Here is a 115343-nt window from a genome sequence, read left to right on the forward strand (position 1 = left end):
CCCGTTGATTCTATCTCGCCGCTACTTTAATCGTAAACGAGGGAAACTGAGCTTTTTCAGCATACGATGCAGCTTCACCAAAGGTGCTGAAGCAAACATCTAACGTGGTACGAACACCGTCTTCTCCAATTACCGTGATCACCCACACAACGATCATCTCCAATTTCATTATTACTTATTCTATGCTCTAAGTACTATAATGTTTGGTGAATTTCGCTAAAATTATACGTGGACTGATAAAAAACTTAAGTTTCGTAGTCATAGTGATTTTCGATCGTACTAAGATACATATGATAAAATGTGAAAAGACTAGTGCGAGAGAGTAAGATCGCCTCAATACGTCATAGAAGGAACGGGTAGTACATGGATATTAAAGTAAACAACAAAATCATCAAAGAAATGTGCGGTACCCTTTCCTTCAAAAGAGGGGAAGCTTATTATCGTTCAGATAAAGTGAAATTTAATACATATGGTGAAAAGGTTTGTAAAGCTACGGTTATAGGTGCAGAAGCTTTTCACATAACAATTGAACAAGGGAAGAATGGTGAGTTAAGGAGGGAATGTACTTGTCCTTCGCTAGCTAATTTCGAAAAGGATTGTCAGCATATTGCGGCTGTTCTACTGGCTATTGATGATTACCAACAACAAGGAATATCTCCACTTGAACAATCAGGTGATGGAGGACTTACTGAGGAATTTATGACGCTTTTTAGCAAGTCAGCCACTTCAACGAGTGGAGAGCAACGCTATTTCGAGAAAAGGACAGTTCTTGACGTTTCGTTTACATGTAAAGCCATTTCTGTTGGACAGGGTCAACACCTGTTTGGAATTGAAATAACCCTTGAACATCAGAAAATAGTTCAGATCAGAAACTTTCTTCTCTGCGTCAAACGAGGACAGCAAATAAAGGTCTCTTCTCACTTTACCTATGATCCTAACATCCATTGTTTTTCTAAAGACACGGATGCGATCATCCAAGCCCTTATTCAAGTCGTTGATGATGAAGAAGCATTTCTAGAATTGATGCCTAATCTGTCTCAATATCAAGATATGAGTCAAACGTTAATGATTTCTCCGTCGTCGTGGAAGCTGCTAGTCCCTATGCTTGAAACTTCACCAGCAAAGCTTGAGTATCTGGAACGCCGTTTCGATCACTTAAGAGTTGTGGAGGGTGCGCCACCTATCCAGTTTCTAATAGATGAGATAAGGGAGGATAATTTCCAATTAACGGTTAAAGGCTTTGATCGTATGCTTGTTATGAACTCATATCGTTCGGTTCTGTGTGACGGTCAAGTTTTTCAGTTGGAAGGACAGGACTGTGATCGATTATTCGAACTTAAGCAAATGCTGCCGTTTCCAGATAAGAACCATATTCCAATTCCGCATAAACATATCAATCATTTTCTCGAAAAAATCGTACCTGATCTGAAAAAAATTGGACATGTTGAACTATCAAGATCGTTAAATCAGCGATTCTTCAAAACTCCACTCACAGCGAAATTGTATCTCGATCGCCTGAGAAACCGCCTGCTTGCTGGACTTGAGTTTCATTATGAAGGTGTCGTTATTCAACCGCTCGAAAGCCGAGATATTCCAAAGGGTCCATTGATCATAAGGGACACTGAAAAGGAAGAAGAGATCTTAAAGCTTATGGATGAAAGTGGGTTTTCAAAGACCGATGGCGGTTATCATATGCAAAATGAAGCCCTTGAGTATGAATTTCTCTATCATCTTGTACCAAAACTCCAGAAAATGGTTCAATTGTATGCCACAACAGCTGTTCGAAATCGGCTTGTGAGAAAGGAAACTCATCCTGCTATTAGGGTGAAGCATAAGAAAAGGGAGCGCACCAATTGGTTGGAGTTCAAGTTTGAAATGGATGGTATTTCAGACAATCAAATTAGAGAGATTTTAGCGGCGTTAGAAGAAAAACGGAAATATTATCGTCTTCGAAATGGGTCTCTCCTTTCCCTCGAAACGAATGAAATGGAAGAAATTCACCGCTTTCTAAATACCGTACCAATTCAGGATGAGGGGTTTGAAGGTAAATGGAATCTACCCGTTTCGAAAAGTCTTCATCTTCTAGATTCCATTGATAATAGTGAGGTTTTCACGCCAGAGGAATCGTTTCGTCAATTTCTTGATCAATTACTTCATCCCGGTAAGTTGGATTTTGAGGTACCGGCGGAGTTAGACCATGTCCTTCGTGATTATCAAAAACGAGGTTTCAAATGGATGAAAACACTTGCTAGTTATGGATTTGGTGGAGTTCTAGCAGATGATATGGGGCTAGGTAAAACGTTGCAAAGCATTACGTATATTGTATCTGAGCTCGCATCTATTCGAGAGCGGAAGAATCCTGTACTAATCGTTTGTCCGTCATCCTTAACGTATAACTGGCTACATGAAATCATGAAGTTTGCTCCAGGCCTTCGAGCAGTTGTGATAGACGGAAATCAATCGAAACGAGAAAATCTCCAACAGAATAGTAAAGAAATGGACGTTGTCATCACTTCGTATCCATTACTTCGTAGAGATCACAAATGGTATGAGAACTATTTGTTCCACACAGTGTTTTTTGATGAGGCTCAAGCATTCAAGAATCCATCGACCCAAACAGCTAGAACGGTTAAACGAATTAAAGCAGATCATCGTTTTGGATTAACGGGAACACCTGTGGAGAATTCAATTGAAGAGCTCTGGTCCATTTATCATGTTGTCTTTCCGCAGCTCTTCCAGGGTTTGAAAGAATATAGCTATCTTACAAGAAAAACAATCGCTCGAAGGGTACGACCATTCTTACTTCGTCGAATGAAAGAAGATGTGCTTGCTGAGTTACCTGCAAAAGTGGAGTCTCTTGAATTAACAGAGCTTTTACCTGAACAGAAGAAGCTCTATGCAGCTTATTTAGCGAAGCTACGAACGGATACGTTAAAGCACCTCGACAGAGATACCATTCGAAAAAATCGTATTAAAATACTAGCTGGATTAACGCGATTACGACAAATTTGTTGTCATCCTTCATTGTTTGTAGACGGTTACCAAGGAAGCTCAGCGAAGTTTCAGCAGCTGCTGAAAATTGTAGAAGAATCAAGACGAGCTGGTCGAAGAGTGTTGATCTTCTCACAATTCACCAAAATGCTTAAGATAATCGGTAAAGAGCTAGCAATGCAAGGTCAACCTTATTTCTACCTTGATGGTGAAACTCCTGCAGAGAAGCGGGTGGAAACCTGCAATCGATTCAATGAAGGTGAAAGAGATATATTTCTTATTTCCTTAAAAGCAGGTGGGACTGGACTTAATTTAACAGGGGCAGATACGGTGATCTTGTATGATCTTTGGTGGAATCCTGCAGTCGAGGAGCAAGCAGCAGATCGCACGCATCGAATAGGTCAGGAAAAGGTTGTTAAAGTCATTAAACTCGTTGCACGAGGTACCATTGAAGAGAAAATGAATGAGCTCCAAGAGAAAAAGAGAGAGCTCATTTCAGAAATTATTGATTCAGAAGAACAAGCTACAGCGACATTAACAGAAGAGGATATTCGTGAGATCTTAATGGAATGATATAGTTTGTAGTTGGGTTATGTAAAAGTACCTGTCTCCTTATGCTAATGTTTTAGCATTGGAGACAGGTACTTTTTTTATTGATTTTCTGTTCCCCATAAATGCATCTGCTCGAGTATTGGCATTAAGCTTTTTCCTCTTTCTGTCATACTGTATTCTACCTTTGGCGGAATGGTATCGTATTGGGTGCGATTAATGAAACCATCCTCTTCCAATTCTTTTAACTGTTGAGTCATGACTTTGTGAGTGACGCCGGGGAGTAATTTACGTAATTCACTATATCGAAGCGTTCCTTCAACTCCTAAATGCCATAAAATAACGGTTTTCCATTTGCCACCGATTTTCTTTAGGGTATATTCGATTGAACATTTTAGTTTCCCGTTCTGATCTACAGGAGAATTCATGTTGATTCGACTCCTTACTTACCTTTTGGATAGTATCGCACAAAAAAGTGCGTTCTTACATACTGACTTAATACTAAGTATAATGATGCTGTGTTAGAAGATAGTAATAATCAAGGAGGAGTTCAACACTATGTTAACATATCCAAGAAGTTTTTCTCATATCGGACTATCGGTTCCGAATCTTGAAGAAGCGATTACATTCTATACAGATGTATTTGGTTGGTATATTTTAATGGAGCCTTCTGATGTCAATAATGACGATACTCCAATTGGTCAAATGTGCCGTGACGTCTTCGGAAACGATTGGGATACGTTTAGAATTGCCCACTTATCAACAGGAGATAAAATTGGAATCGAAATGTTTGAGTTCCCTGAAAACGAGAAGCCAGAAAACAACTTTGAATATTGGAAAACTGGAATCTTCCACTTCTGTATCCAGGACCCTGATATTGAGGGTATCGTAAAGAAAATAAAGCAGCATGGTGGAAAGCAGCGCATGCCAATCCGTGAATACTATCCAGATGAAAAACCATTTAAAATGGTTTATGTAGAAGATCCATTTGGTAACATTTTCGAGATTTATACGCATAGCTACGAATTAACTTATTCTGAAGGTGCTTATTAAGTTTTTCATGTGATTAGGCTCTTTTAGTATAAGCTCACATTGTTGATTTCTCGATTTTTGGCTCATTAACATGATGAATTAAATAATGAGAAAACTCAGTAAATTACATTGACAAGTTACCGATTCGGATTTATCATAAGCTTTAACAATTTAATCAAGTAATAACTTCTTATCCAGAGAGACGGAGGGACTGACCCTACGATGTCTCGGCAACCAGCGTTTAACGCCCGGTGCCAATTTCAGAGGAATGCTTTTGTTCCGAAGATGAGAAGGACGTTATACGAGGATATTTATGTATCGTGATAACGCCCCTTCTTGCTTCGTGAGAGCAGAAGGGGCTTTTTTGTTCGATTATTTTGTTGGTAAAAGAAAAGAGAAGAGGTGCTGCAACACCTCTTCTCAGGGACAATTAATGATGTGACACGCGACAATGACGGACACACCAGATCATTATAGTTACTTTATCATGATCTCTAAATGTCCGTCTACTTACGAAGGGAGACGGTTTCATATGTCGAAGAATTTAGAATTTGCTTACTGGGTACCAAATGTGAGCGGAGGACTTGTTGTTTCAAAGCTTCCACAGAAAACGGATTGGACCTTTGAGGCTAACAAGCGTTACGCAAAAATAGCAGAAGAATCGCTTTAGCGTAGCAGTAGATAACCTCCTTTTTCTTTTTCGTGCTATAAGAGTTAATTAAAACCCGCTATCTAGGTAAAATGACTAATCATTTCTTTTTAAGTTGTACATATGATAGAAGCAATACAGTTAATAATGAAGGAGACTATGGTTTTCTTCATTTTTTTATGTATATATAGCAGTTTCACACAGAAGATGTAGGACATTTCAAAAAGGGTGTGGAAATGAGTATGCCAATAGAAGAGAGTGAGTTAGGGGTAACGGAACTTTTTGAGGAATGGGATGAGGTTATTAAAGGTTATCATTCGTCACTCGTATCTCTTATGGGTGAGGATGAAGAAACAGTGGACTTTCAAAAGAATAATAACCAAATTCTCCACGTTCCTAGAGATTATCCAACAATCGGAGATGCGGTGGATCAAGCATCAGCTGGAGACACAATTCTATTAGCAAATGGTACGTATCATGAGAGTGTTTCTATTCCTTCTACCAAACCATCTCTTCGATTCATTGCGAACGGTAAGGATGTTATTTTAAATGGAAAAGGAAAGCTAGATACAGGATTTACGTTAATGGCAAATAACATAGAACTAAACGGAATTCAGATCCGAGACTTTGTAGAAGCGGGAATTGAAGTGACGGGAGTATACGGAATTAAACTCATCCGAAATACGATTTATACCGTAACGAGGGGTCATGGAATCCAGCTGAATGAGGGGACATTCTCTAATTTAATTTGGAAGAATAAAGTCTCTTACGCGAATAAGGACGGAATAAATCTTCAGTCCAAAAACGTTTGGGTTGTTGCTAATGAGTTTAGTCATAACGGACAAAATGGTATTCGGATTACTACGATAGGAAATCACATTGTTGGAAATGAGGTTCGAAGCAATAAAGAAAGCGGCGTACTAGAGGATGAAGGGTTTAACCTCGTTTATGATAATGAGATCGTTCGGAATGGGAAAGAAGGAATTAACTTACCAACAAAGCTTGGAGGTTCCTTGTCATTAAGCAATCAGGTCGATAAAAACAAAGGCAATGGATTGGTAGTTGAAACTCCTGGGAACTTAGTAATCGATAATCGGTTTGTAAGCAACTCCTTCTCAGGTGTCCTTGTTGAGAGTATGCTTAATGTGATTGAGCTAAATAAACTTATAGAAAATAAGAACGGACTCGTAATGAAGGAGAAAGCGACTAGAAACTTCATCTTCCGAAACTTATTTAGAAGTAATAAAGATAGTGATCTAGTGGTTACGAATACAAACAATACAATCTTTCAGAATCCTCATGTAAAAAACTGTTCTTCTTACGATGAGAATGTAATTGTTGTTCCGAAAGACTTTCCTACAATCTCTGAAGCTGTGAATAAGGCTTCTTCTGGAGATACTATCCTAGTCAATAATGGCAACTATCAGGAAGAAGTTACAGTTCCCATTTCTAAATCTGGCATCCGCTTTATTGCCAATGGTAATAAAGTGATTCTAGATGGAAAGGGGAAGCTGAATACTGCTTTTGAACTTTCAGCGAATATCTTACTTATACAGGGATTTATCATTCGAAATTATGTTCAAACAGGTATATCTGTAAAAGGCATAGGTATATCAATGGTTGAAAACACGATAAGGAATATTGCAGCTGGAAACGGAATTGAATTATCATTAGCATTCTCAACCTTAATGTGGAAAAATAAAATCATCGACGCACGTGAAGATGGTATCAGAATAACGGCAATGAACAACTGGATTATAGACAACGAAATATTTTCTAACGGTGGAAATGGAATTCATTTTATAGGAAACACAACTGTAGGAAGTACCGTTACAAGAAATCGAATAAAATCGAATGCCATTAATGGGATTGCGGACAATGCTGGTTTTAACTTTATTTACAACAATGAAATGAGTCAAAATGGGAGTAACGGAATGTTTGAAATATCTGGGCTTGGCTCTGGAGCTATTATTGACAATCGAATATTATCCAACACTAGGGGAGTAAGGTTAGATAGTGTAGGGAATTATGTCGCCAGTAATAAAATACAATTCCATTCCCAAGGTGGCATACTTGTTCATACTGAATTCAATAACGTGGAGGATAATAAAATCTTAATCAACCAACAAGACGGTATTTACTTAACAGATCAAGCAAGTAACAATCTTCTACTCAGAAATGAACTGTTACGAAATACTCCTTACGACATAAAAGCAGACAATACGGATAATGATTTTATCCTAAATGCTTGTTTTAAAAGTCATCCACCAGATCTTTGCAAGTGAGCGTATAATCAAAGAAAAAAGCATGAAGACGATCTTCATGCTTTCTTTCATTTACAAGGAATTATTCAGTGATACCTACAGAATCAAGTCCACCTGTAGCGGCTTTCACTTCTGAACTGCCTTCACCATAAAGGTCAACAGCGGATTGAATGAGCGCTTGACGAGCATCACTAAAGTCTGATGTTGGCGTTAAATAGTGTGTTAATGCACGGTAGTAGATTTTCCCGAGCTTCTCACGCCCAATATCCTGAGCTGTTAGATAAGCGGCATGATTAATAATCGACGAGTTAATATGAACGCCACCGTTATCTAAATCACCCGGCAAGTCATAGAATTCGTCCATATGGGAAGGGTACATTCCTTCACCATTGCCATATGGCGCATATTTAGATCCCACAGGATATTTACTAGGATTACTTAAGCTTCTTAATGATGTTCTGCCACTTGCAACAGCCTCAGGAGCCATAATATCTTCTCCCATTTCCCAATCCGAGTCATCGATTAATGCACCGAAAATATCTGAGAAGGCTTCATTTAGAGCACCAGATTGGAATCGATAGATGAGACCTGCTGAATTAGACGTCACTCCGTGCGTCATTTCATGTGCAGCCACATCTAATCCAGCTGATAGTGGGATAAAGAAGTCTCCATCACCATCACCATAAACCATATACGTACCGTTCCAGAAAGCGTTGTTATAGTTATTGCCGAAGTGCACGACTGATTGAATTGGCATACCGTTATCATCAAGAGAATTCCGGCCATGCTCGTTTAAATAATAGTCATACACCTGTTCTGAATTATAATGTGCATCAACGGCAGGTCGATCGTAATCTGATTTAAATGATGCACTTCTGTTTGAGAATAACTCAATCTCATTATTCTCATTCGAGTAGTCGTAGGTTAGAATTCCTTCTAAGCCCTCATGACTGAAATCAGCTAATTGAAAAGTCGTTCCTTCTTTCTCAGCTTTGCTTTTAGTGATATGAAGCAGACGATGATCACCTAATACACCAGTACCTGAGCCGTTTTGTGTTTTGAATTGGTTAGCGTCCATAATCGCATTGTGCTTATCAATAACGTTCCCTGTCTGTGCGTCTACGAATACGAACCAGTTACCAGGCTCATTTCCTAGAAAATTAACATTCACTTTATAAGCTAGATGATTTTCTCCTTCAAACGGATAAATGACAAGCTTAGAAGTGGGAAGTTGATCTAACTTGTTTGGAGCATTTACAGAAGATTTTGCTGCTTCGAGAGCTTTTTCTGATGTAACGGCTGGGGTGGTATCTAGGTCGCTTTCTTCTAATTGAATATTGTAAGCCCCATTTACGACTTCTATTTCAGTGTTCGCATTGTAATGAACAATAACTTCTGCGCCTTCAACGGGTACATTGTTTTTTGTCTGATTGAAACGAACGTGGGTCATTCCGAGCTCATCTTTAACGGATTTGTCTACTTTAAGTTCAGCTTTCGGCTTCTTAATTTTAACTTTATCTTTATTCTCTTCAAGATAGTTAAGTGCATCATTAGAAGTAGCGGACTGACGTTTTGCATGCTTTTCCTTTACGAATAATGGCACGTTAGCTTTTTCGTTCCATTCCTTATCAACGTGCTTTGCTATTTGATGATCTGGCTGAACGGCTAGTACATTGTTATATGGCAGTGAAGCAGAAAGTAGTGCGGTTGTTACAACAAGTGGTGCAATAATTCTTCTTTTCAAATAAAACCCTCCTAAATGTAATCTATTTACAATTATAGAGAGGATAAAGTCTTAGTTCATGAGTATTTGTAATTATCTTAAAATATGGAATAATGGAAAAATAAGGTCTAAAGTACTGGGTAAAGGAAGGGGTTGAATTTCTAAAAACATGTTTAGACATTCAGATTACTATGGAGACTAGGCTTAAACCTATCAGCCTAGTACCTTTACCTTGTAGCTACTCGTAAAAGAAAATGTCCTGATATGCGTGAGCACCTCTTCAGAATCCTGAAGAGGTATTTATATGTTGTAATTACTGTTTCATGAGGCTTTCTATGCTAAACTTTGATAAGGTGCGTCACTATGAAATTACTACTACGATTACTAATCGATAGTTTAGGTGGGATAAATAACAACATGAATATACTTCTAACTGGTGCGACAGGTTTTGTAGGAAAGCAATTGACGATTAGGTTATTAAGTGAAGGACATACGGTCTATGCTCTCGCACGCAATGAGCGAAAAGCTGATCATCTAATCGAATCTTTGTCAGCCGAACTACAAAGTAAATTATTCATTATTGAAGGTAATATTATGATGGATTATGCTGGAGTATCAAATGAAAATATAGCTGGATTAAAAGGCACGATAGATACGGTATATCATATCGCTGCTTATCTATCGTTTGATGATAATGAAAAGGAAAAAACTTTTGATATAAATGTGAATGGAACACGAAATATATTAGAATTCTCCAAGGACATTCAAGCGAAGAACTTCTATCATGTTAGTACAGCGTACACATTGGGTGATCAGATGTATGCTAGTGAAACTCTTCATTCTGTTGATAATGGTTTCGTTAATTATTATGAACAAAGCAAATGTCAGGCAGAACATCTTGTATTTGAGTATGAAGATCATTTCAATGTCTCGATCTTCAGGCCTTCTATTATAATTGGCGACTCAAAAACAGGGGAAGCCGAAACAACTTTTGCTTTATATGGTGTTATTAGAAGCTTTGAGATCATGAAGAAGAGAATGAAGCGGAAAAAGGAAATGCCTTCTACTAGGGTTAAATTCTTATGTGCCCAAGATACAGCACAAAATCTAGTTCCGGTCGATTATGTTGTAGATGTATTAGTAGCTGGTCTGGAGAATTCTAAGAACAAGGAAATCTATCATATTACGAATTCTCAACCACCAACAAATCAACTCGTTTTTGAGACTATAAAATCAGAGCTTGATTTCAATCAGGTGGAACTGGTGTCTACTAATTATGATGGAGAACTAACAGAGCAAGAAATGAAATTCAATGAACCAATGAAGGTTTTCCATCAATACCTTGATAAAACCTTAATATTTGATGATACCAATACTAGAAAGCTATTAACTGAAAGCAATGTCAAAGCACTAGATCTAAACGAAGATGTACTGAGAACGATCATTGCTGGGAGTAGATAATAGTGCCTGTCACCACCCGGTATATGTTAGATTATGTCGAATGTCTTATGAATTTACGATAAAAGCCACGGACCCTTGGTCCGTGGCTTTTATATGATTTGTATCTTTTTATTTAGTTGTTGAAGTAAATCGATTATAAATGATCAATACAATGACAAGTACTAGAAGAAATACACCAATCAATACGCCAATCAGTAATTGAAATGAAGAAGAGGTTGTTTCTGCCTCTGTTACTTTAGATTGGAATGCGGCTGCCTCAGTGTTTGAGAAAAGCTTTAGGTTTTCTGCTTTATCTTTAATCGTACTGTTTTCTGTACTCATTGAGAGAAACAATTGACTGATAGTAGACTCAGGAGTGAATGTTTTCTCTCCGTTAAATAAAATGGTTTTTTGATCTTCCGTAATCTCTCCCATTTCTTTCGTGTTTGAAGAGTCGTGAATGAAGTCATTATTTTTCTTGAACTTGTTCTTCTGGTATTCATTTGGTAGTAACTCGTTAATGTCTGTGTTTGCTTCCACTGCAAGAGGAGCAAGGTAGAAGCAGAGCAAAACCAGGGTGATGAGGCTGATGAGCTTATGCTTCATGAGCCTCATCCTCTTTGATTTGCGTCAATGATGATCGTTTGCTTAACGCATATTGAAGTATAATCAGGACGATTAACACGGCGGTTAGAATCATTGCGCCCTCTGTAAAGAGCGTTTGCGTGCTGTTTTGAATCGACATATATACTCTCGACATGGGATCAGTAAAGCTAAAGTTTGGTGTTGATAGGGCTAGTAGTGGTGTCACAAATAGGGCGACAAGGCCAACTGTAACAAACCATCCTATTAAATGATGTCCCATGAAGGCAACTCGTATTAAGCCTGAACAACTTAGTAATAGTAAAATAGTGAAAATTGTCCATTCTAGCGAGCGATCATTTCCTAATGGATAGATTGATAAGCTATATAAGCTTATAACGAGACCTACGATACTCGTAAGCATTAAGAAAAGAATGGTTTGTAACCACCATGGTCCGTGTTGGAAATAGTAGCTTGCATAACCAATTAACAAGCTGCTTAAGAGAATAACGAACAAGATCACAACCGGTGGAAGATTGGTGTCTTTCTTATCTGTGAACACGCTACCCGTCACGTCGATAGGAGTAGCAAGGAAATCATAGACGTAATCATTTGATTGTCCATCTACGAATGCATTGCCCATCACATTGAACACATCATCACGAATCATAAGTGTCGATGCTACGTTGTTATCCCACTTATTGTTAAGCGTGTTCGCATCGGTTTGCACTTCTGCTACTCGAGATTGGAGTTCATCTGTATACGTTAGAATTTCTGACTGACTATTTTCTACAGAATCCATCCAATCATACAGGGAACTCATTTGGCTTTTGATTTGGTCATGATTACTAATGATTTGTGTCCCACCCTGTGTTGTTTCATCAGGTGACTGTTGCTCTGATTGTTGCATTTGAGTAAGGACATTGCCTGCTTCTTCTTCAATTCCATTCAAGCTTTCTACTAGCTTCGCTTGTTGTGTGTCCAAGACATTCTTATAGTCAGCGAGAAATACAGTGAAATCATCTTGTAAGGTGGTAAGGGCGTCGCTCGTTTTCGGTACCTGTGTACCAACAGCATCCCACTGACCTTTTTCTTCACTTGTAAGCTCTAACATGCTATTCACTTCTTCGCGAAGATCGTTGTCTTGAAGAACGGTTTCTTTCACATCATTTTTGGAAAGCATGCCATTCAGCGTTGCTTCGTAACGATCAAGATAAGCGTAGTACTGTAGAACATCTGTTAAGTTAGCACCTTTGATCGGACGCTGGAAATAGATTGACAGATTATTTTTTCTTGCTTGAGATAAGGCAGGTGATGCTAAAATCGCATTTTCCTTCTCATTAATACCTGACGAGATACGATAAATCTTATCAGATACCATCACTAGTAAATCTTTTAGTTCAGTGTTTGAATCTTTTAGAACATCTACCTGTTCACTTAGTGTCTCTTTCTGAGTCGTGAGCTTATCATTTTCTTTTGTTAGCTCATCGACTTTCTTAGTGAGTTCACCAATTTGTTCAAGTAGGCTTTTATTTTCTTCTGTTAGCGTCTCAACTAGCTTCTTAAGTTCTTCTAGTTCACCGTCAAGTGGATTGTCGCCACCTTCTTTTGCTAGAAGCTGTTTTTCTGTTTGTTCAATTCGATCTTTAAGCATTACTAAATTTGTAGAAGCCTTTTCAAGATCTTCAACTTTTGGTTCTTCAAGGGCAATTAACGTTTCTTGTAATGCCAAAATCTCTTGTGCAATGGCTAACAACTCATTGCGCTCCGCACTTAAATCCACTGGAGTAGGTCCTTTTTGATTTTCATCTTCTTCTATTACAGGTGGTTCTTCATCCTGTAAGCTTTTTAGAAGCTGATTCAAATCTTTAATCGGATCCTCTTCTTCAATTGGATCTTCAGGGTTTTCAGGTTCTTCTGGATCCTCGGGAACCTCAGGAAGTTCAGGATCATCAGGGATAACGATATCGTCCCCATCTCCCAATTTGTTACTTAGCGTTGCGATTTCACCTTCGAGATCATTCAGAACCATTGAGTCTTTTAGCTGTTGGTAATAGTTTATGATCCGATTCTGTAAGGTATAGAAATCGTCAATTTGGCGCTCTGCCTGGTTATAACGTAGTTCTTTAAGTCCTGAAAACATTTGTTGCTGTTCAAGCAATTGATTTTCCATTTGAGACATGTTTTGAAGTACGCTCTCAGACTTACCTTCAAATAACTCTTTATTGTTCATAAACATGGGCTGAGGCATTTCAGTAGCTTGTGAAATTGAATTCACTGAATCAGCTTGAACTTGTTCGAGTACTTCTTGTTGTTTCTGTTGATACTCGCGATAATCATTTGTAGAGGTTACAAAGTTAGCGAGGTTTTCTTGGAAACCTTCCATTGTATCAGCTTGATCTGCTGCACGCTCCTCAGCACTTTCTGAAGAGGATTGAAGAGTAGCGAGCATGGAAACTTGTTGCTCCATTTGATCGGCAAGGTCTTTAGAACTTGGCGTATAGAAAGAGAGCATCGTCTGCTGGAATGCTTTCTCTTTCTCTACGATTTGATCAAATTCTTCCTGGATGTTTGCAAGATCATTTGAAACATAGTTCCAATAAAGAGAAGACATTTTTGTATTGACTCGGTTCGTCGCTTGCTCGATTTCGAGCAATACTTTCTCTTTATTGATGGCATTTAGCTGGTTCTGAACAGTAAATTCTAGCTTTGTTTGTTCAGGTTGATTTTCATCATACGTCAATATTTTCTTTGAGAATGTAGATGGAATATAGACGATCGCATCATACTTCTGGTTGTTTAATCCCTTTTCTCCTGCACTGCGTCCAACGACTTCCCAGTTGTAGTTGGAATTAGATTTAAGTATAGAAGGGACGTCGTTTCCAAATTTAACTGATTCTTCGTCTTCTTCTGTCCCTATATCCTCGTTAATAACTGCGATTGTTTTCGTGGCGCTTTCCTTCTTTTTCATTGGATTTTCTCCAATTGAAGTGAAGTAGACAAGAGGAAGAACCAGAATGATCGCTGTCACAAGAATTAATTTAAGAATGCTTTTCTTTTCTTTCACGCATGTACCTTCCTTTCTATCTGAACAAGTGGAACCTGGATTTTTTGTGCGCTATCGCCTTTAACATAGTAAGCAAATCCAGCTTTAATATCAGGTTCTTTCCGGTCAAATGGCAGACTGATTAGTGTTTGATCTGATTTCTTCATAAGAAGAATGATTTGACGAACTTGTTTCAATTCGACCGTTAGCGGATCGTAACCTTTCGTTAATTCGTTGCTATTTCCTGACGCGACAACACTTAGACCAAGATGGCTATAGTTTTTAATGAGAGCCGTTATCCGATCCTGGTTAAGAGACCCGAGTATTTGTGAAAATCGTCCATAACCATCAATGAAGAGGAAGATTTTCGAGAATTTAGGAGGGGATTGACCACTATTAATACTCTCATGATAGGTGACCTCTCTCGACTTAAATTCAGCTGTAACTTGTTCAAGCCACTGTTCGATTTGTTCTTTTGTTTCTAAATAAGTCGTATTTTCCTCATCTTTTAAATGGAAAAGTCCTCGATCGATTGAATCAAATACCGCAATATGGTCGACTTCTTGCTGTAATGCTTGCTGTGTAAGAAGTCGCATGATATTTGTTTTACCTTTCTGCGCCTGTCCAAGTACAAGGCAATGGGAAGTCTGCGCAAAGGATAAGGAGACGGGCTTAACCGTTTCTTCATGCAATCCAATCGGGTAGTCATTAACTGATCGTGATGTTTGCATATACGAATGGAATGTTTCTAATGTAAGATCTGTCGGTAGCATTGGAATAGGCTCCGGTTTAGTAGCATCACGGAATTTCTCTTGAAGCATATGAACCTCTTCTTTCAGTGATGCAAGCTGTTCATAGTCATCCTCACCTTCAGCGGGCAGAACAATTTGACCAAAGTATGTTTTCTCCTTCTTCATTATTGCTCTACCGGGAATGGCTTCAGGAGCAAACGGTAGTTTCCCAAGCACGGTATACGCTTCTGAACTATCAAGTAAATAATGGACAATCTTTGTTTTAAGATTATTCATGAGAGCCTGACGAACAGAGTTCATACGGGTAGCGCTTAGAATTAGATAGATTCCAAGTGATTGTCCATCTCGTGCAAATTGAGTAAAGATCGGATCGAGATCCATTAGTTCCTCTTTCACGAGATCATAGTTATCGATCGTAATGTATAAAAGGGGAAGAGGCTTGTCATTCATTCGATTGAACATTGTAATTGAACTGACTTCCTCACGCTGAAAGAGTCGTTTCCGCTTCGTAAACTCTTCTTGAATGTACTTCAGTAATTTATTCAGTTTCCGTTCCTCATCAATTAAGAAATAATCTGCTGTATGAGGTAAATTCTTTATCGATAATAAACCACCGTTACCGAAATCGAGTACATAGAATTGGGCTTCTTCAGGTGCGTTTGTTGATGCGATTCCCATTAGTAGCGTCAGGATTGTTTGCGTCTTTCCGAAACCTGACGATCCAAATACACCAACGTTTCCATCCTTTATTAGTTCGTATTCATAAGGAGACTGTGCTTGCTTTTCTGGTTCATCAAGAAGGGCAAAAGTAATACTCTTATGACTAGATTCGAATTGATGACGATACAATCGCTTCTCTAATGGTGGTAGCCATGGACTTGGTAATCGATTCAGGCCAAGCTCTTGCTGTACATCGACGATTTTATCAACAATCACTTCAATTTCACTTTGTTTCTTTTTCTTGCTTTCTTTAGATGAAGAAAGCTCTGACAGTGGGACAAGACCGAGGTCTGTAACAAGAGCCACTTCATCCTCCATGTCTGAGGTGTCTTCCATATATGTCGCTCGGCTATAAGCCGATTGGAATAGATCATACACCTCGTTATTCCCAACCTGTAAGTAAGCGCGACCTGTGGTTGTAAGCGAAGCGGCATCGCCATTCTTTAGAATCTCACGACTGTCTTCAACGTTTTGTACTTTAAGCGCGACGCGGAAACGAGCGTTACTCCAAATCTGATTGTCGATCACACCACCAGGTTTTTGTGTGGCAAGAATGAGATGGACACCCAGACTTCGACCAATTCGAGCGGCACTGACTAGCTCTTTAATAAATTCTGGTTCCTCTGTTTTTAATTCAGCAAATTCATCTGATATTAAGAAGAGGTGAGGCATTGGTTCGGCTGCTACGCCACTTTTATAAAGCATTGTGTAGTCATTGATATGACTCACTTCGTACTGATCAAAGATCGTTTGTCTTTTCTTTAATTCACTCTTAATAGAAGCGAGTGCCCGTGTACTGAAGTTTTCGCTACCTTCAATATTCGTAATCGTTCCTAAAAGGTGAGGGATTTGTTTAAAAGGTTGTGCCATTCCTCCGCCTTTATAGTCAATTAACAGAAAAGCCACTTCATGTGGGTGGTAGTGGACGGCTAGTGAAAGAATATAGGTTTGTAGAAATTCACTCTTACCTGACCCGGTTGTACCTGCAAGCAATCCGTGTGGTCCATGAGCCTTCTCATGAAGGTTCAGCTCAACAACATCCTGGCGTCCTTTAAGTCCTACTGGTGCTGCTAGTGATTTCGATGATTGATTCGTTACCCAGTTATGTGAGATCGGTAATTCATCTATATCCTCCATATTTAACATCTGTAGGAAGGATACTTTATCAGGAATGGAATTCGTAATCCCTCGTTGGTGATTTAATGTGCGTAGCATTCGAGAGAATTGTTCATTATCGCTTTGTTTGTGCTCATCTAGTTCAAATGAGATTTCGGCTGCTTTCTTCTCTTGGATCAGAATATCCCCTTCGTTATTGTTAATATAGCGAATCAGCGTATGGATATTATCTGATAGACTCTCTTTTGCTTCAGCAACGAAGATCGTTGAGAGTCCGAGATGGGTATGTTCACTTTCTAAGTACTCTAGAATCACATGGTCTGATATCAAGTTTTGATTTGAGATAATGAAGACGTAATGCGGCGCAAAACGGATCTTTTCTTTATCCTCTTCTAGATCACGCTCTCGGATCATTTCATAGATCGAAGAGAGGAGTTGATCTCGCGTTTGTTCATTATAAATAAAGCCTTTTGAAAATGAGTTAGGCATTTGGAAGTGTGGTAACCATTTCATCCATTCCCAATCGGTGTATTCATCTTCATGAAAAATATAAACAAACCTAATGTCGTGATAGCTATGAAAGAAGGCTAATTGCCCAATGATTTGATGAAGTTCATTTTTCACTACCGCTTCTTTTCCGATTAAGCCTATCGCACCCTGGAATAGATTTGCGGTAATAGGAAGCGAATGAAGTTCATTGTAGACTTGTTTAAGATTCTGAGATTCTTCTAACAGTTCATCCATTTCTCGCGTTGACATATCTGCTGAATTGACTGAGATGTTATAACTTGCAGGGACCGTTCCAGTTCCTAATCGAAATTGAAGGAAGTCAGGACTTTCAAAACTTCGCTCCCATAAGCGATCAGAAACTTGCTCCGTTAAATATTTCATCCGATCAAAAGAAGGGAAGTGGAACGTTAAGACTTTGCGCTGCTTTTGAGCTAATTCGTGCAGTTCATGGCGTTTATCCTCAAGGTACCTTTTGTAAATTCTTTTCTTCCGTGCTTTTGATTTCTTCTGGTGACTTTTATCTTTAAAATATTGCACAGTAGATGTGACGAGTGTTGTTGTAAACATCACCACGGATATTAGAATGAAAATTCCTCTAGGAATAAGAAGTGCTACTAACCCCATAACAATTAACATCATTAAAGGAGGAAGTATAATAATCCATAAACTTCGATTGTTTCGCTCTGACTCTTGCGTTGGAAATGATAAATCAATCTTATCCTCTGGTAACTCATACATCATTCTTGGCGTTCTACGATAGTTTGGGTATTTCTTCTTCATTTCAGATGTCGGTATAATTGCTTCTGGTAAGGATGTTTGAAATTCTACGGGACAGGTTATTTCAATCATATCGTCTGCAATTAGAGTGAACGTCAACATCGGAAGGAAAATGATATCGCCAATCATCAATTTCGTGCTTGTAGTTAGTAGATTTCCATTTACATAAACAGGTGTATGACCTGAAGGTTTGAGTGTCCAGTGTTTCCTCTCCCTTATTAGTGCTAATCCTTGATTCTCTTTAAGAGGTTCGTGTGCAACATGGTTATCAGTTAAAGATCTGCCAACGGTAATCTCCTCATGATTTCCAATATAATAGGATTGCTTCTCAGGTTGAGATGTTAACATGACAGCAATTTTCTCAGAACCTAGTTGGAAGGAAGTTCGCTCATTTTGAGACAATGCAACGACTTTTTCATCTTGATCACTTAAATAATAGCTGCCGTTTTCAAATTCAATCGATACCCGTTCCATCTGGTCAGAAGGGATGGTTATGGCATCATTAATACTTGTCCCGATTGAAATCGTACTTGAGTTCTGTTCAAGGTCGACTCGTTGGTAAGTATCTCGAAAGAAAGCCCATAATTGCTCCATCTTTCCACCTCCAATCTATTTGTCATCTTTCTTCTGATCGTTTTGCTTTTTCTCATCTTCTTTTTGATTATCCTGTGTCGGCTCTTCTTGCGGCTGGTCTTCTTGCTGTTCGTTGAGTTCTCTTTCATATTCTTCAAACTCTTGTTCAAGATCATTAATCATCTGTTGTTTCTTTTCACTATCAAGATCTGAATCTGCTTTCACTTGTTCTTTACGCTTCAGGAGGCCATACATTAATAAGTCGCGATCTTCTAAATAACGTGCGACTTCAAGTGCTTGTTCCGCTTCACCCCGCCCAATATGAATCCAATATTCATAGTACCTTGGATCAGATTGAAGTGAAATCGTGTTACGTACACTTTCTTTTTGCTCATCTGTTAATGATTCATTAATAATGTAGGAGAGGGCAAGCTGATATTGTGTCACTTTTGGAATGTCGTCAATGCTATAAGATTCAAGGGAGTTCACTACTTCACTATAGTCATTGGTTAAAAAATTCTCCTGCGCCTGTACAATGTTCTCTTGCTTTGGTTGGAGAAGGAACAATGAGTACAGGGAGTATAGTAATGTTGGTAGTAAGCAAATGGAAACGCCAAGTAGCACATAACGACTCGTTTTCCATTTCTTTTTATTTACCTTCACAAATTCTGAATCTTTCTTATGTAACGCTTCTATTCTTGAATGAATAATGGGTTGAAGATCATTTAGCGTTTTTGCTTGAAGAACCTGTTTAAGCTCTGATGATAGTGTGAGTGTGTCAGAATAATAGAGATAATGTTCGAATGATTGCTCTGGATTCATCATAGCTGCAACGGTAGCCCGTGTTTCTTCTAGAATACGTTCAGGATTATCTTCGTAAGGAGGAAGGCTTTCCTTCACCCCAAAATGCAAGAAATGTGGCGTCAATCCCTGATCCAGTACAAGGTTATCAGGACATACAATTAAGTTAAGACGTGTATAGCGGTGATCCTTAACTTTCTGCACAAGTTGATAAGCACTTGCGAGGCGATCGCTTTCATTCATTTCTTTCAGTTTGGTTGGAAGAGGCGTTATCGAGGGTAAAAGCTCGTGCTGTATATTCACCTCATCTTCAGTCATATCAATCGTTCTAGGGATTCCTGTATTGATCTGACTTAGAAAATGAACTTCTGACAGATCATCGAATTTGATTTTCTCTTTCTGGAACAGAAAGGTAATCTTATTTTTTTCTTTTGCAATGCTCGCATCTATTTGTGTTTCAAGATAGGGTTTCACTTGATTCGACATGGTTGTGATCTCCTTCAGAGTATTTCAATTCGATCTCCGGTCATGATACCTGCGTCAATTAAACGCTCATTAGCAGCTACTATTTTGTGCTTATTCACTAGCCGAACCCATTGGTTTTGATTAGGAGGGGTTTCGATATGCTCAGTTTGACAAACAATTTCAATGAGTTTCTTAACGGAGTGATAGTTTGAAAGTCTTAGGTCAATGAATCGACCCTTTTTATAGTGGCCTAGATCGACAGTTACTTCAATGTACATTTCATTCACCTCATAAGGAAGGAGCGCTAAGTTAAGCGCTCCTGATCAATTCTTTATCGCTTAGCCGCGAATTTGGTTAGCAATCTGGTTATCAGCCTCATCAAGGGATCTAGCTGTGCTCTTCAGCTGTGTTGAAACATCTTCTAATAATTGCTGCATTTGATAAAAAGAGGGTTTAAGAGTTTCATATTGCTCTTCAAATGCACGGCTTGATTCACCTTCCCACATAGATTTGAGTTGAGACATTACTTCATTTAAGCTATTAACTTGCTCCCCAACCTTGTCTGCTTCTGATGAATAACGGTAAGACATACTTTCTAGTTCTTCTGGTGTTACGCGAATTTGACCTGCCATTTCAAATCACTCCTCTAAATTAATAATGTGCAAATAAATCTTAGGATTTCATTAGTCTTTCCTATATATAGTTAGCATAATTTGTAATAACTTGATAGGTATTATGTATAGAATGCCAAAAAATGAAACTTATAGACTATGACTTTTTACCTTTCTAATTTCCAATGTAACTAATTAGATGTAAATTATGGACTGATAATATAAAAAATGGAATTTTAGTTAAAAATCTTATTCCTAAATTAGTAATCTAGTGTAAGAAAATCACAAGTTATTTAATTATTATTTGAAAAATAGGAAAAAGGTTAAAAACAAAGATCTTTTAGTAGAAAACATGTATTATGGTGTGTGGAAAACTAGAAGGGCTGTGAAGATATGAAGAAGCGAATTTTCTTTTTAACAAGTGTACTTGCAATGCTAATGTTAACGGTTGCTTGTGGCAATGCGAATGAAGAAGAAGTAAGTACAAATTCAAAAGAAGAAACCAAAAGTGCTGGAACGCAGGAAAATAAGAAAGATAGTGGAGAGTCTAAAAAGGAAGAAACTACAGAAGAACCTTCATCTTCGAGTGATATCATGAATCCCAACATCGCAGAAGCATCAGACGGTGATGTTGAAGAAATTTTCACAAATGAAGATCCAGGTTATGTACATGATATGGATGGATTTATTGTGTCTGTTAATGAATATCAAATAGTTAAAGTGACAGACATGCAAGCAGGTATGTATGAATTTGATGATAAAACGGAAGGTTATGTCATTACAACTGAAGTTACGATAAATAATACTAGAAATAAAGCTATATACTATCCAATTGTTCTTAACATACAATTGAGCAACAAGTTTGATTATTTACATGGTGGTAGAACTTTTGTGAGGGATGAATATCCTGTTTCTGAAACGGAAGAAGAGTCTACTAAATTTGGTGCAGGAGAAAAAGTTACTGGACTCGTATCTTTTGTACTAACAACGGAAGAATATGAAAAAATTAAAGAAGTTAAACCGAAATTTGTTATTGAAGGAAGAGCATCTGAGAACAAAGATTTTAGTGGTGCTTATTCTGGTAATGCTATTTTTGATTTTGCTTATAGCACAGAACAGAAAAAAGAAGCAAAAGCAGAATCTAATAAATTCTATCAAGATGATTTGATGACCGAAAATATAGCTGAGAAGAAAATGCTTTATGAAAAAGAGGGAATCAATGAAACAAAACAACTAGAGGATCTAAGCGTTACTCTCAATGGCTTACAATATACAGAAGTCATCCCTACAGCAGAAAGCGAAAGTAAGTTCAGCAATTTTAAAGATGGTGGAGTTGTTGCTTTAACTGTAAAGCTTACCCTAGAAAATACTTCAAAAGACCCTATCGATATTTGGAGTTTTGGTTCCAAGGTTAAAATTGATGATGATCGAGGTAATGCTTTTACAGCCGCTAGCTTAGAGCCAGAAAGTGTTCCTATGGAAATTGAAGCTGGAGAAACTAAAGAAAAACTTCATGTGTTCTTATTTAGAAAAGATGAATTTGAAACGATGAAAACGTTCGATTTAGAATTTGGTGATTTAATGGCTAAAGAAGAACAATTATTCAAGCGTAAAACGATCAATTTTTCCTTACCTCGCTAATATTTCTAAAACTATTGAAGTAAATGCAGCTGCATTTCTATTAAATGAAGAAGATAAGTGTAATAGAGATAAAATGATTATCAAAGACTGCTTTTGCCTTCGTCCATTTTAAGCTGCCTATTCCATGCGAAACCATGTGGTGAAGTATTCTAAGAGTGGTACAGAGAGATCGCCACTCTTATATATCGATGGATCCTTTGAAATGAAAGTAGGGCAAATTGAGTTAAAATAATCTTTCGTATTTAAAGGATTAAAGTCAAAAACAGTACACGTACAAGTTAACGTGTGCTGTTTTTTGTTTGGGATAAATCATTCATTAGCATTGTTTTCCTACTAACCTAGGTAAAATAGTCTATTCATAATGCAATCTATAAAGTTATTATTTGTTTTTGTTCTTTTTGCAGAACCAAAAAATAGGGTTTTAACCAAAATCATGACACAATTGTAATATAAGCCTCATGTAAATGGTAAAATAGTACTATATTGTGCAAAGGTTATAAAATCCGTATTAATCTGTCATATTTATGTAACCGACTTGTTATTGGACTAAAATCGCTGTGTTATATTTGCCTGTTATCATGTGGAACATGGGTGATTGAGAAAGAAACAAAACAACACCAATATTAAAAACTCTCAGGAGGAATGTATACATGGTAGCTCGTAAAAACATTGTAAGAAACGTGGTTACATCCACAGCACTAGCTGGAATGATGTTTGCTAGTCCGGTAGTTTCAGAGGCGGCACTAGGAGATCAAACACTTTCTTATGGTGAAAAACACGGCGACGTTGTCGAGTTACAGGATGTACTGTCAGCCAAAGGGTATTTCAACTATGATGAATCTACAGGATACTACGGATCAATTACTGAAGGTGCTGTAAAGCAATTCCAGAAAGATCACGGTCTTTCAGTAGACGGCATCGCAGGTCCCAATACATTTTCAGCAATTCAAAACGTAAACAATGGACAAGCTCAACGTACGCTAGTACAGGGTGACCGCGGTCATTCCGTAGCAGCACTACAGGAAAAGCTTGGTGGATATTATAACTACTCAGTAGATGGAATCTATGGTCCTATCACTAAACAAGCTGTACGTGCGTTCCAAGCTGACAATGGCCTTGCAGTAGACGGCATTGCTGGTAAGAACACATGGTCAGTATTGAATGGTGGAACTGCACCAGCTAAAGCTTCTAATAAAGAAGAAGTGAAGACGACTTCTACAAACTCTAATTCCACATCTGCTAAGCAATCAAACTCAGAAAGCAAATCTTCTGAGCAAAGTGGTAAAGAAATTAGCGTAGAAGCGACAGCTTATACCGCGTTTTGTACTGGTTGTTCAGGTGTAACAGCAACTGGTATTGATTTGAGAGCAAACCCAGATCAAAAAGTAATCGCTGTTGACCCTGATGTTATCCCACTTGGATCTAAAGTACATGTAGAAGGTTATGGTACAGCAATCGCTGGTGATACTGGCGGTGCTATCCAAGGAAATCGTATTGACCTATTCATGGCTGATCGCCAAGATGCACTAGACTTTGGTCGTAAGACATTAACTGTAACAGTTCTTAACTAGTAAAATAGTAAATAACCGACTGCCTGATCATTGATCAGGCAGTTTTTTTTGCTATTTCTAGTAAATGTGTTCGTAATCTACTCAGATTTCCTAGTTTCCCGGGTGGTTTTTATGTTTTCTTTCGTGTGATATAGTTTCAAAGGTTTGAATTTGTTGTGCACGAGAGGAGCCATTTTATGCGTAATACAATTATTCGGTGGAGCTTCTTTTTCATAGGTCTCGCTGTTCTTGGTCTTGGAATTGCCATGACGATTAAGGGAAAAGCTTTTGGAATAGGCCCCTGGGATGTATTTCATTATGGTTTATATGAACAGTTTGGATTAACAATAGGAACCTGGTCGATTATTACCGGTTTTATCCTACTGAGTTTCACCTCACTATACACAAAAACGTATCCAAAGATAGGAGCATTTTTGAATATGCTGCTTCTAGGATTGTTTATTGATTTGTTTCTGTATGTTCTACCTTCACCAGAGTCGCTAGTTATACAGGGAATTGTTTATGTCCTAGGTGTTATCGTCCTCGGATATGGTATTGGATTATATGTCACATCGGGGCTAGGAGCCGGTCCACGAGATGGGATTATGCTTATCATTGTTGAAAAAACAGGATGGCGAATTGATTGGGTTAGAAATGGAATCGAAATAGTCGTCTTATTGCTAGGATGGGCACTTGGTGGACCTGTTGGGATTGGAAGTATTGTTATTGCCTTTATGCTGGGTAACATTCTTCGTTATTCCATTCCACAATGCAAAACGATACTAACAGCTATGCTCACGTATCAACATCCGACTTCACCAAAAGAGTCTTCCTATTAATGAAGTAAAAGCTTGCCAGAGATGGTAGGGTTTTTTCTTTTGTCATTAATTTATGGCGCAAAAAATACTAAATCCCTCTCCAGTTTTGGAGAGGGATTATTTCGTGATTATGCTTTAATAATTTCCGCTTTAACTTCATGCTCTTTAATATAAGCAAGTGGAAGGAGTGTACTTTCGAAATCAAATGCATTCAATTCATTTTCGCTTGCAAGACGATTAGGATAATCAGGGTTAGCAAGTGCGCTTGTACCAAGGCTTACAAAGTCAGCATCTTTATGATCGATGAGCTCGCTTGCTTTATCCGGGTCACCAAGCTGACCATTTGCAATAATTGGTAAGCTACTAAATGCTTTCGCTGCTGCGGTTAAAGACTTTGTTCCTTCACCGAAAGCAGGTTGAGTAGCATCTGGGTCCGTAACGTGAATATAATCCAATCCTTGCTCAAGAGTAGAGAAGATCGTCTTCGCTGATTCTTCACCATTAGGCCATTTATAAGCAGGATCAGCGACTTTAATTTGAGAAAGGCGAATGCCTACAGTAAAGTCTTCTCCTACTTCATTTCTAACATCTTTAATTACTTCAACGATTAGTTTCAAGCGATTTTCGAGTGAACCACCGTACTCATCGTCGCGTTCATTTAGGTAATCAGTTAAGAATTGATCAAGTAGGTAGCCGTTCGCACCGTGTATTTCTACACCATCGAATCCTGCTTCTTTAGCATTGCGAGCTGCTTGAACAAAAGAGTGTCGAATTTCTTCAATTTCATCGAGCGTTAGTGCTCTCGGAACATCGAATGTACCTGAACCGCCATAGAAACCAAGCTGTTCACCTTTTGGTGGGATTGCTGACGGAGCTACAGTTACGTCAGTATAAGCATTCCCTTGACTTTGACCTCCTGCATGCATCAATTGAGCAATGATTGCTGTATCATAATCATGAACAGCAGAAACGACGTTTTTCCATGTTTCTACATGGTTTTTATTTGTAAGGCCAGGCTGATTTAAATACCCCTGGCTATATAATTCATCTGTATAGATGCCCTCTGTAATAACAGCACCAAAACCTCCTTTTCCAAATCGCTCATAATAATCACGCATTGTTGTTGTTGCGCTACCATCATCTGTTGCCGTAATTCGTGTCATTGGAGCAACAATAAACCGATTGTTCAATGAAAGTTTTCCTAATTGGTTAGGTGTATATAAGTTTTCATATACCATTATAATCATCCCTTCTTTAAGTCATTACGGTACTCATTATAGGGGATACTTTCCCCTTAAACGAAGGTTATGCTCAACACAATGGGTTCCACATTTTTACACCCTTCATACACACAGAGTAGTTTAGATAGATTATTTTCTATAAGTTGTTGCTTTTGAAAGAATTTAAGTATAACAAGCCACACTTCGCCTATTGGAGCGCAAATCAACTAATTTCAAGGAACATTGTCTCCAAAAGAACCTAAAAAAAGATAACTCCTTTTGATGGAGTTATCTTTTAAACTTTATCGGATTTGACCTGTACCTGTCATGCAATACTTAATCGTTGTAAGAGCTGGTAATCCCATTGGCCCTCTTGCATGAAGCTTCTGTGTAGAAATACCAATTTCTGCACCAAAGCCTAAAGCAGATCCATCAGTGAAACGAGTAGAAGCATTGTGATAAACAGCTGCAGCGTCTACAAGGTTACGGAAAAGTGAAGCTGATTTAGAATCTTCTGTAATGATTGCTTCAGAGTGCTTTGTGCCATACGTTTCAATATGGTCAATCGCTTCCTGAGTGTTGTTTACTGTTTTAATTGCAATTTCAAGACCAAGATACTCATTGCTCCAGTCATCTTCATCTGCTGGTACTGCATCTTTAAATGTGTTTACAATGTGATCATCACCATGCACTTTAATGTTGTGATCTGCAAGTGATTTTTCAAGAAGATCTTTATTCTCTTCAAGCCATTTATGGTGAACAATAAGCGTTTCTGCGGCATTACAAACTGCAGGACGGTCTGTCTTTGCATTAATAAGAATATTAATTGCTTTTTCTGGTTCAGCTGTTTCATCGAAATAGATATGACAGTTCCCAACTCCGGTTTCAAGAACGGGTACTGTTGCATTGTTAACCACAGTGTTGATAAGCGCTCCTCCACCGCGTGGAATGAGTACGTCAATATGCTCTTTCATAGTGAAAAGCTGACTTGTTGCTTCACGGTCAGTTGTAGCGATTAGCTGAACGGCTTCGGCTGGAATCTTTGTTTTTGGAAGTGCTTCGTGAATGACGCGGACAATGCCTTTATTGGAATTAAGCGCATTTGAACCACCTTTAAGCACGATCGCGTTACCAGATTTCAATGCTAATCCGGTTGCATCTACCGTTACGTTTGGACGTGCTTCGTAAATCATACCAATAACGCCGAGAGGTACGCGTACTTGTTCAACCTGCATGCCATTATCGAGATTCCAGTCGGAAATAACTTCTCCAACAGGGTCTTCAAGTTCTGCAACTTCGCGAAGACCATTTGCGAAATCTTTTACACGATCTTCGGTCAAACGAAGACGATCCATGAACGCGTCAGTGAATCCTTTTTCTTTACCGCGATCTAAATCTTTCTTGTTTTCATTAAGAATAAACTCTGTTTCTTTTTCAAGTTCATCTGCAATAATGAGTAGAGCCTCATTTTTTTCTTTCGTTGTTAGTAGGGAAAGTGATTTAGAAGCTACCTGTGCTTTCTTTGCTTGTTCCTTTACATTGACTGTACGATCTAGAGTAGTCATCAAACGCCTCCTATATGTTTTCTTATATTTTATATCATTTTTGTGACTAGTTAAGTTTTTTGCATTACAAACGAATAGAGGGAGTAAATGCCCCCTCTGACGTCGTTTTATGATCCGAGTGGAATAGCTAACTGATCGTGATAGACAAAGTCATTAATATGAACGGCTTCTTTAACCGAGGTATCAATGAGTTCCGAAATTTCATCTGTTGATAATCCTTTGATCATCTTTAGATGCTTGGAAGAGTAGTTCGTTACGCCAATTCCAATTTCCTCTCCATCCATATCAGTTAGTTTAACAACTGCACCTGGTTTGAAGTGTCCGTGAACATAATGAACACCTTTTGGTTGTAGGCTACGTTCATGTTCGGAAATTTCTGAGCTTGCTTTATCTGTTACAATTACTTCACCTTCAGGACCTGAGTTAAATGCAATCCACTGTTTCTTGTTATCAAGTTCTGCTTGTCCTTCAGGTGTAAAGTACGTTCCTTTTGCTGTTTCGTGAACAGCGTTATAAATAATGCCTTTCGTTGTTGCATTACCAAGGAAAGATGGCGTACCTGAAGCCATTGCTATTTTGACGGCATCGATCTTGGATCTCATGCCACCCGTACCTACTGAGCTACCAGGTTCACCAGCTGAATCTTCAATTTCAGGTGTGATTTCTGTTACATGTTCGAGAAGCTTTGCATCTGGATTATTCCTTGGATCATCATCATATAGTCCATCTATATCAGATAGAATGATGAGTTGATCGGCACTTACAAGTGCTCCAACTTTTGCTGATAGTGTGTCATTATCTCCAAATTTCAATCGTTCAACAGTTACAGTATCATTCTCATTGACGATTGGAACGATTCCTCGTTCTAACAATACATTAATGGTATTTCGTGCGTTGTTGTATCTTTTGCGATCAGAAAAGTCACTACGCGTAATCAGAATTTGTGAAGCAGTATAGCCGTGAGATATGAACCGTTCTGAATAAGCCTCCATTAACAGTCCTTGGCCGATTGATGCGGCAGCCTGTTTTTCTGAAAGTGATGTTGGACGTTCAAGGCACCCAAGTCGACGGTAACCAGCGGCTACTGCACCTGATGATACGAGTAGAACTTCGTGTCCTTCATCTTTAAGCATTACAATGTCATCAACTAGTTTTTCAAGTTTTCTTCGGCTAATGTCTCCGAGCCTGCTCGTTAAAGAGCTGCTTCCGATTTTAATTACGATTCGTTTCTTTTCGTCGTTTAGATTCATCATTTCACTCCTATATAACTTGCCGTTAAATGTGTGATTTCGTTTAATCAACTGACTATACGAGTATAACAAACAGGCATCGCCTTACAACATGACCTGCCCAAATAGTCCGAATACATGGAGAATAACTAAGAATATGGACGATGTGAGTTCTAAACTCACTTAACATACGCTTAGAACATGAGAAGAGGGCTTAACACTCTATATAAAGATTGGAAAATGCGTTTTTTTAACATTTATATCCACTTTATTCGTTTCTTTGCATACGTAAAAAGTTGATAAATCACAAAATGTAAGGGTTTTCATATGAAAAATGAATAAAGGTTGTATTTTATACATTGGCGCCACACTTGTATCAGACAGGGGGTATGAAGTTTGATATACTGCTCATAAAGAAGAGGCAAAGGGGCGGCAATATGAATATCATTGATGCTATATTCGTTCTATTAACAGCTCTATGGGTAGGAGAGTTTATGATGAAGCGAGGGAAGCAAGGCACGAGTGAATCATCAATTGAAAATAGATCCTTTCTACTTATTCTCTTTATGATTATCACATCAATCGCTGTTACGCTCTTCTTTCGCGAGCTAGAACTTTTCCTATTTGATAAAAGTAAGCTTACTAGTGTAATCGGATTGCTCCTATATGGAGGAGGGATTGCATTGAGATACTGGGGAATTCAGGAGCTAGGTCATTTCTTCTCAAGAAATGTTATTGTGGAGAGTAAAGTGGATCTTGTGAGTTCTGGTCCTTATCGAATATTAAGACATCCCCTTTATACAGGACTTCTTCTAAGTACAATAGGAATTCCCATTTATATTGGAACGTGGGGTGGTGTGATTGTAGCAATCCTATTGATAATACCAGCTCTACTATATCGGATACGCCTAGAAGAAAGGATGCTCTATGATTCTGTTGGAGAATCTTATCGTGAATGGAGTAATCAACGTTATCGACTTGTGCCGTTTATTTATTGAAGTCTAACTCACAGCAGATTGGTGGAAATGATAGGCATATTAGCTAATTGGGATTAGGTTAAGTGAATTAGGGAACAAGAATAGGACGACATACTTATGAAAGAGGATATCCCATTATGAACTTATCCAAAACATCTATTAATTTACGAAATAGCTTCTGGTTTCTTCCGGTTGTATACGGATTAATATCTCTCGGAGTTGTTGCGTTGAGTACATGGGCTGATCTCATGTTTTTCTCACAACTTAACGGGCAATTGCCTAAGCTATTACTATCAACGGAAAAGATTGCACAATCTCTGTACGGACCGCTCGTAACCGCAATCTTAACAATGACGACGATCTCGTTCTCATCTATTATGGTGGTGCTAACAACCTATTCGTCTCAATTCTCCCCACGAGTACTCCAGGATTTCATATCTGATCGCTTTACACAGCATGTTCTTGGTATCTTCGTAGCGGGATTTGTATTTGCACTAGTTAATTTACTTCTTCTTACTGGGAAAGACAGCCGCATAATTGTTTCACCATTATTAACCGTTATTCTTGCAATTACTTGTTTATTGTTCTTTGTTCTCTTTATCCATCACTCTGCTACATTTGTTCAAGTGAACAACTTAATAGAAAAAATTGCAAGAAAGTCATTATCCCTCGTTGAAGATAAAAGCGAATTGCATGAAGGTGAGCCTTACGAAAAGTGGGATAGCTGGGAAAAGAAAGAGTTAAATGAAGATGAAGGATGGCCGATTTATAGCAAAAAAATGGGCTATATTCAGCTCATTCCATACAAAAAGTTAATTCAAATCGCAACTCAAAGTGAAAGTATAATTCGAATAGACGCTGATGTTGGACGATACGTAAATCCTGGATCAAGATTAGCGACGGTATGGTCAGCAGATCCCTCTTCTTTCTCTGAAAACAACATTATAAACTCGATTGCCATTGGAACAGAACGAATTAATGATCAGGATTTAGAATTTTCTATTCAGAAACTTGTAGAAATCGCACTAAGAGCAATTTCGCCATCGGTTAATGATCCTCATACTGCGATTAACTGTACAAACCGGATTGGAACTATTCTTTCAAAGATAGGTCATACTTATCATCCTAAAGAGGCTTTCTTTGATGATAAAAGGAATCTTCGTGTATTAACAGAACCAAAACCATTCTTTCAATATCTCTATAAGTCCTTTTATCAAATTAGACATTACGGGCAGGATGACGTAGCGATGCTGAATGGAATATTAGAAGCATTGATTCTCACAGCCGACGGACAAAAAGAGGCAATCAAGCGGGATATACAGAAGTTTCATTCTTATGTAATGAATAGTATTGATCTTAATGAATTTCCTGATTTAGATCGGGAGTTGTTACAGCATACCTCTAATGAACTTAATAGGATATGCAAACGATGAAATGGTAAAGACTTCTGTTAGTACTAACAGAAGTCTTTACTTTTGTTTATAAGATTTCGCAACCGTGTCACTAGAAAGCTTGAATTCTTCTAGAACACTACTTTCCTGATTTCGAATGACATATTCAAGAGGAAGTCCTGTATCAGGTTCGAGCCATATACTAAAAGTTGTTTTGTCAAAAAAACCTTCCGTTATTCTACCCTGAACAAGGATAGCATTATGATTTTTATAGTCAGCATCCATATCACTGATTTTCCAGTTATCAAAATTAGTAAGGTAGGACTCAGTAAATGCTTTAGCTTGCTCGTGATCGTTTTCACTATCGATGGACTCTAGTGATTGTAGAATATTTGTATACAACTCCTCTTTTGTAGGAGTTACTTGCTGTTTCATTTTTGCAGTCTTAGTCTCTTGAGAAAGAACTCCCATTTCAGAAGCGGCGAAAAGTCCAGTGCCGGTTAACATGACTAGGAGTACAATATATGTAAGAAAAGCTGGAAACCTTTCTTGAATAACGCTTAATAACCGTTTGTTAGTTGGGGCAGTAACTTTAAGACTACTTCGAACGCGATTTTTGTGACGGTGATCAAAGGTGACGGCTTTTGTATCGGTCATTCTAGCACGAAGGTTTTTTAGCTTCTCATCCATTGTCACACCTCCTTAATACATTTCTTTCAGTAGCAATCTTGCACGTCTAAGTCTTGTTTTAACTGAGTTTTCTTTAAGTGATAGAAAGTTGCTGATTTCTTGGACTTTCAAGTCTTCGAAATAATGGAGGAAAATGACTTCTCGGTATTTAATTGGTAAATTCAAAATATTTTTGGTTAGTTCTTGATTCTCTTCTGAACCAACAAGTTGAGAATCTGGTGCCGAGTCCTGGTGTTTAAAGGTTGATAATAATGATTGAGCAAAAACAATGTTACGATGGGACCAGCTTTTAAGTACATCTTTGCATTTATTCGCAGTAATCGTAAGGACCCATGATTTGAGTGATGCTTCATTATTGAAGCTATCAAGTTTCGTATAGCATATGATAAAAACGTCCTGAGCTATATCTTCTGCCTTCGCTTTATCTTTTAAATAACTATAAGCAAGCCAAACAACACTTTCTCCATATTCACCCATAATCGTTTCAAGGACCGCATCCTTATCCGTGAGGTCAATGTCTTTATGAGCTGTAAATTCTCTTTTCCCCAAGGCTGGCCCTCCCTCTTCAGCCCTTCAATACAAATGACGATGTTCATGCATGAAGAGTTTCATTTTGTGTGTTTTTCCATAATTTGTGGGCATGCGTTCATTATAGATTAGAAATGGTGAAACTGGGTGGATTTTCCTGAAATTAAACAAAAAAAGGATCTTTATCTCTTTCCTATGGTTAATTGTACCTATAGAGGGAAGTGACTAAAGGGAGAGGAGAACGACATAGGAGTGTGGAACGATATTGAGAAGAACAATACATGTACACAAAGGATGAACAAGATGACGAAAGCAACACTAGCTCCTATCGCCCCTAACGAACGAATACATTCCATTGATGCAATGCGAGGGATTGCCCTCCTTGGTATTTTCTTTGTTAATATGATTGATTTTCATTCACCATGGATGTATATCGATCAAATTGCTTACTGGGGGGACCAATGGAATCAACTCCTCATGAATACCATCGATCTGTTTGCACAAGCAAGCTTTTATCCTCTTTTCTCGTTTCTTTTCGGTTACGGATTTCTTATTTTAAGAAATCGCCTTACTGCAAGAGGTGCGCCGTTTCGATCGGTTATGGTTAGAAGATTACTGTTTCTATTTGCACTTGGTGTTATTCATTTTACTTTTATCTGGCACGGTGACATTCTATTTACTTATAGCTTATGTGGGTTTTTGCTCCTTTTCTTTGTTCGACTGAATGGGAAGGCATTAATACAAATCGGCCTTGTACTCTGGCTTTTCTATGTGATTATATTTTTTCTTCTCATGCTTCCGTTCAGTAACGCGGATTTAACAACTCATAACCCTTCTGCGATAGAACGTTCTATTCTAGTATATGGATCTGGTAGTTACCTTGAAATTATGAGCCAACGTCTTAGTGATTGGTATTATGTAAATGGTGGTCTGAATGGAGCATTCCTATTGTTCTCGCTCTTTCCTTATTTCTTATTTGGTGCAGGGTTTGCCAAGAAAGGCTGGTTAAATGGGGATGTCATTCATCTTCCGTTAGTAAAGAAATTGTTCCTCATTGGAGCACTTGGGTTTGCTATTAAAATTAGTCCATTTCTGTTCGATTCCTATGCTTACACACATCTACAAGATAGTCTTGGTGGACCGCTCGTTTCTTTATTTTATATATCATGCATATCGTTACTCTATTACTCAGGCAGAAGAATGAAGGCTTTTGAATGGGTTGGTAAAATGGCACTAACTAATTATCTCCTGCAATCAATTGTTGGCACTTTACTTTTCTACCATTATGGACTTGAGTTATATGGAAGTATCGAAATAAGTACAGGTGTTGCTCTATTAATAGGAATCTTTGTTTTACAAGTGGTGGGGAGCAGAATATGGCTAAAGTCGTTTCAATACGGACCTATTGAATGGATTTGGAGAATGGTGACGTATCAAAAAAGATTCTCCATTAGGAGAAATAGGAAGGAAGGGATATCTCATGAAGATCATTGAGAAAGCTATAGAAACAACTGCGATTGCACACGATGGACAATATCGAAAAAAATCGTCCTTACCATATCTATCTCATCCTGTAACAGTTGGTTTCTATTTGCTAGAGTCAGGTTCAACAGAAGAAGTTGTAGCAGCTGGGATTCTTCATGATGTTATTGAAGATACGCGGCTCACTTTCGATAACTTGAAAGCTGAGTTTGGAGAAGTCATTGCAAACCTCGTGTTAGCATGTTCTGAACCAGATAAAAGTCTCGAGTGGGAAGATAGAAAGCTCCATACCATTAAGAAATTAAGGACAGCATCGTTTGCAGTAAAACAAATTACATGTGCGGATAAATTACATAATTTGAGAACCATTCAAAATGATTTTTATCGTGAAGGGTCATTAGTATGGGAGCGATTTACTAGAGGGAGAGATAAGCAACAGTGGTATTACGACGCTATTTATACTAGTCTCATTATGAATCTCACATCAGAAGAAGCTTGTTATCCTTTATTTGAACAGTTGCAGGAAACGATTATAGCAGTGTTTCATAAGTAAGTTCAGGAGAATTTTAACAGAAATTCTACGATTATCTTTCTTATCGAAGGGTATTGGTAACTATACTCAAATTGTAGGAGGATTTATCATGGAAATAATACTATATGTGGCTGTAGCAGTGATCGCCCTTGTATTTGCTGTGTTAAGTGTGTTTCTAATTAAAGTTCTTAAATCAACTGAAAAGACGCTTTCAAACACAGCTGAAACAATTGACTCTCTTCAAGGACAAATTGATGGCTTAACAAAGGAAACAACAATGATTCTTCACAAAACAAACGTCCTTGCTGATGATGTTCAAACAAAGGTTGGACAATTCTCACCTGTCTTTCAATCGGTGAAAGAAACGGGAGATTCACTTCATCATCTTAGCAACTCATTATCCAAACTTGGACAATCTGTAGAAAAAGGTGTGGATGCTAAGCAGGGAAAAGCTGCCGAGGCGGCGAATTGGGGTAGTACTGCTCTAGCAATGTGGGAAAAGTATCGAATGAAGAAAACGAACATACAAACGGCCAAGGAGGAAGGATAACAATGAAGAAATCAAACTCGTCTAATCATGATGTGAAGGTTGAACACGAGCCAGCTCCAGAAGGGTACTCATCATCAACAAGAGAGGTTATCAAAATTGATAAGTCCGCTCCAAATAAGCCTGAAAAACACTTTAAGGCACCTGCCATCGCAGCTATCGCTGGTAGCGTAGTAGGCGCAGCAGCTGGTGTGCTTCTTGCACCAAAAGCTGGGAAAGACCTTCGAAATGACATTAGTGATGGTGTTACAAAGGCTAAAGACAAAAGTGTTGAAGTATCTGGTAATGTGAAAGATAAGTCGACTGCTTTTGCACAATCAGTGAAAACTAAGTCTAATGATTTAGTTAGTAAAGTGAAAAATAGGAAAGGCGATACGAATTCGCCTGAAGAAGAAGCGGCAGCAACTGCTAGTGGTTATTCTGTGAAGCGAGCAGCTGAGCTTGATGAAACAGAAGTTCCAACTTCAACCATTGTAGAGCGTGATGTCGAGAAGATCATCGTCGAAACAGAAGGAGCAGAGACGATGGATGACGTAATCAAGGCTGATGTTGAGCGAACGTTAGAAAAAGATCCTGATCATCCAGAAACACTTGATGAAGCAGCAGAACTAGAATTAAAACGTACAAAGCGTAAACGTTAAAAGCCAACCGCCGTATACGGCGGTTGGCTTTTTTTGGAAATATCAATTTCGGTTGTACGTCTTAGGAGTAGGAATGGTGAATCGAGTTTACTTTAGTAGCTTCTTTCACAACACTTCTTGCCTTTAATGCTTCCTTTTGTTCTTGCTTGGCTTTGTTCTCGATTTGCTTAATGTCCTGCTTGGTTGGACCAATCATGGTAACCTAACGCCTCCTAATGTTGTTCTACTAGACAGTTCCCCTCTGGTTAAAATTAAAACGCAAATCCCCACAAAAGTTAGAAAATGGTAATAAAGTCGTTCGTTTCTTAATAAAACGCTTTCATTTCTTAATAATGAACAGCGGGGAGGAAGAAAATGTGCGGAATTTGTAATCTCATGACTAGTTTCGACGAAGTTATTTTCATAGCCCATTTTTTGATGCACAATAATGATAGGAAGTCGCATGATCTGAGACTATATCGCAAAAAAGGTGGGCATAAGGATGAAAAAGGTATTAATTGTGGACGACCAGTATGGGATTCGCGTATTGTTGAGCGAGGTTTTTAAGAAGGAAGGGTATCAAACGCTTCAAGCCGCAAATGGAATGACTGCGATAGAGCTTGTAAGACAAGAATGTCCTGATTTAGTACTGCTCGATTTAAAAATGCCCGGTATGGATGGATTAGAAGTATTTAAAGCCTTAAAGAAATTCGATGAAAAAGTCCAGGTTATTTTCATGACGGCGTATGGCGAACTTAAACTTGTTCAAGAGTTTATGAATTTAGGTGCGATCACTCATTTTGCAAAACCGTTTGATATTGAAGAAGTATGCCGAACTGTTAAACGTGTAATCCCCCTCGATGCGAAAGACTTTGTGCGCTCAAAATAATGTTTGAAGAACCTGATTTGTAATAGAAGCAGGTTTTCGAATGAATGGAATCTTTCACAACAAATACTTGATAATATTAGGTATCAAAATAAGCTGTCTCTAGTCGACCGACTAGAAACAGCTTTTATTTTTGAGTTCGTATTATTTATTTTTCCCGCGCTTGTTAGTTGGATTGTTAGCTGGTTTTGGTGCATTTTTTCTTTTGAGTTCAAGCTCCAGCTTTTGAGTGATTTTCTCCAAATACTTCTCTTCTCCTGGAAGGAGGAGTGTTACAACTGACCCTTCTTTACCCATTCGACCTGTACGACCGGAACGATGGAGGTAGGTTCTGGCGTCTTCTGACAAATCATAATGGAAGACGTGAGTAATATTGTCAATATCTAGTCCTCTAGCAGCAAGGTCGGTTGTAAGAAGTAGTTGAATTTGGTCATTACGAAAACGATTTAGTACGTTTTTGCGTTCTGTTTTGTTCGTTGAACTATCTAGCACATCGAATGAGATTTTCTTAGTAGCGAGTATATCTTTAAGACGTGAGAGATAGTTACTATTGTTAACGAATGCTAGTGCTTTCACACCTTCTTTACGGGCAAGTTTTCTGAGAAGTTCAGGTTTTTCTCGTCTGTTTGTCACGTAATAACTGTGATCGATTGCTTTCTTTTCTTCGTCTGTAGCAGCTATGCTTAAAACTGAAGGATTATCAGATAGTTTCTTTGCCTGAATCAACACTTTATCGCTAATCGTAGCAGAAAAGAAAAGGAGTTGGCAGTCACGAAGAGCGGACTGACAAATGTATGAGACATCTTCAATTGTAGAAGGATGAAGAACCTGGTCGGCTTCATCTGCAACGATTGTTCTCACTTCGTTCATTTTGAGTTTCTTCATATCAATCAACTCAGCTATACGATTTGGCGTCCCTACAATAAGTTGGGGATGCTTTTTGAGTTTTTCTAACTGACGTTTTATTGCTGCACCACCAATGAGTGAGGCTGCTGTCATTCCGCTACCTTTTAAGAAGCCTTGTGAGACTTCAAAGACTTGCATAGCAAGCTCCCTAGTGGGGGCAAGTACAATAGCCTGAGTATTCTTCTTCTCAGGATCCATTTTTTGCATAATTGGTAGAAGATAGGCAAGCGTTTTACCAGTTCCAGTTGGCGCTTCAACCAGAAGGTCTTCGCCATCCATAATCCTAGGAATGGCTTTCTCCTGCACCTGTGACAGGTTAGTAAATCCTGCAGCTTGCCAATTCTCTGAAAGAAATGGATGGTTATCGAACATTTTCATATGTTTACTCCTTTATTATCATGTGCATTTTATTTTAACATAAATGCGATTTTGTCATTCGGTCAGATGATAGGTCCTTCTGAAGCTAGTGGTAAGAGTTGATGTTTCGCCCAATATGTAAAGGGAATAATAGATACAAAGGAGGTTAGCAACGTGAACGGATATTTACTTAGGAAGATGTCAGTATATACACTATTAGCAGGTATTGTTGTTGCTCTTTATATCGGAATTACACTTGGCGATAATTTGCCAGATTATGCAACGATTGAAGAACCTTATCCACTAAGATGGATCCTTGCTATGGGTGCATTCGGAATTTCCGCAATCATATCATCAGTTCTTTATACGGGAAGTGTTCTTGCTTCTATCATGGCTCAGAAGAATTAAAAACATTTCCATTTAAATTGACAAAGAGCGCATCGCTTGGATGCGCTCTTTCTTCGTTTTATATATAACGATCGTTAGTTATTAACAGTAACTCCTTCATTGCCGCGGTAAACATACCATAGAGATCTGTTGATCTCTCAAACAACGAAAGCCCTACCTCTCTTCCATCCTTACGGCTCCGAAGCCGCGCCAGTGTGAGTGAGGAGGATCAACAGCAATTGTAGTATGGCCATTAACTTGATACAAGCCAATTAGAATCATGCTGTTCATACCTTTCCAGTTATGAATTTTAGTTCTCCTTATTTTAAAGGAGCTAGTTGTTAATATCGGGTTTTTGTTACCCCAACTACACATTATACACGGTTCTCTACGATTGTCAACACGATTGTTATTTATTTCCTGAGAAGTATCCAATCAATCCTAGCACGATACCGAGAACTGCTCCCCCTCCAACTTCTACAGGTTGATGACCAAGCAATTCGTTTAGCTCAACATCTCTTCTGGCATGAACTAGATCAGGGTAGTGACCTGATAATAATTCAATGTCTTCGTCCAAATCATTCACAAGTCTGGCAATTTCTCCTGTATGTCTTCTAATTCCTTGAGCGTCATACATGACAATCACACCAAATACGACAGCTAGTGCCGTTTCAACTGAATGCTTCCCTGTTTTTAAAGCTGTATAAGTTGCAAGAGCGGACACTCCAGCTGAGTGGGAACTCGGCATACCACCCGTTTGGAAAAATGGTCTCCAGTCCCAATACCCTTTTGTCACTTTATAGGTTGCAATCTTAAGTCCCTGAGCTAGTAAAATAGCGGAGATTGCTGTACCAATTCCTCGATTCATCACATTCACCTCATCGTTATTCTTACAATAAAAGGTCTTTATTATGAATGAGAAGAAAAAATTCGATTACCAGCATATAACGATTTTTGGGTAGAGCTGGTATTATAGCCTGTTTTTATATGGTCACATCAGTTCATAATCGCATAAGTTAATTATTTACATATGATGGTAATAAAGAGCGAAGGAGGAAAAATTAAGGAGGTTACATGGTATGGCAAGTGATTATAAAATCACGAGAGACTTTATAGGAAAAGGAAAATCAAGACCGAAAGAAAAGAATGACGGAATTACATTTATAGTGGCACATGACACTGGTAATCCAGGAGCAAATGCTTATGCGAACCGTGCTTATTTCGCTAGGAATGTTGTTTCGGCTTCAGCGCATACCTTCATCGATGATTCGGTCATTCTTGAGATCATCCCACTAACTGAAAAGGCTTGGCATGTTCGGTATGTCTCTACAATGGACAACATTCTATACGATGGTGATGCGAATGATAAGGCAATTGGTGTTGAACTATGTTGGGGAGGGAAAATTTCATTTTCAGAAGCGTATAAACGCTACGTCTGGTACCACGCTTATCTGTGCGACAAATTCAATCTTGACCCACAATCAGATATTGTCGCCCATTCTACGCTCGATCGAACGAGAAGAACTGATCCTCAAAATGCGTTAAATCGTTATGGTATTACGTGGGTAGACTTTATAGAAGACGTGATGGATGTATGGAAGACGTTTCGAACAGTTAGCACCGATGAGAAAGTGAGATCGACGAAAAGCACACTCGTTGTTACCTATGGTGATCGTGGTGTTGCAGTAGAGAAAATACAAGAGCTTCTCATTCGTGCTGGAATGGATCTTCGTGAATTTGGAGCAGACGGTGTATTTGGTAAAGAAACACTTGAAGCAATTCAGAAATTCCAGAGGTTGTCCGGATTAGTTGAAGACGGAATCGCTGGACCTAAAACGATTGCTGCTTTAAAACGAGTTCGAAAAGGAAAATTCGATACACCAACTCCTGTTCGTCCATATCCGGGTAGTTACGTAATGATTGGAGATAGAGGAAAAGATGTAGAGGCAATTCAACGTGCTGTCAATGTTACACCAGATGGAATCTTTGGACCGGTTACGGAGAGTGCAGTTAAAAGATATCAGGCTAGGAAGGGACTTTCCGTTGATGGCATCGTTGGACCTGCAACGTGGAATATGCTTTTCTGAGTTGCACATTGAAAACAGATTTAAAATAGTGCCAACTCTTTACTTCCGTTACGCTTGAAGTAGCAAAGGTGAGAGGATGGTTCATATGAATAAAGTCGTTATTGTAACGGGTGCTACGTCAGGAATAGGAGAAGCAGCAGCCCTTCATTTTGCAGAAAAAGGAGATCAGGTTGTCGGAATTGGACGATCTAATGAGCGTGGTGAATATTTAGAGCGTAAAGGTAAAGCGCTAGCAGGATCTATTCATTTCTATCAAGTTGATGTAGGGAAAGAGTCTGAAGTGAAACAATTCTTCGAAGAGTTCAAGGAAACTTATGATCGTTTGGATGTTCTGTTTAATAATGCAGGTGTCGCAGATGTAGGCATTGGTCCACTTAGTCGCGTTTCAGATGAAGATTGGGATCGACTTTTTCATATCAATTTAAAATCGATTTATTATATGGTGAATCATGCTGAAAGACTTTTCGAAAAAGAGTCTACCATTGTAAACAATGCAGCGATCGTTGGAACGATTAAATATCCTTCAGCTCTTCCGGCATATAGTGCAGCAAAAGCAGGTGTTGTCGCTTTGACAAAATCATTGGCAAGTCGATATGCAAAAAGAAAGATTCGCGTTAATGCTATATCTCCTGGGCCAATTGATACACCTCTTGCTAAAAAGTTATACGGATCAGAAGAGAACTTTCAGAAAGCTTATAAACAGCACCCAAGAGGGTCGTTCGGAAAGCCAGAGGAAGTTGCAAAAGCTGTTTATTTCCTTTCAAGTGATGAATCGAGTTATATAAACGGCCACAATCTAGTTATTGATGGTGGTTACACGCTAGCATAACAAAAACCCGTGCATTGTACGGGTTTTTGTTATGCTTCAGGTACCTGTAATTCAGGAATCCATTGCTTCATATGTTGATTAATCTCATTTAATAAAACAGGGTTAACTTCACTCAGTGGATTGACATGGTAGTCTTTATCTACGAATGTTGGTGTGAAAGAAGGCGAGGTAACGGTAATTGTGGAATTCCCCCTGAACTGGTTCTTTACAATGCTTACCTTCAAAATACCTCCTATATCTTTATAATCATTCCGTTGACCTGACAGGAAATTGCCGAGTGAATAAGCAACAAGTACTTTACGGTCATCTGTTGTTTCAATCCATTCTAGTGGTTGTAGGACATGGGGGTGATGACCGAGAATAAGATCAGCCCCGGCTTCTGCTATATAGGATGAGAGGGCTAGTTGATCATTGTTAGGGTAACGCTCGTATTCATTTCCTAGGTGTATACTCACCACTACAGCGTCCGCTATTTCTTTTGCTTTCAGAATTTCTTTCCTTATTAACTCTTTATCAATGTAATTAACAAGATAAGGTTTTCCAGAAGGAGGTCGTATCCCATTTGTTCCATAAGTATAAGCAAGAAAGGCCACAGAAATTCCGTTCTCCTCAATCGTTCTTATCTGGGTACGATCTTTTTCTGAAGCATAGCTTCCTGTGTAGAGAATACCGATGTTGTTCCAGTATTTAATGGCATTCTGAACTGCTCTTTCCCCTCGATCGAGCGTGTGGTTGTTTGCCATCGAAACGATATCGACGCCTGATGCCTTTAAGGCATCTCCCACTTCTGTAGGACTATTAAAGGAAGGGTATGATGATAGGCCGATAGAAGTTCCGCCAATAACGGTTTCCTGATTAGCAAAGGTAATATCCGCATCTTGTAACTGTTTCTGAACTTTAGAGAGCATTGGGGTGAAGTTGTAGCCACTCCCTTCAACGGCTTTCTCATAGACACGATCATGGATGAGTATATCTCCAACAGCAGCAAGAGTGAGTGACGAATTTGAAAGAGGTTGATTGCTTTTTGCTGGGGAAATGTCGTTTTGATAAGTGGAAAGGTCTAAAGGTGCTCTCTCAGCAGAAAGTTCGTCTCCTCCTGATAGAAAGAAAGATAAGGCGGCTACAACAATAACAAGCAAAACAATTGATAATGTTATTTTTTTCATGCAATTCTCCTGTATTTATTCATTGGTTATTAGTATGCACAAACAATATTCGACAAAATCAAGTAAACTCCTTTTTGGAAATAGTGATGATCACTAAAGAAGTTGGGAGAGTGTCTAATATATTGTCTAGAAAAAACATTTATTGTCCAAAATCCATTTATATTGTCCAAAAACAAAATATATTAGCTAAAACTCGATTATATCAGCCAAACCTTTAATTCACCCTACCATCAAGCTATTATTTCTCTATTGAGCATCTGTTTGATATAGTTAATATGGAAAGAGGAGGGGGGTGTCCATATGAATAAGCCTAACATCCTGTTTATTGGTGCTGGTCGAATGGCAGAAGCTATTTTTGCTGGCCTTAAACAGTCAAGCACAATTGGTACTATTACCATTTCAAATCAATCAGATGAAGAAAGATTGGAACAATTAAAACATACATATGAAGTTGAAGCAGCTGCGTGGCAAGAAGTTATTTCTGTCCATGAGGTGATCATCCTTGCAATGCCTCCTGCAGCTCATCCTGCAGTACTAGCTGAACTTGCTGATAAAGTAGACAATCAGTTTATTATAACAGTTGCTGCGGGAATCGGTCCTTCTATACTTGAGGAAGCCCTTCCAGGCCGACCGACCGCCTGGATTATGCCTAATACGGCAGCTGATATTGGTGAATCGATGTCGTTATTTGCATGTGGGAAACATGTTTTACCAGAGCATCGAGAAGTGTTACAAACGATTCTTGATGCGATAGGTGAATCGACTGAGTTAACAGAGGCTCAAATACATGATTTAACTGCTGTAACTGGAAGTGCTCCTGCTTTTGTTTATCAACTAGCAGAGTCACTTGAAGTGACAGCGAAATCATATGGATTATCAACAGAAGTGGCTAGGAAGCTTGTTGTACAAATGATTTATGGTTCAGCTTCGATGTTGAAAGATGGACGTGAAGCGGGTAATCTACGCGATCAAGTGACAACACCTGGTGGAGCAACTGCAGCAGGACTTGACGTTCTAGAAAAAGGCAACTTTAATGAGCTTCTTCATCAAGCTGTTCTTGCTGTTAATGCAAAAGCTGCAGAACAGGCGAAATAGAAAAAGCGTGCTGGGTATTCATCCCAAGCACGCTCTTTTTATTTATAGAATATATGGTCCTAAAAGGAAGATTAAAATCCCAAGATTAAGTCCAAGTTGATACGACGTTCGTTGGAGGATTGTCCACTCTTGATCCTGTCCAAAACGACTAATCATAAAGGAAACAAGGAAGATAATAATCGGCCAAACGTAGGCAGCTCCTTGAAACGTAAGATAGGTAGGAGCTAGATACTGGAATGGACCATCTAGAATGGAAGGTAGGAAAATCATTTGAGATCCTACACAAAGTAGCACGATTGTCCATTCTACCCACTGTTTATCCTGTTCAATAGCGGTTGTGTTTGCAAAATATAAATACATTAAGCCAACAGCTGGAAGGATCAGAAAACCGAATGAGAAGGCGAGCATTGCGAACATCCCGACAACCGCTGTGAAGGTATAAAAGAGGGCGATCTTTAAATCCTGCCCAGTCGTCGCATTGCTACTCTTAACAACCTCTGGAGAAGTAGTGGAGCCGTGTAATACAAAGCCACTTTTCTCTTTATCCATCCAGATTACTGAACTCTCTGAAACAGATACCGGGCGGATGGATAGCTCTTCGCTTGTACTTCTACGGGATGCTACCCATTCACCATTCTGTTGTGTAGCTTCGTAAATACTAATCACATCTCGTTTAGGTGAAATTTCACCATTAGCGCTGAATAAAAGATGAGGGACGCCATTTATTTCATTTAATGAGAAATAATTTGGCTTTGTAAAATCATCTCCCGTTTCCGCATTAGCGATTTTTAGAAGATTAACCTCAGCTGTCTCTCCATCAATACTTTCTCCATAATACGTGTTTACAATTCTTGCTCCTTGTCTTGTAGCGAACGCAGTATAGGTGAATACTAACCCTTTATCTGTGTAGATCGCTTGAAGGTTGCTAAATAGTTCTCCTGAGGATAGGGCGATTTCGTAAACTAGTTCAGGATCAGCACCTTGCTCAAGTGTAAAGAATTGGTTCATTGCATCTGATTGAACGTAAAGCAAGGCCTTTCCATCTTCGGTTAATACGGCATTTTTTATGTAGGATGATAGTTTTGTTGCTGATTCAATGGTACCTTCAGGTGTAATGAAATAAAGCTGATGACGTGACCAGGCAACAATGCCATTGTCGGATGCATTGAGACCTTCAATATTTTCTGCAATTGTTTCTTCTTTACCATTAGTAGAGTAAACCAGCGCATCTTTCTTCTTGTAGATTGCTTGCTGATCATCGACATAGAAGGAGTAACCTTCTGGTACGGCGTAACTTAAATCCTCTGTTGCAACGTCTAACTGTTCGTTAACAGTCACTTTGCGTACAGGGTCTCCGCTGAAATAGAGTGTGGTTTGATCATCTTGTTTTTGCGTAAATATTTGATTGTCCTGAGCGGCAACGTTAAGATCAACTGTTCGACTCCAACTTTCATCAGGTTTCTCCTGAAGTATTGATAGCTGATGAAGAAAGACGAGCAATAAAATAACGAAAGCAGTTAGAATTGGTATCGCAAATTTTTTCATCATAGTCCCCCTTAGTTTCACATCCATTTGAATTTTACATAAGTTTCTAAAAATTTACAATATTATTCCTGAAATAAACTAAAGAATTTGTGATGAGGATACAAACGGATATTTTGATGATATGAGCAGTTTTTTTATAAGGCACTTTTCGTATACGTCGTTGCTATAAGCATGGGTTAATTTTTCACTCCAATTAGCTAAGTGTGGTTTTTTTATATAAAAATTCTTTCAAAAGCAACAATCTTGGAGCAGAAATCAACCGTTTTAAAGCAACAATGTCTATGAAAACAGCCATAATAAAAAACGAGTGCATTACACTCGTTTCTTAATTAACTTCTATACCAGTCTTTTCAATTTCTTTAACGACGATTTCGCCCGTTCCCCTAGGAATTTTGACTGTATGGATGGTTTGAGCTTCTAGAGCACGAGCAATGGCATTTGTTGCTTCACTAGGATCAATTTTATCACCGCATGTGTAAACATCAATTGAAGCATAACCATGCTCAGGAAAGCTGTGGATTGTGAGATGAGATTCAGCAATGATAACTGCACCACTTATTCCCTGAGGTTCGAATGGATGAAATACAACATCTCTTATTTCAGCACCTGCTTCGAGTGCTGCATTTGCAAAGGTTTCTTCTATATAGATTAGATCGTTTAATTTTTCTTTATTACAATTCCACATTTCGGCAATGATATGGTGACCTAATGTTTCGATGATGATAGCCTCCCTTTTTGACTGATTCCTATAGTGTTCATTACAGGAATTTGATTTATACAGATTTTCTCCCCTCTACAGCGCATTGTTAAACAGGGAATTGCCATTAGAACGTAGAAAAATGAGATTAAGTTGACATTTCTTGACTGTTTTCATGCATCAGTTTACACTCAAGGATTATTACAATGTATTAAAGGAGATAGAGATATGGACATGCTGCCTGAACTTATTAACCGTCATAAACAATACCACTATAAAGGTGAAACGAAATCATTTGAATTCAGGCAAAAACAGCTTGAAACCTTACGGGCAGTTATTAAGGAATATGAACCTGAAGTCATGGAAGCATTAAAAGAAGACTTGCATAAATCAGAATGGGAAGCTTATACAACCGAAATAGGATTCCTACTTGAAGAAATCAAATTCACATTGAAACATTTAAAAGAGTGGATGAGTCCTGAGAAGGTAAAATCACCTATTACTCATCTAGGTTCGAAAAGTATGATTTACCAGGAACCTTATGGTGTAACATTGATTATTGCGCCATGGAATTACCCGTTTCAGCTACAGCTTGCTCCACTTATTGGTGCGATTGCAGCCGGAAACTGTGCTGTTTTGAAACCATCGGAACTGACACCTGCTGTGTCTACTGTCATTTCTAAAATGATTAGAGAGGCTTTTCCAGACGATTACATTTCAGTTGTAGAGGGCGGAGTGGAAACGAGTACGGAGCTATTAAAACAGCCGTTTGACCATATTTTCTTTACAGGTAGCGTACAAGTAGGAAAGATTGTGATGGAAGCTGCTGCAAAACAATTAATCCCTGTTACGCTTGAGCTTGGAGGGAAAAGCCCTGTAATTGTAGAAAAGGATGCAAATCTGAAGCTCGCTGCTAAACGAATTTTATGGGGGAAGTTTACTAATGCAGGACAAACCTGTATTGCCCCTGACTATATGTATGTTCATAGTGACGTGAAGTTAGATTTACTTCAACATATGAGTGAAGCTCTTCTAGAATTTTACGGAGAAGATCCATTATCGAGTGAAAAGTATAGTCATATCGTTAGCGATAAGCACTTTGGGAGACTGAAGAGTTTTCTAAATAATGGTGATGTGTTAATTGGTGGGCAACATAAGGAGAGCGAACGCGTAATCTCTCCAACGATTATTGATAACATTTCATGGGACGATCCTGTCATGCAGGAAGAGATTTTCGGACCAATTCTTCCTGTCCTTGAATTTACTGATCTTAATCAAGTTATAGACGAAGTGCGTCGTCGTCCAAAGCCGCTTGCACTATATTTCTTCTCAGAGTCAGAAGAAAAGCAGGACTTGATTACATCCTCACTATCGTTCGGAGGAGGGTGTATGAATGATACGTTGATGCATATTGTAACGCCGCATCTTCCATTTGGAGGGGTTGGATCGAGTGGGACAGGTAGCTATCATGGGAAAGCGAGTTTTGAAGCTTTCTCCCATCGAAAGAGTATCGTGAAACAAACGACGAATTTTGATTTCTCGTTTCGCTATCCATCTGCCAAAAATGGTTTGAAAATGATTAAACGAATTATGGGATAAGGGAGGCTTAGCCTTCCTTATCTTTCTATTGACGTTGATTTTCAATCTTCTAAGAGCAAAATAAAAGTCGTTAGATAAGGTTGATTATTTTCCTTTAGTCTTAGAAATAGTCATGGTATGATTACGGCAAAGCTGTACTCAGGTAAAGTCTTTTCAGCGTTAGTAATGATAGATATATAGGAGGAAGTACATATGAACAAAGGAGTTATTAGTCTAGGAGAAGCATTAATCGACTTTATCCCTCTTGATCAAGAAAATCTTACTTATCAGAAAAGTCCTGGAGGTGCACCTGCTAATGTTTCCGTGGGGCTTGCCCGTCTTGGAGTGAAATCAACTTTTCTAGGTAAGGTAGGGGATGATGTCCTTGGGCGTTTTCTTCAAGAGACACTTAAAAATTACGGTGTTGATGTCTCTACTATGATTCTTACAGAGTCGGAACGAACTGGCGTTGTCTTCGTAACGAATGCAGAAAATGGTGAGCGTAGCTTTGACTTTTACATAAATCCGAGTGCGGATCGGTTTCTAAATGCTGAGGAAATTAGTGATGAGCTGTTTGCTCATCATCGTATCCTTCACTTCGGTTCTATTTCCATGATTAGCGAACCTTCTCGTACCGCGACGAAAAAAGCTGTTCAAACAGCGAAAGAAAAAGGAATGCTTATTTCATATGATCCTAACCTTCGTCTTGGGTTATGGGAAACTGAAGAGCGTGCAAAAGAAACAATCGTTTCGATGCTGTCAGAAGCAGATATTCTGAAGCTTTCTGAAGAAGAGCTTACATTCATTACAGGGGGAGAGAACGTTGAAGCAGGGATTAAAAAGCTTGCGCATTATAAAATCCCTGTCATCTTTATTACGATGGGTGAAGAAGGTAGCCTCGTGTTCACTCCAGATTATTCGCTAAGAGTACCTGCTATGAAAGTTAAGGCAGTCGATACGACTGGTGCAGGGGATGCTTTTGTATCAGGTATTCTTCATGGATTTAATGAGTATGAGGGATCACTTTCTGAACTAACAAGAGAAGAGCTTGAAAGCATGACGCAATTCGCTAGTGTGTCTGGTGCGCTTGCAGCTGCTACAAAAGGGGCAATGACTGCTCTTCCGACAAAAGCTGAAGTGGAAGATATACTCATGAAAGAGATGAAGTAACAAAAAACCTCGCTTAGGCGAGGTTTTTTTGTAAGGTTTCTCGATGAACAGGGAGAAACTAGATTGAATAACTGTGGTGCGATACAATGAAATAAGGTTTTTAATACTAATCGGAGGTGCTTTAAATGAACCAGGATTTTCTACTAGAACTACTTTCCACACCCTCTCCATCAGGGGCAGAAATGGAAATTCAACACAAATGGATGGATTATGTTAGCGAATTTGCAGATGAAATGAGAACAGACAATGCTGGGAATGCAATCGGTATTCTGAATCCCGATGCTGACTTCAAAGTGCTTCTTGCAGGACATTGTGATGAGATCGGATTCATGATTAAGAAAATTGATCATAACGGATTTATACGTGTCGAGAAGCTAGGCGGTATCAGCCAAAAACCTGCGATTGGAATGAAGGTAACGATTCTTGGTACGCACGGTAAATTAACGGGTGTATTTGGCGTAAATGCTGAACATCATGGTGGCGCGAAAGAATTTACATTCGAGGATTTATACATAGACTGTGGTGCTAATACCAAGGAAGAGGTTGAAAAGTACGTTCAAATTGGGGATTTAGCAGTGTATAAGCGTGAAGCTGAGTTTCTACTTAACGATAAAATCAGCGGTAGAGGACTTGATAACCGTACAGGATCTTTCATTGTAGCTGAAGTTCTTCGTGAAGTTGCAAAGCGTAATCCTAAGGTTGGAGTATACGCGGTAAGTACTGTGAACGAAGAAACAAACTTGGGAGGAGCTTATTTCGCTGGTGCAGGAATAAAGCCGACGATGGCTATTGCATGTGACGTTACGTTCTCATCCGATTACCCTGGAGTTGATTCAAGTAAGCATACCGAAGTGAACCTTGGGGGAGGACCAGTTCTAGCGAAAGGTGCTCCTATCAATCATAAAATTAATCAATTGTTAGAAAATGCAGCGAAGAAACTTGATCTTAAACTACAATATGAACTTACTCCTAGAATGACAGGAACTGATGCGGATAAGCTACGTTTAACAGGACACGGTGTGCCTGTTTCACTCGTGTCATTGCCGCTTCGTTACATGCATGCCCCTGTTGAAACAGTAAGCCTGACAGATATAAAAGAAGAAATTGATCTACTTGTGGAAATGATTGCTGACCTAACAGGTGAAGAAAGCGTTAATCCATTAAGTAAATAATATTGACAAAATTGTGACAATGGTGCTAAGCTTACAGAGTGAAAATAACGGTAAAGGAGAGTGTGTTTGATGAGATATGTAGCAGAACGTTCTATTCAATTAACTTCATATCGAGATAGACGCACTTTCCCTGTCATGTAGTCCTTTGTTTCAGAAGGATTGGGCACGCGTCTAAACGTGTGCTCTTTTCTATGTCTTCATAAGCAATTAGGCATAACCGCACACGGTTATGCCTTTTTTTTGTTTTGGCAAACTCAGAGGTGAGGTTAGTGTTCAAAAGGTAAGCAAACAAATGTATCCAACTTTAATGGTGATTGGAGTGATTTACTTGTTCTCAATTTTGCGTAAGTTAAGCTGGTTCTTTAAACAGCATTGGAAGCGCTATAGTCTAGCAATCGGTTTGTTGATTATCGGCGGAATACTTGAAGTGATTCCCCCTAAACTAATTGGAATGGCTATTGATGAAATCAATATAGGTAGCCTAACATGGGAAAGCTTAAGATATTATTTATTCATTTATGGAGGTTTACTAATCGTCGTCTACTTTATTACGTATGTATGGATGTATAAGCTTTTCGGAGGAGCCTTCCTTGTCGAACGAACGCTACGATCCAAGTTTATGAAACACCTTTTGAAGATGACACCTTCCTTTTATGAAAAGAACCGTACCGGTGATTTGATGGCGAGGGCTACAAATGATCTTAAAGCAGTGTCAATGACGGCTGGATTCGGTATATTGACTCTAGTTGACTCAACAATCTTTATGTTTCTAATCCTCACGACAATGGGCGTGTTAATTAGCTGGAAACTGACACTTGCTGCTATCATTCCGCTACCGCTCATGGCACTTGCTATGAATAAATACGGTAGCATTATTCATAGGCGATTTACAGCGGCTCAGGATTCCTTTGGGCATATGAATGATCAGGTTCTAGAGTCTATTGCGGGCGTCAGGGTAACACGCGCATATGTTCAGGAAAGAGCGGATCAAAGGAAATTTCAGAACCTAACGGAGGATGTATACAAGAAGAACATCGATGTAGCGAAAGTTGATGTGCTATTTGAACCAACGATCAAGGTTCTCGTAGGCATTAGCTACTTAATTGGTTTAGGGTATGGGGCATATCTCGTATTTCACAAAGTACTAACACTAGGTGAATTAGTTTCATTTAACGTGTACCTTGGAATGCTGATTTGGCCAATGATTGCGGTTGGTGAATTAATTAATGTTATGCAGCGAGGTAATGCATCACTTGATCGTGTGCTAGAAACGTTATCACATGAAGAGGATGTGAAGGAACATCCGAAGCCGCAACTTCTTGAAGTGCCAGGAACGATCGAATTTAATCATGTAACCTTTACGTATCCCACGTCATCTGTAAAGAATTTGCATGAAGTTTCTTTCACGTTAAAGAAAGGTCAAACCCTTGGAATTGTAGGTAGAACTGGAAGTGGCAAAACAACCTTACTTAAACAGCTATTAAGGGAGTACCCAGTAGGAGACGGGGAGATTCTTTTCTCTGGCGTTCCCATTCAAAATTTACCGCTTAGTACCCTGCAGAGCTGGATTGGCTATGTCCCACAGGATCAAATGCTTTTCTCTAGATCTGTTCGTGAAAATCTTCTTTTTGGGAAAAGCTCGGGAACAGATCAAGATGTTGATCGAGTTCTGAGACTTGCCGATTTCCAAAAGGATATTCACGTTCTTCCGGAAGGACTACAAACGCTTGTTGGTGAGAAAGGCGTCGCTCTTTCTGGTGGACAAAAACAACGCGTATCTATTGCAAGAGCACTTATGATTGATCCTGAAATTTTGATTCTAGATGATGCGATGTCTGCAGTAGATGGAAAAACAGAAGCTAAGATCATTTCAAATATTCGAAGTGAGCGTGCCGGAAAAACGACGTTCATTGCAACCCACCGATTATCAGGAGTGCAGCATGCTGATTGGATTGTTGTACTTGATAATGGTGAGGTGATTGAAGAAGGTACACACGCAGAACTGCTTAAACAAAAAGGCTGGTATAGAGAGCAATATGATCGACAGCAGCTTGAAGATTCTCTTAAGGAGGTGCTGTAATTGAATCGACACGTCGGGAAGCGATTGGTTCAGTACGCACTTGGTTTCAAGAAAAGTATCATTATTGCCCTTCTCCTCTTAACAGTAGCTGTTACGGCTGAGCTCTCAGGTCCTTTCATAGCTAAGAGAATGATTGATGTTCATATCCTTGGGATTGAAAAGTCCTGGTATGAATCAGATCAGGGAGAGGATGCAGTCAAGTATGATGGAGAATGGTATAAACGAAGTGACAACTTCGAAAATGGAGAGGAAAGAGGAAGTGAAGTTCGCATCCTCCAAGTTGGTCGAGACTATTATTTCATTGATCAGTCGATTGCCTTTGATGGGGAAAGATCCATTAAAAGTAATGAGCTAACGATAGTTAAAGATGAAGAAAAGCAAACCTATGGAGCTGAGGAGCTAAGTAACGAAGAGCTTCTGGCATTCTATCAACCACAAATTGAACCAATGATTTGGCTAATTGCACTTTATTTTGGATTACTTGTGTTTGCTTCCTTTTTTGAATATGGGCAGGGTCTTCTTCTACAAACATCTGCCAACCGCATCATTCAGAAAATGAGAACCGATGTTTACGGGCAAATTCAGCGTTTGCATATTAGTTATTTTGATAACTTGCCTGCTGGAAAAGTAGTAGCGAGAATTACAAACGACACTGAAGCTATCCGCGAACTGTACGTAACGGTACTTGCGACATTTTTCACGAGTATCGTCTATATGACCGGGATTTTCATTGCTCTATTTTTACTAGATGTGAAACTAGCTCTTATTACGTTAACGATTGTACCGCTCCTATTTATCTGGATAACGGTTTATAGGAGATATGCATCTAAGTTTAATAAGGTCATTCGCACTAGGATTAGCGATATTAATGGAATGATTAATGAATCCATTCAGGGTATGTCTATTATTAGAGCATTTAAGCGTCAGAACGAAACCGAAAAAGAGTTTGAAGAGTTGAATGATAGCCATTTTACGTATCAGAATAAGCTATTAAACTTAAACGCTTTAATGTCGCATAACCTTGTTAATATTCTTCGAAACATTTCATTCGTTACCTTGATCTGGTATTTCGGTGGAGCTTCGCTAACGACAGGGGCCGTCATTAGTCTTGGTGTCCTGTACGCCTTCGTTGATTATATGAATCGCTTATTTCAGCCTGTTACAAATATGGTAAATCAGCTGGCGAATCTTGAGCAAGCGTTAGTAGCTGCTGATCGTGTATTTGAACTTCTTGATGAAAAAGGAGAAGATGTTTCAGACGGTAAGCTTGAGCGATATGAAGGCAACGTTGCCTTCGAACAAGTTTCTTTTGCTTACAAAGGTGATGACTACGTGTTAAAAGATTTGTCCTTTGAAGCCAAAAAAGGTGAGACTGTTGCGCTTGTGGGACACACAGGTTCTGGGAAAAGTTCGATAATGAATTTATTATTCCGCTTTTATGATAACCAAAAAGGAACCATATCGATTGATGGTACAAATATTAAAGATATTCCAAAGCAGCAGTTGAGACAGCATATGGCAATAGTCCTTCAGGATCCTTTCTTATTTACAGGTACAATTGCATCGAATGTGAGTCTTGATGATTCATCCATTTCACGCGAGAAAATTGAAAAAGCACTAAAAGATGTAGGAGCTGAGCAGCTTCTACGCACACTTCCAAAAGGCTTCGACGAGCCAGTTATTGAGAAAGGGAGCACGCTATCTTCTGGTCAACGCCAGCTGATTTCATTTGCAAGGGCCTTAGCGTTTGATCCTGCTGTTTTAATTCTGGATGAAGCTACATCAAATGTAGATACGGAGACAGAGATGATGATTCAGCATGCGCTCGATATTTTAAAGAAGGGGCGAACAACGTTTATTATCGCTCATCGCCTTTCAACGATTCGAGAAGCAGATCAAATTCTTGTGCTTCATCAAGGAGAGATTGTCGAGCGTGGAAATCACGATGACTTAATGGAGCGTAAAGGTAGGTACTATCAAATGTATCAGCTTCAACAAGGGAAGAAGATTGAGCAGGCAGTGTAATCTCAATCCCAACACAAAAGCCGTAGCTTAAGCTACGGCTTTTGTGTTGGGGCGCCTGGTGGCAAATAATAGGGTGGTGTCTTCAGCCAGCTTCTTTTCTCCATTAAGGTTTTAAGCTCTGTTGAGTACATAAGAACGTTGGTCTGAATCTTTAGAAACATCATGCCGACATCAGTTCTAGTGGATTGGGAAATGGTGCTGGCACACAGCATGTTAACAGCTGCTAGCTTCAACGCTATTCCATTAGCGATTTCGTCATCTGTTAATTTTACTCCGAGTGGTATCTCTGATGGTGTTGAATCAGGCTTAGCCTGTGAGGTAGGGGGCAGCTGTACACCCTCTTTAATTAAGAAATCCTGCAGTTTATTCCAATCCTCAACAGAGCCATCAAAAATGTCCTGAGCGATGTTTTTAAGTGGCTTATCCTCAGTTGTATTCAGAGCCATTTTGTAAAAAATTTGAGCTTCTTTAAATATTGCAAAGGCTGTCCAACAGCTCATCACCTCTCCAACGTGCAAAGGCGTTTTGGGTGTATCGTCTGTATAGGATTGAATGATCCCAAGCATCGACTTGAATATTTTTTTCATCGTTTCAAACCTCCTCAATTCTATACTGGTTCAGAATGAGGGGAATTATGTAGCGTTGTTTGTAAATAAAGGTCTTCATTTCAGTGTAGGAGCTTCACTTACCTTGAAGAAGGACGAAATCCAGCTTCTTCTGCTTCTGACTTGCTGCAGAACATTTCTTCCGCTACGGTAATATCGTAATAGGCACCGTCTGGATTATGATAGATCTTCTCTCCTTTTGAATTGATGTTTCCTTTGATTTTACATCCATTGGCTGTTGGTTTTTCTGAGTTCTTTTTAGAAAATGCGTTAAATCCTTCTTCTTGAACGTAGTTTTCCATGCTCCAGATACCGATTGCTTTTTCCTGAGCTTCACGTTGGATGGATTGAAACTGGTCTACGTATTTCACATTTGGTTGATAGATGTAAGCGACCCTCGCAAGCCCTTTTTCAAGAAGCATTTCGTTAAACATGGTGTCTCCAACCCAAACGTATGCGAGCAGTCTTCCGTATTTGTCTCGTTCAGAGACATCTAACTCTATACCAATTTCTTTGCCTTCTAATGTGTCTTTCGCAAATTGTGAAGCTTCTGGACCAAAGGGTTGGACTGGCTTTGTAGGATGTTTGGTTTCCGGTGTATCGACAAGAAGGAGTCTAATTGTTTCTTCACGGTTCTCAACTTGTACTTTTAAGGTATCTCCGTCAACAACACGTTCTACGGTAGCGGGAATTGTGTTGTCTTGTACTGTTTCTGAAGAAGTAGCCGAACAGGCGGTTAAAACGATAAAAAGTATAGATAAAGGCAGTAAATGTGCTCTCATGTGTCAATACCCTTTCGAAGTAATTATAGTCTTAAGATTCTATTTTGTGCATAAACTAAACGGGGGTGATCTTTAATGAATCACGGATGTATTTACTGTGAGAAAGAATTGCTCTTCCCATGGGAAAGAAGAAGATTGATTTGCGACGGTTGCCATTATGCAATTTCTGACAGTTATCATGAAGAGTATAGAGAGATAAGTGAAAGAAAAATAGAACAGAAATCCCGTCAGATTTGACGGGATTTCTTCGTGATATGACGAATAAGATTAGTACCTTTTCACAGCGAGAGTGCAGCGAGAAATACAGATCAATTCTTCATTTTCGTCAACGATGTTAATTTCCCATACCATCGTTCTTCTACCGATGTGAATCGGATGTGCAATCGCACGTACAACACCATCCTTTTTGCTACGAAGGTGGTTTGCATTGATCTCCATCCCGAACGTCGCTTCATTTTCTGAGTCAAGGTTCAATGTACCGCCAATACTTGCAGCTGATTCAGCAAGCGCTACTGATGCACCACCATGGAGAAAACCAAGTGGCTGATGCGTACTTGGACCTACTGGCATTTCTAGAACAACTTTTTCTGGTGTTAGTGTAATTGCTTTAATCCCGAGTGCTTCAAGCATTGTGTTTGCGAATTCCATCCAATCTCCCCATTTCTATATACTTCTCTTTTCAGTATACACGACCAATCGCATACAAAAAGGCAAAAGTTCACCTATTGAACTTTTGCCTTTTCGTCATGTCTGGCTAAACCAGGTAGGCGACTAATAAGCCTATAGCCATTAGCAAGCCAAATTGAGTGTGCATTTGAGCTGTCGCTTTCATTGCGGTTACCATTTCTACTGCTTTTGTTTTACCTTCAAATAACTTAATGGCTTTGTACGCCTTTGGAATACTAAGGAGCACTAACAAAAGCCATAGAGATGCATCAATGGTAATGATTAGTCCAACGATCCATAGATACGAAACAACGAACATTAATTCTAAAGATGTAACAGCTTTATCATGACCGAGAAGAATGGCGACTGTTTGACGGCCTTTTTCTTTATCTCCTTCAAGATCCCGAATGTTGTTAGCCATTAGGATTCCTCCAACGAGGATTGATATCGGAATTGATAATAGTACACTATCCACTGTAATAGCCTCAGTTTGGATATAGAATGATAATAAAACAAGGATTAGTCCCATAAATAAACCGGCTGCGATTTCTCCAAAAGGTGTATAGGCAATAGGGTATGGTCCCCCTGTATAGAAATATCCAGCAGCCATACAGATTGTGCCGATAACTGCAATCCACCACGTTGTTAATAAGCAAATATAAACACCTAATAAAATAGCGATAGCAAAGAAAATGAATGCAAGGTTAAGCACTGTTCGAGCGCTTACGCCATCTCGAACAATGGCTCCGCCGATCCCAACACTCTCTGCATGATCAAGGCCTCTTTTGAAATCATAGTATTCATTAAACATGTTTGTTGCGGATTGGATAAGAATAGATGCGATCATCATAGCCATAAACAATCCAAAATGTAATGTATGATTCTGAAGGGCAAGCATTGTGCCCAGGAAAACCGGGACGAATGAAGCAGTTAATGTGTGAGGTCTAAGTAATCGCCACCACACTTGCCATGTTGGTTTTGAAGGCGTGACTTTACCCAGCTTATCGTGGCTGTTATTCATACGCTCTTCCATAAATTTGTGTCTCTCCCTTAAATAATGACCTTCTAATAATTTACCTCTGTAACCATTATAGTTTAAAAAAATGGATGGGGGGTGTCAATCATTTTGTCAATACAAGGTAAAACTTCCATCAGAGGAAATTTTCTTTCATCTCCTCTGATGGTTAGTTGAACCAATCGTACCTCTAGGGTAGTTCTTTTATCTAAACCTCTTAATTGACTACCGTTTGAGATGGGTATATTACTGCCCCTAAAAGGGGCTAAAAAGAAAAGCGCTCGCCTTTTTAAAGGGTGAGCGCTGAATGATTAGTAATAAGGATAGGGGTAGGGATATGGTCTAAAGAAAGCGATGCTACCCAGCCCTACACCAAGCAAGCCTCCGAGAAAACCGCCTGCTAATGCTCCAAAGAAAAACATACCTGGTCCATCTGGTTGTTGTGGACCATCACACTGTCGATTTAATGGACGAATGTAGACAAATTCATCGTCAACATCTTCGATATGACCTCTATGCAGTTGGCCATCATGACACTTAATTTCAACACATTGTCCTACATGCTGGCGGCAAACGCCATGGTAATAGTGTCTGGACATATAAGAACCTCCTTCTTAATGAGTCCATAAACAACTGCTATGCAGCGTCTACTTTAATCAGTCTATGCAGACAATTTATTTTGCTAAAGGCATTTGCGGAGCATTGAAATGGTTTTTTTTCTTGAGATGGGGAATCTATAGATGAAAAGTACTTTTAGACGAATCAGCTTCGTTGACAGTCTAAGCTCGGCAGGTGTATCCTTTAAGTAACTGTGGCCGAGGCTGACTCGGTCTGCTTTTGCATGGAAGAAAGTTGGGGGGAAAAGACGATGTCTACATTACAACATCAAGAACTATATAGCCTGCTTCATCAAGGTATTCGTAAGGCAGAAAAGCGGGGAACGTCCGTGCTTGTTAGTCAGGTGCTATCAGTAGCTGAAGTCGATCCCCTCTCCTTTTATGCAGCAGGTCCGAATAAGTATGAAAATGATCGAACGTTCTGGTCAGATCCAGAAAATGATACAACAATTGTTGGTCTAGGATCTGTTAAGCAATTTCAAGCATACAGCGATAGGTTTCGCATGATAGAGAACGAGTGGCAAAGCTTTCTTCAGCACTCTGTTGTTGATGGTGCTCCATCTCGACCTGGCGTTGGTCCCGTGCTGCTTGGTGGATTTTCATTTGATCCTACTGCTCCAGAAAGTGGAGATTGGGATCACTTTCCTGAAGGAGGAATGGTGCTTCCAGAGTTAATGCTTACATCTGCCGGCAGTCAAAGGTGGCTTACAATCAACGCGATTGTACGTGAAGATGATGATTCAGAAGCAATGGCGGAAGAACTTTTGGAGAAACACCAGGGCATTCTAGCTCACTCAACTATAGAAATATCTCCGAAAGTAGATGCTATTTCTATAGAAGAAATACGACCTCAGGATTGGAAAGAAACGGTGCGAAGTGCTGCTGCTAATATAAGAAAAGGAAAACTTGAGAAAGTTGTGCTTGCTAGAGAGATTAAGTTGCAATCCTCAACATCATTCTCATCTTCACGTACTTTAATGAATTTAAAAAAACAGCAAAGTGATAGCTACTTGTTTGCTTTTGAATATGGAGAGAAGTGTTTTCTCGGTGCATCACCAGAACGGCTAGTGAAAAGAGAAGGCCATCATGTTTATTCAACATGTCTTGCGGGATCCATCCAGAGAGGTGAAACGCCAGAAGAGGATTTAGAACTTGGCCATATTCTTCTAAATGATCATAAGAATCGTATTGAGCATGATCTGGTCGTCCAGATGATTCGGAGAGCAATGGAAGAAGAGTGTGATTTCGTGCAAGTTCCTTCTAAGCCAGAATTATTAAAAACGCCTCACATTCAGCATCTATTCACACCAGTCGTTGCAAGAGCAGGCGAGGGAACAAGCTTGCTTCGGATGGTTGAGCGCTTACACCCTACACCTGCTCTTGGTGGATATCCACAAGAAGAGGCAGTGGAAGAAATTAAACGAATTGAGAATCTTGATCGAGGTTGGTATGCAGGTCCAGTCGGTTGGATTGATTACCAGGGTAATGGAGAATTTGCGGTAGCGATTCGTTCTGGCTTACTGAATGGAGATCAAGCAACTCTTTATGCGGGATGTGGCATTGTAGCAGACTCAGATCCCGAAAGTGAATACGAAGAAACGAAGATGAAATTTAAACCGATGCTAACAGCTCTTGGAGGGAATCAATATGACTGATCAAGAAATACTCTCAAGCTACGTTGGTTCATTCGTTGATGAATTGGTTCGCTCAGGTGTGAGACAAGCTGTCATTAGTCCTGGTTCTCGCTCAACCCCAATCGCAATGGTAATGGCTGAGCATCCTTCTTTAAAAGTTTGGGTTCATGTAGATGAACGTTCTGCAGGCTTTTTTGCGCTAGGTATAGCCAAAGCGCAAAAAGAGCCTGTTGCTCTTTTGTGTTCATCAGGAACGGCAGGGGCAAACTATTATCCTGCTGTGATTGAAGCAGCTCAATCAAAAGTTCCTCTTATTGTTTTAACGGCTGATCGCCCTCATGAACTGCGAGATAATGGAGCACCGCAGGCTATTAATCAAATTAATTTATTTGGGGAATATCCTAAATGGTTTATGGAAATGTCACTCCCAGATTCCTCTTCAGACTTAATTCGGTACATAAGAACAGCTGCTTCCAGAGCAGCATCGGTTTCATATGTGGCTCCTGCTGGACCTGTTCACCTTAACTTTCCTTTCAGGGATCCGCTTATTCCTGATTTATCTTATCCTGGTCTCTTTTCGGATGGTCGTGAAGAGAACCAACCATGGGTAAGCGTTCCAGAACAAGTTCGTGTTCTTAAAGAAGGCGCAATAAAGCAATACGCAGAAAGGCTTTCCGATAAAAAAGGAATCATTGTAGTAGGGCCTCAGGAAAATGAGGAGTTGGCCTCGTCGGTATTTAGTCTAGCTGAAGTGCTAGGTTATCCTGTCCTTGCCGATCCGCTTTCCAACTGTCGTAGAACGCAAGAACATCTCTTAATAGATGGATACGACGCTTTTCTTAGAGGCGAGCTTGATGCTGACCTTTATCCGGAAGTTATTCTTCGTTTCGGAGCGATGCCTGTTTCGAAAGCCTATACGCTGTTTGTAAAGCAATTAGAGAACACGAGGAGCATTGTAGTGGATGAAGCTGGTTGGAGAGATCCTACTCTCTTCAGTACAGATATGCTATCCATTTCACCTGTCGACTTTGCGGATGCGTTACGAGAAGCTGTTCAAGGAATAGATAAGATAGATTACCATTGGATAGAAAAATGGCAGGAGAAGAATGCTAAGACACTGGACGCACTAACTTCACTAGATATTGAAGAGCTGTTTGAAGGCCGTGTGTTTAGTGAATTAAGTGTAATGATACGTTCTAATGAACTTTTATTTGTTGGAAATAGTATGCCGATAAGAGATCTTGAGAACTTCTTTTATCCTCAGGATAACTCACCAAAAGTGATGGGGAACCGAGGAGCCAATGGAATTGATGGTATTGTTTCAACAGCACTTGGAGCAAGTACAGCTTATCCATTCAGTGTTCTGGTTATTGGTGATCTTTCTTTCTACCACGATATGAATGGTCTACTACTTGCTAAATTATATCAATTAAATATGACGGTGATTGTGGTGAACAACGATGGGGGTGGGATTTTCTCCTTCTTACCACAGCGTGAGCAAGAGACTCATTTTGAACAGTTATTCGGTACCCCTCTTGGCCTGGACTATGAACACACTGCATCTCTTTATGGAGCAAGTTTTGACCGTGTGACAAACTGGGAAGAATTTAGAAGTGCTTTCATGAACAGTCGTAAGGTTGATGGGTTAAGCATTATTGAGGTGCCTACTGATCGTGATACAAATCTTATGCTTCATAGGGAAGTGTTTGCAAAGGTCAAGAAGGTTACAGCTAAAGGAGTGACCTGAACATGATGATTGGGGTAGAGGATCTTTCTTTTCATGTTGAAAAGAAGGGGGAAGGTGAAACGGTTCTTCTCCTCCATGGTTTTACAGGATCAAGTTCGAACTGGGCTCCATTTATTGATAAATGGTCTTCGTCATTTCAAGTAATTGCAGTTGATCTTATTGGACATGGTAAGAGTAGTAAGCCGGATGATTATTCTTGTTACACGATGGAGACAATGAGCCGTTATTTAAGGATTTTGCTCGATCATCTAAACGTTGATAAAGTTCATTTACTTGGTTATTCAATGGGAGGAAGGCTTGGCCTATGGTTTGCTATTCAATATCCCTTAATGATTAAATCACTCATTCTTGAAAGTAGTTCTCCTGGTCTATTCACTCTAAGAGAAAGGGATGAGAGAGTAAGAAAAGATCATGCGCTTGCAAACCGCATTAAGAAAAGAGGGATATCAGAATTTGTTCAGTTCTGGGAAACAATCCCTCTGTTTGCTTCTCAGAAAAATTTGCATGAATCTGTTCAGAGTGAGATTAGAAAACAGCGATTACGAAATTCAGAAATCGGACTTGCAAATAGTTTATTGGGAATGGGGACAGGAGCACAACCTTCCTATTGGAGTGAGTTGGAACATCTGAAATTTCCTGTGCTACTCATGGCAGGGGAGCTAGATCAAAAATTTGTTTTAATTGCGAAACAGATGGAAAAGTCGCTTTCTCAAGCAGATTTTGTGCAAATTAATGACGTAGGTCATACAATTCATGTAGAAGAACCGCAAATCTTTGATAAAATGGTAGTAGCTTTTCTAAAAAAGCATGCAGATTCATATCTGTAAATCTCGTTACATATGGAAGGAGTATTTCACATGATTGAATGGAAGACAGAACGCGAATTTGAAGATATTCTTTACGAAACGTATGATGGAATCGCTAAGATCACCATCAACCGTCCAGAGGTTCGTAATGCATTTACGCCAAGAACGGTTAATGAACTAATTACAGCTTTTTCATTTGCAAGAGACGATTCCAATATTGGAGTTATTGTACTTGCAGGAGCTGGAGACAAAGCCTTCTGTTCTGGCGGAGATCAAAGTGTTCGAGGTCATGGCGGATACGTCGGCGATGATGAAATTCCTCGTCTAAATGTATTAGATCTTCAACGTCTTATTCGCGTAATCCCTAAACCGGTTATTGCGATGGTTTCTGGTTATGCAATTGGTGGAGGACATGTTCTACACGTTGTATGTGACCTTACAATTGCTGCTGATAATGCCATCTTTGGTCAAACAGGTCCGAAAGTAGGTAGTTTTGACGCTGGATATGGTGCTGGATATCTTGCTCGTATCGTAGGACACAAGAAAGCTCGTGAGATCTGGTACCTATGCCGTCAGTACAATGCACAAGAAGCGCTTGATATGGGGCTTGTTAATACAGTTGTTCCACTTGAACAGCTTGAAGCTGAAACGGTTCAGTGGGCACAAGAAATGCTTGAAAAGTCACCAACAGCACTTCGTTTCCTTAAAGCATCACTTAACGCAGATACAGATGGTCTTGCTGGTTTGCAACAAATGGGTGGAGACGCTACGCTTCTTTATTACACAACTGAGGAAGCGAAAGAAGGGCGCGATTCGTTTAAAGAAAAGCGTAAGCCTGACTTTAAACAGTTCCCTCGTTTTCCTTAAATCGATCGTATATGAACAGCTTGATGGAACCCCATCAAGCTGTTTTTTCAAATAAAGAAAGGATGTATAAGATGGAAACGATGCCAAATTGGTTACATAAGCGAGCGCAAATGACCCCTGAGAGAGTGGCCATCATAGAGAATGGTACACAGGTGACATATAAAGAATTACAAATGAGGTCTGTAGAAGTCGCTAATGGTTTAAGAGCAGAAGGAATCGATAAGGGGCAGCATATAGGTTTTTTCATGCAGAATAGCCTAGAAGCAGCTGTTTGTTTACATGCCCTCATGTACATCGGAGCTGTTATTGTTCCATTGAATCATCGCTTAACAGCTGCTGAGCTCTCGTTTCAATTAGAAGATGCAGAGTTAACGTTTGTGATAGCTGATAATGAACTTGAAAGGAAAGTAAGTGACGCACTAAATGATTCAAATGTATCGTTACTTGTCTATCAAGAGTTAAAACCTGGTAGTCAGGAGTTATGTAAGCTTGAAGTTACAATTGAGCTTGATCAACTGCACACGATTATGTACACGTCAGGAACAACAGGAAAACCAAAAGGAGTTATGCTAACTTACGGAAACCACTGGTGGAGTGCTATCAGTTCAAGTCTTAATCTGGGTCATGATGTTCATGATCGCTGGCTATGCGCTGTCCCAATGTTTCATATGAGTGGCCTATCTATTCTATTGCGTAGTGTGATTTATGGCATTACGATGGTAATCAAGCCACGTTTCGAGCCGCATGTCGTTAATCAATCGATTCAAAAAGAAGGAATAACCATTGTATCGGTAGTAAGCGCTATGCTAAGGAGGATGCTTGATGACCTTGGAGAGGCAAGCTACCCATCTAGCTTAAGATGTGTACTTCTAGGAGGAGGTCCTGCGCCGTACCCTCTTCTTACAACCTGTGAGAAGAGAGGGATTCCAGTTTTTCAGACGTTTGGCATGACGGAAACGGCTTCACAATTAGTAACGCTCTCGCCAGAATATATGCTTCTGAAACAAGGATCCGCAGGTAAAGCACTTTTTCCTTCAGAGGTGGTCATATGTAATAATGATAATGTTCTTTCGCCAGGAGAGCACGGTGAAATACTAGTGAAGGGACCAACTGTCACACGCGGCTACTGGAAACGAAATAAAGCAACAAATGAGGCTCTTCGTAATGGTTGGCTACATACAGGTGACATTGGTTACATGGATGAAGATGGATTTCTGTTTGTATTAGACCGAAGGAAAGACCTTATTATTTCTGGCGGGGAGAACGTGTACCCGGCGGAAATTGAGTCCGCTCTCCTTGAGCACCATGCTGTAAAAGATGCTGGTGTCACTGGGATACAAGATGATAAATGGGGAGAAGTCCCTGTTGCATTTGTAGTAAAAGATGAATTTGATCTTTCGCCCGATGCTCTACTTGCATTTCTAACTGAACGTCTCGCAAGCTATAAATTGCCTAAACAGATTTCCTTTGTCGATGAACTTCCTAGAAATGGTGCCAATAAACTTCAGCGAAATCGATTAAATAGCCTAAAGGAAACAACATGATGAAATTACATTCCGTAACACTACATCATATAAGAATGACTTTGAAAACGCCTTTTGCTAATAGTCTTGAAACAGTTAGTGACAGAGAGCTTATCATTGTAGAAGTGAGAGATTTTGAAGGTCATATAGGGTTTGGTGAGGGAGTAGCATTCACATCACCATGGTACACTGAAGAAACGCTTAAAACGTCATGGCATATGTTGAAGGACTTTATGATTCCAGCTCTTAAAGAACAAGTTCTATCACATCCCTCCGATGTTGAATACCTGCTTAAAGGGATCCGGCGTAATCCTATGGCGAAGTACGCGATTGAAGGAGCAATCTGGGATCTTTATGCAAAAAGAGAGAGAATCAGCCTTGCAGAAGCGCTAGGAGGTACTGCTAGTAGAATCAAAGCCGGTGTTGCTGTTGGCGCATCTGAATCTGAAACGATGTTAAATGAAATAAGCAAAAGAATTGAAGAGGGATATGAGCGAATTAAAGTGAAGATTAAACCCTCGCAAGATCTGTCTCTCATTAAAGCAATACGAGAAACCTATCCTTCAATTGATTTAATGGCAGATGCGAACTCAGCTTACACTCTCAATGATATAGAGAGACTGAAAGCACTTGATCAGTATAGCCTGTTGATGATTGAACAGCCACTTGCAGCAGACGATATTGTAGATCATGCCCTCCTACAAAAAGAACTTGCAACACCCATTTGCCTTGACGAAAGTATCGCATCATATGATGACGCGAGAAGGGCTCTAAATCTTAACAGTTGCAGAATCATTAATATTAAACCAGGTCGAGTTGGTGGATTGAGTGTGAGTAAAAAAATTCACGATTTATGTGCCGACCAATCCATACCTGTATGGTGTGGTGGCATGCTCGAATCTGGAATCGGACGCGCTCACAATATAGCGTTATCCAGTTTACCTAATTTCACAATACCTGGAGATGTTTCAGCATCCTCACGTTATTGGGAGCGGGATATTATTCTACCTGAAGTGACGGTGGAAAACGGGTCTATTACTGTTCCTGATGGCTATGGGATAGGATTTGAGATAAATAGGCAAGAACTTGAGAGGGTGACGTTAACAAAAGAAACAGTATGAACACGTGGTTAAATTACCATTGAAAAAGGCAGAACCATAATAGGTTCTGCCTTTTTAGTTATGCTTCTGAGTTTTTTACTAGGCGTGAGTCAAAAATAAACGGTCCAAATGGGATTACTGACGAGACGACAGCGAGAGTTGCTTTCAAGAAGGACCACCGCTTTACAATTGTCACATAGAGAATCACAGCAAGGTATAGAACAAATAATCCTCCATGAAGCGCTCCAACAATTGATACAGCCATTGGCATATCCATGAAGTATTTAAGTGGCATCGCTATTCCAAGCAATAATAGAAAGGAAATTCCCTCGGCATAGCCAATACCTCGAAATAGTTTTAATGGTTGATTAAACATACGTATTCACTCCTTTATTAACAACTGTTGTGATAGATTTCACAATAACAGATACAAGCAGTATACAACCAGTATATCAGCACCTCTGCTTTGATAGAAGGAGGAGATTTATCGATTTATTGACAGTTATTTAGAAGAAGCCATAAACAGCGCTGCTGGGATTGACAGAACATTTAGTACTAATGCATTGTTTTCAAAAGAATATTGAGTGATAATTGATTATACGAGGTCAAATCAAGTAGAATGAATATGGATGATAAACTAAACTTTGAAGGAGATTTGTATGAACAGTAAAAAAAAGGCGATATTTATATACATTCCTAAGTCCAAAGTTGATGAAGCCAAGAATAACATGAAGAAAAATGATTAATAGATAATAAAATCCGTCAAGCTGCAACAGCTTGACGGATTTTTGAATAAAAAATAAGTAAAATTTCAATTTAAAAGTAAATGAATAACTTTTTAGCCATTAAATAAATGAAAGGATTGCAGCAATTACGGCAATTGCACCAATAATCATTAAGATCGTACGTACCATGACACTTCCTCCTTGAATAAGTCATTTTATTAATTCATGCATACCATTTTGTTTGTTGTCCTAGAATAACGCGTTAACAACAAATGCAACTACAACTACGATACCGACAATAACTAGAACTTGTTTTAGCATAATGACTTCCTCCTTCAATATAGCAATGCTCATTGCTACTACTCATATACCCTAAACAATTTTTGTATCAAACCTATTTTTAAAATAATAGTTAATAAAGCCTACTTATTTCTTATGAATTGTTATTAGCGTTTCATAATAATGAAATATTATACAAAAAAGAACAGTAGTCACTGGTGCTATATGAGTGGTGGTTGATTTCCGCGGGGCGGGTAACCTTTTAGTGTGAATCTTTTTATATAAGATCTCTTTCAAAACATCAATCCTTAAGTAAAAAGCTTTTAAAAAAGAAGCATATGATAAAAGGAGCCATTCCAATTGGAAGGCTCCTTCATTTATTTACTATTGTTTTGGATTAACTTTCATGCGCTCTTGCTGGAAGAATTCTTTTAATTCAGGGTTCAAATAATCTGGCTCCTTGTCGTTCAAGTTCAGTTTGATCAGCTTGCCTTCAAGGTAATCCATGATGCCAATTTCCGTACCGTTGCCAAGCTGTTTCTGAAAAATGGTTTCATAACGTATGCTGCTCATCGGAGCCCTCCTGTTGCGCGTTTTTTTCTACTATAGCATGTTTGATAAGCAAAAAACCTAAGTTAAACTTCTCTTAAATGATTTGTAATCAAAGCGCAACAATGCTTAACAGGATGACATAGTTTATCTTTCATGAAACATGATTTTAGCCTTTTGTTACAGATTTTTGTGAAATAATCATCGGTTTACTACAGAGTGGACATTGTTTTTCGTTTGGATGTCCAGCCTCGTCTATCTTCATCCAGCCTTTGCAGAATTCGCTCGTACAGATCCAGGCTTTTACCGTTTTACCTTGTGGCTTCACAATTTTCTTGAAAGCATCGGTTAGAAATCGTGAGACAGGTGTTTGTTTACCAAGATGCTTTTCAGGCGAACTAATATACAGTTCTTCTTTAGCTCTTGTAATGGCTACATAACAAAGTCTACGTTCTTCTTCGAGATCAGCTGTCGGATTCTTCATGTAGAGCTGTTTATGAGAGGTTTCCTTATCCTTCATCGCATTTAACGCAGAAACGTGAGGAAGAATCGTCTCTGAAGCTCCAATAACATAAACAATAGGAAACTCAAGACCTTTCGCCTGATGAATGGATAGAAGGGATAGTGCGTTAGAAGAACGATTATTTTGCTTATGTTCATGAAAACGTTGAATAATTCGGTCAACATAAGCAAGGAATTCAGGAATCGTTTCAAAACGAGAGCTTGAGAATTCAAGTTCGTCCATCATTTCTTTAAGCGTTGTTTTGTGAACAGTGAGTGCTTCATCATTGGCACTGTCTAAATGCTTCATATAATCATCCCGAAGCACTTGAATCGCTCTCTCAGGGCGGTGCCGCTTCGCTTCCTCTATTAAATCGATGCGTCGGTCAATTGCTTTCTTTTGAAAATCCCGAAGTGTTTTCCATGATTTTAAATGAGAAAGAGGGAAATCTGCCGGCTCTACAAAATTCTCCATTTCAATATGCCTCATTCCCGACTCCTGATTAATAAATAAGGAAGGTAGCACTGCAGCAGTTGCGTCTAGATTGTGGTGCTCATAAGCAAGTCTTAGGTGGTCCATCATGCCCTTAATGACTGATTGCTCGTAGAAAACCTGCTTCATTCCTTGAGCGTTAAAAGGTATATCTTGTTCGATTAACTGTTCAAAGATGGCTCGTGCATTTGTATAGGTTCTTGTTAGTATCGCGATATCTTTCCAATCACGCTGCTGTTCACGTATATGAGTGAGAACATGACTTGCCTCTTCTTCTGTCGTAGCAGGGCGTAAGTAGAATGGTTGCTTTCCATCTTTATCTGTTGCATTCATTGTTTTAAGTCTTCGATAGGTATTATGCTTGATGACATGGTTTCCAAGTCCAACAATTGGTGGAGCAGATCGATAATTGGTATTGAGAGTGACTACTGATGCTTCTGGATATTCTTTATCAAACTCAAGAATTATGGAACTGTTCGCTCCGTTAAAAGAATAAATGACTTGATCATCGTCGCCTACTACAAAGAGATTGTTTTGTGGTGCGGCAATTTGTTTTATCAGCTCGTATTGAATTGGATTCGTATCTTGAAACTCATCAACAAGGACGTATTGAAAACGATTTTGCATTTTGGTGAGAAGATCAGGATTATGCGTGAATTCACGATATGTGAAAACAAGGATATCGTCGAAATCCATGTATCCATTCGCTGTTTTCCATTCTTCATAGGCGCTGAAAGCTTCTTTTAGTTCTTTTGTTTCCTTGCTGTCTGGCACATCTTCTGGTTCCATCATTTTCACTTTGCACGAAGAAATAGAAGACAACATAATTTCAGGTAGTGATGCTTCAGGACTTTTCATCTTTTTAAGGATGTTCTTCATGATTATTTGCTTATGACGTTCGCTATTAAGTATTTTTTGGTTATATCCAAGGCTTCTCAACAGTTTTAAGAAGATTGAGTGAAATGTACCAGCTGTTAATCTTCTTGCATCCTGAGCATGTACGCCTGGTAATCTACTAATTCGCTCACGCATTTCTTCAGAAGCTTTTCTAGTAAATGTAATGAGTAAGATGCTACTCGGATCTTTTTCTTTGACTGTCATTAAAAATGCGGTACGTGCTGTAAGAACAGACGTTTTGCCGCTTCCTGCTCCAGCTATTGTAAGCAGTGGACCTTCCGTATGCTGAACGGCTTCCGTTTGTCGTCGATTTAAACGGATTCCTCTTTCCTCCAGTGATTCAAAAAAAGCTTGCTCTTTTTCATCTTGAACTGGTTGCGTCGTTTTAGGAGGTGTTAAGGGTGCTGAAAGGTCTAATTCAGTTACTGCACGATGTGGCGTTGTTGTAAAATTCATGATCATCACCTGAACTATCTTTATAGATTCATCCGTTCATTTTATCATAAATTTACGTATATTCGTTTCTTAAGAAAAGATTAATATTGAATTGAATCGGGTAAAGAGACAAGCAGGATAGGAAAATGAGGAGGTACTAACAATGGAGAAATTTATTCAAGTCGTCGTCGATCATGATAAAAAGCAATTTCACGTGGAGTCAGAAGCAACAGGTGAGACAAATTATGATGAACGCGTAGAGAAAGCTAAAAATAATGGTCGTGACGTAGGGGCGTTTCGTTCACGTTTAGATACAGTAGAAAAAACGATTGATGCAGCACAACACGAATACAAAGGATATAGCCATACTGAAGAAAGTCCAGTCTAAATCTACTTGGAGGTGAAAGATAATGGTACGTGAAACCTATTATGTAACACCTAAAGGTGAGCTTCATGAAACGAAGATTGAAAATCAATTAAATTCATTTGAAATTCGAGCAAGTCAAGAGGAAAAAATGGAAATTGAGAGGGTTATTGAGAAGCTTAGATCTCAGAAATATGTTCAGCAGAATGACTTCTTTTCAATCAATCACTTTAATGAAAATGAAGTAGATAGTCATCGCAATTGGACTGACGAAGCAATTTATGATCTTTATCGAATTCTGCATCAATTAGGGACTGAAGAGACAAGGCGACAAATTGAAGAAATGGGTGTGTTATCCTCGCTCAATCATAACACGAGGAGATAGAGGCTATAGGCCTCTATTTTTTTTTGAAATGGCGTAAATTCATCACCAAAACATGTCTTCGGACCATGAATTTCTTTAAGAACTCCGCTCCTGCCCTTCCTAAAATAAACGACATACATAATCTAATAATGTAGTTAAACAAAATTATTGAGGGGGATAAAGATGAGCGGAGGATACGGAAAAGGCTTTGCTTTAATTGTTGTATTGTTCATTCTTTTAATTATTGTAGGTGCCGGAGCAATGGGTGGATACTGTGGACCTGGAAATGTCGGCGGAGCAAACTACAATCCTTATTGCTAAGTAAGAGAGAGATGAACCGGACCATTCCGGTTCATTTTTTGTATGTTAAGAACATCTTTTACTACTAGTAAAAAAGTCTTAATCTATCCCTGGATAGTTTGACACCTCATGCCTTGAGGAATGTTGAAAGTAGAGCGAAATTATTTACTAATTAAAAGGATGAGAAACGTGAAACAATACATAAGTCTTATAGTGATGGTAGGAATGTTGAGTATTACATCAGGATGTGGTTCGGAAGTAACCAGTCTAGCAGAAAATCATTCTAAAATGATGTTATCTTCAATAGAAAACAAAGCAGAAGCAAAAACAATTGCAGTAGAAAAACCAGATGTTGAGATGCTTTCAAATGAGCTAATCAATCGAATCATGCAAGATACAAATGAAAACTTTCAAGTGGAAAATTTCAATACAAAAGAAGAAATAAAAAAACATTTACAAGAAGTTGCTTCTGAAGATCTTGCAACAAACATAACAGATACTTACTATGAAGAACGAGAAGGTTCACTCTATCTTATCCCAACAGAGCTATTTCCATGGATGGACAACGAAAAACCCTTCGAATTGAATCAAGTAAATACATTTGAGTATCAACTAGTTCAAACAAATGATTCAGATCTATATGGCTCTTATACAATTGAAATTAACTTTCTTTATGAAGAAAATCACTGGATCATTAAAAATTTCACAATTAAGTAATGCGAACGCACAAGACAAAACGTCTGTGCGTTTTGTTTTTTCATAGGGAGATTGGACAACAACAGACGACTCTTTTACAATAAAGTAAGAAACTAAAAGACGAGGTTATCAAATGAGCGAATTTACGTTTACAGATTATTATCATAATCAAGTCACATATTCTTTGCAAGATCATCCTTATTCTTCTGCTCCGAAACATGTATGGGTGATTTGCCGTCTAGACGAGCAGTGGTTGTTAACTGAACACTCGAGACGTGGAATTGAATTTCCAGGTGGTAAGGTGGAAGAAGGAGAAACGGCTGAAGACGCAGCTGTTCGTGAAGTATATGAAGAAACGGGCGGCGTTGTGAGTAACCTTCGATATATTGGCCAGTATCGAGTTGAAGGTAAAGGTGGCACTATTATTAAGAATGTCTATTATGCTGATATTGAACACCTTGTCGACAAGGAAGACTATCTGGAAACAAGAGGTCCTGTTTTGTTGAAACATCTTCCGAAAGATCTTCATCTAAATGAACGATTCAGCTTTATGATGAAGGATCAAGTGCTTCCCTACAGTCTTCAACATCTTAATCAGTCTAAGTAAAAAGTCCAGTCTCGTCCTGGACTTTTTCTATTGGCTTCGTTGACCAGGTTCAATATGAATGTGAGCGGTTCTAATATCGAAGTCCTTCTCTAGGCGCGCCTCAATTTCATCTGTAATAGTATGGCCTTCCTTAATGTTTAAGTCTGGAGCTACTTCCACTACAGCATCGACAATGACGCTACTTCCAGCCATACGTGCTTTGATATCGACCAATGCTTCTACACCATCGATCTCTTTAATCGTTGTTTGAATTTCATTGAGTTTATCCGTATCAAATCCATCTGTTAGCATAAGTGAAGATTCTTTGAAAATCCCAAAAGCAGTTTTGCATATGATCAGACCGACAATAAAACCCGTAAGTGGGTCGAGCCAGTACATATGAAAACTAGCTCCAATGATACCAACGAAAGCGCCAAGACTGACTAGAGCGTCAGATAAGTTATCTTTCGCAGCGGCCATGAGGCCGTGGCTTTTTGTTTTGGCAGCAAGTTTTTTATTATAGAGGTAAACGGAACCCATTACCAAAACGCCTAGCAAGGCTATCCATGCTGAGCTAAGTGGGGGAGAGGATTTTGGGCCCTCAATGAGGACGGAAGCTGTGTGAAAGAGTACCTGCAATCCAATGGCCATCATGACGAACGAAGCGAAAAGGGAAGAAACTGTTTCAGCTCGAGAATGTCCATAAGGGTGATTTCGATCACGAGGTTTAAGTGAAATTTTCATTCCAATCAATATAGCAACAGATGCCACAATGTCTGAAGCATTGTTCCATCCATCTGCAAGCAAAGCCTCTGAACCAAATACATAGCCAGTAAAAAGCTTAGCGATTGAAAGAAGCAAATAGGCTGTGATGCTAATCCAGACTCCCCGCAGTGCGTTCATTTTCGTCACCTGATTTCATATAATTTCTATTCCTCTCCATCCTAGCAGATGGCGCTCGGGTGGGTCTAGAGCAACCATTTTGCCATCGGTTAGACGTGTAGGACGATGTCAGATTTGTAAGTTCTAGCTAACTAGTTTGCCCAATCCCAACAAAAAAAGCCTCTCGAATAGAGAAGCTAATTCTTAATTAGTTTACGTTCGATCCATTCTACCCCCATGTACATGAGAGAAGAGAAAACAGCAATCATGACGAGACTTAATAACACAAGTGTGAAGTTAAATACCTGGAAACCATAAATAATCATATACCCTAGTCCTTGTTTTGAAACAAGAAATTCTCCTACAATAACCCCAACCCAAGAAAGGCCAACGTTCACTTTAAGTGTGGAGATAATCGCGGGAAAAGAAGCGGGAAGAATAACTTCAAAGAAAGTTTGTTTCTTGTTCCCGCCAAACGAGCGAATCACTTTCACATAGTTCGGCTCAACAGTGTGGAAGGCATGATAGATCACAAGGGTTGTAATGATTATGGAGATAGAGGCACCCATTGTAATAATGGCTAGGTAGCTGGGACCTAATGCTACGATGATAATTGGTCCTAGTGCTACTTTCGGCATTGAATTTAAGACGACAAGGTAAGGATCTGATATTCTTGAAGCCTTCCTTGACCACCACAATGCGGCTGCGAATAAAGTTCCTAAAACAGTCCCTAGAATAAAACCTGCAATTGTTTCAAGCAGTGTTACATTCGTGTGCAATACCAATGTGCCATCGCTTATTTTGACTACGAAAAGAGAAGCGATTTTGCTAGGGTAGCTAAACAATAGTGGGTCAATCCAGGTAAGTCGTCCTGCGGTTTCCCAGAGTGTTAGGAAAGCTAGTAGAATGAAAAGTTGCCATCCAGTTATCTCAAATTTCTCTCTTCTAAGCATTTTAATGTAAGCAGAGTGCTGCTTCTCAAGTTGGAGATTGTTCAAGGGAATCAAGCTCCTTCCAGATAACTTGAAAATGTTCAGCAAAGTCTGGATCGTTCCGAGCATCAAATGGAATTAACTCACGTAGATGGGCGGGAATGTGAAACGTTCTAGCGATCTTTCCAGGTCTTGGTGAAAGTAGAATAACTCGGTCTGACATAGCGATGGCTTCTCCGATATCATGAGTGACAAGGAGAGCTGATTTGTTGTGTTCTTTTAAAGTAGAGAAAACGAGATCTTCTAGTTTTAATTTCGTCTGGTAATCAAGTGCAGAGAACGGCTCATCTAATAAAAGAAGGTTCGGTCCAGTTGCTAACGTACGAACAAGTGCCACACGTTGGCGCATACCACCTGATAACTGGTCAGGATAAGCATAGCGAACATCATATAACCCCATTTGATCAAGAAGCTTTAATGTTTTCTCAGTAGTGTCTGGCGTAAGTCGATTGGTGAGCTTTAATCCTAGAAGGCAATTTTCTTCAATTGTCTTCCATGGGAACAAATAATCCTGCTGAAGCATATACCCCATTGATTCACCTGGTTTATGCCTATCTTCCCCATGGACAATAACCTTTCCTTCGGTTGGTTGTAACAGGCCAGATATAATGGAAAGTAATGTGGATTTACCACATCCGCTTGGACCTAATAGGGAAACGAATTCACCTTCTTCTATGGAAAATGAAAGGTTAGAGATGGCTTCTTTAGCCTCCGTTTTTGTTAAATAAACGTGTGAAATAGCATTGACTTGAAGGAAAGACATGATTGCATTCCCTCCTATTTTTGCGCATCTTCTGCATAACTGTTATCCACTAGTTTGCTGTGGTCGACACGCTTTGGTAGCTCACCGGATTCGTCCATTATATTTTGAAGGTTATTCCACTCGTCTTCATCAAGAATAGGATTTGTCGCAAAAGAATGCTGACTTTTGTATCGATCAACTACGGTTGTAATGAGAGCGAGGTCCGTATCAGGAAAGAATGGTTCAATTGATTTTGCGATTTCTTCCGCAGAATGAGTATCTACCCATTGCTGAGCTTCATATAGTGCTTTGGTAAATCGTTTGGCTGTGTCAGGATTTTTCTCTAGATAACTTTCTTTAGCCATAAAAACGGTATATGGTATCGTGCCGGATTCTTTCCCAAACGAAGCTACGATATGACCCACACCCTGTTCTTCGAATATACTTGCTGTCGGTTCAAAAAGTTGAACGAAGTCACCTGTACCTGAAGCAAAAGCACTAGAAATGTTTGCGAAATCAATATTTTGAATAAGATCGAGATCTTTTTGTGGATTAATTCCTTTGTTATTTAAAACAAACTCACCGGCCATTTGAGGCATGCCGCCTTTACGTTGACCAAGGAAAGTACTTCCTTTCAAGTCTTCCCATGCAAAATGATCCATCTTTTCTCTTGAAACAAGAAAGGTTCCGTCTGTTTGTGTGAGCTGAGCAAAGTTGATGACAGGATCGTTTGTACCTTGAGCATAAACATAAATAGACGTTTCAGATCCTACAAGTGCGACATCTGCTCCGTTTGAAAGGAGCGTCGTCATCGTTTTGTCGCCACCCCAGGTGGTTGTTAATTCTACGTCAATCCCATGCTTTTCGAAGATGCCTTCAGTAATGGCCACATACTGTGGCGCATAGAAAATTGAGCGAGTTACTTCTGCTACTCGAACTTGATCATTTTCACCGCTATTCCCACATGCTGATAGATAGAGAAGGAAGAGTATACTTGTATAAAGGGTTAACCTATTAAACCAACGTTTTGTCATAATCTAGCCCCCGCTGTCACATGAAATAGGCTCATGTTTTAAGATACTATAGCCTATGTCCAGGGGAGAATTGTGTGTTTGCCCCATAATAAATCCCTTTAAGCAATGCTATAGAAACAAGATGGGGAGTTGGCCAATTCATTCCAAACAAAAAAAGCACCCGTTAAGGTGCTTTCTCATAAGCAAGTTAAATATTAGGACCTGCTTGCTTAATTTCTTCTGATACATTAGTGAACTTATTGAAGTTCTTAACGAATTGAGTAGCTAGCTCTTTCGCTTTTACGTCGTAACTTTCTTGGTCTTCCCATGTTTGTTTTGGTTGTAAAACCTGAGCTGGAACACCAGGACAATGCGATGGAATATGCAAACCGAAAATTGGATCTGTTTCAGTTTCAATGCGGTCAAGCTCACCGTTTAGAGCAGCTTGAATCATCGCTCTGGTGTAAGATAACTTCATACGTTCACCAACACCATAGCCTCCACCAGACCAACCCGTATTAACGAGAAATACCTGTACATCGTGCTCCATAATTTTCTCACCAAGCATCTCAGCATAGCGATGGGCAGGTAAAGGAAGGAACGGAGCTCCAAAACAAGTAGAGAAGGTTGCTTCAGGTGAGGTTACGCCTCTTTCAGTTCCTGCTAGTTTACTTGTGTAGCCTGAAAGAAAATGGAACATCGCCTGTTCTTTTGTCAGCTTACTGATTGGAGGAAGTACACCAAACGCATCAGCTGTTAAGAAAATGATCGTATTCGGATGACCAGCAACACTAGGAATAGCTATATTAGGAATTGCATCAATTGGGTAGGCAGCTCGTGTGTTTTCAGTTAAACTCGTATTATCATAGTCTGGTTCACGTGTCCCATCGTCCATCATGACGTTCTCAAGGACGGTTCCGAATCGAATTGCATCCCATATTTGTGGTTCTTTTTCTTTTGAAAGGTTAATGCATTTGGCGTAACAACCGCCTTCAATGTTAAATACACCATTCATTGACCAACCATGCTCATCGTCGCCAATGAGTGAGCGATGGGCATCAGCTGAAAGCGTTGTCTTTCCAGTGCCAGATAAACCGAAGAATAAAGCAACATCGCCCTCTTTTCCAACGTTGGCAGAACAGTGCATGGAAAGAATGTTTCGTTCTGGAAGAAGGTAATTCATGACGGTGAAAATGGACTTCTTAATTTCACCAGCGTATTCTGTTCCTCCAATTAAAACGGTACGTTTCTCAAAAGAAATAATGATAAACGTCTCAGATTTAGTACCGTCTACTTCTGGGTCCGCTTGGAAGCCGGGCGCTGAAATGACAGTGAATTCAGCTTCATGTCCTTTAAGCTCTGATTCATTTGGACGAATGAACAGCTGATGAGCGAACAAATTATGCCATGCATATTCATTAATTACTTGGATAGGAAGTCTCGATGACTGATCAGCTCCAGCGAAGCCTTTAAATACATAAAGGTCTTTTTTCTCACCGAGATAATTCAATACTTTTGTGTAAAGGTTTTCAAAACTTTTCTCAGAAATTGACTGGTTGGTTTTCCAGTTGATTTTGTCTTTAACGGAATCTTCATTAACAATGAACTTGTCCCCGGGAGAACGTCCAGTGTATTTGCCTGTTTCAACACGAAGTGCACCTGTCGAAGACAAAGTTCCTTCGTTTTTAAAAAGAGAATGCTCTGTAAGTTCAGAGACTGATAAGTTCACATGTGGATTGTTCTTATTTAAAGTCGCATCCAATAACGGTGAGGAGAAGGAAGCTGTTTTCATACGTTAGACCCATCCTTTTTTAAAGATTTCGTTTGCTGTCTTGTTAATCTCAAAAGTAGTATAACACATTTATTTAATTATTCTATACTAATCTACGGATTTTTTGCATAAAAAGTGAAAAAAAGGCGAATAACCATTTAGTTGGGCTCACCATAACCTATTATTAATAGGAAGAGAGTCATATTGGATTGTTTTTTAGGAGAACTAGAATTTTGGGAAAGTGTTAGCGGTTGTTATTGTTAGTAGATGCTGGTCTAGGGGTTTTTGACTGTAAATCGGCTACTGGTTCTCGTTAAATTCAGCTACAGCAGCCAGACCCTCGGTCACCTCACCTTTCAATCTGAACACAAAGAACGTGTTCATTTTGAAAGGCTCCAGTGCCTGCCGGGTCTAACCGCCCACTTCCGCTTTTCGTTAGATCCAGCTGCGACTCGCAGAAACTGCGATATTTCACTCTTTCACCGGAACACAAAAAGCGTGTTCCAGTTCAAGAGTTCCAATATCTCCGTTTCTGAACGCTCGTCTCCGCTTTTCGTTATTGACACACTCTTTTAACTGCGTTATTATATGTCGAGAATGGATACTCTTATCCCGAGCAAGCGGAGGGACAGGCCCGATGAAGCTCAGCAACCAACTCCTATAAATGAGGATTAAGGTGCTAACCTGCAAGACGATAGTCTTGGAAGATAAGAGGCGAAAGGCATGAGATATCAGCTCCTTTTCCCTCTACATAGAAGGAAAGGGCTTTTTTAATGTCGTTATGATTTATGACGCTATGAAAAAGGTTAAACGATAAGAAATTGAATTCGTTCTCTCGTTTCGGCTAAGAATAATAGGGAAATGAGTACCGTATCCATTACAACATTATAGATAGGATCCAATTCCTTAAGGAGGTACTTGAGTGAGTAATCGTCGTTTGTTTACTTCTGAGTCAGTAACAGAGGGGCATCCTGATAAAATTTCAGATCAGATTTCCGATGCCATTCTGGATGATATTCTTGCGCATGATCCAAATGCGCGCGTAGCCTGTGAAACAACAGTGACAACAGGTCTTGTGTTAGTTTCCGGTGAAATTACAACATCGCACTATGTGGATATTCCGAAAGTCGTTCGTGAAACGATTCAATCCATTGGGTATACACGTGCAAAATACGGATTTGATGCTGAAACATGTGCTGTTCTTTCTTCAATTGATGAGCAGTCTGCGGATATCGCAGCTGGAGTGAACGTTGCTCTAGAAGCGCGTGAAGGTACGATGTCTGATGATGAGATTGATGCGATTGGTGCAGGAGATCAGGGGTTAATGTTTGGTTATGCATGTAATGAAACGACTGAACTAATGCCACTTCCTATTTCGCTTGCTCATAAATTAGCTCGTCGCTTGAGCGAAGTAAGAAAAGAAGATATTCTTCCTTATCTTCGTCCAGACGGTAAAACACAAGTAACAGTGGAATACGATGAAGCTGGAAAGCCAGTTCGCGTTGATACGATTGTTGTGTCTACACAGCATCACCCTGAAGTTTCACTTGAACAGATTCAACGCAACATTAAGGAACACGTTGTGAAGCCAGTTGTTCCAGCTGAATTGATTGATGAAGACACTAAATATTTCATCAACCCTACAGGACGTTTTGTTATTGGAGGACCTCAGGGTGACGCTGGTTTGACAGGAAGAAAAATTATTGTTGATACTTACGGCGGTTATGCTCGTCACGGTGGTGGAGCATTTTCTGGTAAGGATGCTACTAAGGTAGACCGTTCTGCAGCGTATGCAGCTCGTTACGTTGCGAAAAACCTTGTAGCAGCTGGTCTTGCAGACCGCTGTGAAGTGCAACTTGCTTATGCAATTGGTGTAGCACAGCCTGTATCTATTGCAATTGATACGTTTGGAACAGGGCAAGTATCAGAAGAGAAACTCGTTGAGCTTGTGAGAGAAAACTTTGACCTCCGCCCAGCTGGAATCATTAAAATGCTTGATCTTCGTCGTCCAATATATAAGCAAACTGCTGCTTATGGTCATTTTGGACGTACTGATATTGAGCTTCCATGGGAACAAACGGATCGTGCTGAATCTCTTAAGCAGGGTGCAGGCATTTAATTTACATGAAAGAGGAGCCTTTATGGCTTCTCTTTTTTTGTTTTACGTAGAAATTAATGAAAGGTAAGTGAAGATTCAGGGGAAATGATTGGAGGTAAGGTTTAAGATTTGGGCATCTAAGAAGGGTGGTAGAACGGCCGAATAAATTTACTGAACCGATTGAACAGAGATAGAACCTAGTCCCTTATAGATATTAGGTCGCCCAATTGAACAATAGATCAAGTCGTAGGTGTTAGCGATTTTTCTCATCTCATCGAGTGTAAATAAATTATGTCCATCTACGAGTAAAGGCAGTTTAAGACCTTTTACAACCCTCCCCCAGTTTATGTGCTTAAGGGATAGAATCTCTGTCATGAGAAGAAGAGCGTCGCAATTCTTAACAGTTTCATACATAAGAGAAGAAGCGCTCTCTTTGTTATAAATATCATCCTTATTAGGATCAAACGTTTTGACGACTGCTCCTTCTTCTTCAAGTCGATTAATTACGATCTCTGAAGGTGGAAGAGCAGGAACGGCTGCAAGTGTGGATGATGCAAATATAGCAATAGTAGTTCCTTGAAGAGTTCCAAGGAAATCCTTCAATTTCTGGGTTAATAGCTCTGGATGGTATTGATCGATTCCTTCGAGAGCATTAAACATTCTATTAGCCGATGATGATTCTTTAATCATTGAACGGAAGGAGGCAGCTTCAACGGAGTTCTCGAATCCAAGAAAGCAGGATCCAGGGTGCAAGGAGTGGTCATCGCTTCTTGGTTCTGAAGGTAATGCTGATTGAATCGCTTCCACATCAGCTCCATAGCTTTCTGCAACACCAGCAATCATTGTTAAGCATGATACTTTCATAGATTGATAAGTATGATAAGCATAACGCATTAATTCTGCGCTCGAATGATCCATATAATGAAGTGAATTAGTAAGTGGGGCATAGAACGTTTCCATTAGTCTGCATGCTCGAAGAGAAGAGGTACCAAGAATCACTCTTGAGGGGAACATGAAGTCTTTGACTGCGGATCCTTTTCTTATGAAATCAGGGTTACTTACTACATCGTAAGAACGATCAGTTAACCCTTGTTCAAGTAGAATAGCCTCTATTTTAGAAGCGGTTCCCGGTGGAACAGTGCTTTTAATAATAAAGGTTTTGTGCTTATGGACTGTAATGGCGATCTGTCTAATAAAGCGGTAGAATGCTGATAAATCAGGTTTTCTATTTTCATCTACTGGAATTGCTTCAGTGAAAAGTAGATAATCTGCTTCAGATGCAGCAGTAAGTCTGTTAACAGAATAACTTAGTTTGCCAACAGATTTAGCTTCTGTGATGAGTTCAGATAGCCCTTCCTCATGGATTGGTAGTTCTCCGGAGTTAAGCGCTGTGATCTGATCTCGATTTGCATCTGTACATACTACATCATACCCATGAGATGCAAAGACAGCAGATGCTGTTAAACCAATTTCATTTGCTCCAAATACTGCAAGCTTCATCACTTTTCCTCCTCTGCTTTCGTTACGCATATCGAGCGATTTTGGTATGACCAATTGTCGTTTCGTAGTCCTCTAATAACCTTCCAAATATAGCATCCCAAGATTGTGTAAGAGCGTAACGCCGACCTTCGTACCCCATCATTTTTCTTTCTGTTTGATCTAATAATAGTCTACTAATGGCTTGGATATATTCTTCTGCATTATAAGGTGAGCAAAAAAGACCATTACGTTCATCTGATATAACGTCTGTTAAGCCTCCAGCTTTTGCTGCGATGACAGGAGTCCCTGATGCGAGTGATTCTAGTGCAACATTGCCAAACGTTTCAGTAGCGGATGGGAAGATAAACAGATCAGCTGTAGCGTATAGCTCTGATAGCTCATGTCCCTGCTTATAGCCTGTGAACGTTACATTAAAAGGTAGGTTGTGTTGAAAGTGAGGCATTGCTGGTCCGTCCCCTACAACAAGCCATCTTATCTCTCGCTTCATGTTTTCTGGAAGTTTCCACATGATGTTTTGAAGTGTATCAAGATTCTTTTCGGGTGCAAGCCTGCTGACAAATAGAAGAATGTATTTTTCCTTAATCTGATATCGTTCTCGAATCGATGCGTTTTTTCTTCGTGGAGAATAAAGGTCACAGTCAACACCACGTCGCCACAGGTTTAAATTCTCAAAGCCCTGGCTACTTAAACGGTTACGTGTTTCATTGGATGGAACAAAAATTGAAGAAAAAGGTTGATGAAACCACATCAAGTATTTCCAAACGAATGGAGACAACCAGTCAAGGTGATAATGTTCTAAGTAATCGTCAAAATTCGTGTGATAGGAAGCGACCATTGGAATATTGAGCTTCTTCCCATAATGAAGTCCACTGAGTCCTATGTTAAATGGAGTAGCGATATGAAGCAGGTCTGGATCAAACCCCCGTAACTTTTTCCGTATCATGTTGAGCTTTGGTAGAGCGATTCGACATTCAGGATATAAAAAGAATTTCATACTTGCAAAGCGATGAATGTTACTTGAGAAGAGATCTTCTCTTGTCTCGCAGTCGGGCGCGAACAACATATAATCAACTTGTTGTTTATCCATATAGGAAGTTAATCTACCGAGTGTACGAGATACACCATTCACCTGAGGAAAATACGTGTCAGTAAAAAGCGCAAGCTTCATAAGAGTACCTCCCAATTCGTTTTTTTAACCCAATAAGATAGATACCAAAATGCCACTCCCGCCACCAAGTAAAGCCCCAACTAAGACATCGGAAGGATAATGATGACCTAGATAAATTCGTGACAGCCCAACGAGAGTTGCAAGAGTAATTAATGGAATGAAAAGGGGAGGTACATGTAAAATGAACGGTGTTAGTACAGAGAATATAGCTGTCGTATGACCCGACGGAAAAGAATGATCTTTAAGTGGAAGGACGAGCATTTTCGTTTCTGGTATAGAAAGATAAGGACGGTGTCTTGGGTAATGTTTCTTGATTAAATGAACAGGCATGTGACTAATCACAAGTGCAATCGCGCTCTGAATTGCCCATAATCTCGATGGAGAAGGTAAGAATAAACATAACAAAAGCGTACTAATCACCGTCGCCCTAGCTCCACCAACATGCGTCATCCAACCCAAAAAAGAAGTGAGAAAACGAGAGTGACACCTTAAATTCACAAACCGAAACACCGTACACTCCTGCTCATAAAGCCACCCAACTACTTTGCCCAAAAAGAATCCCCCTTCAAGGTATATGTTACTTCTATCTTAAAGAGGAAATATAATGATAGTATTAAAGAAAATTAAAATGATTGTTAAGACGAAAAGCGTAGACGAGCGTTCAGAAACGAAGAAATTGGAACTCTTGAATTGGAACACGCTCTTTGTGTTCCAGTGAAAGAGTGAAATATCGCAGTTTCTGCGAGTCGCAGCTAGACACGAAAAGCGGAAGCGGCCGTTTAGACCCGTCAGGCACTGGAGGCTTTCAAAATGAACACGTACTTTGTGTTCAGATTGAAAGGTGAAGTGACCGAGGGTCTGGCCACTGCAGCTAGACACTAAAAGCGGAAGCGGCCGTTTAGACCCGTCAGACACTGGAGGCTTTCAAAATGAACACGTACTTTGTGTTCAGATTGAAAGGTGAAGTGACCGAGGGTCTGGCCACTGCAGCTAGACACGAAAAGCGATCGAGACCATGGCCACTGCAGCTAGATCTCACGAAAAGCGTAGACGAGCGTTCAGAAATGAAGATATCGGAACTCTTGAATTGGAACACCTTATCAGAATCAATCATCCAACAAAAAAAGACCAGGATAACTCTCCTGATCTTTTCATCAAAGTAATGTGAAATAAATAACGTATCCAATCGCAAGGGCTGTAGCGATGATATACACAAGGAAAATTGGATTGCTAAAAAAGGATGATTTAACTCGGGCGTTGCCCTGGTTATCATATTCACCTTTTTGGTTATTTCCAAGTCGATAGGTCATAAAAGCCCCTATTAATAACGTGATAACGACCAGCACGATCAAGACGAGGGTCAGTTTGTACATAGAAGGCACCTCTATCCATTAGGATTGTATTGGTAACCTTCCTCAAACCATCAGGAAATATGCACGACTTATAGTGGTTTCTGATCTTTGTAGTAAGCTGCTTTTTCTACATATTCATTTCGGATCCGCTCCATATCGAGAAGATCTTCTTTCGTTAATTCTCTTACAACTTTTGCAGGTCTTCCGAATGCGAGCGAATTTGGAGGGATTTTCTTTCCGGGCGAAACAAGACTACCCGCGCCAATAAAAGCACCTTCACCAATTTCTGCACCATCAAGAACGATGGATCCCATTCCAATAAGAGCATTTTTTCGAATAATGCTGCTGTGAAGAATTACCTGATGCCCAACGGTGACGCCGTCTTCAAGTATAAGCTTCTTATTGGGACTCTGATGTAGAACGCAATTGTCTTGAATATTTACTCTTGAACCAATCTCTGTAGGGGCTACATCACCGCGAATTGTGGTGTTAAACCAGATGCTACTTTGCTCACCAATTGTCACATCCCCTGTTATGGTAGTATAATCCGCAATATAGACTGATTGATGTATCGAAGGTTTTTTATCTCGATAGGAGTAGAGCATTTCAATCCCAACTTTCCTTTATAATATATGAAATCCTTTTCAGAAGTAGTGTATCAAAAAGATTGAACCTACATAAGGGGGCTTATAATAATGCGAATTAAAGAGGCACAATATGCAAAGGGCGTTATTGTTTTAGTTCACGGAGCTAATGAACATCATCGCCGTTATGATTGGCTTGTATCAAAATGGATTGAGGCAGAATATCATGTCGTACTTGGAGATTTACCAGGACAAGGAGAAAGCACAAGAAGACGAGGTCACATTGATTCATTTGATCAATATATTGATACAATTGATAAATGGATTAATCGAGCGTTTGAATATGAACTACCCGTGTTCTTACTCGGGCATAGTATGGGGGGGCTTGCTTCTATTCGAACAATAATGGAAAAAAGACATTCCCTCACAGGTGTGATTCTGTCATCACCTTGTATTGGTCTCGTAAACCCTCCGAATAAGGGAGTAGACCTTCTTTCGAAAGTATTAAATCCTATCGTTCCTTCACTTAGATTAAACTCAAAATTAGAATCGAACATTGGAACGAGAAATACGGAATTTCATACTCGAGATCAGGAAGATCCTTTGATGGTGCATAAAGTATCTGTAAGATGGTATCGAGAACTTCTTAAAGCGATGAAAATTGCAAACGAAGGAGCTAAATCTTTTCAGAATTTGCCGCTACTTGTTGTACAGGGCGGTGATGATCGAATCGTTGATAAACATGCAGTGAGGTCATGGTTTAATCGAATTCCACTAACAGATAAGTCTTATAAAGAGTGGGATGGACTTTATCATGAAGTGTTTAATGAACCAGAGCGCGATACAGTTTTCAAAACGGCCCTAGCGTTTGTTGAGTTGAAGCTTGAGTTATTGGATCATGACGCAAACGATGAAGAAGGCAAATAAATGATACAGGAGTGGAATCGGTTGAAAGTACCAAGTCATCCCTGGACGTTGATGTATAGTATTTATAAACGCGTATTACCAAGGATCCATCAAGAACTTGATAAATGGAAAAGGCGGGCTGAAGACATTCCAGATATGGAGCTTAGAAAACAAGCTCTAGCCAGCATAGAATCCAAGACGTTTCACTGTGAAGGGGGCGCGATCTATGGTCTCCTTGCTGGAAATCAGATTGATAAATCGATTGAATTTGTAGCAGCATATCAGACAATAAGCGACTACCTAGATAACTTATGTGATCGAAGTACATCATTAGATCCACAAGACTTCAGTGCATTGCACGAGTCGATGGTCGAGGCACTTTCGCCAGAGATTGAAGCTTCTAATGATTACTATCGATTTAGAAAAGAACAAGATGATGGAGGCTATTTATTAGCACTCGTGGAAACGTGTCAGAATATAATTAGGCAACTACCGAACCGTGAAGAAGTACAACCAGCATTACTTGAACTTTGTCATTACTATTGCGACCTACAAGTACATAAGCATGTTACGGAGGAAGACAGGGTACCAAGACTAAAGAACTGGTTTGATCAACATAAAACTCAGTTACCTGATATGACTTGGAATGAATTCTCTGCGTGTGCTGGCTCAACCCTTGGGATCTTCTGTCTTGTCTCATATTCGCTTGGGGACAATCTGCCTAAAGGTGGAACAGAGGTTATTAAAGAAGGCTATTTTCCATGGGTGCAAGGTCTTCATATTATGCTTGATTACTTTATTGATCAGGAAGAAGATCGTGTCGGAGGAGATTTGAATTTCTGTTTTTATTACAGAGATAATGAGGAGCTTGCACGCCGAGTCGCTCATTTCATTAAAGAAGCTGATAAAAGCGTTGAACGACTACCGCACTCTTCCTTTCACCGCCTCATAAACAGAGGATTGCTCGGTATTTATCTTGCTGATCGAAAAGTAATGGAACAGAAAGATGTTCGTTCTTTGGCTCGGAAAATTATTCGAAACGGCGGCCGATCAAGTATCTTCTTCTATTTTAATGGGTGGGTGTATAGAAGGCTTCACAAAGCTTCACAATAAACCACGTATAAAAATAGCTGTTTCGTGAGAAAAGAAGCCTATAGGATTTTGAAAGGGGTTCTTTACATGAAGAAGCGCTATTATGTCGCTGTTAGCTCAGGTGAAATATTGGAAAATCAGGGAGCATCAAGCTATAATTTTGAAATCGATGCAGATGAGGAAGATGTCTTCAAGTTAAGTGAACTGTTTGACTTGACTGACAAAGACAGTCGTCTTTCTCTTTATCGCTCTCACGTACCAGCAATGAGTTACCATGAAGATAAAAACAACGACGATTACGATGATCATATGAAACAAATTTATCAGCTTATTCACGACCTTGGATCGAAGAGAACGAGAGATCACATCGAATCAATGGGGATTCTCCAATAAACATAGAAAAAAGCCGGTGCTGGTGCACTGGCTTTATTTCTTGCTTACAGCAAGGATATAGGGTGGCTCATTGATTTGGTTAATAAACTGATATTTAAGAACCTGGTATTCAGATTGTGGTAGACCTGCTGCAAAATCCGTTACCATCTCGCTCTCAACTTTTCCTTCAGGATGTCCCGGGTAAACAACAAGGATAAGTAAACCACCTGAGCGAAGAAGGTTTAGCATATCCGTTACCGCCTGAAGTGTTTCTGCTGGTTTCGTCACAATGGATTTGTCTCCACCTGGTAGGTAACCAAGGTTAAAGATAGCGGCTGAAACCTTTCCGATATTTTCAGGATCAATTACGTCTTTTACTGTCGCATGACTTGCGTGGGTTAGTATAACTTGTGACGTTTGTTCAGCCTCCGAAAGCCGTTGATAGGTTGATTCTAAAGCATCCTTTTGGATGTCAAACCCGTATACTTTGCCCGTTTTGCCAACAGATTTAGCAAGAAAAAGCGTATCATGGCCATTGCCACAAGTGCCGTCAATAGTGACGTCACCTTCAGTGAGAATGTCATTTAGAAGTGTTCTTGTAAAAGGTAATATTCGCTCTAGCGTCATGTTGTATGAATCCTTTCTGGTGAGTAAAATTTCCCTTGCCAGCTGTTTCGTTTGATCAGTTCACTTTGTATAGCATTTAAGACATTAAATTTGTTCAAACTCCACATTGGTCCGATAAGTAAGTCAGCTGGGCCATCCCCAGTAATACGGTGGATAACCATATTTGGAGGAAGTATTTCTAGCTGGTCGACAACCAGATTAACATAGGTGTCCTGATCAAGAAACTCAAGCATACCTTTTTCGTATTGCCTCACCATCGCAGTTTTTTTCAGTAGGTGAAGCAGATGAATCTTTATCCCCTGTACATCTAACTTAGCAACGGCTTGCGCTGTTTCCATCATCATCTGGGGTGTTTCCTTCGGAAGCCCATTAATGATATGTGAAACAACATTTATGTTATGTTTTCGAAGTTTCTCCACACCTTCCACATAACACGTAAAGTCATGTGCACGATTGATCAGGTTACCTGTTTGGTCATGAACGGTCTGTAATCCTAGTTCCACCATTAGAAAAGTTCGTTCGTTCAATTCAGCCAGGTAATCAACAACATCGTCAGGTAAGCAGTCAGGTCTCGTTGCGATCGAGAGTCCAACAACGTCATCCTGCATTAAGATCACTTCGAATTTTCTACGCAAATCTTCTACAGGCGCATATGTATTCGTATAGGCTTGAAAATAACCAAGGTATTTTGCGCCTTTCCATTTTCGCCCGCTCGTCCTGTTTTTAATTGTATGAAACTGTGTGACAAGATCATCTCGTCTATCTCCTGCAAAGTCTCCAGAGCCACTGACGCTGCAAAAAGTACAACCACCATGTGCGACCATACCATCACGGTTTGGGCAATCAAACCCTCCATCTAACGGAACTTTCATAACGCGGTGACCAAATTTTTGTTGAAGAAAGTTATTAAATGTATAGTAACGTTTCTCTAAACCAATATGAGAAGGTATACCTGTTTGGTGTGTTTCCATTACGACTCCTCTCGTGGCCTTTTAGACCCCAAATGATTACTTTTTACTTTACCACTTTCAATATTAATCCTCCAATAACCCATTCATTTGTTTGGGAATATATGGGGTGTGGTACATACTACTATCATTCATAAAGAGGTGATTGTATGGAAGATAATGAAAAGCGTCATAAAAAAGGAGAAACCAATAATCCAGAGCAACTACCAGATGAAGAAAGGAATCAGCTCGATGGTGATGACGCTGAAATGAATGTTGATGCGATTCCGCTTGAAGATTTAAAAGAAGAAGAGAAAGAAGAAAAAGACAAACCTCATTCCAAAAATGATTCAGCTAGTCAAAAGAAATATAGACAAGGATAACGCACCAATCTTGGTGCGTTTCTTTTTTGTTGGCTATGTTAGCTTTTATTGTTGATTTCTCGCCTTTCAGCTCTATTGAAAGGTCACCGCAGGGCGTAAATGAGCCAAAAATCAACACTGCTCACTAACATAGCCTTTTTGTTTGTAAACATCAGGTGGATAATTATAAGAGCGTTATCAACTATTTAGATTTAGACGTATAAATAACGAAAACATCGTCTATTCTGATAATGTTCTTGACAATCTGCACAAGTCTTCATACAATACAAATTATATACGTAATTTAGCGAAACCAAAGATAATGATAAGGAATAGTAATAAAGATTCTATTAATAGAGAGTTAACGGATGGTGGAAGTTAACATAGAACTTTTATGAACTCGCCTTTGAATCGGAGCCTGAATGGAGTAAGGTTACCCGTACGCCTGCGTTAAAGGTCTGAAGTGAGTGCTGTTTCTAGCACTAAGCCGGGTGGTACCGCGGGTGATTGTGAATATCAGATTCTCAACCTCTCGTCCCTGTTGATAAACAACGGGGATGGGAGGTTTTTTTATTTTTTTTAAGGACTGGAAGGAGAGAGTAGCAATGGCATTTGATCACAAAACAATTGAGAAGAAGTGGCAGCACTACTGGGAAACAAAGAAAACATTTAAAACAGATAATGACGCGAGCGGAGAGAAAGTATATATTCTCGATATGTTCCCATATCCTTCTGGAGCGGGTCTTCATGTAGGACACCCTGAAGGATACACTGCGACGGATATACTTTCCCGTATGAAGCGTATGCAAGGCTATAATGTGCTTCATCCAATTGGCTGGGATGCATTTGGACTTCCTGCGGAACAGTATGCGCTTGATACTGGAAACAACCCGCGAGATTTCACTCAAACAAACATTGATACATTCCGTCGACAAATTAAAGAATTAGGTTTTTCTTATGACTGGGATCGAGAAGTAAACACGACTGATCCTAGTTACTATAAATGGACGCAGTGGATTTTTACAAAGCTATATGAAAAAGGACTTGCTTATGTTGACGAAGTTGCTGTGAACTGGTGTCCAGCTCTCGGAACAGTACTTGCCAACGAAGAGGTCATTGATGGCTTGAGTGAGCGTGGTGGTCACCCGGTAGTTCGTAAACCAATGAAACAATGGGTTCTTAAAATTACAGAATATGCTGATCGTTTGCTTGAAGACCTAGAAGAACTTGATTGGTCAGAAAGTATTAAAGAAATGCAGCGTAACTGGATTGGTAAATCGGAAGGTGCCGAAGTAACGTTCAAGATTGATGGTCATGATGAATCAATCGATGTCTTTACAACTCGCCCAGACACATTGTTTGGTGCTACTTATATGGTTCTTGCACCAGAGCATCCTCTTGTGAAGCAAATTGCTACAGAAGAGCAAGCATCTAAAGTAGAAAGCTATCGTTCAAAGGTGCAAACAAAGAGTGATCTTGAGCGTACCGAATTGTCTAAAGAAAAGACTGGTGAATTCACTGGAGCATATGCGATTAACCCTATTAATAATGAGAAGCTTCCGATCTGGGTAGCGGATTACGTATTAATGACATATGGAACAGGTGCCATTATGGCGGTTCCTGCTCACGATGAGCGTGATTATGAATTTGCAACAACATTTAACTTGCCAATTATTGAAGTTGTAGCCGGTGGAGATGTATCGAATGAAGCTTATACGGAAGATGGTAAGCATGTTAATTCTGATTTCTTAAACGATCTTGAGAAAGAAGAAGCGATTACGAAGAGTATCGAATGGCTAGAGCAGAATGAAAAGGGCAAGAAAAAGATTACGTATCGTCTACGTGACTGGTTATTTAGCCGTCAACGCTACTGGGGCGAGCCTATTCCAATCATTCACTGGGAAGATGGCACAATGAGTGCGGTGCCAGAAGAACAACTTCCAGTCGTACTTCCTGAAACAACTGAGATTAAACCTTCTGGTACAGGTGAATCACCACTTGCTAATATCGAGGAATGGTTAAACGTAGTTGATCCAGTGAGTGGTATGAAAGGTCGCCGTGAAACGAATACAATGCCACAATGGGCTGGTAGCTGCTGGTATTACCTTCGTTATATTGATCCAGATAACGATGAAATGTTAGCTGATCCAAAGAAATTGGATGAGTGGTTACCCGTAGATATGTATATCGGTGGAGCTGAGCATGCTGTTCTTCACTTGTTATATGCACGTTTCTGGCACAAAGTTCTTTACGATATCGGAGTGGTTCCAACGAAAGAGCCGTTCCAGCGTCTTCGCAATCAGGGTATGATTCTTGGAGAAAACAATGAGAAAATGAGTAAATCCAAGGGTAACGTTGTAAATCCAGACGAAATTGTAGAAAGTCACGGAGCTGACACGCTTCGCCTGTATGAAATGTTTATGGGGCCTTTCGAAGGATCGATCGCATGGTCGAACAATGGACTTGATGGTGCCCGTCGCTTCCTTGACCGTGTATGGCGCTTGTTCGGTGAAGGTGACATTAGTAAGTCTTCTCTTTCTGAAACGGATTCAACTGAAGAGATGGAACGTGTTTACCACGAAACTGTAAAAAAGGTTACGGAAGACATGGAAGGTCTACGTTTCAATACTGCCGTTTCTCAAATGATGGTATTTGTTAATGAAGCGTATAAACAGGAAACTGTATCGGTTAGCTTAATGGAAGGCTTTGTTAAGCTCCTTTCTCCAATTGCTCCGCACCTTGCTGAAGAACTTTGGAGTGCTCTAGGTCACGAAGAAACGTTAGCTTATGCTAATTGGCCAATGTTTGATGAAAGCAAGCTAGCAGTCGATGAAGTTGAAATTGTTGTCCAAATTAACGGCAAGCTTCGCGCGAAAATTTCTATTCCAGCTGAAGCTTCTCGTGACGAAATGCAGGAGATTGCATTGGAGCATGAGAAAATTAAAGGTCAACTTGATGGCAAAACGCTTCGTAAAGTGATTGCGGTTCCCGGAAAACTTGTTAATATAGTTGCGAATTAGCTTGAAACCCCTCTTCTTTTAAAAGGAGAGGGGTTTTCTAAATGTATGATTGAATAACCTCCTGAAGTGGAAAAGAATACTACTGAACGTAAGTTAGATTTCTTGTATTGGAAGTACGAATCATGTACGATGGATTTTGTTGAAGTGATTATAAATGTGAAAACCATATTATAGGTAGCGAAAGGGGTATGTTTTTATGAGTAATGAAATTAAGACAGTTACACCTGAAGAGGTTCAAGAGCTATTAAATGAAGGAAAAAATGTATCATTAATTGATGTACGTGAGGATGAAGAAGTAGAAGAAGGTATCATTCCTGAAGCGAAGCATATTCGTCTTGGCACACTTCCTGAACGCCTTAACGAAATTAATAAAGAAGAAGAGCATATTATGATTTGTCGATCTGGTCGACGCAGTGAGCGTGCTTGTGAATATCTACAAGAAGCTGGATATGAAGTGAAGAACATGGTTGGCGGTATGATGAAATGGGAGGGTAAGGTTAAATAACCCTTCTGAAAAGGAGAGAGTTCGAATGGCAATATTGGGAACGGCTGTAGCTGCTTTTGTAGCATTCATATTAGGTTTATGGAGAGTTATTTATCCCTACTCTTATATGAAGCCGATTAACCTTGATCGGTTTGACGATGATAAATACTGTCTTATCGATGTGAGAGATTATATTCTTTCACATAGAATGCCGTATGAGAAAGCAAAGAATATTCCGCTTTCTTACCTGGGAAGACAAACAAGAGAAAATGAAGTATGTGATAAAGAAATCATAGTACTTGCAGAAGATCGTAAAGCAGCACGACTTGCTGTTAAGATCTTGATGAAACAGCGCAAGCAGCCGATCTATTACATGACCGTTACCTCTTAATTCTTATGAGCGCCTTGTGGAGACTCCATAAAGGCGCTTTGCTGGAGTATAAATCCAAGTAAGTTGATAAGATTAATAAATTGTAGCACTTTTTTCATCATTATCCAAGCATATTGACTTAAAATCATTCGTTTAACTCCTCCATCTGATATAATAATGGAAAAGACTACACTGAGGTGTTGAAATGAAGGCAGAACTTATGCGTGCTATGATGGACTTACAGGCATTGCGCCACTTACAACCAGGTAAAACAATGGTTAATCAGCAGCCATCAGCCTTTTCCTTTACTGACATGCTTGAAGCAGCTCTTTCGAATCAGAACGCCGTACAGCAGCAGGCTCCAAATTATGTGCCCTCTATAAATGCAATAAATGGAGCAAGCGCACCACCAATTGTACATACTAGTTCAGCTTCTTACTCATCATCATCTCTTGAGATTGATGGATATATTGAAGAATTATCCGCCAAGTACAACGTTGATCCCAAATTAGTTCATTCCATTATTAAACAGGAATCTGGCTATAAATCAGATAGTGTTAGTGGAGCGGGAGCTATGGGATTAATGCAACTAATGCCTGCAACCGCCTCATATCTTGGTGTAAAGGATCCTTTTGATCCAGGTCAGAATATTGAAGGTGGCGTGAAATATATTAAGCAAATGATTGATAAATATGACGGGAATAAGGAGCTTGCGCTAGCTGCATACAATGCTGGTCCCGGCAATGTTGATCGTTATGGAGGTATTCCTCCATTCAAAGAAACGCAGAATTATGTTTCAAAAGTAATGGGTAATTATTTAGCGTAAAGAGTAAAGGCTGTCTCAAACGACCGCTCTTCAGCAGTCGTAATGAAGACAGTTTTTTATTTTAGGGTGTTTTTGTAGACATTGTTGCTATAAGAGTAGTAGTTAATTTCCGCTCCAGGAGCTCGCTTTCCGCGGGGCGGACGGTGAGCCTCCTCGGCGCGCTTGGGGCGCGCCTGTGGGGTCTCACCTGTCCCGCTATTCCCGCAGGAGTCGAGCTCCTTCCGCTCCAATCAACTATGAAGTGTTAGTCACTTTTTCAAAATTTTTAAGATAAACATTTTTTAGAGAAGAGCATTTTATGAAATATTATCTGTAATTTGTGAATTGCTGAGAGAAGACAGAGACAATTGATATACTAAACATGAGGTGAATAATTTGAACGAATTTAAAACGTTAGGCTTGAATTCAAAGCTTATTAAACCATTAGAAGATCAAGGAATCCAGACTCCTACTGACATACAAAAGGAAACGATACCTGTCATGCTCCAAGGGCATGATGTGATTGCACAGGCGCAAACAGGAACAGGTAAAACATTTGCGTTTCTACTACCTATATTGGAGAAGTTAGATACTGAAGCTCCAGAAGTACAAGCATTAATCGTCACTCCAACAAGAGAGTTAGCTATTCAAATCACAAATGAATTAATGAAGCTAATAGAAGAACGACCAGATATTAATGTGCTTGCGGTGTATGGTGGACAAGATGTTGAGAGACAAATCAAGCGTCTTAACAAACAAGTGCACATTGTTGTTGGAACCCCTGGACGATTGCTTGACCATGTTAGAAGAGAAACCATTGATTTGTCTCGTACGTCTTTCCTAGTGCTAGACGAAGCAGACCAAATGTTGCATATTGGCTTCCTAAGAGAAGTTGAAGATATTATTAGTGAAACCCCTGATGACCGCCAAACAGCCCTTTTCTCAGCTACATTATCGAGCGATATCAAGAAGCTTGCAAGACGCTTTATGCGATCTCCGCAAACCATTAAAGGGAAAGAAAAAGGGAAAACGGTTGAGGAAATTCAACAATATGTTATTGAGACAACGGATCGAAGAAAGTTCGGATCACTTACTGAAACAATTGATGAAGTAAGACCATTTCTTGGCATTATTTTCTGTCGGACAAAGCGCCGAGTTAGTAAGTTGAATGGGGATTTAAAATCTAAAGGATATTTATCAGATGAGCTACACGGAGACTTATCACAGGCAAAACGTGAAAGTGTTATCAAACGATTCCGCGATGCGAAAATTCAATTACTTGTAGCTACAGATGTTGCAGCGAGAGGTTTGGATATTGAGGGAGTTACTCACGTCTTTAATTATGATATTCCACAAGATACCGAAAGTTATATTCATCGGATTGGTCGGACGGGACGCGCAGGAGAAGACGGTGCATCATACACATTTATCGCAGCTAAGGATCAGTCCTTTATCCAAATGATTGAAAAAGGGATTGGAAAGAAACTAGCTAGAAAAACGGTTGAAGGTGCTTTGCCTGAACATGAAGAGCGGGATCAGGGGAGAAATGATCAAAGAGGTCGAACAAATCGTCCTTCACGTAGAGCAGGATCATCTAACAGCCGAACCGGTGGTAGAAATCGAAATAAACGATAGAAATGAATAAAAACAGGAGGGGCATTGGGGCCCCTCCTGTTTTTATTATGCTCTTGTTGCAGCGCTCTTTCCTGCTGTATAACCTGTAACGAAAGCAGATGTAATGTTATAACCACCTGTGTAGCCGTGGATGTCGAGAACTTCTCCACAGAAATAGAGTCCTTCCGTGAATTTAGAACCCATTTCCTTAGGATGAATTTCTTTTAAAGAGACTCCGCCTCCTGTAACAAAAGCTTTATCAATTGGGAGAGTACCGTCAATTGCAACCTGGAATTGTTTCAATAAACGGACATATTCTCGAACTTTTTCTTTTGATAAGTGAGCGTATGTTGTGTCTTGAGAAAGTTCCGCTTTGCTCAATAAGAAGAGCATATATCTTTCAGGTACTTTACTTTTCCAGATGTTCTTAATCGCTTTTTTAGGCTCTTCTTTTGCAATCTTCATATGCTCTCGATATAACTCTTCTTCGTTTTGATCGGGTACTGAATCAATTTGAAGTGGAATATATTGTGCATTAAACTTCTTCATCGCTTTAACGACATACTGACTGCACCTTAGTACTGCTGGTCCGGATAAGCCAATATGTGTGAAGATCATGTCCCATCTATGCGTTTTTATCACTTTACCTTTAGGGTTGAGAACAGATAACGCGACATCCCTAAGAGATAATCCTTGAAGCTCCTTATTCTTAATAAAAGGCTCACTAGATGTAAGAGGCACTTCTGTTGGATAAAGATCAGTAATAGTATGACCGCCTTCTTCTGCCCACGCATACCCATCTCCGGTTGACCCGGTATGAGGAACAGATTTTCCTCCTACTGCAATAACAACATTTGATGATTCAATGTCTTCTTTTGATTGAAGTCGAACACCTGTAACAGCTCCATTATGATAGAGAACTTTTTCGACAGGCGTATTTACCTTGATCGTCACATTCAGTTCGCGGACTTTCTCTAGAAGCGCATTGACAACTGATTTGGCATCATCGGTTACAGGGAACATTCTACCGTGGTCTTCTTCTTTCAGTTTAATGCCAAGATCTTCGAAGAATGTAATGATATCTTCATTATCAAAAATATTAAATGCGCTGTATAGGAACTTCCCATTACCAGGGATGAATTTAATAAGTTCATCAAGCGGCAGGCGATTTGTAACGTTGCATCTTCCGCCTCCAGATATAGCTAGTTTACGCCCAAGCTTATTTCCTTTATCAACGAGTAACACAGATGCTCCGTGTTCTGCTGCTGATACAGACGCCATGAGTCCCGACGGACCACCGCCAATCACAATGACATCGTATTTCATGCTTACACCTCTCTCATTTTGCTACAGACAAACATACCATAATTAACACTACATATTAAAGTTTCACAGAAATTTATATTTGTTGTTAATAGGTAAATAGCTTAAAATGAAGATGTGTATTTAAAGAACTGTTGAAAATTGTTGATAGTTGACGAATAGTTTTAGATGAATGGTTAGAAGTAGGAGATGGAGAAATGTCCGATTCAAATGTCATCAGGGGGACAATGCTGTTAACAGCTGCCACCCTTTTTTCAAGAGTACTAGGAATGATTTACATGTTTCCTTTTACTGCTCTTGTAGGAACACAGGGTGTAGCATTATATACGTATGCTTATACCCCTTATACGATTATGCTTAGCTTGTCTACAGTTGGTATACCACTGGCTGTTTCAAAATTCGTTTCAAAATACCATACGCTCGGTGATTATAGGACAGGAAGGCGTTTATATAAATCAGGGTTAGTGTTAATGGCTTTAACCGGTTTCGTCGCATTTCTTGTCTTGTTCTTACTAGCTGAGCCGATTGCACGGATTGTTATTGATGAAGGTAAAGAAGGTAACTCGATAGCGGATGTAACCCTTGTCATTCGTGTTGTGAGTATGGCCTTGTTGATCGTCCCGATTATGAGTTTAACACGCGGTTTTTTCCAGGGCCTTCAGTCTATGGGACCTACTGCTGTCTCTCAGGTTGTTGAACAAGTTTTCCGTATCGTCTTTATACTTGCATCAAGCGTTATTATCATGAAATTTATGGATGGAGATGCAGCGACTGCTGCCACATATGCAACGTTTGGTGCATTCGTAGGTGCTGTGGGTGGCTTAATGGTCGTTTTCTGGTATTACAGAAAGCGCAAACCTGAACTTGATCGACATCTTGCTGAAAGTACTGTAGATCATAACGTGTCATTGAAGGATATGTATAAAGAAATTATTACGTATGCTCTACCGTTCGTAGTAGTCGGACTTGCAATTCCATTGTATTTGCAGGTCGATACTTTTCTCATTAACCCTGCACTGAAGAGCATAGGATACAATCAGCCGTCTTATGAAGAAGTGTTTGCTATTATAACAGGACTTGCTCACAAGTTGATCATGATTCCAGTTTCACTTGCTACGGCGCTCGCTATGACAATTATTCCTGCTATTACAAAATCGTTTACTGCGAATCGTGAAGGCGTGCTTCAGAAGCAGCTTACCCAAACGTTTCAAATTCTACTGTTTTTAACTTTACCTGCAGCGATTGGTCTAGCAGTTCTATCAGAGCCGGTTTTCCGTGTTTTATATCCTACAGTAAATCAGGAATTGGGTAGTTCCTTATTAACGTGGTACGCTCCAACAGCGATTTTGTTTGCTCTTTTCTCTGTCACAGCAGCTATTCTTCAGGGGATTAACAAGCAGAAATACGCTGTATATAGTTTGCTAGCTGGTCTTACATTAAAAGCGGGATTAACGTATCCCCTTGTTACGATCTTTGAGGGTAGAGGAGCAATTATTGCAACTGACATCGGATTGTTTACATCAGTTGTCATTACAATCATTATTATTAAGCGATACACTGAGTACGAATTTGGATTTATCTTTAGAAGACTATTGCTAATCGGGATTTTCGTCGCAGTTATGGCAGTAGCATCGAGAGCTGCTATTCTGCCGCTTGAATCGGTGTACCCAGATCTTTACCTATCTAAAAGTGAAGGTGGAAGTATGCTGTATTCAAGTATTAACCTGTTAGTAGGAATAACAGTTGGTGGAATTGTTTACCTCTTTCTTTCGTATCGTTCCAACCTTGCAGGTTTAATACTAGGAGAACGGTTTACATTCTTAAAACGACGATAAAAAATGAAGGCCATATGGCCTTCATTTTTTGTGAGTAGAAATTCACTTTTTAATAGTGGTTTTCTTCTTCTCGTATACCGAGCTGTCTCTCGATACGAGTAATTCTTCTATTCTGCCTTCTCAGTTGGCGTTCAATCTCTCTTAGTTGCTGTTCGATATTGCCAGGATACCCTCCACCACCAGGATACCCTCCACCACCTGGATATCCTCCTCCACCAGGATATCCGCCCGGCTGACCAGGGTATATTTGCCATTGCTGTCGATAATCATACATACACGATCCCCCCTTTAATTAGGTACTTGATAGTGTATGCAATCGATAGGCAGTGTTGCTGGGCGTTTGCCCCGTGTTATACTGAGTTTTTCTGGTACCAGCTTAGCTGTTCTCCAATGCCGAGTCCCTTCAGTGGAACTTCATAATGGTAGTTGAATCGGTTCAGTTGAGGCTCGAGGTGTTTACGATACACAGAACCACCATGCAAACAAACTGTAATGTTAGTAGATGTTTCGTATGTTGAGAACTGCTCAATCACTTTTTGAGCCCATTCTTCTCGTTGTTGATGTGTAAATGTTTTAATGGAAACATCATACGGATCCATTATATCGTCTGGTAATAATAGACCGTCTTTGGCATTATAGAAATACATGCGATCATAGTTATGTGAGGCATATTCAAGTGTCTTTTGAAATAAAGGACTCTGGTAGAATTCGATAACAGGTGCTGATTTTTGGCTTTTCTTTCTTGCAGTTGCTAAAAGTCCAACCTTAACAGTCATTCAATTCACTCCAAACGTGCAATTTGACATCTATCATTTACATACCCTTGATTCACTGAAACTATGCTTGAAATCAAAAGAAACTTTGGAAGAAATATGGAAAAGGAGCGATAAGATGCGTTTAGATAAATTACTTGCTAATATGGGCTATGGAACAAGAAAGGAAGTAAAGAAGCTTTTGAAAACAGGTGTTGTAAGGGTAGACGAAGAGATAACGAAAGATCCTAAACAACATGTTGACCCAGAGGGGAACCATGTTACGGTTCATGAAGAAACAGTTGAATACCGTGAGTTTATTTATCTTATGATGAATAAACCAGGGGGAGTGATTTCAGCGACGGAAGATGAAGATGAGACTGTCATTGATCTCCTTATCCCTGAAGATCAGGTTTTTGAACCTTTTCCCGTTGGGCGTCTTGATAAAGATACAGAAGGGCTATTGATTATCACAAATGATGGCAAACTTGCCCATCATCTAACCTCACCCAAGCACCACGTACCTAAAACGTATTATGCAAGAATAAGTGGTTATGTAACAGAGGAAGATGTACAAGCTTTCCAAAAAGGTGTCACACTTGACGATGGATACGTAACAAAGCCAGGAGAGTTAACGATTTTAGTGGCAGAAGCTACATCTGAGATAGAATTAACGATTCATGAAGGTAAATTTCATCAGGTGAAACGCATGTTTGAAGCAGTTGATAAAAAAGTCACTTACTTGCAACGTATTCAAATGGGTGATATTTATCTTGATCGAGATTTGGAGCCTGGTGAGTATCGTGAGTTAACAGAAGATGAAGTTGATATTTTACAAAAATGATCATTCGTTTCTTTTTCACTGACTTAGGGAATAACATCTTTAGACAGTTGAGAAGGAGAGGATAACGTGATTAAGGTTGGAAATAAATTAATCGGTCATAAGATTACAAGTGGTTCGACAGCTGATTTAAGTGTTAATCAAGTCTATTTTGATCAAACATTAAGTAAGGTAACTTATTTAGAGATTAATAAGAGAGAAGCTTCTAACGAGAAAGATGCAGTGCCTGATCATCATTCTAGTGAGGTGCTACATTCTATTGAAGCTTCAGGAGGGCAATTTACACCGAATAATTACCCTGTAACAGACGATGATCGTAAAGCACGTAAAGTGAATGGAAGCATGATCGTTTCTTACGATTCACTTTCATGGGAGCATGACTCACTTTCACTGCAGGATGCAGAAAAAGAAGTACAGTCTACAGTACTTGCGGATCAGTGTTCTTACGGGTCTTTAAATAAAGCAGAGGTTCTAACCGGAGAAGGAAAAGAGCTAGGTAAAGTGAAAGAGATTGTAATTAATCAGGATGGTAAAGTTGAAGGACTTGAGCTTTCTGAAGGCCTTTTTTCCGATTTACTGAAAAGTGATCAACCGTATCTTGAATTGAATGAATCTATTCAGTACGAACATGGAAAAGTGATTGTACCTGAGAGTTATTACAATTCAAATACTAAATAAAATCACTAAAAAACCCGGGCTTGGCCCGGGTTTTCTTTACGTTACAAATAATAGCAAAAACAATGGCTTTCGTCAGAATACTTTTGACGAGAAGCCGAGTTTTACTTCTTATCCAACCTTTACTCTTTTGCTTGTAGTCGTCCAGATTCCTCTGTTTGGGCTTTTGACTAATTCGTTGTAGGCCAGTACGTTTAAATCTCTTTGAACAGTTCGCTGGGTAATCCCAAACTCTTCAACTAACTCATTTGTGCTGACAGTACCATGCTTGCTAATGAATAAATAGATAGACTTGATACGGGTCATCATACGATCAGTTGAAGTAATACTCAAAGAACCACTCCCTAACTTGTAATCAATGCCTTATCCCTAGAATAGTTTCTGACTATTAAAACAATATGAAGGAAACGTAAAGATATACTTAATTTTCTAAGGATCACTTCGTTTTATTCATGAAAGATTATTTAGTTGAGTGCTCAGATTATGGATAGAAGTGAATTCTGGATGTGTTGGGTTCCCAACAAGGTGTAATGACGAATAGGGTCATACCACTTTCATAAGATAAGCGATTGATCGGCATTATAGATTTCAATCCACTGTTATTGCCAATTCCCTTTTTCGAAGTAACTTACACCCCCTCTTTAAAGTTTATTTTACAATAATTCCGTACCTTCGGCAAAAAATTTCATTTCAATTGGGTTCTTCTTCCTTCTCAAACCATCATTTGCTATTCTTAAATGTAGAAACAGTATGGAGAAGGGAGGGCGATTGATGTTTTTGAGGATGTTTATTAAAAAAGCTGTTAAACTGAACACCGCATTTATGTTCTATGCTTCATTAATCCTTGTTGGGTTAAGTGCAGTCATTATGCGAATCATTGAGCCTGAGACGTTTCCTACTTTATTTGAATCGTTATGGTGGGTCATGACAACTGTTACAACAGTAGGATATGGAGATTATTTTCCCGTTACGGTAGGTGGAAGAATTTATGCAATGTTTCTTTATATCGTTGGAATAGGGTTAATAGGAGTTGTGATTGGAAAATTTGTGGACGGATTTGCAGAACTTAAAAGAAGAAGGGAGGAAGGAAAGTTGCCATATCAAGGTCAGAATCACATTGTTATTATTGGTTGGTCTCAAAAAGCATCTTACGCAGTAGCTGAAATCATGGATTCCGAAAAGTGCGAGATTGTGATTATTGATCAATTGCCTAAAGCTCCACTCATTGAAGAACATATTCATTATATTCAAGGGGACGCGGCTGAAGAGGAAGTCCTGCGTAATGCCGATATCACAAATGCAAAAGCGGTTCTCATCTTTTCTGATGATACGATTCATGATTCGCTATTAGCGGATGGGAAGTCGTTAATCATTGCAAGCTCAATTGAACGAATGTCGACAGAAATTCATACAACAGTTGAAGTGAAGAAAGAAGAACATATTAAGAACTTTGCGCATGTTCAGGTAGATGAGTTTGTCCTATCACATGAAGCTGTATCACGAATGGCCGTTAGGTCTGCTTTCACGAAAGGCATCGCTGGGATCTATTCGCAGTTATTAAGTAGAGGACACGGTGAGAATTTATACGAAATTGTCGTTCATAAGAATTGGCATACATATCGTGAAGCTTTTGATGCTTTGTTACAGCAGGGAGCTACCTTAATTGCTGATGGAAATAGAATGGACATCAATCGAAGACTTGATGAAGCTATTTCAGAAGATGCGAAGCTACTTGTCATTTGTGATAAGGCTGTATATGAAAAGTTAAAAGGAAGGGAATGGGCTGGATGAGCGGTGTAAACTGGCAAGAAGAAGTCCTCAAAAGAAAAGAGCACCTATTGGATGATTTAAGAGGGTTATTAAAAATTGAAAGTGTCCTAGATGAAAATAATGCGACTGATGAGGCGCCGTTTGGAACAGGAGTTCGAGAAGCTCTTGATTACATGCTTGCGTTGGGAGAACGTGACGGCTACCGTACAAAAGATGTTGAGCACGTTTCAGGTCATCTTGAATTTGGACAAGGTAAAGAGCTTATCGGCATTTTGTGCCATGTGGATGTAGTCCCTGCAGGAAATGGATGGACAACGCCTGCTTTCGAACCTGATTTAAGAGATGGCAAGCTATTTGCTAGAGGTGCAATTGATGATAAAGGACCTACGATTGCATCTTATTGGGCAATGAACATCGTGAAAGAATTATACCCTTCATTGTCAAAGCGTGTTCGCATGATTGTTGGTACAGATGAAGAAAGTTCATGGCGCTGTGTTGATACTTATTTTAAGCACGAAGAAATGCCTGCAATGGGATTTGCTCCTGATGCAGTGTTTCCAATTATACATGCTGAAAAAGGAATCGCTGACTTTGAATGGAATTTCCCAGTAATTGAAGGTGAGGATAAAGGTATTATTCTTTCATCTTTTCATTCAGGACAGCGACTTAATATGGTGCCTGATTATGCGAAGGCGGTATGTAAGGGGCATCAAAACACTTTGGCTGATATGAAAAAGAGTTTTGAGCAATTCCTAGGACAACATGATTTAGAAGGACAGGCTTCAATCGAAAATGAACTTACACTTGAGGTGCACGGCGTATCTGTTCATGGGTCTGTTCCTGAAAAGGGAATTAATGCGGCTTTTCGACTGGCTCAATTCTTCGAAAACCAGGAACTTGATCAAAATGGAAAGACTTATATCGGGTTTATTACGAAATGGCTTGTTGATGATTTTAGAGGTGAACGCTTAGATGTTTCATTCGAGGACGAAATTACAGGACCTCTTACGATGAATGCAGGTACATTCTCATATCGTAATGGAGAGGGTGGTCAGATCGGGATTAATCTTCGCTATCCTGTTACCTGTCAATTCGAAGATGTCCAGAAGTCATTCGAAAAGGTAACCAATCCGTTAGCAGTTACAATGAATGTTATTGATCATATGACACCCCATCACGTTCCAAAAGATCATCAGCTCATTCAGAAACTTCAACATGTTTATGAAAAGCAAACCAATGATAGAGCTGAACTACTATCAATTGGTGGAGGCACATATGCTCGCTCTCTTGAAGCTGGCGTTGCTTTCGGAGCACTATTTAAAGGGAAGCCGCAGCTAGCACATCAAAAAGATGAGTATGTTGAAATGGACGATTTACTTAAGGCTGCTGCAATCTATGCAGAAGCCATCTATGAACTTGCTAAATAATTAATAAAGCGCCATGCCGAACATCGGCATGGCGCTAGAAATTATAAAGAGCTAAATAAATCGCTTGATAGGTAGCGTTCTCCAGAATCGCACGTCATTGTAACGACAACCTGATCAGGAGAAAGCCGTTCTGCAACTTGCATAGCAGCGTATACAGCAGCACCTGAAGAAGGACCAACGAGTAATCCTTCTTCTCGCGCCAATTTGCGTGTTACTTCGTACGCCTGTTCATCAGTAATTTTAATAATTTCATCGTAAATAGATGTGTTTAGTATGTCAGGAACGAAGCCAGGACTCGTGCCCACAAGCTTATGTTTACCTGGTTTACCACCTGATAGTACTGGCGATCCTTCAGGCTCAACAACGTGAACAGTGAGATCTGGATAGTGTTCCTTCAATACTTCTCCAGTTCCAGTCACCGTTCCACCTGTTCCAGCTGTAGAAATAAAGGCTGCAGGCGTAACTCCAAGTTGCTTCATGCCTTCTATGATTTCTAGCGCAGTAGTTGTTCGATGCGCATCCGGGTTAGCGGCATTCTCGAACTGCATCGGTATAAAGCTACCTTCAATCGTTTCAGCAATTTCTTTTGCCTTATTTATTGCACCAGGCATTTTCTCTGAAGAAGGTGTGAGAACGACCTTTGCTCCGTATGCTTTAAGGAGTTTAATTCTTTCTTCCGTTGCATTATCGGGCATCACTATGATTGCTGGATAGCCTTTTGCGGCAGCGTTCATTGCAAGACCGATTCCAGTATTGCCTGAAGTTGGCTCAATAATAGTTGAACCTTCTTTTAGAAGCCCTTTCTCTTCAGCCTTAACGATCATATTGTAAGCAGCGCGATCTTTTACACTTCGGCTTGGGTTAAAGTATTCTAGCTTTGCATAGATTTTTGCACCATCAGGATTTGGGACGCGGTTTAATTTAAGCAGTGGGGTGTCGCCGATTAGATCGGCCATATTTTCATAGATCAAATGAGCACTTCCTTTTCATATAAGTTAAGGTTAAGTTTCACAACCAATTGGTTAAAGTAAAGAAAGTATAGACTTTCATTTGTAGGAGTTCGTCTACCGTTGTGATTCATACTCCTATTACTGTTCCCCATTATAGCAAAACATGAGCAAAGTGAATAAAATGACGCTTATGAATAAAAAAGTGAAAGAGAATTCAGATTTTTTGATAGAATAGAACTAGGATAGAAGGAGTGACCGTTATTGAGTACTCATTATTTCATTGCGCTCCCCATCCACTCTCACCTGAGACAAGTGTTAGAGCAAGTTAGCAATGATATTGATTTAGATTTATTTAAGCATATTGTTTATCCTGAAGATTATCATGTTACAGTAGCGTTTCTCGGGGATGCTTCAGAAGAGCAACTCTCTTCTCTACACGATCGGTTGTGTGATGTGGTCGCTACATTTTTACCGTTTGAACTAAAACCAGATCGAGTAGCTACATTTGGACGAGAGAAACAGCCGCGCGTTCTTTATGTAAGTATCCAAATGAATGAATGGTTGGACAAACTTCATCAAGCAGTCGTTCATGCTTGTTCAAATTCGGGGTTTACACTTGATCAGAGAGAGTTTCGACCACATATAACACTAGCGAAAAAATGGCGCGATTCAAACAAAGAGATAGCACCTGATTGGCCAACACTTATTTGTGATAGTCAGGAAGTATCTTGTTTAACACTCTACACGGTAGCCCCCTCGGAGAAACCAAGATATCAAGTCGTAAGGACTTATGCGTTTAATAAGCTATAACGTTCTCATTACGACCATTCAGATCGGCCTTCTGTTTGGCTTTTATCTAGGAGGAGTGTACCTTCAAACCGTATTATCGCTCCCTGTTCCTGGAAGTATTGTTGGGATGATTCTGCTACTCATCATGCTTTACTTGAAATGGGTGCCTATTGGCTGGATTGAAAAGGGAGCTAATAGCCTGTTAAATCATCTGCCATTGCTTTTTATACCAGTTACTGTTGGCATTATGCAACATCTCGACTTCTTTAGCGGAAAAAGCCTCTTATTGATTCCGATTGTTCTCTTAAGTACGTGGATTGTAATGGGGATAACGGGATGGCTTGGGCAGTATCTTGCGAATCGAAGGGAGTAGAGAATGTTGGCTGTTTTTCATATGTTATTCTGGTTTTTATTAACTCTTGTTTTATATGTTATTTTCCGAAGACTTTATCAGTTAATACCATATCCATTTATGATCCCAGTACTTACTTGTACCGTGTTTCTTGTTTTTATCTTAACAACATTCGATATATCCTATGATGTTTATTTCAGTGGTGGGCAGTATATTGATGCTTTACTTGGCCCAGCTATAGTAGCCCTAGCTTTTCCACTTTATCAGCAACGCAAGTTAATAAGTAAATACAAGGTGGAGATTCTAGCAACTGTCCTGACTTCAAGCATGCTTGGCATTCTAACAGGTTATTGGCTTGCTTTTATGAGTGGATTTAATTCATTAATTACGTCTACAATTATCTCGAAAAATGTCACCACACCGGTTGCCATGGAGGTTTCAACAATGACAGGTGGAGAACCAGCCATCGCTGTTATTTTTGTTATGATTGCGGGAATAGGAGGCGCTGTAACAGGCCCGTGGTTGTTTAATATTCTTGGAATATCTAATTTCCTTGGTATTGGGATGGCTTTAGGTGGAGCATCACATGCGATTGGGACAGCTAAAGCCCTTGAATACGGGGAAGAAGAAGCTGCTGTTAGCTCCATTGGCTTAGGATTATGCGCACTTTGTGTATCTGTCCTCGGACCCATTATATTAAAATGGATTTCTTAATTTTAATTAAGAGACAAGATTTCAAAAATGGCTTTATTAAATAAAATAGATACTGATAAAGGTTGTAAGCACCTCAGCAAAGGATGGGATTTATTTGATACGAGATTATTCTGCATTTAAAAAAGTAAGCCAGGCTTTTACAGCATATTGGGATGATTTTCGCACAATTACGGTTATGGCCGATATCTCGTTAGATGTTCACGATGCCTACACCCTTACTGATGGTCATTTAGATCTTCCGGTTGAAGTGAAAGAAAATTCTAAAATGGGAAAGAAAAGACTTGTTACATTATACGTAAGCGACGAGTACGTTCCTGGAAATGACTACTTTCTAATTCATACAAGTGGGGAGTCAAGCCTTGTTTTTACAGGTAAAGTTGTTCGAACAGAGGCTTTTGATGATCGCTATCACTATGATGGTGAATTAGGAGCTTTATTAACAGAAAAGGGAACGATATTCAGAGTATGGGCGCCAACTGCAACTGAAGTAATCGTAAACATCTATAATCAAAGCTTTCAGAAACAAATAGAGCTTCCAATGTTAAAACAAGACCGTGGTGTTTTCGAATGCTCATCGACGGAAGGGGAGGGGACACTTTACACATACAGTGTGTATGTAAATGGTGAATGGAGAGAGACAGTAGATCCCTACGCCAAAGCAGCTACATCAAATTGTAAATTTGGTATGGTTGTTAATACAGCTAATACAAATCCCGACAACTGGGATCCATTGGCGAAGCCCTCGTTAGAAAAGCCTTCGGATACGATTATTTATGAGCTTCATGTTCGAGATTTCAGCTCTCAATCTAAGAGTGGTTTGCAAAACAAAGGAAAGTATAAAGCCTTCACGGAAGAACCACCTGAAAAAGATGGAATTCCATCAGGATTAAATTACATGAAATGGCTTGGTGTTACACATGTTGAATTGCTGCCAATTCAGGATTTTGGCAGTGTAGATGAAATGAAGCCTGAGCCGACATATAACTGGGGTTATGATCCGATACATTATTTTGTTCCTGAAGGAAGCTATTCGTTGAACTCACATGATCCTTATACTAGAATTCGAGAAGTGAAAGAAATGATAGCAAGCTTCCATCGTAAAGGGCTTAGAGTGATCATGGATGTGGTTTTCAATCATGTTTATCAGCTTCATGCATCGAATCTTGAGAAAATAGTGCCAGGGTATTTCTTTCGTTTCGATCAAGGGGGTAAACCGTCAAATGGAACAGGCGTAGGAAATGATACTGCTTCTGAACGAAAGATGATGAGAAAGTTAATCATCGATTCCGTTGTTTATTGGGCAAAGGAGTTCGGGGTAGATGGTTTTCGTTTTGATTTAATGGGGATCCATGATAAAGAAACGATGAATGACGTTCGTTATGCTCTAGATTGTATTGACCCAACGATTCTTTTATTCGGTGAAGGATGGCACATGAACACGATTTTACCTGATTACCGTAAAGCGATGATTGCACATGCAAGTGAGATGCCGCGTATCGGATTCTTTAATGATCATTACCGTGATTCTGTAAAAGGGAAATTATTTGATACGCGATCAAACGGTTTTGCGACTGGAAACTTTTCAGTTAAAGAAGATGTAAAGAAGTGTATAATGGGGAGTGTTGAAGATTATTTCATTACGGCTTCGCAGTCAATTAACTACGTTGAATGCCATGATAATCATACATTATGGGATCGCCTAAACCGGAGTCATCCGGATGTAAGTGAAGAAGTGAAGAAACAAATGCACAGGCTTGCTACGGCCATTACACTCCTCTCACAAGGAATACCTTTTCTTCATGCCGGACAGGAGTTTTTCCGAACGAAAAACGGTGTGGAAGACAGTTATAAATCACCAGATAAAATTAACCGCTTTGATTGGCAACGAATGAGAGCAGTTCAGGAAACCGTTAAGTACGTGAGAGGTCTTATCGCCATTCGAAAGCACTTTAAAGCATTTAGAATGGCTGATGTCCATGATCTTAAGAGAATAACATTCCTTGATTCTCCTGGTCCGTTAATTGCCTACAAAATTAATCAAGAAGAGACAAATGAAACGATGATTGTTATTCATAACGGAGGTTTCCACTCTGATGTAATTGATATTGGTGATGGGGAGAAATGGATTCTTGCAGATGGTGATCAAGCAGGTGTCGAACCTATCAGAAAAACGAGTGAAAAATTACTAACCATTGCTCCGTTTAATACGATTGTTTTAATGACAAATGATTAAGACATGAAGATTTCGTCAACCTGTGTTATAATTTTTTATTCGTAGGCGGTTTTTAGCTAAGTCCGGAGAACGTACCGCTAAAGACAAAAGTAAAACTTCCAGAATCTACAAACTAACGGAAATCGAAGGTGAATTTGTTGGAGAACATTTTAGGCGAAGGCTGGCAGGTGACACCTGCTGGCGGAGCGACAGGCGAAGCATACTTAGCTCAATATGGAGACGAGAAATTATTCCTTAAGCGGAACTCCTCGCCTTTTCTGGCTGTTTTGTCGGCGGAAGGAATTGTACCGAAACTTCTCTGGACCAAGCGACTTGAGAATGGAGACGTCATTACAGCCCAGAAGTGGCTGCCGGGGAGGGAACTGAAGTCACATGAGATGAAGCAGCCTCGAGTGGCGCAAATGCTTTATAAAATTCATCGGTCTTCAGAACTTCTCAGGATGCTTAATCGTCTCGGAAAAAAGCCACTATCACCGGACGTGATCTATCTCGACCTTATGCAGAAGTTCGAGAATCATCATCGTACGGACGTTGAGGTTATTAGAGCTCTTTCTTATCTAGCAGCAAATAAAAACGATCTTGAACATGTACAAAAGGTCGTTTGTCATTGTGATGTTAATCATAATAATTGGATGTTTAGTGAGGAAGGGAATTTGTATTTGATTGATTGGGACGGAGCAGTCGTTGCGGACCCAGCTTTAGATATAGGCATGCTCCTTTACTGGTATGTGCCAAAAGAGGAGTGGGGAGATTGGCTTACTCATTATGGTCTTACAAATACAGAAGGTCTTCGCCAACGCATGTATTGGTACGTGTTAGCTCAGACCTTACTGTCGATTTACTGGTATGATCATAAAGGATTGAACGGAGAAGTTGAATTCTGGAAGAAAGATCTTGAGAACTTAAATCATTATCGACTTATTGATACTGATTAATTGTATCTACCCACTGGCTAAGATGAGGCTGGTGGGTTTCTATATGGTCTAGCAGATCAGTATGCAATGCTCCTGCAGAGCTGTACTGCTCAATTTGTCCTAGTACTTGCTTTATTTCTGGAGCGATGAATTCGTTTCGTTGCAATGCTGATGCTAATCTTTGGATTTGCTGGCATTCGGATGATGTCCCAGTGCAATCAATGTGGTGGTTCTTCAGAATGTCAGTCAGAACGTAGAGTTGATCCTCATGTGAGAGTGGCATATCTTTTCCTCCTTAACAGTACTACTTAGTAGCGTGCGCAGCTTATAAAGAATTATGCTGTTAAGAAAGTAAAAAACACGGAGTAACCCGTGTTTTATATGAAATGATATTAATGTATATCTCCTTTTGCTGCCCATCCGAATAAAGCAGCTACTGAAAGAACGATAACAATCCATGGTGCCCACACAATTAGAAAGTGTTCCATTAAAATCATGCCTCCTTATCCTCATCATAAACTCTTTGTCTTTCGATTCAACATGATTTTGCTACAATTTTATTACTATTCAATACCCTTGAGGCGCGCTTTCTATTCTGATGATTTCGTGGTAAAATGTCGATTGTGTGAAAACGGAAAGAAGATCATAAGGAAGTGAAAGCATGCGTCAAAGAAACAAACCTTGGGCTGGGGATATGTTTGCAGAAAATCCTGCATTCGTTCCATCAAACCCGAGTGATAGAAAAGGTAAATGGAAAGAGGTTTTCCATAATGATAACCCAATTCATTTAGAAGTGGGAACTGGTAAAGGTCAGTTTATTATTGGTATGGCAAAACAAAATCCAGATGTGAATTATATTGGTTTAGAACTTTCTTCAAGTGTAATGGTATCAGCACTTGAAAAGTTACTTGAAGAAGATGTGCCTAATGTGCGTTTACTAAACGAAAATGCTGAGGATTTAACAAGCATTTTTGAGGAGAACGAAGTAAGTCGTGTATATTTAAATTTCTCTGATCCATGGCCAAAGAATCGTCATGAGAAAAGAAGACTTACGTACAAAACGTTTCTTGATCTTTACCGTGTAGTAATGAAGCCAAACAGTGAGGTCCACTTCAAAACAGATAACCAGGGATTGTTTGAGTACTCACTTCACAGCTTTTCTGCATATGGTATGACATTAAACAACGTGAGTCTTGATTTACACCAAAGTAAGATGGAAGACAATGTGATGACTGAATACGAAGAGAAATTTTCTTCAAAAGGTAGTCGAATATATCGTTGCGAAGCACAATTTAGGTCGTGAGCCGTTTTTTTTGCCGGCTCACTTTTTTTATTATATTTGAAAGCGGTTTCTTTTAATGAGAAAATAGTATGGAATTAAAAAAGGGGGATATCGATGGAACAGTTAAAAGTTGGAACGTTATCGATCACTTGGCTTAGAGGTGGCGTCACTCATATGGATGGAGGCGCAATGTTTGGCGTTGTTCCAAAACCACTGTGGAGCAAGAAGTACCCAGTAAATGAAAAAAATCAAATTGAGCTTAGAACAGATCCGTTGCTACTCCAATGGCAGGGAAAAAATATTTTAGTGGAATCAGGGATTGGATTAGGAAAACTGGATGATAAGCAGAAAAGAAATTATGGTGTACATGAAGAATCAGATGTTCGTGCATCGCTAGAAGAACTTTCGCTATCAGTTGAGGATATTGATATTATTCTAATGACACATCTTCACTTTGATCATGCAAGCGGATTGTCAGAGCCGGTTGAAAATGGTTACAAATCGACTTTTCCAAATGCTGTGATCTATACTTCTGAAGTAGAATGGAACGAGATGAGAGATCCTAACATTCGTTCGAAGAATACATATTGGAAAGAAAATTGGGAATCTGTGCAAGGTCAGGTTCGCACTTTCAGTGGTTCTTATGAAGTTCTTCCAGGATTAATGATGCATCATACTGGCGGACATAGTGATGGTCACTCCATTATTACAATGGAAGAAGGTGGGGAGTATTTGATTCACATGGCAGATTTAATGCCAACTCATGCTCATGCAAATCCACTTTGGGTTCTTGCGTATGATGATTACCCAATGACATCCATTTATGCAAAGGAAAAATGGATTAAAGACGCTGTTGAGAAGAAGGCATGGTTTATCTTTTATCACGATGCGATTTATCGAGCGCTTAAGTGGAATGAATCGTATAAAGTGACGGATGAAGTGAAGCGAGAAAGTTAATTGTAAGGAAGACTGCAGGATAGCGGTCTTCCTTTTTTGTTTGGCTGTTTTTGTAGACATTGTTGCTATTTAGCGGTTAATTTCCGCTCCAATCAGCTAATGTGGTTCTTTATAAAAAATTATTTCAAAAGCAAAACCTTTTAGAAAAGATCTTTATTTGGAATGGATAGTTGGATTATATATTCAAGCTTCCCTATCTAATCAACAACTTTTGAATAATTTTGATCGTTAATGATTGTTTGTGAATAATTTTGATTGAAAATGATTGACTTCTGAAAGTGCTTTCATTATACTGTGGATAGAAAGTAGGTGGTGAACTTGCTAAATGCGGAGCGTCATTTCATCATATTACAAGTTCTGAAGGAAAAGGAAACAGCTACTGTACATGAGTTAAGTGAGGCTACAGGTGCTTCAGTATCGACAATACGTCGCGATCTTGTGCAGCTAGAAGACGAGAATAAATTGAAACGGGTTCATGGAGGAGCATCTCTTTTTAGCTCAAAGTGGACGGAGCCATCACTTGGTGAGAAATCTACTCAGAATCTTGACGAGAAGGCTAAGATTGCAGCTTATGCCGCTGAGTTAGTACAAGATGGTGATTGTATTTTTCTTGATGCAGGAACAACGACACAAAAAATAGGCGAGTTCTTACATGGTAAAGAGGTCATTGTCGTAACGAATGGGTATCAGGTCATTGAGAATCTTATGGCAGAAGGTATTACGACTTATATCGTGGGTGGAAAGTTTAAAGCAAGAACAGGTGCGATGACAGGTCCGAAGGCGCTTGAAAGTATTGAAACTTATCGATTTGATAAATGCTTTATTGGAATTAATGGTATTCATGAAACACTTGGGTATACAACAGCTGACCCAGATGAGGCCATTATCAAGAGAGCTGCGATAAAGCTCTCAAGAGAGTCATACATTGTCGCTGATTACTCCAAAATAGGTGAATCAGCATTCAGTAAAGTTGCAAACATAGAAGAGTGCACAATTATAACCAATGAACATCCTGATAGTAATTACGATGCAATTAAACATACAACAGTAGAAGTGGTGAAAATATGATATATACAATTACCTTAAATCCATCAGTAGATTATATAATTCAACTCGATAACCTTAAGACAGGGCTAGTTAATACGGTCGATGAAGAAACGAAAATTGCTGGTGGAAAGGGTGTAAACGTAACGCGAGTTCTTAAAAGACTTGGTCATCAATCTACTGCTTTAGGTTTTGTAGGTGGGTTTACAGGTGAGTTTATCGAGAAGTCTTTAAATGATGAAGATTTGTCTACAGATTTTATCCGCGTTGAGGGTGACACACGCATTAACATTAAACTCAAAAACGGTGAAGAAACGGAGATTAATGGGTTATCGCCAACCATCTCCGAACATAATGTGGATCAATTATTTGAACAACTTTCTCATACAGTCGCTGGTGATTTGGTCGTGATGGCAGGTAGCGTACCTGCAAGCATTCATCAGTCAATCTATTCACGTATTCTTCATTCTTTACCAGAGGGTGTACTAGCTATTGTAGACACGAAAGGAAAAGCGTTGGAAGAAACAGTGAAAGCAAAACCATTCCTCGTTAAACCAAATCATCATGAGCTTGGCGATTTATTTGGGGTTGAAGTGACGACCGTTGATGATGCTGTGAAGTATGGCAAGAAAGTTCAAGCAATGGGCGCAGAGAATGTTATCGTCTCTATGGCGGGAGATGGTGCGGTATTCATTACTAAAGAAGAAATTCTTTTCGGGAATGTGCCTGTTGGCCAGGTGAAAAACTCGGTTGGAGCAGGTGACTCTGTTGTAGCTGGTTTTCTAAGTACTTATATAGAAACAGGAGACCTCAAGCAAGCATTCGAATCAGGTATTGCAGCAGGAAGTGCTAGCGCATTTTCAGCAGGATTTTGTACAGAAGGGGAAGTCAAGGCTTTGCGTAAACAAATTGCGGTTAAATCGTATGATGATGGGGGAGGTCAATAATAATGAGAATCACAGAGTTATTAACAAAAAGAACAATGATTCTAGACCTTGAATCAAGTTCCAAAGATCAGGTTATTAATGAACTTTCTGAAAAACTATATTCTGCTGGTAATTTAAAGGACCTGCAGGCGTTTAAAAAGGCGATTCATGCGAGGGAAAACGAAAGTACGACTGGTATTGGTGAAGGTATAGCGATTCCTCATGCTAAGACTGCGGCAGTAAAGTCGCCGGGTATTGTATTCGGCCGTTCTGAAGTAGGGATAGACTATCAATCTCTTGATGGCCAACCCGCTCACTTGTTCTTTATGATTGCGGCAACGGAAGGGGCCAACCAAATGCACCTTGAAGCCCTTTCGAGATTGTCTTCTTTCCTAATGGATACAGAATTTCGTAAAGGACTTTTGAAAGCGCGATCAGAAGAGGAAGTCCTTCAGGCGTTCGATCAAAAAGAAGAAGAAAATGAAGAGCCTGAAGAAGTGGAAGAAACAAATGAAGCAACTGGCAAAATTCTTGCCGTAACTGCCTGCCCAACAGGCATTGCTCATACTTATATGGCGGCGGATGCATTAAAAGCAAAAGCGGCTGAATTAGGATACGGTGTGAAAGTGGAAACCAATGGTTCCGGTGGAGTGAAGAACCGCCTTACTGATGAAGAGATTGAGAAAGCTCCAGCTATTATTGTAGCGGCAGACACAAAAGTGGAAATGGATCGTTTTAAAGGTAAGAAGGTGATTGAAGTTCCTGTAGCAGAAGCCATTCGAAAGCCAGCCGAGCTATTAAACAAGGCTAGTAGCGGTGATGCACCAATCTACAAAACTTCTGGTTCATATGAAGATCAAATTAGTGAGAAGAAAAATGAAAGAAAAGGAAAGCAGTCTCCTTTTTATAAACACTTAATGAATGGTGTTTCAAACATGCTTCCTCTAGTTGTTGGAGGGGGTATCTTAATCGCTCTTTCCTTTATTTTTGGAATTAATGCCGCAGATCCTAATGATCCTAGTTACAACGCTTTTGCTGCAGCACTTAGCACAATTGGCGGTGGAAATGCATTTGCGCTTATGATTCCTGTTCTGGCTGGATTCATTGCAATGAGTATTGCAGACCGTCCTGGTCTTGCTCCTGGGCTTGTCGGTGGTCTAATGGCTTCAACGAATGGTGCTGGTTTCCTCGGTGGGTTAATTGCCGGATTCTTAGCAGGTTACGCGGTTCTACTTCTTAAAAGGCTGTTTTCAGGTCTACCTCAGTCACTTGAAGGGTTGAAACCTGTGTTGCTCTATCCGTTGTTTGGTATTTTTATTACTGGAATCATTATGATGTATGTTGTAATTGAACCTGTAGGAGCTCTAAATACTGGTCTTGAGAATTGGTTAAGCGGCATGGGAACTACAAATAAACTATTACTTGGCCTAATTCTAGGGGGAATGATGGCAGTTGATATGGGGGGACCAATTAATAAAGCAGCCTTTACATTTGGGATTGCGATGATTGATGCTGGTAATCTTACGTACCATGCCGCGATTATGGCGGGTGGAATGACGCCTCCACTAGGACTAGCACTTGCTACAACGTTATTTAAAAAGCGTTTTAACAAAACAGAGCGTGAAGCAGGTAAAGTAGCTTATGTGATGGGGGCTTCTTTCATAACAGAAGGAGCCATTCCGTTTGCAGCAGCTGATCCGGGCCGAGTAATCCCTTCTATTATTGTTGGATCATCGGTTGCAGGTGCATTAACGATGTTATTTAACATCGCGTTACCAGCACCACATGGTGGAGCGTTTGTGATGTGGTCAGTAAATAATATTTCACTTTCTCATATCCTCCTCTATATTCTTGCCATTGTAATCGGTACGGTTATTACAGCTTTAATGGTAGGAATACTGAAAAAGTCGAAACCAGAAGTACAGGCATAGTAAAAGGTCCCTATAGGGGCCCTTTTATTTGACTTTGAAAAAGTATTACGTTGCGTTTTTACCACAATATGTTAAAAGCCCAGTCATGATGAGAGAGTATGAGAAGGCGTGAGACACGATATATGTCCATCTCGTAAGTACAGATTATACTGAGATACAAATGTTAGCGTTTTCACTAACTATCTTACGGGTATGCTCATTTCTTGCAGTATAAAGGTTGAAGCGTTCAAAAAGCAGTGTTAGTATAAATGACCGTAGATGATTTTTCGGAAATCCAAAGGAGGCAATCATGCTAGAAAATAAAACCGTAACGTTTATCGGAGCGGGTTCAATGGCAGAAGCAATGGCAGCAGGAATGATTGAGTCAGGTACTATTGAACCTGAACGTATTATTATGACAAACAGAAGTAATGAACAACGTCGTCAGGAGCTTATGGAGAACCACGGCGTATTGGCGACTCAAAGTATAGAATTCGCAGTTCGTGAAGCTGACGTTGTTATCCTGGCAATGAAGCCAAAAGATGTTGAACGTGCATTAGAAGGAATTGAAGATTTCATTACAAATGAACAACTTCTACTTTCTGTTCTTGCTGGGGTACCTTCATCATTTATTGAGGAAAAACTGGAAGGCGATCAACCAGTTATTCGCGTTATGCCGAACACATCAAGTATGATTGGTAAATCAATTTCTGCTCTTGCAGCAGGAGAACATGTATCTGATGAGCAGGTAACAACTGCCCGCGCACTTATTCGTTCAATTGGCGAAACCGTTGTGATCGCTGAAGAACAAATGGACGTATTTACAGGTGTTGCAGGAAGCGGACCAGCTTATATTTATTATGTAATTGAGAGCCTCGAAAAAGCAGCAATTGAGGGTGGAATTGAAACGGAAACTGCTCGTAAAATGGCTGTCCAAACTGTACTCGGTGCAGGAATGATGGCAGAGCAATCAGAAGATTCCCCTTCAGCTCTTAGAAAGAAAGTGACTTCTCCAAATGGTACAAC

At 39.6% G+C, this 115343-nt stretch carries 107 protein-coding genes, 3 pseudogenes, 2 riboswitches and 1 other annotated feature (1 of these 113 only partly in view); of the genes and pseudogenes, 63 read left to right on the forward strand and 47 right to left on the reverse strand.

What is annotated here, in order from left to right; translation table 11 throughout:
* Nucleotides 1-10: 10 nt before the first annotated feature.
* A complete protein-coding gene (locus tag JI666_RS11615; protein WP_206891950.1) occupies nucleotides 11-169 on the reverse strand; it encodes a hypothetical protein in 159 nt (52 codons plus the stop codon).
* 194 nt (nucleotides 170-363) lie between these two features.
* Here JI666_RS11615 and JI666_RS11620 point away from each other — a divergent pair, with 194 nt between their 5' ends.
* Nucleotides 364-3564 (forward strand): DEAD/DEAH box helicase, encoded by a 3201-nt coding sequence (locus tag JI666_RS11620; RefSeq protein WP_206891951.1) that lies wholly within the window; start codon nucleotides 364-366, stop codon nucleotides 3562-3564.
* A 77-nt stretch (nucleotides 3565-3641) separates the two neighbouring features.
* Here JI666_RS11620 and JI666_RS11625 read toward each other — a convergent pair whose 3' ends face one another.
* Nucleotides 3642-3968: a winged helix-turn-helix transcriptional regulator gene (locus JI666_RS11625; protein ID WP_206891952.1), complete on the reverse strand. Its 327-nt coding sequence runs from the start codon at nucleotides 3966-3968 to the stop codon at nucleotides 3642-3644.
* A gap of 130 nt (nucleotides 3969-4098) precedes the next feature.
* On the opposite strand from JI666_RS11625, the gene JI666_RS11630 reads away from it, so the two are divergent.
* The 3 genes and pseudogenes from JI666_RS11630 to JI666_RS11640 all read left to right on the forward strand — a co-directional run bounded on the left by JI666_RS11630 (nucleotide 4099) and on the right by JI666_RS11640 (nucleotide 7506).
* On the forward strand, nucleotides 4099-4593 hold the full coding sequence (locus tag JI666_RS11630) for a lactoylglutathione lyase family protein (protein WP_206891953.1): 495 nt from the start codon (nucleotides 4099-4101) through the stop codon (nucleotides 4591-4593).
* 166 nt (nucleotides 4594-4759) lie between these two features.
* Nucleotides 4760-4864, forward strand: a riboswitch (SAM riboswitch).
* Nucleotides 4865-5104: 240 nt separating this feature from the next.
* Nucleotides 5105-5233: pseudogene (locus JI666_RS11635) on the forward strand (dimethylsulfone monooxygenase SfnG); the annotation flags it as partial.
* A 224-nt stretch (nucleotides 5234-5457) separates the two neighbouring features.
* A complete protein-coding gene (locus JI666_RS11640; RefSeq protein WP_206891954.1) occupies nucleotides 5458-7506 on the forward strand; it encodes a right-handed parallel beta-helix repeat-containing protein in 2049 nt (682 codons plus the stop codon).
* A gap of 61 nt (nucleotides 7507-7567) precedes the next feature.
* On the opposite strand, the gene JI666_RS11645 is transcribed toward JI666_RS11640, so the two are convergent.
* Nucleotides 7568-9229: a M4 family metallopeptidase gene (locus JI666_RS11645; protein ID WP_206891955.1), complete on the reverse strand. Its 1662-nt coding sequence runs from the start codon at nucleotides 9227-9229 to the stop codon at nucleotides 7568-7570.
* A 342-nt stretch (nucleotides 9230-9571) separates the two neighbouring features.
* Here JI666_RS11645 and JI666_RS11650 point away from each other — a divergent pair, with 342 nt between their 5' ends.
* On the forward strand, nucleotides 9572-10669 hold the full coding sequence (locus tag JI666_RS11650) for an SDR family NAD(P)-dependent oxidoreductase (protein ID WP_286170770.1): 1098 nt from the start codon (nucleotides 9572-9574) through the stop codon (nucleotides 10667-10669).
* Between the two features lie 108 nt (nucleotides 10670-10777).
* On the opposite strand, the gene essA is transcribed toward JI666_RS11650, so the two are convergent.
* From essA to JI666_RS11680, 6 genes are read right to left on the reverse strand one after another with little or no spacing between them, the layout of a single operon-like run.
* Nucleotides 10778-11254, reverse strand: coding sequence for a type VII secretion protein EssA (gene essA / locus JI666_RS11655; protein ID WP_206891956.1), 477 nt, complete (start codon nucleotides 11252-11254; stop codon nucleotides 10778-10780).
* A complete protein-coding gene (gene esaA, locus JI666_RS11660) occupies nucleotides 11244-14297 on the reverse strand; it encodes a type VII secretion protein EsaA (protein WP_206891957.1) in 3054 nt (1017 codons plus the stop codon). The genes essA and esaA overlap by 11 nt, the downstream gene beginning before the upstream one ends.
* Nucleotides 14294-18745: a type VII secretion protein EssC gene (essC, locus tag JI666_RS11665; RefSeq protein WP_206891959.1), complete on the reverse strand. Its 4452-nt coding sequence runs from the start codon at nucleotides 18743-18745 to the stop codon at nucleotides 14294-14296. Before essC ends, esaA begins: the two co-directional genes overlap by 4 nt.
* Nucleotides 18746-18760: 15 nt before the next feature.
* Complete coding sequence (gene essB / locus JI666_RS11670) at nucleotides 18761-20011, reverse strand: type VII secretion protein EssB (RefSeq protein ID WP_206891960.1); 1251 nt, start codon at nucleotides 20009-20011, stop codon at nucleotides 18761-18763.
* Between the two features lie 14 nt (nucleotides 20012-20025).
* Nucleotides 20026-20268 (reverse strand): ESX secretion system protein YukD, encoded by a 243-nt coding sequence (gene yukD, locus JI666_RS11675; RefSeq protein WP_206891961.1) that lies wholly within the window; start codon nucleotides 20266-20268, stop codon nucleotides 20026-20028.
* 60 nt (nucleotides 20269-20328) lie between these two features.
* Nucleotides 20329-20622, reverse strand: coding sequence for a WXG100 family type VII secretion target (locus JI666_RS11680; protein ID WP_206891962.1), 294 nt, complete (start codon nucleotides 20620-20622; stop codon nucleotides 20329-20331).
* Nucleotides 20623-20994: 372 nt separating this feature from the next.
* Here JI666_RS11680 and JI666_RS11685 point away from each other — a divergent pair, with 372 nt between their 5' ends.
* From JI666_RS11685 to JI666_RS11695, 3 genes are all read left to right on the forward strand, one after another.
* On the forward strand, nucleotides 20995-22242 hold the full coding sequence (locus JI666_RS11685) for a DUF5068 domain-containing protein (protein ID WP_206891963.1): 1248 nt from the start codon (nucleotides 20995-20997) through the stop codon (nucleotides 22240-22242).
* Nucleotides 22243-22892: 650 nt separating this feature from the next.
* Complete coding sequence (locus JI666_RS11690; protein WP_206891968.1) at nucleotides 22893-23813, forward strand: peptidoglycan-binding protein; 921 nt, start codon at nucleotides 22893-22895, stop codon at nucleotides 23811-23813.
* Nucleotides 23814-23989: 176 nt separating this feature from the next.
* A complete protein-coding gene (locus JI666_RS11695) occupies nucleotides 23990-24631 on the forward strand; it encodes a YczE/YyaS/YitT family protein (protein ID WP_206891970.1) in 642 nt (213 codons plus the stop codon).
* A 107-nt stretch (nucleotides 24632-24738) separates the two neighbouring features.
* On the opposite strand, the gene JI666_RS11700 is transcribed toward JI666_RS11695, so the two are convergent.
* The 3 genes from JI666_RS11700 to proB form a co-directional block, all read right to left on the reverse strand.
* Nucleotides 24739-25848, reverse strand: coding sequence for an oxidoreductase (locus JI666_RS11700; protein WP_206891971.1), 1110 nt, complete (start codon nucleotides 25846-25848; stop codon nucleotides 24739-24741).
* 284 nt (nucleotides 25849-26132) lie between these two features.
* Nucleotides 26133-27395 carry a glutamate-5-semialdehyde dehydrogenase gene (locus tag JI666_RS11705; RefSeq protein ID WP_206891972.1) on the reverse strand — a complete coding sequence of 421 codons (1263 nt, stop codon included), beginning with the start codon at nucleotides 27393-27395 and terminating at the stop codon, nucleotides 26133-26135.
* A 107-nt stretch (nucleotides 27396-27502) separates the two neighbouring features.
* A complete protein-coding gene (proB, locus tag JI666_RS11710; RefSeq protein WP_206892183.1) occupies nucleotides 27503-28645 on the reverse strand; it encodes a glutamate 5-kinase in 1143 nt (380 codons plus the stop codon).
* A 416-nt stretch (nucleotides 28646-29061) separates the two neighbouring features.
* Here proB and JI666_RS11715 point away from each other — a divergent pair, with 416 nt between their 5' ends.
* Together JI666_RS11715 and JI666_RS11720 are read left to right on the forward strand one after the other, a co-directional pair.
* Nucleotides 29062-29622 carry a methyltransferase family protein gene (locus tag JI666_RS11715; RefSeq protein ID WP_206891973.1) on the forward strand — a complete coding sequence of 187 codons (561 nt, stop codon included), beginning with the start codon at nucleotides 29062-29064 and terminating at the stop codon, nucleotides 29620-29622.
* 116 nt (nucleotides 29623-29738) lie between these two features.
* Nucleotides 29739-31034: a DUF2254 domain-containing protein gene (locus JI666_RS11720; protein ID WP_206891974.1), complete on the forward strand. Its 1296-nt coding sequence runs from the start codon at nucleotides 29739-29741 to the stop codon at nucleotides 31032-31034.
* Between the two features lie 36 nt (nucleotides 31035-31070).
* On the opposite strand, the gene JI666_RS11725 is transcribed toward JI666_RS11720, so the two are convergent.
* Nucleotides 31071-31682: a hypothetical protein gene (locus tag JI666_RS11725; protein ID WP_206891975.1), complete on the reverse strand. Its 612-nt coding sequence runs from the start codon at nucleotides 31680-31682 to the stop codon at nucleotides 31071-31073.
* A gap of 12 nt (nucleotides 31683-31694) precedes the next feature.
* Nucleotides 31695-32231 (reverse strand): sigma-70 family RNA polymerase sigma factor, encoded by a 537-nt coding sequence (locus tag JI666_RS11730; protein WP_286170771.1) that lies wholly within the window; start codon nucleotides 32229-32231, stop codon nucleotides 31695-31697.
* Between the two features lie 282 nt (nucleotides 32232-32513).
* On the opposite strand from JI666_RS11730, the gene JI666_RS11735 reads away from it, so the two are divergent.
* From JI666_RS11735 to JI666_RS11750, 4 genes are all read left to right on the forward strand, one after another.
* Complete coding sequence (locus JI666_RS11735) at nucleotides 32514-33704, forward strand: DUF418 domain-containing protein (protein ID WP_206891978.1); 1191 nt, start codon at nucleotides 32514-32516, stop codon at nucleotides 33702-33704.
* A complete protein-coding gene (locus tag JI666_RS11740; protein WP_206891979.1) occupies nucleotides 33691-34245 on the forward strand; it encodes an HD domain-containing protein in 555 nt (184 codons plus the stop codon). The genes JI666_RS11735 and JI666_RS11740 overlap by 14 nt, the downstream gene beginning before the upstream one ends.
* Before the next feature lie 88 nt (nucleotides 34246-34333).
* Nucleotides 34334-34774, forward strand: coding sequence for a DUF948 domain-containing protein (locus JI666_RS11745; RefSeq protein WP_206891980.1), 441 nt, complete (start codon nucleotides 34334-34336; stop codon nucleotides 34772-34774).
* Nucleotides 34775-34776: 2 nt separating this feature from the next.
* Nucleotides 34777-35412: a YtxH domain-containing protein gene (locus tag JI666_RS11750; RefSeq protein ID WP_206891981.1), complete on the forward strand. Its 636-nt coding sequence runs from the start codon at nucleotides 34777-34779 to the stop codon at nucleotides 35410-35412.
* Between the two features lie 61 nt (nucleotides 35413-35473).
* On the opposite strand, the gene JI666_RS21710 is transcribed toward JI666_RS11750, so the two are convergent.
* The gene (locus tag JI666_RS21710) at nucleotides 35474-35608 is read right to left on the reverse strand and encodes a hypothetical protein (protein ID WP_286170772.1); all 135 of its coding nucleotides are present in this window, start codon (nucleotides 35606-35608) and stop codon (nucleotides 35474-35476) included.
* 285 nt (nucleotides 35609-35893) lie between these two features.
* Here JI666_RS21710 and JI666_RS11755 point away from each other — a divergent pair, with 285 nt between their 5' ends.
* A complete protein-coding gene (locus tag JI666_RS11755; protein WP_211201494.1) occupies nucleotides 35894-36280 on the forward strand; it encodes a response regulator in 387 nt (128 codons plus the stop codon).
* Between the two features lie 141 nt (nucleotides 36281-36421).
* Here the strand turns inward: JI666_RS11755 and JI666_RS11760 are convergent, their stop codons facing one another.
* A complete protein-coding gene (locus tag JI666_RS11760) occupies nucleotides 36422-37561 on the reverse strand; it encodes a DEAD/DEAH box helicase (RefSeq protein ID WP_206891982.1) in 1140 nt (379 codons plus the stop codon).
* Between the two features lie 153 nt (nucleotides 37562-37714).
* On the opposite strand from JI666_RS11760, the gene JI666_RS11765 reads away from it, so the two are divergent.
* The gene (locus tag JI666_RS11765) at nucleotides 37715-37948 is read left to right on the forward strand and encodes a hypothetical protein (protein WP_206891983.1); all 234 of its coding nucleotides are present in this window, start codon (nucleotides 37715-37717) and stop codon (nucleotides 37946-37948) included.
* Nucleotides 37949-38336: 388 nt separating this feature from the next.
* On the opposite strand, the gene JI666_RS11770 is transcribed toward JI666_RS11765, so the two are convergent.
* Nucleotides 38337-38804: a divergent PAP2 family protein gene (locus JI666_RS11770; RefSeq protein WP_206891984.1), complete on the reverse strand. Its 468-nt coding sequence runs from the start codon at nucleotides 38802-38804 to the stop codon at nucleotides 38337-38339.
* Between the two features lie 202 nt (nucleotides 38805-39006).
* Between JI666_RS11770 and JI666_RS21715 the strand changes: the two are divergent.
* The 3 genes and pseudogenes from JI666_RS21715 to JI666_RS11780 form a co-directional block, all read left to right on the forward strand.
* A pseudogene (locus JI666_RS21715) lies at nucleotides 39007-39537 on the forward strand (peptidoglycan recognition protein family protein); the annotation flags it as partial.
* A complete protein-coding gene (locus tag JI666_RS21720; protein ID WP_286170784.1) occupies nucleotides 39514-40014 on the forward strand; it encodes a peptidoglycan-binding domain-containing protein in 501 nt (166 codons plus the stop codon). The pseudogene JI666_RS21715 and the gene JI666_RS21720, both read left to right, overlap by 24 nt.
* An 85-nt stretch (nucleotides 40015-40099) precedes the next feature.
* Nucleotides 40100-40843 carry an SDR family NAD(P)-dependent oxidoreductase gene (locus JI666_RS11780; protein WP_206891987.1) on the forward strand — a complete coding sequence of 248 codons (744 nt, stop codon included), beginning with the start codon at nucleotides 40100-40102 and terminating at the stop codon, nucleotides 40841-40843.
* Between the two features lie 29 nt (nucleotides 40844-40872).
* Here JI666_RS11780 and JI666_RS11785 read toward each other — a convergent pair whose 3' ends face one another.
* Complete coding sequence (locus tag JI666_RS11785) at nucleotides 40873-42009, reverse strand: CapA family protein (RefSeq protein ID WP_206891989.1); 1137 nt, start codon at nucleotides 42007-42009, stop codon at nucleotides 40873-40875.
* A 300-nt stretch (nucleotides 42010-42309) separates the two neighbouring features.
* On the opposite strand from JI666_RS11785, the gene proC (JI666_RS11790) reads away from it, so the two are divergent.
* The gene (gene proC, locus JI666_RS11790; RefSeq protein WP_206891991.1) at nucleotides 42310-43104 is read left to right on the forward strand and encodes a pyrroline-5-carboxylate reductase; all 795 of its coding nucleotides are present in this window, start codon (nucleotides 42310-42312) and stop codon (nucleotides 43102-43104) included.
* A 42-nt stretch (nucleotides 43105-43146) separates the two neighbouring features.
* On the opposite strand, the gene JI666_RS11795 is transcribed toward proC (JI666_RS11790), so the two are convergent.
* Nucleotides 43147-44652 carry a hypothetical protein gene (locus JI666_RS11795; RefSeq protein WP_206891992.1) on the reverse strand — a complete coding sequence of 502 codons (1506 nt, stop codon included), beginning with the start codon at nucleotides 44650-44652 and terminating at the stop codon, nucleotides 43147-43149.
* A gap of 322 nt (nucleotides 44653-44974) precedes the next feature.
* Entirely contained in the window at nucleotides 44975-45367 is a 393-nt protein-coding gene (gene speD / locus JI666_RS11800; RefSeq protein WP_206892191.1) for an adenosylmethionine decarboxylase, read from the reverse strand.
* Between the two features lie 207 nt (nucleotides 45368-45574).
* On the opposite strand from speD, the gene JI666_RS11805 reads away from it, so the two are divergent.
* From JI666_RS11805 to JI666_RS11825, 5 genes are all read left to right on the forward strand, one after another.
* A complete protein-coding gene (locus JI666_RS11805; RefSeq protein ID WP_206891993.1) occupies nucleotides 45575-46945 on the forward strand; it encodes an aldehyde dehydrogenase in 1371 nt (456 codons plus the stop codon).
* Between the two features lie 192 nt (nucleotides 46946-47137).
* Nucleotides 47138-48094: a carbohydrate kinase family protein gene (locus JI666_RS11810; protein ID WP_206891996.1), complete on the forward strand. Its 957-nt coding sequence runs from the start codon at nucleotides 47138-47140 to the stop codon at nucleotides 48092-48094.
* 125 nt (nucleotides 48095-48219) lie between these two features.
* The gene (locus tag JI666_RS11815) at nucleotides 48220-49266 is read left to right on the forward strand and encodes a M20/M25/M40 family metallo-hydrolase (protein ID WP_206891999.1); all 1047 of its coding nucleotides are present in this window, start codon (nucleotides 48220-48222) and stop codon (nucleotides 49264-49266) included.
* Nucleotides 49267-49594: 328 nt separating this feature from the next.
* Nucleotides 49595-51346 carry an ABC transporter ATP-binding protein gene (locus JI666_RS11820; RefSeq protein WP_206892195.1) on the forward strand — a complete coding sequence of 584 codons (1752 nt, stop codon included), beginning with the start codon at nucleotides 49595-49597 and terminating at the stop codon, nucleotides 51344-51346.
* Complete coding sequence (locus JI666_RS11825) at nucleotides 51347-53371, forward strand: ABC transporter ATP-binding protein (RefSeq protein WP_206892000.1); 2025 nt, start codon at nucleotides 51347-51349, stop codon at nucleotides 53369-53371.
* 32 nt (nucleotides 53372-53403) lie between these two features.
* On the opposite strand, the gene JI666_RS11830 is transcribed toward JI666_RS11825, so the two are convergent.
* From JI666_RS11830 to JI666_RS11850, 5 genes are all read right to left on the reverse strand, one after another.
* The gene (locus JI666_RS11830) at nucleotides 53404-53958 is read right to left on the reverse strand and encodes a DUF3231 family protein (RefSeq protein ID WP_206892003.1); all 555 of its coding nucleotides are present in this window, start codon (nucleotides 53956-53958) and stop codon (nucleotides 53404-53406) included.
* A gap of 98 nt (nucleotides 53959-54056) precedes the next feature.
* On the reverse strand, nucleotides 54057-54758 hold the full coding sequence (locus JI666_RS11835; protein ID WP_206892005.1) for a thermonuclease family protein: 702 nt from the start codon (nucleotides 54756-54758) through the stop codon (nucleotides 54057-54059).
* Nucleotides 54759-55025: 267 nt separating this feature from the next.
* Nucleotides 55026-55406 carry a hotdog fold thioesterase gene (locus tag JI666_RS11840; RefSeq protein ID WP_206892007.1) on the reverse strand — a complete coding sequence of 127 codons (381 nt, stop codon included), beginning with the start codon at nucleotides 55404-55406 and terminating at the stop codon, nucleotides 55026-55028.
* A gap of 106 nt (nucleotides 55407-55512) precedes the next feature.
* Nucleotides 55513-56445, reverse strand: a complete 933-nt coding sequence (locus JI666_RS11845; protein ID WP_206892196.1) for a 1,4-dihydroxy-2-naphthoate polyprenyltransferase — start codon at nucleotides 56443-56445, stop codon at nucleotides 55513-55515.
* 305 nt (nucleotides 56446-56750) lie between these two features.
* Nucleotides 56751-57038, reverse strand: a complete 288-nt coding sequence (locus tag JI666_RS11850) for a hypothetical protein (RefSeq protein ID WP_206892211.1) — start codon at nucleotides 57036-57038, stop codon at nucleotides 56751-56753.
* Between the two features lie 269 nt (nucleotides 57039-57307).
* Between JI666_RS11850 and JI666_RS11855 the strand changes: the two genes are divergently transcribed.
* From JI666_RS11855 to menC, 6 genes are all read left to right on the forward strand, one after another.
* Entirely contained in the window at nucleotides 57308-58711 is a 1404-nt protein-coding gene (locus tag JI666_RS11855) for an isochorismate synthase (RefSeq protein WP_206892009.1), read from the forward strand.
* Nucleotides 58704-60437, forward strand: coding sequence for a 2-succinyl-5-enolpyruvyl-6-hydroxy-3-cyclohexene-1-carboxylic-acid synthase (gene menD, locus JI666_RS11860; RefSeq protein WP_206892011.1), 1734 nt, complete (start codon nucleotides 58704-58706; stop codon nucleotides 60435-60437). Before JI666_RS11855 ends, menD begins: the two co-directional genes overlap by 8 nt.
* A gap of 2 nt (nucleotides 60438-60439) precedes the next feature.
* On the forward strand, nucleotides 60440-61264 hold the full coding sequence (gene menH / locus JI666_RS11865) for a 2-succinyl-6-hydroxy-2,4-cyclohexadiene-1-carboxylate synthase (protein WP_206892018.1): 825 nt from the start codon (nucleotides 60440-60442) through the stop codon (nucleotides 61262-61264).
* Between the two features lie 30 nt (nucleotides 61265-61294).
* Nucleotides 61295-62110, forward strand: a complete 816-nt coding sequence (gene menB, locus JI666_RS11870; RefSeq protein ID WP_206892020.1) for a 1,4-dihydroxy-2-naphthoyl-CoA synthase — start codon at nucleotides 61295-61297, stop codon at nucleotides 62108-62110.
* A gap of 71 nt (nucleotides 62111-62181) precedes the next feature.
* Complete coding sequence (locus JI666_RS11875; protein WP_206892022.1) at nucleotides 62182-63654, forward strand: o-succinylbenzoate--CoA ligase; 1473 nt, start codon at nucleotides 62182-62184, stop codon at nucleotides 63652-63654.
* Nucleotides 63654-64754 carry an o-succinylbenzoate synthase gene (gene menC, locus JI666_RS11880; RefSeq protein ID WP_206892197.1) on the forward strand — a complete coding sequence of 367 codons (1101 nt, stop codon included), beginning with the start codon at nucleotides 63654-63656 and terminating at the stop codon, nucleotides 64752-64754. The genes JI666_RS11875 and menC overlap by 1 nt, the downstream gene beginning before the upstream one ends.
* 58 nt (nucleotides 64755-64812) lie before the next feature.
* Here menC and JI666_RS11885 read toward each other — a convergent pair whose 3' ends face one another.
* The 3 genes from JI666_RS11885 to JI666_RS11895 form a co-directional block, all read right to left on the reverse strand.
* On the reverse strand, nucleotides 64813-65109 hold the full coding sequence (locus JI666_RS11885; protein WP_206892024.1) for a DUF3817 domain-containing protein: 297 nt from the start codon (nucleotides 65107-65109) through the stop codon (nucleotides 64813-64815).
* Nucleotides 65110-66121: 1012 nt separating this feature from the next.
* A complete protein-coding gene (locus JI666_RS11890) occupies nucleotides 66122-66310 on the reverse strand; it encodes a hypothetical protein (protein ID WP_206892025.1) in 189 nt (62 codons plus the stop codon).
* A gap of 145 nt (nucleotides 66311-66455) precedes the next feature.
* Complete coding sequence (locus JI666_RS11895; protein ID WP_206892026.1) at nucleotides 66456-68633, reverse strand: UvrD-helicase domain-containing protein; 2178 nt, start codon at nucleotides 68631-68633, stop codon at nucleotides 66456-66458.
* Nucleotides 68634-68775: 142 nt separating this feature from the next.
* On the opposite strand from JI666_RS11895, the gene JI666_RS11900 reads away from it, so the two are divergent.
* The 5 genes and pseudogenes from JI666_RS11900 (at nucleotide 68776) to ytkD (ending at nucleotide 70943) form a co-directional block, all read left to right on the forward strand.
* A complete protein-coding gene (locus tag JI666_RS11900) occupies nucleotides 68776-69000 on the forward strand; it encodes a hypothetical protein (RefSeq protein WP_206892027.1) in 225 nt (74 codons plus the stop codon).
* 22 nt (nucleotides 69001-69022) lie between these two features.
* Nucleotides 69023-69361: a hypothetical protein gene (locus JI666_RS11905; RefSeq protein WP_206892028.1), complete on the forward strand. Its 339-nt coding sequence runs from the start codon at nucleotides 69023-69025 to the stop codon at nucleotides 69359-69361.
* A gap of 162 nt (nucleotides 69362-69523) precedes the next feature.
* Nucleotides 69524-69595, forward strand: a pseudogene (locus tag JI666_RS21995) (YjcZ family sporulation protein); the annotation flags it as partial.
* A 234-nt stretch (nucleotides 69596-69829) separates the two neighbouring features.
* Nucleotides 69830-70357, forward strand: a complete 528-nt coding sequence (locus JI666_RS11915; RefSeq protein ID WP_206892031.1) for a hypothetical protein — start codon at nucleotides 69830-69832, stop codon at nucleotides 70355-70357.
* Nucleotides 70358-70469: 112 nt separating this feature from the next.
* Entirely contained in the window at nucleotides 70470-70943 is a 474-nt protein-coding gene (ytkD, locus tag JI666_RS11920) for an RNA deprotection pyrophosphohydrolase (protein WP_206892032.1), read from the forward strand.
* 27 nt (nucleotides 70944-70970) lie between these two features.
* Here ytkD and JI666_RS11925 read toward each other — a convergent pair whose 3' ends face one another.
* The 5 genes from JI666_RS11925 to pckA all read right to left on the reverse strand — a co-directional run bounded on the left by JI666_RS11925 (nucleotide 70971) and on the right by pckA (nucleotide 76343).
* Nucleotides 70971-71825: a cation diffusion facilitator family transporter gene (locus JI666_RS11925; protein ID WP_206892034.1), complete on the reverse strand. Its 855-nt coding sequence runs from the start codon at nucleotides 71823-71825 to the stop codon at nucleotides 70971-70973.
* 176 nt (nucleotides 71826-72001) lie between these two features.
* The gene (locus JI666_RS11930; protein ID WP_286170785.1) at nucleotides 72002-72757 is read right to left on the reverse strand and encodes an ABC transporter permease; all 756 of its coding nucleotides are present in this window, start codon (nucleotides 72755-72757) and stop codon (nucleotides 72002-72004) included.
* 25 nt (nucleotides 72758-72782) lie between these two features.
* The gene (locus tag JI666_RS11935; RefSeq protein WP_206892036.1) at nucleotides 72783-73559 is read right to left on the reverse strand and encodes an ABC transporter ATP-binding protein; all 777 of its coding nucleotides are present in this window, start codon (nucleotides 73557-73559) and stop codon (nucleotides 72783-72785) included.
* Between the two features lie 14 nt (nucleotides 73560-73573).
* The gene (locus JI666_RS11940; protein WP_206892038.1) at nucleotides 73574-74572 is read right to left on the reverse strand and encodes an ABC transporter substrate-binding protein; all 999 of its coding nucleotides are present in this window, start codon (nucleotides 74570-74572) and stop codon (nucleotides 73574-73576) included.
* A gap of 187 nt (nucleotides 74573-74759) precedes the next feature.
* A complete protein-coding gene (gene pckA, locus JI666_RS11945; protein ID WP_206892040.1) occupies nucleotides 74760-76343 on the reverse strand; it encodes a phosphoenolpyruvate carboxykinase (ATP) in 1584 nt (527 codons plus the stop codon).
* 583 nt (nucleotides 76344-76926) lie between these two features.
* Nucleotides 76927-77036: riboswitch (SAM riboswitch) on the forward strand.
* Nucleotides 77037-77244: 208 nt separating this feature from the next.
* On the opposite strand from pckA, the gene metK reads away from it, so the two are divergent.
* Entirely contained in the window at nucleotides 77245-78441 is a 1197-nt protein-coding gene (metK, locus tag JI666_RS11950; protein ID WP_206892042.1) for a methionine adenosyltransferase, read from the forward strand.
* Nucleotides 78442-78588: 147 nt separating this feature from the next.
* Here metK and JI666_RS11955 read toward each other — a convergent pair whose 3' ends face one another.
* From JI666_RS11955 to JI666_RS11965, 3 genes are read right to left on the reverse strand one after another with little or no spacing between them, the layout of a single operon-like run.
* A complete protein-coding gene (locus JI666_RS11955) occupies nucleotides 78589-79920 on the reverse strand; it encodes a nucleotide sugar dehydrogenase (RefSeq protein WP_206892044.1) in 1332 nt (443 codons plus the stop codon).
* Nucleotides 79921-79942: 22 nt separating this feature from the next.
* Nucleotides 79943-81088 carry a glycosyltransferase family 4 protein gene (locus JI666_RS11960; protein ID WP_206892045.1) on the reverse strand — a complete coding sequence of 382 codons (1146 nt, stop codon included), beginning with the start codon at nucleotides 81086-81088 and terminating at the stop codon, nucleotides 79943-79945.
* A gap of 24 nt (nucleotides 81089-81112) precedes the next feature.
* Nucleotides 81113-81640: a phosphatase PAP2 family protein gene (locus JI666_RS11965; protein ID WP_286170774.1), complete on the reverse strand. Its 528-nt coding sequence runs from the start codon at nucleotides 81638-81640 to the stop codon at nucleotides 81113-81115.
* A 377-nt stretch (nucleotides 81641-82017) separates the two neighbouring features.
* Between JI666_RS11965 and JI666_RS11970 the strand changes: the two genes are divergently transcribed.
* Nucleotides 82018-82251, forward strand: a complete 234-nt coding sequence (locus JI666_RS11970; RefSeq protein WP_206892046.1) for a hypothetical protein — start codon at nucleotides 82018-82020, stop codon at nucleotides 82249-82251.
* Here the strand turns inward: JI666_RS11970 and JI666_RS11975 are convergent.
* Both JI666_RS11975 and JI666_RS11980 read right to left on the reverse strand, forming a co-directional pair.
* Nucleotides 82243-82461, reverse strand: coding sequence for a hypothetical protein (locus tag JI666_RS11975; RefSeq protein ID WP_136948606.1), 219 nt, complete (start codon nucleotides 82459-82461; stop codon nucleotides 82243-82245). The genes JI666_RS11970 and JI666_RS11975 overlap by 9 nt on opposite strands.
* Before the next feature lie 68 nt (nucleotides 82462-82529).
* Nucleotides 82530-83045, reverse strand: coding sequence for a gamma carbonic anhydrase (locus tag JI666_RS11980; protein ID WP_206892047.1), 516 nt, complete (start codon nucleotides 83043-83045; stop codon nucleotides 82530-82532).
* A gap of 90 nt (nucleotides 83046-83135) precedes the next feature.
* Here JI666_RS11980 and JI666_RS11985 point away from each other — a divergent pair, with 90 nt between their 5' ends.
* The 3 genes from JI666_RS11985 (at nucleotide 83136) to JI666_RS11995 (ending at nucleotide 85415) form a co-directional block, all read left to right on the forward strand.
* Nucleotides 83136-83951, forward strand: coding sequence for an alpha/beta hydrolase (locus JI666_RS11985; protein ID WP_206892049.1), 816 nt, complete (start codon nucleotides 83136-83138; stop codon nucleotides 83949-83951).
* A gap of 21 nt (nucleotides 83952-83972) precedes the next feature.
* Nucleotides 83973-85043: a tetraprenyl-beta-curcumene synthase gene (gene tbcS, locus JI666_RS11990; RefSeq protein WP_206892200.1), complete on the forward strand. Its 1071-nt coding sequence runs from the start codon at nucleotides 83973-83975 to the stop codon at nucleotides 85041-85043.
* A 66-nt stretch (nucleotides 85044-85109) separates the two neighbouring features.
* Nucleotides 85110-85415, forward strand: coding sequence for a hydrolase (locus tag JI666_RS11995; RefSeq protein WP_206892051.1), 306 nt, complete (start codon nucleotides 85110-85112; stop codon nucleotides 85413-85415).
* A 33-nt stretch (nucleotides 85416-85448) separates the two neighbouring features.
* Here the strand turns inward: JI666_RS11995 and mnmM are convergent, their stop codons facing one another.
* Nucleotides 85449-86021 carry a tRNA 5-(aminomethyl)-2-thiouridylate-methyltransferase MnmM gene (mnmM, locus tag JI666_RS12000; protein WP_206892054.1) on the reverse strand — a complete coding sequence of 191 codons (573 nt, stop codon included), beginning with the start codon at nucleotides 86019-86021 and terminating at the stop codon, nucleotides 85449-85451.
* Nucleotides 86018-86992: a tRNA modification radical SAM protein MnmL/YtqA gene (gene mnmL, locus JI666_RS12005; protein WP_206892056.1), complete on the reverse strand. Its 975-nt coding sequence runs from the start codon at nucleotides 86990-86992 to the stop codon at nucleotides 86018-86020. Before mnmL ends, mnmM begins: the two co-directional genes overlap by 4 nt.
* 146 nt (nucleotides 86993-87138) lie before the next feature.
* On the opposite strand from mnmL, the gene JI666_RS12010 reads away from it, so the two are divergent.
* The 6 genes from JI666_RS12010 (at nucleotide 87139) to JI666_RS12035 (ending at nucleotide 93644) form a co-directional block, all read left to right on the forward strand.
* Nucleotides 87139-87351, forward strand: coding sequence for a YczO family protein (locus tag JI666_RS12010; protein WP_206892058.1), 213 nt, complete (start codon nucleotides 87139-87141; stop codon nucleotides 87349-87351).
* Between the two features lie 292 nt (nucleotides 87352-87643).
* Nucleotides 87644-87873 (forward strand) — a binding site (T-box leader).
* 62 nt (nucleotides 87874-87935) lie between these two features.
* Nucleotides 87936-90350: a leucine--tRNA ligase gene (gene leuS, locus JI666_RS12015; protein WP_206892060.1), complete on the forward strand. Its 2415-nt coding sequence runs from the start codon at nucleotides 87936-87938 to the stop codon at nucleotides 90348-90350.
* 196 nt (nucleotides 90351-90546) lie between these two features.
* Entirely contained in the window at nucleotides 90547-90855 is a 309-nt protein-coding gene (locus tag JI666_RS12020; protein ID WP_136948598.1) for a rhodanese-like domain-containing protein, read from the forward strand.
* Nucleotides 90856-90880: 25 nt separating this feature from the next.
* Nucleotides 90881-91225: a rhodanese-like domain-containing protein gene (locus JI666_RS12025; RefSeq protein WP_206892061.1), complete on the forward strand. Its 345-nt coding sequence runs from the start codon at nucleotides 90881-90883 to the stop codon at nucleotides 91223-91225.
* A gap of 184 nt (nucleotides 91226-91409) precedes the next feature.
* Nucleotides 91410-92030 carry a lytic transglycosylase domain-containing protein gene (locus tag JI666_RS12030; RefSeq protein ID WP_206892062.1) on the forward strand — a complete coding sequence of 207 codons (621 nt, stop codon included), beginning with the start codon at nucleotides 91410-91412 and terminating at the stop codon, nucleotides 92028-92030.
* Nucleotides 92031-92405: 375 nt separating this feature from the next.
* Nucleotides 92406-93644, forward strand: coding sequence for a DEAD/DEAH box helicase (locus JI666_RS12035; RefSeq protein ID WP_206892063.1), 1239 nt, complete (start codon nucleotides 92406-92408; stop codon nucleotides 93642-93644).
* Between the two features lie 45 nt (nucleotides 93645-93689).
* Here the strand turns inward: JI666_RS12035 and JI666_RS12040 are convergent, their stop codons facing one another.
* A complete protein-coding gene (locus JI666_RS12040) occupies nucleotides 93690-94949 on the reverse strand; it encodes a BaiN/RdsA family NAD(P)/FAD-dependent oxidoreductase (RefSeq protein ID WP_206892064.1) in 1260 nt (419 codons plus the stop codon).
* Between the two features lie 194 nt (nucleotides 94950-95143).
* Here JI666_RS12040 and JI666_RS12045 point away from each other — a divergent pair, with 194 nt between their 5' ends.
* Entirely contained in the window at nucleotides 95144-96781 is a 1638-nt protein-coding gene (locus JI666_RS12045) for a putative polysaccharide biosynthesis protein (protein WP_206892066.1), read from the forward strand.
* Between the two features lie 49 nt (nucleotides 96782-96830).
* Here JI666_RS12045 and JI666_RS12050 read toward each other — a convergent pair whose 3' ends face one another.
* Both JI666_RS12050 and JI666_RS12055 read right to left on the reverse strand, forming a co-directional pair.
* Nucleotides 96831-97055 carry a hypothetical protein gene (locus JI666_RS12050; protein WP_206892068.1) on the reverse strand — a complete coding sequence of 75 codons (225 nt, stop codon included), beginning with the start codon at nucleotides 97053-97055 and terminating at the stop codon, nucleotides 96831-96833.
* 76 nt (nucleotides 97056-97131) lie between these two features.
* Nucleotides 97132-97557 carry a DUF6884 domain-containing protein gene (locus JI666_RS12055; protein ID WP_206892069.1) on the reverse strand — a complete coding sequence of 142 codons (426 nt, stop codon included), beginning with the start codon at nucleotides 97555-97557 and terminating at the stop codon, nucleotides 97132-97134.
* A 115-nt stretch (nucleotides 97558-97672) separates the two neighbouring features.
* Between JI666_RS12055 and JI666_RS12060 the strand changes: the two genes are divergently transcribed.
* Together JI666_RS12060 and JI666_RS21910 are read left to right on the forward strand one after the other, a co-directional pair.
* Nucleotides 97673-98377: a pseudouridine synthase gene (locus JI666_RS12060; protein WP_206892070.1), complete on the forward strand. Its 705-nt coding sequence runs from the start codon at nucleotides 97673-97675 to the stop codon at nucleotides 98375-98377.
* Nucleotides 98378-98443: 66 nt separating this feature from the next.
* Complete coding sequence (locus JI666_RS21910) at nucleotides 98444-99052, forward strand: PRC-barrel domain-containing protein (RefSeq protein ID WP_206892071.1); 609 nt, start codon at nucleotides 98444-98446, stop codon at nucleotides 99050-99052.
* A gap of 108 nt (nucleotides 99053-99160) precedes the next feature.
* Here the strand turns inward: JI666_RS21910 and JI666_RS12070 are convergent, their stop codons facing one another.
* On the reverse strand, nucleotides 99161-99358 hold the full coding sequence (locus tag JI666_RS12070) for a DeoR family transcriptional regulator (RefSeq protein ID WP_206892201.1): 198 nt from the start codon (nucleotides 99356-99358) through the stop codon (nucleotides 99161-99163).
* Nucleotides 99359-99820: 462 nt separating this feature from the next.
* Here JI666_RS12070 and JI666_RS12075 point away from each other — a divergent pair, with 462 nt between their 5' ends.
* Together JI666_RS12075 and pepV are read left to right on the forward strand one after the other, a co-directional pair.
* Nucleotides 99821-100840, forward strand: coding sequence for a potassium channel family protein (locus JI666_RS12075; RefSeq protein ID WP_286170775.1), 1020 nt, complete (start codon nucleotides 99821-99823; stop codon nucleotides 100838-100840).
* Entirely contained in the window at nucleotides 100837-102246 is a 1410-nt protein-coding gene (pepV, locus tag JI666_RS12080; RefSeq protein ID WP_206892203.1) for a dipeptidase PepV, read from the forward strand. The genes JI666_RS12075 and pepV overlap by 4 nt, the downstream gene beginning before the upstream one ends.
* 41 nt (nucleotides 102247-102287) lie before the next feature.
* Here pepV and cysK read toward each other — a convergent pair whose 3' ends face one another.
* Complete coding sequence (cysK, locus tag JI666_RS12085) at nucleotides 102288-103202, reverse strand: cysteine synthase A (RefSeq protein ID WP_206892204.1); 915 nt, start codon at nucleotides 103200-103202, stop codon at nucleotides 102288-102290.
* Between the two features lie 255 nt (nucleotides 103203-103457).
* Between cysK and thpR the strand changes: the two genes are divergently transcribed.
* The 5 genes from thpR to JI666_RS12110 all read left to right on the forward strand — a co-directional run bounded on the left by thpR (nucleotide 103458) and on the right by JI666_RS12110 (nucleotide 108219).
* A complete protein-coding gene (gene thpR, locus JI666_RS12090; protein WP_206892073.1) occupies nucleotides 103458-104006 on the forward strand; it encodes an RNA 2',3'-cyclic phosphodiesterase in 549 nt (182 codons plus the stop codon).
* Nucleotides 104007-104061: 55 nt separating this feature from the next.
* Nucleotides 104062-104358: a CidA/LrgA family protein gene (locus JI666_RS12095; RefSeq protein WP_206892074.1), complete on the forward strand. Its 297-nt coding sequence runs from the start codon at nucleotides 104062-104064 to the stop codon at nucleotides 104356-104358.
* 3 nt (nucleotides 104359-104361) lie between these two features.
* Nucleotides 104362-105051 (forward strand): LrgB family protein, encoded by a 690-nt coding sequence (locus tag JI666_RS12100; protein ID WP_206892075.1) that lies wholly within the window; start codon nucleotides 104362-104364, stop codon nucleotides 105049-105051.
* A gap of 94 nt (nucleotides 105052-105145) precedes the next feature.
* Nucleotides 105146-107284: a type I pullulanase gene (gene pulA, locus JI666_RS12105; protein WP_206892077.1), complete on the forward strand. Its 2139-nt coding sequence runs from the start codon at nucleotides 105146-105148 to the stop codon at nucleotides 107282-107284.
* A 137-nt stretch (nucleotides 107285-107421) separates the two neighbouring features.
* Nucleotides 107422-108219: a phosphotransferase family protein gene (locus JI666_RS12110; RefSeq protein WP_136948581.1), complete on the forward strand. Its 798-nt coding sequence runs from the start codon at nucleotides 107422-107424 to the stop codon at nucleotides 108217-108219.
* Here the strand turns inward: JI666_RS12110 and JI666_RS12115 are convergent.
* The gene (locus tag JI666_RS12115) at nucleotides 108203-108481 is read right to left on the reverse strand and encodes a YtzH-like family protein (RefSeq protein ID WP_206892080.1); all 279 of its coding nucleotides are present in this window, start codon (nucleotides 108479-108481) and stop codon (nucleotides 108203-108205) included. The two genes, JI666_RS12110 and JI666_RS12115, sit on opposite strands and share 17 nt — an antisense overlap.
* 109 nt (nucleotides 108482-108590) lie before the next feature.
* Entirely contained in the window at nucleotides 108591-108686 is a 96-nt protein-coding gene (gene cydS, locus JI666_RS22000; RefSeq protein ID WP_414635141.1) for a cytochrome bd oxidase small subunit CydS family protein, read from the reverse strand.
* Nucleotides 108687-108859: 173 nt separating this feature from the next.
* On the opposite strand from cydS, the gene trmB reads away from it, so the two are divergent.
* The 6 genes from trmB to proC (JI666_RS12145) all read left to right on the forward strand — a co-directional run.
* A complete protein-coding gene (trmB, locus tag JI666_RS12120; protein WP_206892082.1) occupies nucleotides 108860-109501 on the forward strand; it encodes a tRNA (guanosine(46)-N7)-methyltransferase TrmB in 642 nt (213 codons plus the stop codon).
* A gap of 93 nt (nucleotides 109502-109594) precedes the next feature.
* Nucleotides 109595-110437: a YtnP family quorum-quenching lactonase gene (locus tag JI666_RS12125; protein ID WP_206892086.1), complete on the forward strand. Its 843-nt coding sequence runs from the start codon at nucleotides 109595-109597 to the stop codon at nucleotides 110435-110437.
* 318 nt (nucleotides 110438-110755) lie between these two features.
* The gene (locus tag JI666_RS12130) at nucleotides 110756-111505 is read left to right on the forward strand and encodes a DeoR/GlpR family DNA-binding transcription regulator (RefSeq protein ID WP_206892087.1); all 750 of its coding nucleotides are present in this window, start codon (nucleotides 110756-110758) and stop codon (nucleotides 111503-111505) included.
* Nucleotides 111502-112428, forward strand: a complete 927-nt coding sequence (pfkB, locus tag JI666_RS12135) for a 1-phosphofructokinase (protein WP_206892088.1) — start codon at nucleotides 111502-111504, stop codon at nucleotides 112426-112428. The genes JI666_RS12130 and pfkB overlap by 4 nt, the downstream gene beginning before the upstream one ends.
* A gap of 2 nt (nucleotides 112429-112430) precedes the next feature.
* Nucleotides 112431-114338: a PTS fructose transporter subunit IIABC gene (locus JI666_RS12140; RefSeq protein ID WP_206892089.1), complete on the forward strand. Its 1908-nt coding sequence runs from the start codon at nucleotides 112431-112433 to the stop codon at nucleotides 114336-114338.
* Nucleotides 114339-114627: 289 nt separating this feature from the next.
* On the forward strand, nucleotides 114628-115343 hold the 5' portion of the coding sequence (proC, locus tag JI666_RS12145) for a pyrroline-5-carboxylate reductase (RefSeq protein ID WP_206892090.1). It continues 127 nt past the right edge of the window; only the first 716 of its 843 coding nucleotides appear in the window; the start codon lies at nucleotides 114628-114630; its stop codon lies beyond the right edge, outside the window.

Source organism: Bacillus sp. NTK071 (assembly GCF_017303315.1).
Taxonomy (GTDB): Bacteria; Bacillota; Bacilli; order Bacillales; family Guptibacillaceae; genus Guptibacillus.

Excerpts from the sequence above, each read along its gene's own strand:
- JI666_RS11830 (WP_206892003.1), bottom strand. The coding sequence starts at position 53,958 with ATGAAAAAAATATTCAAGTCGATGCTTGGGATCATTCAATCCTATACA.
- JI666_RS11975 (WP_136948606.1), bottom strand. The coding sequence starts at position 82,461 with ATGTACAAACTGACCCTCGTCTTGATCGTGCTGGTCGTTATCACGTTA.
- JI666_RS12010 (WP_206892058.1), top strand. The coding sequence starts at position 87,139 with ATGGAAGATAATGAAAAGCGTCATAAAAAAGGAGAAACCAATAATCCA.
- JI666_RS11685 (WP_206891963.1), top strand. The coding sequence starts at position 20,995 with ATGAAGAAGCGAATTTTCTTTTTAACAAGTGTACTTGCAATGCTAATG.
- JI666_RS11690 (WP_206891968.1), top strand. The coding sequence starts at position 22,893 with ATGGTAGCTCGTAAAAACATTGTAAGAAACGTGGTTACATCCACAGCA.
- JI666_RS12055 (WP_206892069.1), bottom strand. The coding sequence starts at position 97,557 with ATGACTGTTAAGGTTGGACTTTTAGCAACTGCAAGAAAGAAAAGCCAA.
- essA (WP_206891956.1), bottom strand. The coding sequence starts at position 11,254 with ATGAAGCATAAGCTCATCAGCCTCATCACCCTGGTTTTGCTCTGCTTC.
- menH (WP_206892018.1), top strand. The coding sequence starts at position 60,440 with ATGATGATTGGGGTAGAGGATCTTTCTTTTCATGTTGAAAAGAAGGGG.
- JI666_RS12115 (WP_206892080.1), bottom strand. The coding sequence starts at position 108,481 with ATGCCACTCTCACATGAGGATCAACTCTACGTTCTGACTGACATTCTG.
- JI666_RS11795 (WP_206891992.1), bottom strand. The coding sequence starts at position 44,652 with ATGATGAAAAAATTTGCGATACCAATTCTAACTGCTTTCGTTATTTTA.
- JI666_RS11785 (WP_206891989.1), bottom strand. The coding sequence starts at position 42,009 with ATGAAAAAAATAACATTATCAATTGTTTTGCTTGTTATTGTTGTAGCC.
- mnmL (WP_206892056.1), bottom strand. The coding sequence starts at position 86,992 with ATGGAAACACACCAAACAGGTATACCTTCTCATATTGGTTTAGAGAAA.
- JI666_RS11760 (WP_206891982.1), bottom strand. The coding sequence starts at position 37,561 with ATGAAAATGTTCGATAACCATCCATTTCTTTCAGAGAATTGGCAAGCT.
- JI666_RS12020 (WP_136948598.1), top strand. The coding sequence starts at position 90,547 with ATGAGTAATGAAATTAAGACAGTTACACCTGAAGAGGTTCAAGAGCTA.
- JI666_RS11640 (WP_206891954.1), top strand. The coding sequence starts at position 5,458 with ATGAGTATGCCAATAGAAGAGAGTGAGTTAGGGGTAACGGAACTTTTT.
- JI666_RS11930 (WP_286170785.1), bottom strand. The coding sequence starts at position 72,757 with ATGCTTAGAAGAGAGAAATTTGAGATAACTGGATGGCAACTTTTCATT.
- JI666_RS21720 (WP_286170784.1), top strand. The coding sequence starts at position 39,514 with ATGGATGTATGGAAGACGTTTCGAACAGTTAGCACCGATGAGAAAGTG.
- JI666_RS11625 (WP_206891952.1), bottom strand. The coding sequence starts at position 3,968 with ATGAATTCTCCTGTAGATCAGAACGGGAAACTAAAATGTTCAATCGAA.
- JI666_RS11900 (WP_206892027.1), top strand. The coding sequence starts at position 68,776 with ATGGAGAAATTTATTCAAGTCGTCGTCGATCATGATAAAAAGCAATTT.
- JI666_RS11855 (WP_206892009.1), top strand. The coding sequence starts at position 57,308 with ATGTCTACATTACAACATCAAGAACTATATAGCCTGCTTCATCAAGGT.
- proB (WP_206892183.1), bottom strand. The coding sequence starts at position 28,645 with ATGAATCTAAACGACGAAAAGAAACGAATCGTAATTAAAATCGGAAGC.
- cysK (WP_206892204.1), bottom strand. The coding sequence starts at position 103,202 with ATGGCCGATCTAATCGGCGACACCCCACTGCTTAAATTAAACCGCGTC.
- JI666_RS11745 (WP_206891980.1), top strand. The coding sequence starts at position 34,334 with ATGGAAATAATACTATATGTGGCTGTAGCAGTGATCGCCCTTGTATTT.
- JI666_RS11980 (WP_206892047.1), bottom strand. The coding sequence starts at position 83,045 with ATGCTCTACTCCTATCGAGATAAAAAACCTTCGATACATCAATCAGTC.
- JI666_RS11810 (WP_206891996.1), top strand. The coding sequence starts at position 47,138 with ATGAACAAAGGAGTTATTAGTCTAGGAGAAGCATTAATCGACTTTATC.
- JI666_RS12100 (WP_206892075.1), top strand. The coding sequence starts at position 104,362 with ATGTTGGCTGTTTTTCATATGTTATTCTGGTTTTTATTAACTCTTGTT.
- JI666_RS11805 (WP_206891993.1), top strand. The coding sequence starts at position 45,575 with ATGGACATGCTGCCTGAACTTATTAACCGTCATAAACAATACCACTAT.
- essB (WP_206891960.1), bottom strand. The coding sequence starts at position 20,011 with ATGTCGAATCAAGTGAAACCCTATCTTGAAACACAAATAGATGCGAGC.
- JI666_RS11755 (WP_211201494.1), top strand. The coding sequence starts at position 35,894 with ATGAAAAAGGTATTAATTGTGGACGACCAGTATGGGATTCGCGTATTG.
- JI666_RS11905 (WP_206892028.1), top strand. The coding sequence starts at position 69,023 with ATGGTACGTGAAACCTATTATGTAACACCTAAAGGTGAGCTTCATGAA.
- JI666_RS11740 (WP_206891979.1), top strand. The coding sequence starts at position 33,691 with ATGAAGATCATTGAGAAAGCTATAGAAACAACTGCGATTGCACACGAT.
- JI666_RS11875 (WP_206892022.1), top strand. The coding sequence starts at position 62,182 with ATGGAAACGATGCCAAATTGGTTACATAAGCGAGCGCAAATGACCCCT.
- JI666_RS11885 (WP_206892024.1), bottom strand. The coding sequence starts at position 65,109 with ATGTTTAATCAACCATTAAAACTATTTCGAGGTATTGGCTATGCCGAG.
- leuS (WP_206892060.1), top strand. The coding sequence starts at position 87,936 with ATGGCATTTGATCACAAAACAATTGAGAAGAAGTGGCAGCACTACTGG.
- JI666_RS12070 (WP_206892201.1), bottom strand. The coding sequence starts at position 99,358 with ATGATGACCCGTATCAAGTCTATCTATTTATTCATTAGCAAGCATGGT.
- JI666_RS11780 (WP_206891987.1), top strand. The coding sequence starts at position 40,100 with ATGAATAAAGTCGTTATTGTAACGGGTGCTACGTCAGGAATAGGAGAA.
- JI666_RS11970 (WP_206892046.1), top strand. The coding sequence starts at position 82,018 with ATGAACACGTACTTTGTGTTCAGATTGAAAGGTGAAGTGACCGAGGGT.
- JI666_RS12050 (WP_206892068.1), bottom strand. The coding sequence starts at position 97,055 with ATGTATGATTATCGACAGCAATGGCAAATATACCCTGGTCAGCCGGGC.
- JI666_RS11735 (WP_206891978.1), top strand. The coding sequence starts at position 32,514 with ATGACGAAAGCAACACTAGCTCCTATCGCCCCTAACGAACGAATACAT.
- JI666_RS11845 (WP_206892196.1), bottom strand. The coding sequence starts at position 56,445 with ATGAATAACAGCCACGATAAGCTGGGTAAAGTCACGCCTTCAAAACCA.
- JI666_RS11695 (WP_206891970.1), top strand. The coding sequence starts at position 23,990 with ATGCGTAATACAATTATTCGGTGGAGCTTCTTTTTCATAGGTCTCGCT.
- menB (WP_206892020.1), top strand. The coding sequence starts at position 61,295 with ATGATTGAATGGAAGACAGAACGCGAATTTGAAGATATTCTTTACGAA.
- JI666_RS11615 (WP_206891950.1), bottom strand. The coding sequence starts at position 169 with ATGAAATTGGAGATGATCGTTGTGTGGGTGATCACGGTAATTGGAGAA.
- JI666_RS11750 (WP_206891981.1), top strand. The coding sequence starts at position 34,777 with ATGAAGAAATCAAACTCGTCTAATCATGATGTGAAGGTTGAACACGAG.
- JI666_RS11850 (WP_206892211.1), bottom strand. The coding sequence starts at position 57,038 with ATGTCCAGACACTATTACCATGGCGTTTGCCGCCAGCATGTAGGACAA.
- JI666_RS11630 (WP_206891953.1), top strand. The coding sequence starts at position 4,099 with ATGTTAACATATCCAAGAAGTTTTTCTCATATCGGACTATCGGTTCCG.
- JI666_RS12040 (WP_206892064.1), bottom strand. The coding sequence starts at position 94,949 with ATGAAATACGATGTCATTGTGATTGGCGGTGGTCCGTCGGGACTCATG.
- JI666_RS12030 (WP_206892062.1), top strand. The coding sequence starts at position 91,410 with ATGAAGGCAGAACTTATGCGTGCTATGATGGACTTACAGGCATTGCGC.
- pckA (WP_206892040.1), bottom strand. The coding sequence starts at position 76,343 with ATGAAAACAGCTTCCTTCTCCTCACCGTTATTGGATGCGACTTTAAAT.
- trmB (WP_206892082.1), top strand. The coding sequence starts at position 108,860 with ATGCGTCAAAGAAACAAACCTTGGGCTGGGGATATGTTTGCAGAAAAT.
- JI666_RS11995 (WP_206892051.1), top strand. The coding sequence starts at position 85,110 with ATGAAGAAGCGCTATTATGTCGCTGTTAGCTCAGGTGAAATATTGGAA.
- JI666_RS11715 (WP_206891973.1), top strand. The coding sequence starts at position 29,062 with ATGAATATCATTGATGCTATATTCGTTCTATTAACAGCTCTATGGGTA.
- JI666_RS11895 (WP_206892026.1), bottom strand. The coding sequence starts at position 68,633 with ATGAATTTTACAACAACGCCACATCGTGCAGTAACTGAATTAGACCTT.
- JI666_RS11620 (WP_206891951.1), top strand. The coding sequence starts at position 364 with ATGGATATTAAAGTAAACAACAAAATCATCAAAGAAATGTGCGGTACC.
- JI666_RS11705 (WP_206891972.1), bottom strand. The coding sequence starts at position 27,395 with ATGACTACTCTAGATCGTACAGTCAATGTAAAGGAACAAGCAAAGAAA.
- JI666_RS11985 (WP_206892049.1), top strand. The coding sequence starts at position 83,136 with ATGCGAATTAAAGAGGCACAATATGCAAAGGGCGTTATTGTTTTAGTT.
- JI666_RS11680 (WP_206891962.1), bottom strand. The coding sequence starts at position 20,622 with ATGGCAGGTCAAATTCGCGTAACACCAGAAGAACTAGAAAGTATGTCT.
- JI666_RS12075 (WP_286170775.1), top strand. The coding sequence starts at position 99,821 with ATGTTTTTGAGGATGTTTATTAAAAAAGCTGTTAAACTGAACACCGCA.
- menC (WP_206892197.1), top strand. The coding sequence starts at position 63,654 with ATGAAATTACATTCCGTAACACTACATCATATAAGAATGACTTTGAAA.
- pepV (WP_206892203.1), top strand. The coding sequence starts at position 100,837 with ATGAGCGGTGTAAACTGGCAAGAAGAAGTCCTCAAAAGAAAAGAGCAC.
- menD (WP_206892011.1), top strand. The coding sequence starts at position 58,704 with ATGACTGATCAAGAAATACTCTCAAGCTACGTTGGTTCATTCGTTGAT.
- JI666_RS11960 (WP_206892045.1), bottom strand. The coding sequence starts at position 81,088 with ATGAAGCTTGCGCTTTTTACTGACACGTATTTTCCTCAGGTGAATGGT.
- JI666_RS11835 (WP_206892005.1), bottom strand. The coding sequence starts at position 54,758 with ATGAGAGCACATTTACTGCCTTTATCTATACTTTTTATCGTTTTAACC.
- JI666_RS11925 (WP_206892034.1), bottom strand. The coding sequence starts at position 71,825 with ATGAACGCACTGCGGGGAGTCTGGATTAGCATCACAGCCTATTTGCTT.
- JI666_RS21710 (WP_286170772.1), bottom strand. The coding sequence starts at position 35,608 with ATGATTGGTCCAACCAAGCAGGACATTAAGCAAATCGAGAACAAAGCC.
- JI666_RS11650 (WP_286170770.1), top strand. The coding sequence starts at position 9,572 with ATGAAATTACTACTACGATTACTAATCGATAGTTTAGGTGGGATAAAT.
- JI666_RS12060 (WP_206892070.1), top strand. The coding sequence starts at position 97,673 with ATGCGTTTAGATAAATTACTTGCTAATATGGGCTATGGAACAAGAAAG.
- JI666_RS11840 (WP_206892007.1), bottom strand. The coding sequence starts at position 55,406 with ATGGAATTCGCAAACACAATGCTTGAAGCACTCGGGATTAAAGCAATT.
- cydS (WP_414635141.1), bottom strand. The coding sequence starts at position 108,686 with ATGGAACACTTTCTAATTGTGTGGGCACCATGGATTGTTATCGTTCTT.
- JI666_RS11725 (WP_206891975.1), bottom strand. The coding sequence starts at position 31,682 with ATGGATGAGAAGCTAAAAAACCTTCGTGCTAGAATGACCGATACAAAA.
- mnmM (WP_206892054.1), bottom strand. The coding sequence starts at position 86,021 with ATGACGCTAGAGCGAATATTACCTTTTACAAGAACACTTCTAAATGAC.
- JI666_RS11720 (WP_206891974.1), top strand. The coding sequence starts at position 29,739 with ATGAACTTATCCAAAACATCTATTAATTTACGAAATAGCTTCTGGTTT.
- yukD (WP_206891961.1), bottom strand. The coding sequence starts at position 20,268 with ATGTACATTGAAGTAACTGTCGATCTAGGCCACTATAAAAAGGGTCGA.
- JI666_RS11955 (WP_206892044.1), bottom strand. The coding sequence starts at position 79,920 with ATGAAGCTTGCAGTATTTGGAGCAAATGAAATTGGTTTAACAGCATCT.
- proC (WP_206891991.1), top strand. The coding sequence starts at position 42,310 with ATGAATAAGCCTAACATCCTGTTTATTGGTGCTGGTCGAATGGCAGAA.
- JI666_RS12125 (WP_206892086.1), top strand. The coding sequence starts at position 109,595 with ATGGAACAGTTAAAAGTTGGAACGTTATCGATCACTTGGCTTAGAGGT.
- JI666_RS12025 (WP_206892061.1), top strand. The coding sequence starts at position 90,881 with ATGGCAATATTGGGAACGGCTGTAGCTGCTTTTGTAGCATTCATATTA.
- ytkD (WP_206892032.1), top strand. The coding sequence starts at position 70,470 with ATGAGCGAATTTACGTTTACAGATTATTATCATAATCAAGTCACATAT.
- JI666_RS11890 (WP_206892025.1), bottom strand. The coding sequence starts at position 66,310 with ATGAGCAGCATACGTTATGAAACCATTTTTCAGAAACAGCTTGGCAAC.
- JI666_RS11940 (WP_206892038.1), bottom strand. The coding sequence starts at position 74,572 with ATGACAAAACGTTGGTTTAATAGGTTAACCCTTTATACAAGTATACTC.
- JI666_RS11815 (WP_206891999.1), top strand. The coding sequence starts at position 48,220 with ATGAACCAGGATTTTCTACTAGAACTACTTTCCACACCCTCTCCATCA.
- JI666_RS12140 (WP_206892089.1), top strand. The coding sequence starts at position 112,431 with ATGAGAATCACAGAGTTATTAACAAAAAGAACAATGATTCTAGACCTT.
- JI666_RS12045 (WP_206892066.1), top strand. The coding sequence starts at position 95,144 with ATGTCCGATTCAAATGTCATCAGGGGGACAATGCTGTTAACAGCTGCC.
- JI666_RS11935 (WP_206892036.1), bottom strand. The coding sequence starts at position 73,559 with ATGTCTTTCCTTCAAGTCAATGCTATTTCACACGTTTATTTAACAAAA.
- JI666_RS11700 (WP_206891971.1), bottom strand. The coding sequence starts at position 25,848 with ATGGTATATGAAAACTTATATACACCTAACCAATTAGGAAAACTTTCA.
- essC (WP_206891959.1), bottom strand. The coding sequence starts at position 18,745 with ATGGAGCAATTATGGGCTTTCTTTCGAGATACTTACCAACGAGTCGAC.
- pfkB (WP_206892088.1), top strand. The coding sequence starts at position 111,502 with ATGATATATACAATTACCTTAAATCCATCAGTAGATTATATAATTCAA.